Origin of the sequence: Peijinzhouia sedimentorum, assembly GCF_049340005.1 — a bacterium.
Lineage (GTDB): Bacteria > Bacteroidota > Bacteroidia > Cytophagales > Cyclobacteriaceae > CAXBDP01.
Genome location: NZ_JBMPIY010000016.1, coordinates 1 through 90,655, shown reverse-complemented (window position 1 = coordinate 90,655; position 90,655 = coordinate 1). Strand labels below are relative to the sequence as shown.

General features: G+C 37.2%; 67 protein-coding genes, 2 tRNA genes and 1 pseudogene. 34 read left to right on the top strand and 36 right to left on the bottom strand.

Annotation, left to right across the window (positions count from 1 at the left end; translation table 11 throughout):
- Nucleotides 1-424: 424 nt before the first annotated feature.
- The 4 genes and pseudogenes from ACOXY8_RS16550 to ACOXY8_RS16535 all read right to left on the bottom strand — a co-directional run bounded on the left by ACOXY8_RS16550 (nt 425) and on the right by ACOXY8_RS16535 (nt 4,881).
- On the bottom strand, nt 425-1,693 hold the full coding sequence (locus ACOXY8_RS16550) for an adenylosuccinate synthase (protein WP_458332728.1): 1,269 nt from the start codon (nt 1,691-1,693) through the stop codon (nt 425-427).
- Between the two features lie 7 nt (nt 1,694-1,700).
- Entirely contained in the window at nt 1,701-2,042 is a 342-nt protein-coding gene (locus ACOXY8_RS16545; protein ID WP_458332727.1) for an STAS domain-containing protein, read from the bottom strand.
- Nucleotides 2,043-2,099: 57 nt separating this feature from the next.
- On the bottom strand, nt 2,100-2,573 hold the full coding sequence (locus ACOXY8_RS16540; RefSeq protein ID WP_458332726.1) for a Fur family transcriptional regulator: 474 nt from the start codon (nt 2,571-2,573) through the stop codon (nt 2,100-2,102).
- An 83-nt stretch (nt 2,574-2,656) separates the two neighbouring features.
- Nucleotides 2,657-4,881, bottom strand: a pseudogene (locus ACOXY8_RS16535) (RelA/SpoT family protein).
- A gap of 102 nt (nt 4,882-4,983) precedes the next feature.
- Here ACOXY8_RS16535 and ACOXY8_RS16530 point away from each other — a divergent pair.
- From ACOXY8_RS16530 to clpX, 4 genes are all read left to right on the top strand, one after another.
- Nucleotides 4,984-5,065, top strand: a tRNA-Leu gene (locus ACOXY8_RS16530).
- Between the two features lie 76 nt (nt 5,066-5,141).
- Nucleotides 5,142-6,461, top strand: a complete 1,320-nt coding sequence (locus ACOXY8_RS16525; protein WP_458332725.1) for a trigger factor — start codon at nt 5,142-5,144, stop codon at nt 6,459-6,461.
- 82 nt (nt 6,462-6,543) lie between these two features.
- The gene (locus tag ACOXY8_RS16520; protein ID WP_458332724.1) at nt 6,544-7,215 is read left to right on the top strand and encodes a ClpP family protease; all 672 of its coding nucleotides are present in this window, start codon (nt 6,544-6,546) and stop codon (nt 7,213-7,215) included.
- Between the two features lie 14 nt (nt 7,216-7,229).
- Complete coding sequence (gene clpX, locus ACOXY8_RS16515) at nt 7,230-8,456, top strand: ATP-dependent Clp protease ATP-binding subunit ClpX (RefSeq protein ID WP_458332723.1); 1,227 nt, start codon at nt 7,230-7,232, stop codon at nt 8,454-8,456.
- Here clpX and lpxB read toward each other — a convergent pair.
- Nucleotides 8,443-9,558, bottom strand: a complete 1,116-nt coding sequence (gene lpxB / locus ACOXY8_RS16510; RefSeq protein ID WP_458332722.1) for a lipid-A-disaccharide synthase — start codon at nt 9,556-9,558, stop codon at nt 8,443-8,445. The genes clpX and lpxB overlap by 14 nt on opposite strands.
- Nucleotides 9,559-9,569: 11 nt before the next feature.
- Nucleotides 9,570-9,989 carry a 6-pyruvoyl trahydropterin synthase family protein gene (locus ACOXY8_RS16505; protein ID WP_458332721.1) on the bottom strand — a complete coding sequence of 140 codons (420 nt, stop codon included), beginning with the start codon at nt 9,987-9,989 and terminating at the stop codon, nt 9,570-9,572.
- 138 nt (nt 9,990-10,127) lie between these two features.
- On the opposite strand from ACOXY8_RS16505, the gene rfaD reads away from it, so the two are divergent.
- Both rfaD and ACOXY8_RS16495 read left to right on the top strand, forming a co-directional pair.
- The gene (gene rfaD / locus ACOXY8_RS16500) at nt 10,128-11,093 is read left to right on the top strand and encodes an ADP-glyceromanno-heptose 6-epimerase (RefSeq protein WP_458332720.1); all 966 of its coding nucleotides are present in this window, start codon (nt 10,128-10,130) and stop codon (nt 11,091-11,093) included.
- 13 nt (nt 11,094-11,106) lie between these two features.
- The gene (locus tag ACOXY8_RS16495) at nt 11,107-11,583 is read left to right on the top strand and encodes a hypothetical protein (protein WP_458332719.1); all 477 of its coding nucleotides are present in this window, start codon (nt 11,107-11,109) and stop codon (nt 11,581-11,583) included.
- 111 nt (nt 11,584-11,694) lie between these two features.
- Here ACOXY8_RS16495 and ACOXY8_RS16490 read toward each other — a convergent pair whose 3' ends face one another.
- The 15 genes from ACOXY8_RS16490 to ACOXY8_RS16420 form a co-directional block, all read right to left on the bottom strand.
- Nucleotides 11,695-11,844 carry a DUF5989 family protein gene (locus ACOXY8_RS16490; RefSeq protein WP_458332718.1) on the bottom strand — a complete coding sequence of 50 codons (150 nt, stop codon included), beginning with the start codon at nt 11,842-11,844 and terminating at the stop codon, nt 11,695-11,697.
- Between the two features lie 11 nt (nt 11,845-11,855).
- The gene (locus tag ACOXY8_RS16485) at nt 11,856-13,820 is read right to left on the bottom strand and encodes a hypothetical protein (protein WP_458332717.1); all 1,965 of its coding nucleotides are present in this window, start codon (nt 13,818-13,820) and stop codon (nt 11,856-11,858) included.
- Between the two features lie 8 nt (nt 13,821-13,828).
- A complete protein-coding gene (locus ACOXY8_RS16480; protein WP_458332716.1) occupies nt 13,829-14,194 on the bottom strand; it encodes a hypothetical protein in 366 nt (121 codons plus the stop codon).
- A 174-nt stretch (nt 14,195-14,368) separates the two neighbouring features.
- Nucleotides 14,369-16,120 carry a hypothetical protein gene (locus ACOXY8_RS16475; protein WP_458332715.1) on the bottom strand — a complete coding sequence of 584 codons (1,752 nt, stop codon included), beginning with the start codon at nt 16,118-16,120 and terminating at the stop codon, nt 14,369-14,371.
- A 275-nt stretch (nt 16,121-16,395) separates the two neighbouring features.
- Entirely contained in the window at nt 16,396-17,853 is a 1,458-nt protein-coding gene (locus ACOXY8_RS16470; RefSeq protein WP_458332714.1) for a hypothetical protein, read from the bottom strand.
- Between the two features lie 10 nt (nt 17,854-17,863).
- The gene (locus ACOXY8_RS16465; RefSeq protein ID WP_458332713.1) at nt 17,864-20,908 is read right to left on the bottom strand and encodes a SusC/RagA family TonB-linked outer membrane protein; all 3,045 of its coding nucleotides are present in this window, start codon (nt 20,906-20,908) and stop codon (nt 17,864-17,866) included.
- A gap of 506 nt (nt 20,909-21,414) precedes the next feature.
- Nucleotides 21,415-24,987: a S8/S53 family peptidase gene (locus tag ACOXY8_RS16460; RefSeq protein ID WP_458332712.1), complete on the bottom strand. Its 3,573-nt coding sequence runs from the start codon at nt 24,985-24,987 to the stop codon at nt 21,415-21,417.
- 72 nt (nt 24,988-25,059) lie between these two features.
- Nucleotides 25,060-25,578 carry a hypothetical protein gene (locus ACOXY8_RS16455; protein WP_458332711.1) on the bottom strand — a complete coding sequence of 173 codons (519 nt, stop codon included), beginning with the start codon at nt 25,576-25,578 and terminating at the stop codon, nt 25,060-25,062.
- 98 nt (nt 25,579-25,676) lie between these two features.
- A complete protein-coding gene (locus ACOXY8_RS16450) occupies nt 25,677-27,182 on the bottom strand; it encodes a hypothetical protein (RefSeq protein ID WP_458332710.1) in 1,506 nt (501 codons plus the stop codon).
- An 18-nt stretch (nt 27,183-27,200) separates the two neighbouring features.
- On the bottom strand, nt 27,201-30,287 hold the full coding sequence (locus ACOXY8_RS16445) for a SusC/RagA family TonB-linked outer membrane protein (RefSeq protein WP_458332709.1): 3,087 nt from the start codon (nt 30,285-30,287) through the stop codon (nt 27,201-27,203).
- A gap of 549 nt (nt 30,288-30,836) precedes the next feature.
- Nucleotides 30,837-32,759, bottom strand: a complete 1,923-nt coding sequence (locus ACOXY8_RS16440) for an OmpA family protein (protein ID WP_458332708.1) — start codon at nt 32,757-32,759, stop codon at nt 30,837-30,839.
- A 2-nt stretch (nt 32,760-32,761) separates the two neighbouring features.
- Entirely contained in the window at nt 32,762-33,343 is a 582-nt protein-coding gene (locus tag ACOXY8_RS16435) for a 7-carboxy-7-deazaguanine synthase QueE (protein WP_458332729.1), read from the bottom strand.
- A 130-nt stretch (nt 33,344-33,473) separates the two neighbouring features.
- Nucleotides 33,474-34,358 (bottom strand): bifunctional 5,10-methylenetetrahydrofolate dehydrogenase/5,10-methenyltetrahydrofolate cyclohydrolase, encoded by an 885-nt coding sequence (locus tag ACOXY8_RS16430; RefSeq protein WP_458332707.1) that lies wholly within the window; start codon nt 34,356-34,358, stop codon nt 33,474-33,476.
- A 9-nt stretch (nt 34,359-34,367) separates the two neighbouring features.
- The gene (lepA, locus tag ACOXY8_RS16425; protein ID WP_458332706.1) at nt 34,368-36,155 is read right to left on the bottom strand and encodes a translation elongation factor 4; all 1,788 of its coding nucleotides are present in this window, start codon (nt 36,153-36,155) and stop codon (nt 34,368-34,370) included.
- 316 nt (nt 36,156-36,471) lie between these two features.
- The gene (locus ACOXY8_RS16420; RefSeq protein WP_458332705.1) at nt 36,472-37,749 is read right to left on the bottom strand and encodes an amidohydrolase family protein; all 1,278 of its coding nucleotides are present in this window, start codon (nt 37,747-37,749) and stop codon (nt 36,472-36,474) included.
- 119 nt (nt 37,750-37,868) lie between these two features.
- On the opposite strand from ACOXY8_RS16420, the gene ACOXY8_RS16415 reads away from it, so the two are divergent.
- Nucleotides 37,869-38,735, top strand: a complete 867-nt coding sequence (locus ACOXY8_RS16415) for an inositol monophosphatase family protein (protein WP_458332704.1) — start codon at nt 37,869-37,871, stop codon at nt 38,733-38,735.
- A 5-nt stretch (nt 38,736-38,740) separates the two neighbouring features.
- Here the strand turns inward: ACOXY8_RS16415 and ACOXY8_RS16410 are convergent, their stop codons facing one another.
- The gene (locus ACOXY8_RS16410) at nt 38,741-40,678 is read right to left on the bottom strand and encodes an IGHMBP2 family helicase (protein WP_458332703.1); all 1,938 of its coding nucleotides are present in this window, start codon (nt 40,676-40,678) and stop codon (nt 38,741-38,743) included.
- A 116-nt stretch (nt 40,679-40,794) separates the two neighbouring features.
- Here ACOXY8_RS16410 and ACOXY8_RS16405 point away from each other — a divergent pair, with 116 nt between their 5' ends.
- Together ACOXY8_RS16405 and ACOXY8_RS16400 are read left to right on the top strand one after the other, a co-directional pair.
- Nucleotides 40,795-41,388 carry an acyl carrier protein phosphodiesterase gene (locus tag ACOXY8_RS16405; RefSeq protein ID WP_458332702.1) on the top strand — a complete coding sequence of 198 codons (594 nt, stop codon included), beginning with the start codon at nt 40,795-40,797 and terminating at the stop codon, nt 41,386-41,388.
- Nucleotides 41,385-41,837 (top strand): hypothetical protein, encoded by a 453-nt coding sequence (locus ACOXY8_RS16400; protein ID WP_458332701.1) that lies wholly within the window; start codon nt 41,385-41,387, stop codon nt 41,835-41,837. Before ACOXY8_RS16405 ends, ACOXY8_RS16400 begins: the two co-directional genes overlap by 4 nt.
- Nucleotides 41,838-41,897: 60 nt before the next feature.
- Here the strand turns inward: ACOXY8_RS16400 and ACOXY8_RS16395 are convergent, their stop codons facing one another.
- Nucleotides 41,898-42,347 (bottom strand): hypothetical protein, encoded by a 450-nt coding sequence (locus ACOXY8_RS16395; RefSeq protein ID WP_458332700.1) that lies wholly within the window; start codon nt 42,345-42,347, stop codon nt 41,898-41,900.
- Nucleotides 42,347-42,841 carry a DUF4920 domain-containing protein gene (locus ACOXY8_RS16390; RefSeq protein WP_458332699.1) on the bottom strand — a complete coding sequence of 165 codons (495 nt, stop codon included), beginning with the start codon at nt 42,839-42,841 and terminating at the stop codon, nt 42,347-42,349. Before ACOXY8_RS16390 ends, ACOXY8_RS16395 begins: the two co-directional genes overlap by 1 nt.
- 169 nt (nt 42,842-43,010) lie before the next feature.
- Between ACOXY8_RS16390 and serA the strand changes: the two genes are divergently transcribed.
- The 12 genes from serA (at nt 43,011) to dapA (ending at nt 55,287) form a co-directional block, all read left to right on the top strand.
- Nucleotides 43,011-44,897, top strand: a complete 1,887-nt coding sequence (serA, locus tag ACOXY8_RS16385; protein ID WP_458332698.1) for a phosphoglycerate dehydrogenase — start codon at nt 43,011-43,013, stop codon at nt 44,895-44,897.
- 398 nt (nt 44,898-45,295) lie between these two features.
- Nucleotides 45,296-46,507, top strand: a complete 1,212-nt coding sequence (locus ACOXY8_RS16380; RefSeq protein ID WP_458332697.1) for an MFS transporter — start codon at nt 45,296-45,298, stop codon at nt 46,505-46,507.
- Nucleotides 46,500-47,579 (top strand): aminotransferase class V-fold PLP-dependent enzyme, encoded by a 1,080-nt coding sequence (locus ACOXY8_RS16375; RefSeq protein WP_458332696.1) that lies wholly within the window; start codon nt 46,500-46,502, stop codon nt 47,577-47,579. Before ACOXY8_RS16380 ends, ACOXY8_RS16375 begins: the two co-directional genes overlap by 8 nt.
- A gap of 59 nt (nt 47,580-47,638) precedes the next feature.
- Nucleotides 47,639-48,562, top strand: coding sequence for a universal stress protein (locus tag ACOXY8_RS16370; protein ID WP_458332695.1), 924 nt, complete (start codon nt 47,639-47,641; stop codon nt 48,560-48,562).
- 55 nt (nt 48,563-48,617) lie between these two features.
- Complete coding sequence (locus ACOXY8_RS16365; protein WP_458332694.1) at nt 48,618-49,163, top strand: RNA polymerase sigma factor; 546 nt, start codon at nt 48,618-48,620, stop codon at nt 49,161-49,163.
- A gap of 52 nt (nt 49,164-49,215) precedes the next feature.
- Nucleotides 49,216-49,626, top strand: a complete 411-nt coding sequence (locus tag ACOXY8_RS16360; RefSeq protein WP_458332693.1) for a hypothetical protein — start codon at nt 49,216-49,218, stop codon at nt 49,624-49,626.
- Between the two features lie 22 nt (nt 49,627-49,648).
- Complete coding sequence (locus ACOXY8_RS16355) at nt 49,649-50,146, top strand: hypothetical protein (protein WP_458332692.1); 498 nt, start codon at nt 49,649-49,651, stop codon at nt 50,144-50,146.
- Between the two features lie 95 nt (nt 50,147-50,241).
- Nucleotides 50,242-51,561 (top strand): exodeoxyribonuclease VII large subunit, encoded by a 1,320-nt coding sequence (gene xseA / locus ACOXY8_RS16350; RefSeq protein WP_458332691.1) that lies wholly within the window; start codon nt 50,242-50,244, stop codon nt 51,559-51,561.
- 74 nt (nt 51,562-51,635) lie between these two features.
- Complete coding sequence (gene xseB / locus ACOXY8_RS16345; protein WP_458332690.1) at nt 51,636-51,842, top strand: exodeoxyribonuclease VII small subunit; 207 nt, start codon at nt 51,636-51,638, stop codon at nt 51,840-51,842.
- A 1-nt stretch (nt 51,843) separates the two neighbouring features.
- Nucleotides 51,844-53,901: an NAD-dependent DNA ligase LigA gene (gene ligA, locus ACOXY8_RS16340; RefSeq protein WP_458332689.1), complete on the top strand. Its 2,058-nt coding sequence runs from the start codon at nt 51,844-51,846 to the stop codon at nt 53,899-53,901.
- Entirely contained in the window at nt 53,902-54,411 is a 510-nt protein-coding gene (locus ACOXY8_RS16335; RefSeq protein ID WP_458332688.1) for a DUF6913 domain-containing protein, read from the top strand.
- The gene (gene dapA / locus ACOXY8_RS16330; RefSeq protein WP_458332687.1) at nt 54,412-55,287 is read left to right on the top strand and encodes a 4-hydroxy-tetrahydrodipicolinate synthase; all 876 of its coding nucleotides are present in this window, start codon (nt 54,412-54,414) and stop codon (nt 55,285-55,287) included.
- A gap of 89 nt (nt 55,288-55,376) precedes the next feature.
- On the opposite strand, the gene ACOXY8_RS16325 is transcribed toward dapA, so the two are convergent.
- Both ACOXY8_RS16325 and ACOXY8_RS16320 read right to left on the bottom strand, forming a co-directional pair.
- Nucleotides 55,377-55,553, bottom strand: coding sequence for a histone H1 (locus ACOXY8_RS16325; protein ID WP_458332686.1), 177 nt, complete (start codon nt 55,551-55,553; stop codon nt 55,377-55,379).
- A gap of 205 nt (nt 55,554-55,758) precedes the next feature.
- Entirely contained in the window at nt 55,759-57,009 is a 1,251-nt protein-coding gene (locus ACOXY8_RS16320) for an aminotransferase class I/II-fold pyridoxal phosphate-dependent enzyme (RefSeq protein ID WP_458332685.1), read from the bottom strand.
- 155 nt (nt 57,010-57,164) lie between these two features.
- Between ACOXY8_RS16320 and accC the strand changes: the two genes are divergently transcribed.
- The 5 genes from accC (at nt 57,165) to ACOXY8_RS16295 (ending at nt 65,876) form a co-directional block, all read left to right on the top strand.
- A complete protein-coding gene (gene accC / locus ACOXY8_RS16315) occupies nt 57,165-58,661 on the top strand; it encodes an acetyl-CoA carboxylase biotin carboxylase subunit (RefSeq protein WP_458332684.1) in 1,497 nt (498 codons plus the stop codon).
- 9 nt (nt 58,662-58,670) lie between these two features.
- Complete coding sequence (locus tag ACOXY8_RS16310; RefSeq protein ID WP_458332683.1) at nt 58,671-59,999, top strand: DUF1015 domain-containing protein; 1,329 nt, start codon at nt 58,671-58,673, stop codon at nt 59,997-59,999.
- Entirely contained in the window at nt 59,932-60,516 is a 585-nt protein-coding gene (locus ACOXY8_RS16305) for a Maf family nucleotide pyrophosphatase (protein ID WP_458332682.1), read from the top strand. The genes ACOXY8_RS16310 and ACOXY8_RS16305 overlap by 68 nt, the downstream gene beginning before the upstream one ends.
- 163 nt (nt 60,517-60,679) lie before the next feature.
- Nucleotides 60,680-65,392 (top strand): fibronectin type III domain-containing protein, encoded by a 4,713-nt coding sequence (locus tag ACOXY8_RS16300; protein WP_458332681.1) that lies wholly within the window; start codon nt 60,680-60,682, stop codon nt 65,390-65,392.
- Nucleotides 65,393-65,396: 4 nt separating this feature from the next.
- Nucleotides 65,397-65,876: a hypothetical protein gene (locus ACOXY8_RS16295; protein WP_458332680.1), complete on the top strand. Its 480-nt coding sequence runs from the start codon at nt 65,397-65,399 to the stop codon at nt 65,874-65,876.
- A gap of 48 nt (nt 65,877-65,924) precedes the next feature.
- Here the strand turns inward: ACOXY8_RS16295 and ACOXY8_RS16290 are convergent, their stop codons facing one another.
- Nucleotides 65,925-67,169, bottom strand: a complete 1,245-nt coding sequence (locus ACOXY8_RS16290) for a dipeptidase (protein WP_458332679.1) — start codon at nt 67,167-67,169, stop codon at nt 65,925-65,927.
- 106 nt (nt 67,170-67,275) lie between these two features.
- Between ACOXY8_RS16290 and ACOXY8_RS16285 the strand changes: the two genes are divergently transcribed.
- The gene (locus ACOXY8_RS16285; RefSeq protein WP_458332678.1) at nt 67,276-68,061 is read left to right on the top strand and encodes a phosphatidylinositol-specific phospholipase C/glycerophosphodiester phosphodiesterase family protein; all 786 of its coding nucleotides are present in this window, start codon (nt 67,276-67,278) and stop codon (nt 68,059-68,061) included.
- Between the two features lie 28 nt (nt 68,062-68,089).
- On the opposite strand, the gene ACOXY8_RS16280 is transcribed toward ACOXY8_RS16285, so the two are convergent.
- The 5 genes from ACOXY8_RS16280 to ACOXY8_RS16260 form a co-directional block, all read right to left on the bottom strand.
- A tRNA-Leu gene (locus ACOXY8_RS16280) sits at nt 68,090-68,173 on the bottom strand.
- A gap of 229 nt (nt 68,174-68,402) precedes the next feature.
- Nucleotides 68,403-69,143, bottom strand: coding sequence for a beta-ketoacyl-ACP reductase (locus ACOXY8_RS16275; RefSeq protein WP_458332677.1), 741 nt, complete (start codon nt 69,141-69,143; stop codon nt 68,403-68,405).
- Nucleotides 69,124-73,254 (bottom strand): PAS domain S-box protein, encoded by a 4,131-nt coding sequence (locus ACOXY8_RS16270; protein ID WP_458332676.1) that lies wholly within the window; start codon nt 73,252-73,254, stop codon nt 69,124-69,126. Before ACOXY8_RS16270 ends, ACOXY8_RS16275 begins: the two co-directional genes overlap by 20 nt.
- 86 nt (nt 73,255-73,340) lie before the next feature.
- Nucleotides 73,341-76,499 (bottom strand): glycosyl hydrolase, encoded by a 3,159-nt coding sequence (locus tag ACOXY8_RS16265; protein ID WP_458332675.1) that lies wholly within the window; start codon nt 76,497-76,499, stop codon nt 73,341-73,343.
- Nucleotides 76,500-76,628: 129 nt separating this feature from the next.
- Nucleotides 76,629-77,090 carry a hypothetical protein gene (locus ACOXY8_RS16260; protein ID WP_458332674.1) on the bottom strand — a complete coding sequence of 154 codons (462 nt, stop codon included), beginning with the start codon at nt 77,088-77,090 and terminating at the stop codon, nt 76,629-76,631.
- Nucleotides 77,091-77,487: 397 nt separating this feature from the next.
- On the opposite strand from ACOXY8_RS16260, the gene ACOXY8_RS16255 reads away from it, so the two are divergent.
- The 4 genes from ACOXY8_RS16255 to ACOXY8_RS16240 all read left to right on the top strand — a co-directional run bounded on the left by ACOXY8_RS16255 (nt 77,488) and on the right by ACOXY8_RS16240 (nt 83,162).
- Nucleotides 77,488-79,059 carry a SulP family inorganic anion transporter gene (locus ACOXY8_RS16255; protein ID WP_458332673.1) on the top strand — a complete coding sequence of 524 codons (1,572 nt, stop codon included), beginning with the start codon at nt 77,488-77,490 and terminating at the stop codon, nt 79,057-79,059.
- A gap of 24 nt (nt 79,060-79,083) precedes the next feature.
- Entirely contained in the window at nt 79,084-79,719 is a 636-nt protein-coding gene (gene can / locus ACOXY8_RS16250; RefSeq protein WP_458332672.1) for a carbonate dehydratase, read from the top strand.
- Between the two features lie 92 nt (nt 79,720-79,811).
- Complete coding sequence (locus ACOXY8_RS16245) at nt 79,812-80,087, top strand: TIGR03643 family protein (RefSeq protein ID WP_458332671.1); 276 nt, start codon at nt 79,812-79,814, stop codon at nt 80,085-80,087.
- Between the two features lie 93 nt (nt 80,088-80,180).
- Nucleotides 80,181-83,162 carry a protein O-mannosyl-transferase family gene (locus ACOXY8_RS16240; protein ID WP_458332670.1) on the top strand — a complete coding sequence of 994 codons (2,982 nt, stop codon included), beginning with the start codon at nt 80,181-80,183 and terminating at the stop codon, nt 83,160-83,162.
- Between the two features lie 195 nt (nt 83,163-83,357).
- Here the strand turns inward: ACOXY8_RS16240 and ACOXY8_RS16235 are convergent, their stop codons facing one another.
- Nucleotides 83,358-84,134, bottom strand: coding sequence for a class I SAM-dependent methyltransferase (locus tag ACOXY8_RS16235; protein ID WP_458332669.1), 777 nt, complete (start codon nt 84,132-84,134; stop codon nt 83,358-83,360).
- A 198-nt stretch (nt 84,135-84,332) separates the two neighbouring features.
- Here ACOXY8_RS16235 and ACOXY8_RS16230 point away from each other — a divergent pair, with 198 nt between their 5' ends.
- Nucleotides 84,333-85,571, top strand: coding sequence for a GWxTD domain-containing protein (locus ACOXY8_RS16230; RefSeq protein ID WP_458332668.1), 1,239 nt, complete (start codon nt 84,333-84,335; stop codon nt 85,569-85,571).
- Nucleotides 85,568-86,329 (top strand): 23S rRNA (guanosine(2251)-2'-O)-methyltransferase RlmB, encoded by a 762-nt coding sequence (gene rlmB / locus ACOXY8_RS16225; protein ID WP_458332667.1) that lies wholly within the window; start codon nt 85,568-85,570, stop codon nt 86,327-86,329. The genes ACOXY8_RS16230 and rlmB overlap by 4 nt, the downstream gene beginning before the upstream one ends.
- On the opposite strand, the gene ACOXY8_RS16220 is transcribed toward rlmB, so the two are convergent.
- Nucleotides 86,330-87,409 carry a mannose-1-phosphate guanylyltransferase gene (locus ACOXY8_RS16220; RefSeq protein WP_458332666.1) on the bottom strand — a complete coding sequence of 360 codons (1,080 nt, stop codon included), beginning with the start codon at nt 87,407-87,409 and terminating at the stop codon, nt 86,330-86,332.
- A gap of 276 nt (nt 87,410-87,685) precedes the next feature.
- Here ACOXY8_RS16220 and ACOXY8_RS16215 point away from each other — a divergent pair, with 276 nt between their 5' ends.
- Nucleotides 87,686-88,054 (top strand): DUF2784 domain-containing protein, encoded by a 369-nt coding sequence (locus ACOXY8_RS16215; RefSeq protein ID WP_458332665.1) that lies wholly within the window; start codon nt 87,686-87,688, stop codon nt 88,052-88,054.
- Nucleotides 88,055-88,156: 102 nt separating this feature from the next.
- On the opposite strand, the gene ACOXY8_RS16210 is transcribed toward ACOXY8_RS16215, so the two are convergent.
- Together ACOXY8_RS16210 and ACOXY8_RS16205 are read right to left on the bottom strand one after the other, a co-directional pair.
- Nucleotides 88,157-89,305, bottom strand: coding sequence for a hypothetical protein (locus ACOXY8_RS16210; protein WP_458332664.1), 1,149 nt, complete (start codon nt 89,303-89,305; stop codon nt 88,157-88,159).
- A gap of 15 nt (nt 89,306-89,320) precedes the next feature.
- The gene (locus tag ACOXY8_RS16205) at nt 89,321-90,481 is read right to left on the bottom strand and encodes a hypothetical protein (protein ID WP_458332663.1); all 1,161 of its coding nucleotides are present in this window, start codon (nt 90,479-90,481) and stop codon (nt 89,321-89,323) included.
- Nucleotides 90,482-90,655 lie beyond the last annotated feature (174 nt).

The following is a 90,655-nucleotide window of genomic DNA, read 5'->3' as shown; positions in this document are numbered from 1 at the left end:
TCTCTAACGAGTCCTTAAAACGGTTTGCTGTTTATCCTATCCATCTTTTCAAAGAACTTTTCAGCACAACCCTTCCGGTTGTACTAAATGATCATATCCCTATGATTGTTGCCGATTTCTCTTGATTACTCGTCACTCGTTTCCCGAGCAACTCCTCCTCTCCGATCCTTTCCTCCCGCCTTCCTTCCAAAAGCGGATGCAAAGGTAAGAAAAAACTTTCTCTTAATCCAAATTAAAACGAAAAAAAAGAAAGAAAAATTTACCGCCTCAAAAACAACTCCGCTATCTTCCTCTTTTCTATCTGCCATCCGCCTGATGGGAGGACAAAGGTAATACATCAGCTCTCGTTTTAGCAAACATTCCCCAAAGTATTTTCTAATAAAACTGTAGAGAGCTGATGTAGAGTGAAAAAGATTTTCAATACCTATTTCAAAATAGTTTGGGTCCTATCTGGGCCTATTGAAATCAAGTTTATTGGTAAAGAAAGAGCTTCCTCTATATACTTTACGTAATCTTTAAGATTCTTAGGAAGCGCATCAAAAGTTGTGAAATCGCTTAGATCTTGATTCCATCCTTTCAGACTTACATATTGAGGCTCTAATGGCTCTTTGCCCATTTCAAATGGTAATTGGTCTGTTAATGTGCCATCTGCTAGCTTATAGTGCGTACATACTTTTATTTCCTCAAAGTTATTCAGTACATCCGCCTTCATTAAGAATAGCTGTGTGACTCCGTTGATCATAATAGCATACTTCAGTGCTGGAAGATCTAACCAACCGCATCTACGAGGGCGGCCAGTTGTAGAGCCAAATTCATTTCCCTCCTTCCTCAGCTTATCACCTACCTCATCATGAAGCTCGGTAGGGAATGGCCCACTACCTACTCTAGTGGTGTAGGCCTTTACAATACCATATACTTCGCCAATAGAATGAGGAGATGCTCCAAGTCCTACACAAGCGCCAGCAGTCATAGTAGAAGAGGAGGTCACAAATGGATAGCTACCGAAATCAATATCTAAAAGTGAACCCTGAGCACCTTCTGCTAAAATAGCTTCACCATTTTTCAGCGCATTATTTACCATGTATTCGCTGTCCACTATAGGATACTTAGAAATGTACTCGATAGCTGAGAAGAATTCTTGTTCCAATTCTTCTAAATTGAATTCATGATTGTAAAACTTAAGAACAGATAAATGTCTTTGAACTTGCTCTTGATACAGGCTTTTGAAATTTGGTAATTGCATATCACCTAATCTCAATCCATGTCTGCCAATTTTATCTTGATAAGCCGGACCAATACCTTTTAAAGTAGAACCAATTTTCTTATCCCCTTTTGCTTTTTCATAGGCAGCATCAAGAAGCCTATGCGTAGGAAGGATAATTTGCGCCTTTTTGGAAAGGAAAAGGTTTTTGGTGAGATCGAGCCCCATATTTTCTAAGGCCACGATTTCTCTTTTTAATATTACCGGATCCAATACCACACCATTACCCACTAAATTTTGGATATCAGATCTGAATATACCAGATGGGATTTGATGCAAGACATGCTTTTTGCCATCGAACTCTAATGTATGACCAGCATTTGGGCCGCCTTGGAACCTGGCAACCATATTAAATTTAGGAGCAAGGAAATCAACAATTTTACCTTTTCCTTCGTCTCCGTATTGCAATCCAAGCAAGACATTTATTTTCATTTTACTCTTAGCCTTTTAATTTATTTAATGCCTCATCCATCGTGTCACATATTGTGAAAATAGCATTAAGTTTTGTGATGATTAATAACTTTTGAACGTGCGAAGATGGCTGAATTAAAATCAAATCGCCACCCTTATTGCGAAACTTTGTAAGGACGGTAATCAATAAGCCAATTCCACTACTATTGACATAGCGTACTTTTGAAATATCGATAATGCAATGCCTAATTCCTTTATGAATGTGATCGTTGATTTCGGACATCAAGGATTGACCAATTTCTTCTCCTATTAAATCGCCATCCAAGGTTAGAGTTAATACCTTATCGCTTAAGCTCGATGTAAAATCCATAATTTTGATTTTGATTATCCTGTTAATTTTTTTCTGGTTAATCAAAGAGGGTATAAATTAACTCTTTGCAGCTTTCTTATGCTCGCATACTGAATTGGTGCATGCTGCATACAGAATTAGTGAATGATGAAGCACATTAAACTTCAACAAATCACCGACTGTATTTTGGATGTTTTGAATTCGAGGGTCGCAAAACTCAACTACGCGATGACAATCCGTGCATATAAGGTGATCGTGCTGTTTATAACCATAAGACTTTTCGTATTGAGCTAAGTTTTGGCCAAACTGATGTTTGCTCACCAAATCACATTCTACTAATAAATCCAAAGTATTATAGACAGTAGCTCTACTAACTCTATAATTTTTGTTCTTCATACTTATATAGAGCGACTCAACATCGAAATGTCCCGACCTAGAATAAATCTCCTCGAGAATCGCATACCGTTCCGGCGTCTTTCTTAAGGCTTTATTTTCAAGATAAGCAGTGAAAATCTTTTTTACTTCCGAAAATATTGTCTCGTTTAATGCCATGAGTTTAACTTAAATGCAAATATATAATTTATTACAGACAAGCTATATGCAACGCTTAACTGTATGCCAGAAAAGACTTCAAATTATTGATTGATCTCTGGAGAATTGTCAAATCGTTGGACTCTTGTAACACCTTGCACACTCTTTAGTTTCATCATTAATTGATCTAAATGCTCTGTATTATTTACATATAGCATAATAGTACCTTCGAAAATTCCTTGATCTGTCTCAATAGTAATAGAGCGAATATTTACTTTTAGTTCACTTGATATAATACTTGTGACATCGTTCATCAAACCGACTCTATCAGTGCCAATAATTCTCAAGCCAGCTAGAAATGCAATTTCTTGTTGACTCGTCCATTTTGCCTTAACTACTCTATTGCCATGATTAGATAATAGTTCAACTGAATTCGGACAATTGGTGCGATGTATTTTGATTCCTTCGTTGATGGTAACAAAACCAAATACAGTATCGCCAGGAATTGGATTACAACATTTGGCTAATGTGTAGTCAATTACATCTAGATCCTCACCTATAAGCAATTGATCTCGCTTTTTACCAGTGAGCTCGGTAAGATTACTTTCGAATGACTTTGCATCAGATATATCCGGTTTTGATGATTTAAGATTTTTGACACGGAGTTCCTTAAATTTCTTAACGTCCTTCGAATCAATTTTTCCTTTGCCTACCATGTAGTAGAAATCAAACACAGTTTTGGCATCGAAATAAGCCCTCAGCTGATTGGCGATTTCATGGGTAAAAGGCACCTTCAAATGTTTGAGTTTGCGTTCGACTATTTCCTTGCCCATTTCTACAACCTCCCGCTTTTCTTCCTTCAAGGTTTCTTTGATTTTGCTTCGAGCTTTGGAGGTAACCACAAATCGCAACCAATCCTCACTTGGTTTTTGCTTTGTAGAGGTCAGAATTTCTATTTGATCACCATTATTCAGCACATAATTAATAGGACCAATTTCTGATTCACTTTTGCACCTAAACACTTGGCGCCAACTTCCGAATGTATTTCGAAGGCAAAATCTAAAGCAGTGGCTCCATTAGGCAAAACTTTCAATTCACCTTTGGGTGTAAAAACGAAAACTTCGTCGTGGAAAAGATTCGATTTGAAATCATCGACAAATTCAATTGCATTAGTGTCATTAGTTTCTAAAAGTTCTCTCACTTTTGTAATCCACTTATCCAAACCAGAGCCTTGTTCCTGTCCGGAAGCTTTATATTTCCAATGAGCTGCATAGCCCTTTTCAGCAATATCGTCCATGCGGGAGGTTCGGATTTGCACTTCAACCCATTGGCCGGTTTTACTCATCACCGTTGTATGCAGCGATTCATAGCCATTACTTTTGGGAGTGGAAATCCAATCTCGAAGTCGGTCGGGATTAGGCTTGTAATAATCGGTGACTATGGAATACACTTGCCAGCAGGCTGCCTTCTCATTGTCAGGTGGAGTCTCTATTATAATACGTATTGCGAATAGGTCGTAAACTTCTTCAAATGGAATTTTCTGCTTCTTCATTTTATTCCAAATGGAGAAGATAGACTTTGGTCTTCCTTTAATGATGAATTCCAAATTCATTTTATTCAGTTCACCTTGAATTGGCGAAATAAACGAACGAATAAATCTATCCCGAGCCGCTTTGGTTTCATTTATCGCTTCAGTGATTTCTCTATACTTTTCAGGATCGGTAAACTTGAGATAAAGATCCTCAAGCTCCGTTTTCATGGAATAGAGACCTAGTCGATGTGCTAATGGAGCATATAGATAGATGGTCTCTGATGCAATCTTCAATTGCTTATTCTGAGGCATGCTATCCAAAGTCCGCATATTATGCAGGCGGTCGGCAAGTTTTATCAAAATAACTCTTACATCCTCAGAAAGGGTAAGAAGCATTTTTCTAAAATTCTCTGCTTGGGCACTCGTACCATATTCGAAAACACCTGATATCTTGGTAAGGCCATCAATAATGCGGGCGACTTTTGGCCCAAACTCTCTTTTGATATCTTCAATCTCTATATCTGTATCTTCCACCACATCGTGCATAAGCGCAGAAATGATGGCAGTAGTACCGAGACCTATTTCATCAATAGCTATAAGGGCAACTGAAATGGGGTGGAAAATATAAGGCTCACCCGATTTCCTCCTCATTCCTCTATGTGCCTCCAATGAATAATTAAAGGCCTTTTTTATCAACTTGGCATCACCTTCTTTCAAAAATGGTTTTGCATGCCTTAACAATTTCCTGTAGGCACTTATAATTTCTTTCTTCTCTACTTCTGGATCTATATTCACCATTTTATACCCTATCAATTTGATGTAAGATTAAACAATTTTTTTTGAGAAAATATTAGACAAATAAAAAATATATACTACATTTGCACACTCATTTAGAAAGCCGCGGATGTGGCGAAATTGGTAGACGCACTAGACTTAGGATCTAGCGCCGCGAGGCATGGGGGTTCGAGTCCCTCCATCCGCACTAAAAGCCCTCGAATCCGGTAAATATCGGTTTGAGGGTTTTTTAAATTTATAGGTCACCACAAAAATTTTCAGCTTTGGAAATAACATTAAACAAAAGGGACTCTACAGAAGCCGTTATTAAAATTACATTAAAACCAGAGGATTATCAATCCAAATGGGAAGGAAAAATTAAGGAATACGGTAAAAAGGCTCAGATCAAGGGCTTTAGGCCTGGAAAAGTTCCTACAGGCTTCATCAAGAAGATGTATGGCAAATCTTTACTAGTAGAAGAAATCAATCATTTACTATCTCATAAACTCCAAGACTACATAAAGGATGAAAACTTACCAATCTTAGGTGAGCCTATTCCAGCGTATGAAGACCAAGATGAAGCTGATTGGGACAATCCAAGCGACTTCACTTTTTCCTACGAGATAGGTATGGCTGAAGAGTTTGAAGTGCCATTGGATAAGAATGTGGTTGTTGAAAGCTACGAAATCGAAGTTGATCAAAAGGAATTGGATCAAACCATAGAAAATCTAAAAAGAGACTATGGTACAGCTGAAACTTTAGAATCTGTGACTGATGAAGCTACTGTTGCAGTAGAACTAGCTGGTGAAGAGGATGCAGAAAATGCTAAGACTATTATCGTTACTGATCTCAAAAAAGCTGGTAGAGAAGCTATTGCTGGCAAAAAAGAAGGAGAGAAAATCCAGATTGAGCCAGTAAAATGGATGAAGAAGGAAGATGCAATTGAATGGTTAGGCTTAGAAAAAGGTTCAGACTTACCAGAATCAGTAGAAGCTGAAATCAAAAGCATCACGTCTGTAAAGCCGGCCGAAATTGACCAAGAATTTATTGATAAAATCATTGGTGCTGGAAAGGCTAGCAATGAAGAAGAGTTTGTTGCTGAAGTGAAAGCTATAATGGCTAAAAACTATCAGCAAGAAATCGATGGCTATTTGACTAGACAGATAAGAGACAAATTTGTTTCTGATGTAAAATTTGAGCTACCAAACACCTTCTTGAAAAAGTGGCTTACATTGAGGAATGAAAAAGCTACTTCTGAGCAGATTGAAAAAGAGTATCCTAACCACGAGCAAGGAATCCGTTGGGAGTTAATCTTAAATAAAATCCAGAAGGATAATGAAATAAAGGTTGAACATGAAGATGTAATCAGCCAGACTATGGATTTGTTAAGAGCTCAGTTCGGCAACATGCCGCAAAGTGAGGAAATGGACGCCAACATGAGGCAATGGGCAGACAATTATCTTAAAGGTGAGGACGGAAAGAATTACATGAACATGGTAGAAAGAATTAGCTTCGACAGAACCATGGATGTAATCAAAGAGAAAATCACTATTAAAAATAAAAAAATTGGTTGGGAAGAATTTAGGACGAAAGTTTCGAACTAAAAGTAACCCATGAAATGTTTAAAAAAGTCCTTTGCTAAAAGGGCTTTTTTTTTATTTTTGCATACTTCGACTAAAAAATTTTATGAATCACAAAGAGGAATTTCGAAAATATGCCATAAGTATGGGTATAAGTGGCAGTCAAATAGATGGCTTTGCTACAAGGATTGAGAATATGACAAGGGCGGTTATTGAGGAAAGACCTACGAATTTTAGAGAAATTGATGTCTTTTCTCGCTTGATAATGGATAGAATCATTTTTCTTGGAATGCAAGTAGATGACAATATTGCCAATATTATCACAGCTCAATTGTTATTCTTGGAATCAACTGATCCTAAGAAGGATATTTTGTTGTATATTAACAGTCCGGGAGGTTCAGTATATGCAGGTCTAGGTATCTATGATACTATGCAATATGTAACTCCAGATGTTGCAACTATTTGCACAGGCTTAGCTGCATCTATGGGAGCTGTATTACTTGCGGGTGGTGCTCCTAAAAAGAGATCATCTCTACCTCATGCACGTATTATGATTCACCAACCAATGAGTGGCATGCAAGGTCAAGCTTCAGATATGGAAATCGCTTTAAGGCAAACTCTAGAGGTTAAGAAAGATCTATATGAAATTTTATCCAAGCATTCCGGTCAATCTTATGACAAGATTGAAAAGGATTCGGATAGAGACTATTGGATGAGAGCTGCAGAAGCTAAAGAATACGGACTAATTGATGAAGTCCTAGAAAAGAAAAAAGGTTAATTAACCCAATAAACATGGCACAAGTAACTTGTTCGTTTTGTGGAAGGCACAAAAAAGATGTAGACCTGATGATTTCAGGTATACATGCTCACATTTGTGATAAGTGCATTACACAGGCAAACCAAATATTAGCGGAAGAATTGAAGACTAAGCAAAAGTTTTCCGCTCCGCGATTTAATTTGGTGAAACCTATAGACATGAAAAAGTACCTTGACCTATTTGTAGTTGGTCAGGATGAAGCAAAAAAGGTAATTTCAGTAGCGGTTTATAATCACTACAAGCGATTGACTCAAACCAAAGTAGAAGATGATGTAACGATTGAAAAGTCGAACATTATTATGGTGGGTGAAACAGGAACCGGAAAAACCTATCTGGCTAGAACTTTGGCCAAAATACTTCAGGTGCCATTTTGTATTGCAGATGCAACTGTTCTTACAGAAGCTGGATATGTTGGTGAAGATGTAGAAAGCATTTTGACTCGTCTACTACAATCAGCAAATTATGATGTAGAAGCTGCAGAGCGTGGTATCGTGTATATTGATGAGATAGATAAGATTGCTAGAAAATCTGATAACCCAAGCATCACTAGAGATGTGAGTGGCGAAGGAGTTCAGCAAGCTCTATTGAAGCTATTGGAAGGAACAGTTGTGAACGTACCGCCACAAGGGGGACGTAAGCATCCTGATCAAAAAATGATTGCCGTAAATACAGAGAACATTCTCTTTATTTGTGGTGGTGCTTTTGATGGCATCAATAGAAATATTGCTAAGCGACTCAATACACAGCCTCTTGGCTTCTCAGCTAAAAATAGAGATGAGTTTGCCGGCAATGATGAAAATTTATTGCAATACATCACAGCATCTGACTTGAAGAACTTTGGACTTATTCCTGAACTAGTAGGTCGCGTTCCAGTATTGACTTTCCTTAATCCCTTGGATGCTACCATTCTTCGTAATATCCTTACAGAGCCTAAAAATGCTTTGGTAAAACAATACCAGAAGTTATTTGAAATGGAAGGAATTAAAATCCAGTTCGAAGACGATGCTTTAGATTATATTGTTGAAAAAGCAATTGAGTTTAAATTGGGAGCAAGGGGCTTAAGAGGTATTTGCGAAGCAATTATCACAGATGCAATGTTTGAGCTACCAAGTGCGGAAGATCCAGAGGATTTTATGGTGAGCAGAGAATATGCTCAAGAAAAGATCGAGAAATCTAAATTCAGCAAGCTTAAAGCTGCTTAGTTTCATTTACATAATCAAAAATAAGCTTTGCTGTATTCAGTGAAGCTTTTTTTGTGCCCAATTGTGAATTAATGCTTTGGTAGCCAAGCAATATATCCTCCCGCCTTTCTCCCCCTTCAATGATTAATGATAATTGCTTTGTCAGCATTTCCACATTGAATTCATCTTGAATTAATTCCTTTACTAATTCTTTTCCAAGCAGCAAATTCACTAATGAAATATAAGGGATTTTTATAAGTCTTTTTCCTATAAAATAAGAAATTGGGCTTGTCCGATATACTACAACTTGCGGCACATTCAAAATGGCCGTTTCTAATGATGCTGTTCCAGAAACAACTACAGCAGCCTCCGCATTTAATAAAAGATCATAGGTTTGATCCTTAAGCATTTGAAGGCGGGAGGTAGCAGTAGGATAAAGCTCATTGGGATGATCAGAAATACCAGCAATTACAAACTGATGATTTGGGAATCGGCTTTCGAGCTGTTGAAATATATGTAAAGAGCTCTTAACCTCCTGCAAGCGACTTCCAGGTAAAAGTGCAATAATAGGCAATTCGTTCAGGCCATTTCGAGTTAGAAAGTCTGAGGAAGGCTTTAAAGAACTCAATTGCTCATGACTTGGATTTCCAACATAATCCACCCGCCAATCGAATTTTTTAAAAAACTCAACTTCGAAAGGAAAAATCACCAGCATTTTATCAACCAGCTTTTTCAGCTTCCAAGCTCTGCTTGTATTCCAAGCCCATACTTTTGGTGAGATATAATAAATAACAGGAATCTGATGCTCATTTGCAAAGCGAGCCATGCGAAGATTGAAACCAGCCGAATCGACTAATACAATTGCATCAGGCCGAAATTCCAATATATCCTTTTTTGTATTTGCAATGATTTTCTTGAGAGATCGTAGATTTTTAAAAACTTCCCAAAATCCCATCAAAGCAATATGGCGATAATGGAAAAACAAGTCCATACCGGCCTTTTGCATTTTGTCCCCTCCTATACCTCGTATCTCCGCTTTTGACGCAAGTGAAAATAGCTGCTGCAATACATTGCTGGCATGCAAGTCACCTGATTTTTCACCTGCTATAAAGTATAGTTTCAACACAAAAGCATTTATTCGCCTAGGTATTCTACGAAATTTCGAGGCGTCTCATAAAGAGTAAGCTTGTACAATTGAGCCTCAGGAGCAATTTCTTGAATTTTTGGAGCTAATATCTTCCAAAACTCCTGCACCAAATTTTCGCAACTGGCCATTTTGCCAATCATAAAATCGACATCCAAATTGAGATTCTTGTGATCCACCTTATCAATAATTTCTTTCCTGATAAGCGTACTCAATTGCTTCAAATCAATTACAAAACCAGTATCAGGGTTTGGCTTTCCTTTCACTGTTACAATCAATTCAAAGTTATGGCCATGCCAATTGGCATTTGCACATGGACCAAAAATCTCCTCGTTCTTCTCTACTGTCCACGATGGGTTGTAAAGTTTATGGGCTGCGTTAAAATGCTCTTTTCTGCTAACGTAAATCATTGCTTGTCAATTCTGCTGCAAATATACATTGTTACAACTGTTTTAAATAGTTGAACTTTGCCATAGAATAAAAGCTTTAAGCATGTAGCTATTAGCCCAAAAGGATTGGATTCTGTAATTTTGTAAAAAAGCTTGAATATGATAATAGTAACTGGTGCAGCGGGATTTATTGGCAGTTGCCTTATTTGGAAATTAAATTCCGAAGGCTTTAATGCCATTGTTGCCGTTGATGATTTCTCAAATGCAACCAAAAATAAGAATCTAGAGAATAAAACGATCTTACATAAAGTCGATCGCAATAACTTTATTGAATGGCTTGAAGAGAACCAAGAAGAGGTTGAGTTTATATTCCACCTCGGTGCACGAACAGATACAAGTGAGTTTGATCGTGAATTACTTTGGAAGCTAAATACAGATTACTCTAAATTGGTTTGGGAAAAATGTGTAAAGCATCAAATTCCGCTTGTTTATGCATCATCTGCTGCTACCTATGGTTTGGGAGAAAATGGATATGAGGATGACGAAACAAAGCTTGATCAATTGAAGCCATTAAATCCGTACGGAGAGTCCAAAAATGAATTTGATAAATGGGTAATAGAGCGGGAGGAAAAACCATTCTTCTGGGCTGGTTTGAAATTCTTTAACGTATATGGCCCTAATGAATACCACAAAGGCAGAATGGCTTCTGTAATATTTCATGCATTCAACCAAATTGAACAGAATGGAAGCATGAAACTATTCCGATCGCATAATCTAGCGTATAAGGATGGCGAACAAATGAGAGATTTTGTATATGTAAAAGATGTGGTGAATGTCTGCTACTTCTTAATGCAGCAACGCAAGCATAATGGTATTTATAATCTCGGCAGCGGAAAAGCTCGCACCTTCCTTGATTTGGTAAAAGGCGTATTTGGTGCCTTAAACAAGAAAGAAGATATTTCTTACATAGATACCCCAAGCGATATCCGCGATAAGTATCAATACTTTACGGAAGCTAATATGAATAAGCTAAAATCCATCGGATATGGCATGAATTTTATTAGCTTAGAGGAAGGAATAGACGACTACGTCAAAAATTATTTAAAGGAAAATAAATTTTTATAAACCAATTAGAGACATGAAAAATTTAGCTTTCTACTTTTCACTGTTCATATTGACAATAACATTGAACTATGAAACAATTGGCCAAAGTATAAAAACAGATGCTGCACCAGCAGAAGCAACTAGCACATATTACACATATGCACATGTGATAGTAGATAATGGAACGCTACTAATTACGGATTTGAAAGAAGTAACCTTCCCTAAACCAAAAAATGACAAAGAGGAACGCCAAATTTTATTGGCCTTTCAATCAAGTAACAATTTGAATTTCTTCAAAAAGGTTGGTTCTACTTACAATCAACTAATGCAGAAAACTCTTATTCCTAACTCATATAACAGTGTAATAATTTCTTCAAATAAAGAAGAGATTATAGAGTCAAGAAATATTTGGTTGAGCAAGAAAGAAAACAATGTGATTCACATTCCTGATTTTGAGTTCAGCAACGTTCAATCAGATAATTCCATGAGGAAAAAAGTAATTATAGAATAATTACAGAAAAACAATTTTCAAAAAATGCGGTGCGCTTGAACTAATAAAATTTACAAAGATTAGTAATTGGTTTGCAGTAGAAATGTGTAACCAAATAAAATAAAACTTCCTTTAAAAAACTGTATAAATAAATGGAGCTAGAGCAGTTCCTTCAACTAGTACAATTACTATACTCAACAATAAAAGAATCACTATTATCGGAATAAGCCAAAGTTTCTTTCTGTTAAGAATGAAATTAAAAAGGTCTTTAAAAAACTCCATTATTCAAGATTTCAATTAATCAATGCTTCAAATTGCTTTAAATCTTCACCAGGAAAATTTTTCTTCAGAAAATCCAGCCAGTATTGTGATTCTTTCTTCAAACCCAAATATATATACGCTCCGAGATAACCTACGATCTCCTCCCTTTCTGATTCTAAATAGACTTCCTGCTTGTTCAAAGAACCCATGACTTGCTCCAAAGCTTTGATTCTCAGTTTAAAATTATTATTTATTGGATTAATCAAACTTAATCTTTTATACACAGACAAGGCTAAAGAAAGCTCTCTTCTATTAAGGTAAATATTTGCTAATATGTCCCCAAACTTCTCCTTACTCTCAATCTCAAATTTAGGTAAAATTATTTTAATCGCTGTAGCGGTATCTCCAATCAATAGGTTCGCTTCTGCTAATAATTCAATAGGCTCATCTAGATTTCGAAACTCTTGAGACATTGCAGTAGCAGGCCTAAGTACCTTTGGGCTATTTCTCTTTTTATATTCATTATATAAACGAGCATTCGCCTCTAACCATGAAATATTTTGATTAACAACATTCACTGCTAGTACTTCAGAAACTGTTTTAGGTTTAAAACTATCAATTGGATCCACATTACTAACCCCGCTTTTAAATGGCCAATTCTCTTTAAGTCTGGCAATCATTAATTCACCATAAATGGAATCAATCTCTGTATATGTCGGAATGTCAAACTCTTCATCAATACTATCATTTGAAAAAACAGAATAGAAGGCCAATGCCATTTTTCTGTAACCTAGTAAATTTGGGTGTAAGTGTTCGGTAAAATATTCATACCCTGGAATATATGTACCACTTTCTGACTCGAAGAATTTAGTCATATCTATAAACTCCGAATTGTATTCTGCTGCCTTTGAAGCAATAATTTTATTTATCTCTGACGGCGCTCTAAATTTTATTAAATCTGAATCCTTTGCATCAAGCAGGTAATCTACTGCCTTGGAGGAACCACTATCAAGGCTTAACATTTTACGACCAATTAAGAATTGAAGTCCTGAATGATTAGGATACCTTTCTTCAAACTTTATTAAAAAATCAAGTTCTACTCCTGTTAGATCCGGTATCTCACCCGTACTAGGATTCAACTGAATTAGTAGCGCGCTTAGAGAGGAATCATCAACTTCCCTATACCCCAAAGGAGTCTGATCTTTTATATTAGAAACCAAATTACTGATCGAGACTTTAACATTTGACTCACTCAATTTCCTGAGAATTTGGTCAAGATTATTTCTAAATTGGCTTAAACCCAATTCATATACTTTACTATCCTTCGAAATTTCTTGATTTTCAACGACACGTTCCATTAAAGTTATATCGTCTTTAAGATTTGTTGCTGAAGGACTTGATTCAAAAATACTTCCAATTAATTGAACAATCCTTAAGTCTCTAAAGGTTAGATAAAGATTCTTTAATGTTTGCCCCCCAAATATTCCCAGTGAAGAACCAACTCCTAAAGCCCCATAATATTCATTGTGGCCTAAATAAATTAAAACATGATCAGGTTCTTGCTCAATTACTTCATCTACTAAATCTTTTATGGTATAAGAGTTTATAGCAGCCATTGATAAGTTTATTACTTCTACCTCTCTATTTAGTCGATTAGATAAAAGAAATTCAAGCTGTCTTGGAAATGAAGCACCATGACTAAATGGGAATCCGGCAGCTGTGGATTCTCCCAAAACAAATATCCTGTACGTATCAATTGGCTTAACCTTTAAAAAAGGATCATATCCTGCTTCTGGAGCAATCGTACTATCAGAAAAATATCTAGAAGAAAATTCAGGATTTACTACTAAATATTTACTATTATTTGGATCATTGATAAAAAGTGGAAAGTCTTCACCATAATTAAAAAACCTCAAAGCTACTTCAATCAACACTAAGACTACAGCCGGAATAAGTACAATTAATATAAAATAAAATGAAATTATTCTGATTTTCATGACATGATTTATTCAACTACAGTAATAATACCATTATAATTACTGCTCCAGCTTACTTTTATGGGTTTATCATCTCTCCGCTTAATAACCATTATCCCATTAAACATATCTATTTGTGTGCTAGAATATTCGTATATCCTATCTAGTAAGTCGCTGCTACCAGTAGTCTCAACTTGGCTCCGATTTATTTCAACTATATAATCAGAAACTATTTCTGTATTTGTTCTTTCAATTTGTAGCCATGATTTAGTGAAATCATTCCACTTGAACATTTTACTAGCAGGAATAAAAGTATAGTCAGTGTATTTAGAAACTAAATAATCTGGTGGGGAATATTCATTATTCGTATAACTAGCCTTACTAGTTTGAAGCATAGTATCTGTTACGTAATGAAAGAAACTCATTTCATCAATTTTAATCCATGAATTATCTAAAATTTCTGATCTAATTTCAATCCTAATCTCCCTTCCTATAACAGATGAGTTCTTACAGCTATTACAGAATATTAGAATCAACATAAAACACACTAGAACTCTCATACTACAATATTAATCATTAATGAACGACTCAAAACTTTCAAAACCAATTTCAGTTCCTTCAATAACACTTTTAAGCTCTTTTATGACTACCTCCCTCCCTAAGCTATGAACTAAATAACAAAAAATTTCTTTAGCATCAGCGATCTTTTGCAACTTTGCTAATGCTATAAATTGATAAATTTGTATTCTTGGACGATTATTCCATTCTAAACTTAATGCATTAGCAACTCTAAGCATATTTATGTATTCATTTTCCAACATATAATTTCGACACAATATTAAGCTCGCATCATAGTGCGAAATTAAGTTTGAAGTTACATCAACTGCTAAATCAAGCTCAACACTTGCCTCATATTTTAAAGGTGGAGGAGAAAATAAAGAATCATACAGATTAAATGGCCAATTTCTTAATAACGCATTCACAGTAACTGTTCCTATTATCGAGTCCAAAGGGTTGATATAGTTTGAATAAATATTTAAAAAATCTTCATCTAAATACAATTCCTTTGAACTATTAATATTCGGTAAAAATCCACTCCCCAGAATATTCTCTAAAAAGCAATAAGCTAATATTGAATAGCCAAGTATGTTAGGATGAATATGCTCAAGTATCAATTCATTTCCAATTATTCCTGCGTTTGAATGTATTTTAAAAGTATTATAAACATCTATAAGGTCAATATTTTCACTATTTGCTAACTCAACCAGCCTATTATTTAGTTCTAATGGAGCACGAAATCTAAGAGCATCATGTTGGAGACTTAGTATAAAATATTTTTCTGCCGCATTAGTATTACCAAGCTGCAAGTTGCTCTTACCTAGAAGATAGTATAAAAGTGCATTAGTTGGGTAAGCTTTCTCTAATTTCTCTAATTCGGAAACAACTTCATTACTCACTGAATCCTCTTTAATCAGATCTATATATTCATACAGTTTTTCAATAGTTAAATTCTCTGATAGGAAAGGTGGTTGATCTTTTAGATTGATAGCTAAGGTGCTTATGGCAAAAGGGATAGAATTCCTTTTATAAATATTTGAAATATCCTTTATATTACTGGTAAATCTTTCAATGGTAGTACTGTAGATTTCTGAATCTAATTCAATTTTCTTATCATAGGCCATCTTCTCCATTAAAGTCTTTGTAGCATCAAACTCTTCGACCTCACTTCCTGCAATAAAACTTGATATAAACCTGAAAACTCGAAATCGCTTTAAAAAGAAAAATAGTGCAGTGATGTTCTCATTAGTTGTTGCATATTCTGAAGTAGCACTTCCATAAGCTCCATAAAATTCATTATGTCCTGCATAAATAATTACATAATCTGGCTCTAATTTAGCCACTTCATAAGCCATATCTTTTATGACATAACTACTTATAGCAGTTATTCCCAGATTTATAACTTCAACCTTATATGATGGGTAAATTTTTTTTAAATAACTTTTTAATATTCTAGGAGCAGAGATAGAATGGCCATAAGGAAACCCTTGAATAGAACTTTCTCCTTGAATAACTATTCTTAGAGTGCTCTCACTTTTAGTCTTTAAAAAAGAATCGTTTTCTCCCCTTACTGAAATTAAGCTGGATTTAAAATATCTTTCAGCAATATTTGGATTTAACTTTAAATAACGCTTGTCAATTTCTGATTCTATAAATATTGGAACTTCCTCTGCTATATTAAACACATAGAAAGCTAACTCTATGAATCCTACTAATAAGAAAGGCACTAAAAAAGTTATAATATAAAAAGAAACCTTTCTCACAATAAATCTAGTATAGAAAAAATAAACTAACTACATTTTGAAAGATGGTTAAATCCTATCATCATTTTACACTTGGATTTCCAGGAACTTCTGGAGCGGGAGCAGTATCTACATACTCATTTCGCTCGCATGAAACAATTAAAATAGTCCCAAAAAATAAAACTATCAAGACAATTCTGCTTATAAACTTCATAATATAAATGGTAAAAAATGAGATGGGTAGATACATCTACCCATCTCATAAGTACTAAATTTATTGTAAATAATTAGAAAAATTATTCACCTCCAAACGAATAATATGGTAGTCCAAATAATTCCAATTCTTGCGCTGGAACTGGAAGATGAGGTATTGTACCTGGCAGCAATTGCATATTTGTCACCGTAGTACCTCTTCTAATAAAGAACCCATTCGTCAAAGTATTTGTCCATGGCAATTCAGCTAATCTCTCATAAACAATGGCGGCAAGCAATACATCATTACTCTCACTTCCTGTAAGTGGAGCTAGGCCACCTCTCTCAACACGTGTTTCATTAATCAGATTAGCTGCAGTAACTTTAGAGCCGCCTGTTCGAACTAGTGCCTCAGCCTTTAGCAAATCATTCTCCGCAACCAACATATGAACAATTTCAGTATTTAGATTTGCTCTATATGATTGGAATCTCTGATAGTAATACATAGAAAAGAAATAGTAGCCTCTCGCAGCTTGAAAAGGTGGCGCTGATGTCTTATAATCCGTCGCCATTCTATCATCTTTAGGATCAGAAGGAACCGCAACTGAATTTACACCAGTAGGCCAAGGGTATGGCATTCTATCATCCATCATATTTACTATTCTAGATGAAACAAAAGCCCATCCCGGATCTTGTCCTTGTAGTTTAATACGATTCCACCATTGAGAACCACCATCACCTAATACAGATATATCAGTCGAAATACCATTATTAGTCAACTGCAGGATTTCTTCCCAATTTACATTCGCTGTTGTCTCCTGTGCATTTCGAGCAGAAAAAGCTTCAATCTTAGCAGACATGGTACTAAAGTACTGGGCAAGTTGAGCTGAACTCCACTCAGAATTTAAAATGTTTACAGTAAATGTATTAGAGCTAGCTATTTGAATAGCTTCACTCAATTTTTGACGAGAAGCAGAAATCACCTGATCATAAGGCAAAAACTCTAGCTGCTCCAAGTCTGAATTTTCATCCAGAATATATGCTTGATCAAATAGCATCCCTAAGGCTCCTAAAGCCAAGCCCTGCATACCTCTACCAAGTGCCAATGCCTCTTGGGTTCTATCTTCACCAGCTCCATCAATCACTGGAATATTGTCTACAACAATTTTCCTCATGATAGCATTTGTCGTAGCCAATGCAGAATTTAGAGTATTCCAAGGCGTAGTCATTACCGCCCTGTTAGAGTACGTCAAATTATTCTGCAATTGCTGACGAGGAATCGTACCTAAATCTTGAGCTGCCCAGTTCCCCCAAGAAGAGGTCATTGACTCACCCGCAACACTTAAGCCCCAGTTTGGATCACTTTTCTCTAAGGCATTCCACCATGTAGCATAAGAACTTTCAATTAAAGGAAGATACTCTTCCGGTAAGGAATATATTTGATCTTGATTTGGTTCATTAAGATTTTCCACTTCCAAATCTTCACATGCCACAAAACCTGTCATCAAAATTGCTCCTAACCAAATTATTTTGAAAGGAGATTGAATTTTACTTTTTTTCATAGTCTAAATATTAAAATATAAACTCAATTGAACCACTAAAAGTCCTTGTAAGAGGATAATCAAAATCATCTACTCTTGTTAAGGCATTACCCACTTCAGGGTCAAATCCAGGATACTTAGAGAACAACAATAAGTTTCTTCCAACAACTCCGAATTTAACACCTTTAATAAAACCAAATGAGCCAAGTTTATCCAATTGACTTTCACTAACTGAATAATTAAGAGACAACTCTCTCATTCGTATATAATCAGAATCTTCTACCCAATGAGATGTAACGTTCTGTACATTGTACAAACTGCTAAAGTAAGCAGTATATTTCTGCTGACCTTCTGGGTACATTGACTGATCAAACATTGGATGTATTAGATCTCTAGCCATCCATTGGCCACCTTGGAAGTAGGTATTACCTCCAACTTGCGTATCCCATAGCATATACACATTCAAGCCTTTGTAACGGAAAGTTGTATTAATACCCATATTGAAATCGGCATTAAAATCACCTATATCCATAATTAGAGGTGCCCCGGTATCATCTCTTACAATTATTGCTCTTTCATCAGCAGTAAATTCAGTACCACTTCTAATCACATAACCATCTCTATTAATTGTGAAATAATTCTCCAAGGTTTGCCCTGCCGGTACTTGATTTGCCACTTCTTCTAATGAAGTAGCTATTTGCTGTCCTGCAATTACACCCAATGTAGCACCAGGTCTCCAGATTGTATATCCTGTAAGCTGCGCAGGTCTATCAAATTCGGTGATTTTTTGTCTCGTACGATCAAATACTACATTAAAATCTAAAGAAACATCACGTGATTGTATTGCACTATACCCAAGGGTTAATTCAATAGTATTTGTTTCTAATGTACCTGCATTCTGTACTTGATTGTTAAATCCTGTAGCAGCAGTAATAGGGATATTTAAAATCTGATCTCTATTCTGTTGGGTTGAATACCCACCACTAAATGAGAATTTATTCAAAAACTCAGCATTTAAACTTAATTCCAATTCAGCAGTTGTGGCAGGTTTCAAATTTCTATTACCCAAATTACCAAGAGATGCCACAACACCTGCATTGGAGACATTAAATCTTTCATATTGTGCAGTAAAACCTGGACGTCTACCAGAAGTTCCATAGGATGCTCTAAGAGCAAGCTCTTGGAAACCTGGGATGTATATATCTTCTGTCAATCTATATGCCGTAGAAATTCTTCCAAAATTTGCCCACCTTTCATCAGCTCCAAAAAGTGATACAGCTTCACGACGAACAATAACATCAAATATATATTTATCCAAATAATCCCCACCAGCCGCAAATGCAAAATTATTCGCTGTTACTTCTTCACTCCTTGAAAATGGAGGAGAGTGAACTGTTGCATTCTGTAATACATTTAACCCACTTACATTCAAAGCAGAGCCTGCAGCATCAAACTCCTTTTCAAATCTGTTCTCATACATGTAAAATAATCTGGATCTTAGATTGAAATCTCCAAACTTTTTAACATACACTAAAGTAGTGCTTGATGTAATTGCATTTTCTTCATTCCAATCTCTATAAACAGAACCTAGCAAAGGCGCATCACCAGCTGATCTATCCAAATGTCCTTTGTTAAGAAAACGATTTGAATTACCAGTATCATTATCAATGCCAAATGCATATTCAATTGAAAGGCCATTAGCTACTTCATAACTAGCTCCAAAATTTCCTAAAAATCTAGTTGTATAACCATCTCTTCTTACTCTAGATAACCCATAAAGAGGATTTGTCCCATCAGTGTCGTTATACTTATTGATATTCCATTTATATGGAGTTCCATTATCATTAGGCAAAAACAAATCTGCAGTAGGATCCATCATAAATAATGTCCTTAGCACAGATCGAGTACCCCCATATCCATTTATTCCTTTTGTATCATTAGTTGATCTAGCAAATAAGGTTCGAGCTGTTACTTTAAGGCGATCAGTTACATTATGATCCAAGTTTACCCTAAAATTGAATCTTCTAGAACCTTCATTAAACATAATTGGGCCAGAATTATTTTGATGCTCTACTGATGTCAATATATTTGATTTTCCACTATTATGTGAAATGGCAACATAATTCGTCATAAATGTACCACCATCAAATACTTGAGAAAGGTGATCATAAATTGGTTCTGCAAATGGCTTATCTGCAATTCCTCTAGGATCTGCTATACCTAAAAAGGTAACCCCTGTATCATTCACCTGAATTGTACCATCCGCGTTAGTCAAGAAATGGTGATGACTAGTCTTTTTTGGAGCTCTTGAGTTATAAGCCGCTGCTCCGCCATACTCATTTCTAATACGAATTACAGTTTGGCCAACAGCATTCGAAGCCCCAGTCTTTGTGAAAATTTGAATTACTCCATTTGCTGCACGAGAACCAAACAAAGAGGCAGCGGAAGCTCCCTTCAATACTTCGATTCTTTCAATATCTTGGGCATTAACTATTGATAAACCACCTTCCGTCAAGACTCCATCAACCACAACTAATGGTTCTGAAGCACCTGTACCAATAGCAGAGGCTCCTCTTAATTGAATACTAGCATTTGAACCAGGCTGCGAACTCTGTACAACTCGCACACCAGCAATCTTGCCTTGCAATGCAGCCGCAGCATTTACTGCAGGAGCCTGTTGAATGATTTCTTCATTCAACTTTCCAACTGTAAAACTTAACTTCTTCTCTGGAGTACCAGCAGCAACACCTGTTACGACAATTTCACCCAAAGTTTGAATATCAGACTCAAGCGAAACATCAATAACTGTATTGTTGCCAATACTAACTTCCTTGGTTGTTAATCCGACAAATGAAAATACCAATACACCACCGTCTTGTGGTACATTTATGCGATATGTTCCATCAAGTTCGGTAATGGCACCAGTAGTAGTACCCTTCAACTGTATACTAACTGCTGGAAGTGGCTCACCATCTTCAGCAGAAGTTACAGTACCTGTAATAGTCCGCGTTTGCCCGAACGATAGATTAACTACCGCAAAGCAAAGCAGAACTGTCATAAGTAAATAGTTCTTCATAAAGTTAAAAGTTTAAGTAAAAATTAATTTTGGCGTCAAACCAAAAGTAAGCATTTGAATTTATTAACAAAAAAAAAACATTAACTTCTTTTAAACATTCATCGCTCCTACTTCCTAAGCCCCTCAAATTCTTGTCGTTCTGAAAACTTCATTCTTTGAAGCTATATAAAAGTAAACATCTGACTATCTACTCTTTGAGCTTAAAAAGAAGTTCAGGTTATCTCTTTCTGATACTGGGGTCTTAGGTGTGAAATTATAATATAGCCAGATACAAAAAAAATTCTATTGACCTTCAAGGTAATTGGTGAAAAACTGCTTTTAATCTGAAAGTGGTGAAATATTTTCAACTTAATGGTTAGCTAAAAATTTTCATTAATAACTTTAAATGGAATTTGAAAGATAAATTTTTAACTCTTTGATTATAAATAATTTAAAATCTTAAAAGCAACGTATTTTTATTTTTAGCTAGCAAGCCAATTGGTAAATATTATTATGAAAATGGCTAGTTAATCTACTATTATTTTTTTTCTTAGTTTTCTATTATCAAATTCAATTATCAGGACATAAACTCCAGCTGGAATTTGAGAAATCGGAAGTTGGATTTCGTAATTTCGACTATTTGTATTTACTATATCCTTCCAAAGTAAGTTTCCCGTAAGACCCATCAGGCTGATTGAAATTTCATTGTCAAATTCAGAAGAATTAAACTTAATATTTAATAATTCCGTAGCTGGGTTTGGGAAGACTATTATTCCATAATCATTAAATTCATCATCGATGCCTACTACTGTATTATGTACGGTGAATATTGGTGAAGTAAAACTGCATCTTCCATTAATTGCTACTACTTGATAGTTTCCTGGATCTACAGGATTATAAAGTCTTTGTGTAGCATCCACTAAAAGCTCTCCGTCTAAAAACCATTGGTATGAAAGCCCACTTAAAGAAGCTACCAATAAATCATTATCTTCAAAAATCACTAAACTTTTGAGTGGATTCTCAGCTATATTAATTCGCTGCGTGAAATTTTTAACAATTTCACCATCACTAATTTCAAGTGCAATCACATAAACACCCGATTCTTCAAACACAAACTCGAGGTCTTCTGAATTTTGAGAAATCAATACCTCGCCTTCTTCTGTACTTATTTGCCAAGTTATTTCAGATGGGTTACCAGTACTGGTACTAGTGAACCTAGTTACACCATCTAAACAAGCATTCTCGTATATATAGTCTGCAAACAGTACATCTTCACAATTTGTAGCAGACCAGCCTTCGACAATACCAGTTAGTTGCCCATTGACTCCCGCATTTAAGGTAGCTTCTCCAATATTTGACACATTATTTACTAAAAGAAAATCAAAGCAATATTTAACATTTTCTGATATCTTCAAGTAGCCAAAGCCGTCTTCCAACCCAGTAATGCTTACTTCATTGCCCACAGAGGAATTGATTGATAAGAAATTTGAGCTTAACTCAACTCCATCATTCAAGGTCAATTGACTATTGGCTCCTAGGAATAAAGAATCAACAATTGTATTCTCATTAATTAATACAGCACTACTGTTTTTTATTATCTTAAAAGAATGCTCGCCAGAAATATCTAGTGAACCGTCCAATACAATTAGCTTATTAAATGCAGCTCTTGGAGACTTAAAGGTAAAACTAGAAGAAGCAGTGGCATCCTTGCCAAAGGTAATTGTTGAGTTATCAGCCAAGATAAATTTTGTGCTATCTCCAAAATCAAGTTTACTACCGACTTCTATTTGGGCGTTTCTTAAATCTATAGATGTAGGATCAATTCCTTGGGAAATTATCTGATTAACTTTCAGGAACTTGTTATTTAGATCAAGAATTCCTTTCTCAAGAGTAATGGAATTAATGGTCAAACTATCTTCAATTTCATAATAACCATCATCACTATTAATTATTAAGTCAATCCCTGATAAATCATTTCCAGCAGATGTGAATCCATTAAACTTTAAATTCTCGCCTGTCATTTCAATTAATCCCTCTCCAGTTAATTCCATTTTTTTAGTCAATATAAATGACCCACTCAGTTGAAGCTTTCCATTTGAAAAATCGAAATTTGCCAAAGAATCAGATGAATAAATCAAATTTAATGCTTTGGCATCATTAGGAATAATTACAGTTTGATTTTTGCTTTGAAAAGATGAATTGTCAAATCTTACGATATCCTTACTATTTGGGGTTCGAGATGCCGAAATGCCATTCTGTGATTCCGACCAATTATTTGGATCATTCCAATTACCATTTCCACCAATCCAGTAAAGATTTTTAAAATCAGAAGCTAAACTACTTCCAGAGCCAATCAAAGAAATAATCTGAAACCCATTTACTAAATTATTCTTCTTGTGAGATATCTGAATTTTATATTCCCCAGCCATCGGATTTTCAATGATAACAACCTCTGTGTTATCTAAATTATTTATACCTCTTGTGGCTTCTTTAGTTGGATTCGCTGGGTCTAAAATAAATGGGAAAAATTCAGATCCATCAGGTGCAATAACTTTTAAATCAATATCATTTACCAAAATGGTATCCTTCGGATTGAGTGCAGCCGTAGGGATATCACCTTCAGGGTCTGTCCACACAACGGTTACTTTAAGATCGCTAATACCATCAGAATAAATTTTCTTTTCACTTATTTCATTTTCCTCGAGAACAAATTCTTCTATAATGAAAGAAGTCGAATCAAGTTTTGTTATTTGGTTTGTTGCTTGCTCCACATCCAATAAGCCCCAACCGAATCTATAGTTGGGTCCTACTCCAGCGGCTTGATGTTGCCGCGCTGTATGAATGGCTAATCCTTTTACAGTTGATGCAAGTGGAATATAACTATGTTGTTGGATAAAATGCTGTCGAATTAACAGCAAGCCACCTGCAACATTCGGACTTGACATTGATGTTCCTTGAAGTGTGGAATATCTATCTATTTGATCATTTGTGTTTTCCACTGTAGAAAAAACCCCTACACCTACACCTACTAAATCAGGTTTAATTCGTCCATCATCTGTAGGCCCCCATGAACTAAAATTTGCCATTGAGAATGAAGTTGGAGCGTTTGCTGAAACAGCACCAACAGTAACGATATTCTTAGCAACACCTGCATAAGGCATTGAATCATAAGGTCCATTTGGATCTCTTCTTTTCGTTGATCGAACCCAACTGCCATTACGGAAAATTTCATGTTCAAAAGGTGCCGAAGATGGCCCATTCATAGACCTTGTATTTCCCGCAGATGTAACTAAAATATGATATGGGTAATAATAAATTAATGCATCATGAAACTGAGCCCAATCCGCATAAAATCCAAAGTTATAATCTTGGGTTTCACTTATTGTTGAATCACCATACCATCTCCAATTAAACCTCCATGAATTATCACTTTGCCAACCCGCAGCTGGCCCATATGAGTGATTACTAATTGCTAAACCTTCCTCTAAGGCATCTATAAGTTTACTATCAAAACTATCAAAAGTATAACCATCAATTAAACTTTCATATGCAATACCTCGAGCATTTTCATTAATGCCAGCGGAACCAATAATGCCTGAGACATGAGTTGCATGAAAATTATTAAGTGTGACATTATCAATCATTCTAGCTCTTCCTTGAAATTCCTTGTGCTCGATTTGTATTCGGCCTCCATCAAACACTCCAATTGTTTGATTTTTACCAGTTAATCTCAAACCAGAATTTCCTAATGGGTAAACTTGATCTGCTTTTACCACTCTCCCCGATCTTGTTTCATAGTTATGAATAAAAAGTGGGTGACCAGTTGAACTCAAATCATAGAATAGATATTCGCTATCTTGATTTAATTGACCATTTTTTCTAATAAACTCTAGATTATATCGGTCGGCATATATTTTTAAATAATCATTCTTATTGTTATCAATTCTTTGGTTGAGGAATTCCCTGCTTGGAATTGAATACTTGCTTGAATCAATTTTAATCTTTTCTTGAGCAACAGCAGAACCACTACACAAAAGTGTAAGTATGATAAATACAGTGAATTTAGTACGCATCTGAGTGTAAAATCTATTCCTCAACATAATCAATTCATTTAGAAAAAAGTTTACAACTTAATGTTTGAAAAAAATTCTAATTCTACTGACGGTTAAAAATCATTTAACTCCCAAGCTTATTGGATAGTCAGAAGAATATTGAACAGATATTGTACGCTTATCCTCCCGCCAGAAGTGTAACCTTTTTTGAAGATGTAAGGTTGCACCAGCTTCAAATCTATAAGTTATTGATTGATTATCTGTGGATTCACTCGCTAAATTAGGAGCAAAATTAACAACATTTAAAAACCTGATATAAAAAGTCAGAAAATCAGTGTCCCTATAAATTGAAGTTCTTTCTATTCCATCGGCTATAGTAACTTTTTGTCTAGAAACAGGCAACTTGATCGTGTGGATTTGCCCGTCAAACGAATGTAAGTCTTCAAATGCAATTTCCTCAAATGGGATTTGATATGGCATGTGGATAAATTTTACATTATCTATTTGCAACCAATCCTCCTCGGTAAATTCACCTAATATTTTTAGATCAAATTCTGTTGAGGATATTTCTTTAAAATCCCTATTGGTGGAACAAGCAAGGATCGATATTAGAAAGAGAATTGCTAAAAAACGCTGCATGGGAATGAAGATAAAATCACTAACGAATTAAGTGGAAATAAAAATAAAAAGCCATTTCTAGTCGAAACTAAAAATGGCTTTTTTGAAAATTATTAAGATTAGTTTACTCCGGGAGGCGTGTACCAAGCTCCAATACCATCAGATGTATTAATACCATCTGCAGCAGTTTGCCCACCAAAAGTATAAATTGGTAAATTTAACACCAATAATTCTGTAGCCGGGACTGGTAAATGAAGCAATACTCCTTTTTGAAGGATACCTCTTCTTCTTGCATCCATAAAAGGAACTGCCCAATCGGATCTGCAAATTTCGATATCTCTCTCATCCCAAATGATGTCAAGAACTTGATTTCTTGTAAGATTCATTTGAAGTGGAGGCAATTCACCAACTGTAACTCTATTGCCAGAATTAAGGATGTTAATTGCTGCAGTTAAGTTACCTGTCATAGCTTCAGCTTCCGCAATTATCAAATCATTGATGTACTTGTGGAAAACCGGAATTGGGCCAATACCACTGTTTAGATACAAAGGATCCCATCTAGAAATTCTATAATGACTTCTTAACTGTGCTCCTCGTGTTAAATTAAATCTAGAAATATCAGATTCGTACTTGAAGTACAAGTCTATACGCTTATCATTAGTAACAGCGGGAGGAACAGTAGCGTTATTAGCCAAAGGGAACCTTGAAGGATAATTTGGATCAAAAGCTTGAATCACTCTATGGTCGACTCTGAAGTACCAATCAAGTCCTGAAAGATCCATAAACCAGTTTTGCCAGTTTTCATTATCTAGAACTAAAATATAATCACTTGTAATACCATTACGAGCAAAATTTAAGATTCTAGCCCAATCATTCGCATCATTAGCTGCTTTCGTTCTGCTTTCAGTCATTAGGAAATGCGCTGCATATGAGCTCGCTAATCTAGAAAGCTCACTATTGCTCATGGGACTAGGTGTATTAATGTAGGTATTTTCAAGTGTGAACGAATTTGCATTTGAAATCTGAATTACTCTTTCCAAATCAGCAATTGCCAAATCCATAACATCGGCATAAGGAGACAATCCTAAACCACCAAGTTCTGTGTCTTTATCTACCAGATAGGCCTGATCGAAAGTGCTTGCTAGATAACCTCCCGCTAAACCTTTCACAAAGTAAGCAGCTGCCAACACCATTTGGGTATCATCACCTATGGTTACTCCATTATTTTCTATTTGCTTAATTACATCTAAAGCAGCAGAAATAGCAGAGTTCATCAATGAGAATGGGGCATCAACAATTTGAACTCTGTTTGCACTAGCCAAACTATTTGCAAACTGAGGTCTAGGCTCCACTTTAAATTCAGACCACCAGTTTCTAACATTGTTAGTATTGGTAGTATGATCCGCAGTGTGTTCTAGATTTGTGTTGCCTCTATAGTTATAGAATATTGCATACAAATCTGAATAAGCACCACCTACTAGCCCCTTGAGATCCTCAGGGGTTGCTAGTACTTTGTCCGTATTCGGATTGTTAAGGTTTTCCACCTCAAGATCCGCGCAACTTACTGCAATGAATGACATCCCAGCAAGTAACAAACCGAAGAATTTAATTTTTGTATTTTTCATTTTTGCTGTTCTTTAAAATTAAAATCTTACTTCAATTGCTGCAGTGAAAGTCCTAAACATCGGATACACATAAGCGTCAGATCTAAATGTTGTTGGATCACCTGCACTAAGAGAAGCCACTTCAGGATCAAAACCTGAATAATCAGTGAAGGTCAATAAATTTCTACCAATAAAAGAGAGTTTAGCATCTTGTAATACATTACCCAAACCAACTCTTTGCATGAAAGCATTATCGAACCTATAGTTCAAAGCAACCTCACGTAACTTCATATACGTAGCTTTTTCCACAAAATGCTCTGATGGTGTTGCTCCGTTATACAAACTTACAGCACTTGAGTAGTAAGTGGCCGCTCTTCTTTGTCCTTCTGGTCTTCCAGACTGATCTAAATCTCCATGTCTTTCTTGGAAATACATGTTCTGTCTTGATGAATTATAAATATCACCACCGATTTGCGCATCTAATAATACAAACAAAGCGAAGTTCTTATAACGAATATTTTGGTTTAAACCCAAAATCAAATCAGGTCTAGAATTACCAATTTTCGCATCCAGTTTTTGACCAGTTTCAGGGTCGTACAGTAAAACTGCTGTTTCAGCATTAGTGTACTCAGTTCCTACAGGCACCATATATCCTTCTGAATTTCTTTCAAATTGTTCAGGAGTTTTGTTATTTGCTGCTCCAGGGACATAACCAGAAATATTAGTTATAAAACCGTTTTCATCAAGAATAAAGTCATTAGCAGATTTCGCGAATCTATTACCATACATTACTCCAAACTCTTCACCTTCAGTAATTCTAAACATACCGCTTGTGATCCCATCTCCTCTCAATAATGGTGGCACATCAAGTCTTTCAACTTTAGATATTGCATTACTAGCAACTATATTAAAGTCCCAAGAAAAATCTTGAGTGTCTTTAATATAAGAACCAAGACTAAATTCTAGAGCTTTAGTTGAAACCAATCCTGCATTTCTCCACTGAGAACTGAAACCAGCTACACCTGGAAGTGGTACTAACAAGATTTGATCATCTGCATTAATGTCCGCATAGTTGAACTCAAAGTTGAATTTATCTAGGAATGTAGCATTCACACCAAACTCGAATTCGCTAATTCTTGATGGCTTCAAATCTGGGTTTCCTAATACTGCTTTGGAAGCAACACCTCTAGATAAAGAGAACGTCTCATACTGAGCAGCAAATCCTGGTCTTGAACCAGAAGTACCATAAGAACCACGTACCTTCAATTCATTGATGCCTGGAATAGTGATGTCTTCTGTAATTCTGTAAGCTGCAGTTGCTCTGTAGAAAACTTGATATCTCTCATTTTCACCAAACAATGAAGAACCGTCTCTTCTAACCAAACCTTCAAAGATATACTTATCTTGATAGTCAAAGCCTAGGTTGAAGAATAAGTTTTCAGCACGAACATCCGTCAGTGAATTGGTGATGTTCAAAGTGGTCGGGTCTAAATTTTGGAATCTAGGAATATCTTCAACGGCAAAATTTGAACCACTAGTACTATTACTTTCAGTCAGATACTTCTCGAACTGGTAACGTAATGTTACAAGTGTATTCCAATCCCCAAATTTCTTTCTGAAATATGAGGAAGCCGTAACTACTTCCGCACTACTATTGCCCCAAGTATTGGAAAGAGAACCTAATTCACCTTCTGGTCTGTTTTGAGTTATGTAGCCTTTTGGTCTATAATTCTCATTTGTATTCCATTCTCTATCCATTGAAAACTGACCTTCTACAGTCCACCAATCTAGAATTTTATAAGAAGATTGGAAGTTTTGTAGTAACCTTCTACGCTCTCTTCTATATTCCAAATTTCTAACTTCGTATAGCGGGTTTTGTAAGTTACTCTGGGAACGAGGTAAAACACCACCATCTCTATTTGCAAATAAATCTTGATCTGGCTCATGAGCTAGAATTGGGTAGAATAAACCACCTTGTCCATTTTCACCATTGGTAGGTCTATCAGAGTTCACGTATAAAGTTGAGCTAGTGATTTTAAGCTTACTATTAAGCTGATGATCCACATTTAATCTCAAACTTTGTCTTTTAAAAGCTGGAAGATCTACAACAACTCCACCTTGATTCAAATTCTCAACTCCAAGGAAGAAATTAGTTTTTGCACCAGAATTAGCTACAGAAACGTTAGTAGTAAAGAACGGCTGTGGCTTAAATAACAACTCTTGATTATTGAAAGTCTGAGGGTACGGGTTATCAATTATGTTATCTGGTGCCTCAACCCTAGTATTTGGGTTGTCAGGGTTAGTTAACACAAATGAACCATCAGGATTCAATTCAAACCTATGGTGATAAGCAAGAGGCACTTGTCTTGCTAAATATGAATTACCAACTTCTTGTCTTACAGTAATTCTTGTTTCTCCATCTCCACCTGCACCACGCTTAGTAATGATTTGGATTACGCCATTACCGGCCAATGAACCATACAATGAAGATGCAGCAGCTCCTTTCAATACCTCAATAGTTTCAACATCATTCATGTTGATATCGGCTAATGAGCCTTGAGTGATAACACCATCCACAATAATAAGTGGCTGTTGATCACCAGATATCGCTGTAACACCTCTTAGTCTGATAGTAGGAGCAGTTCCAGGGCGACCAGTGCCTTGTACAATCTGAACACCAGATACTTTACCTCTAATCGCGTTTCCTGGATCTGTTGCTGGTACTTCTCTTAAAGCTTCTTCTCCAATTTTACCAATGGCAAAACCAAGCTTCTTAGTAGGTGTACCAACAGCAACACCTGTCACGACAATTTCACCCAATTCAGTAACATCTGATTGTAGGGTGACATTAATTACTGACCTATTTCCAACAACTTCCTCTTTGGAAACATAACCAACAAAAGAAAATACTAGCACTGCATCTGGACCAGATACTTGGATGCTGTATGATCCATCAAGTTCTGTGATAGCTCCTGAGGTGGTCCCTTTTACTTGAACCGAAACTGCAGGCATTCCTTCACGATCATCACCGGAGATTACTTTTCCAGTAACCGTCCTGGTTTGTGCATTTGCAACAAATACTCCTGCAAATAGCACACTAAAACATAATAGTAAATACTTCTTCATACTCATAAAATTGTTAGGTGTAAATTTTATTTCACTCGAAACTTAACTAATTAACAAGAATTCAGCAAGAATTGTGAATAGCAAATGCTTCCAACAAGTGGCCTATATATGGTTTAAGTGGATGATAAAATCTGTCAATTGTATTTTTTGAATTGATTTGCATGAAACAATTATATAATATATCTACTTTTGCATATAATTATTAAATTCACGTCAACTGATGAATTAATTTCATAATCATTAAAAATTCTGAAATTGAGTTAACAATTTAATAACATCAGAATAATATTTTTGTTTATTAAGTTAAATCCAATTATTATTCCTTATTTGATTGCAATTTACGATGATTAGTTAATAAATATAATAAATACACAAATTTTGCACTTTTCCTTTTGCTAAAAAAATATAGAAATCAAACCACCTTCAGCAAAAAAATATTTAGAGATGGAATTTTTTTTCAGAAAAAATCAGAATTATCTTCCAAATTGATCTATTTCGAAGATCGATTATAGAATTTATGATGACTCTAACGATTAAGAATTAGTAGATCTACAAAATCTTAAAAGCAATTCGTCTATTTTGCTGTCTTCCCTCTTCGGTTTCGTTACTGGCTATTGGTTTTTCCATTCCATAGCCCTTATAGTAAACTCTATTATCTGCTATCCCATTTTCCAATAGATATTCATATACAGATAGGGCTCTATTTCTGGATAACTCGAGGTTGTATTGAGCTGATCCAACATTGTCGGTATGACCTTCAATTTCAATTTTAATATCTGGATAGGCATTCAAAAAAGCAATAATTTTCTTCAACTCGGTTTTAGACTTCTCTCTCAAAACAAATTTATCGAAATCGAAAAAGATGTTGTTCAAATTAACGGACTCTCCTCTATTGATTTTATTTAAAAGTATGTCTGCTAATTCAGGATTTACTGAATCGTCTTCTTGAAAACTGAAATACCTACTATCGAATAAATAGCCATTTTTATTCACATAAAGCGCATATTCAGAACCCTTAGTTAATGTAATAAGGTACTCACCAGTTAGGGAGTCTGATTTGACGCGGGAGGATAATTCATCAGTTTCTAAATCGTACAATTCTACGGTGGCAACAATTGGCCTTTGTGTGATCGCATCAACCACCCGCCCTTTTACATAGTTGACTCCTCGAGTTACTTGCAATTGTGGTGGCAATTCAAAACTATATATTTTGCTATCTACATATTGATTGCCTTGCTTTTTCTCATTGGCATAATATGCTGTAGTTCCGCTTGCTGCAATAAACAAACTTACCTGATCTTCGGAGGTGTTAATCGGATAGCCTACATTTTTTGGAACTCCCCATTGATTATTAACATCAATTTCTGAAGAGAATAAATCAAAGCCGCCAAAACCCGGATGTCCATTTGATGCAAAGAAGAATGTCAATCCATTAGCATGAATGAAAGGAGAAACTTCATCGGAGCTGGTATTTAATGGCTCACCCAGATTCTGCGCCATCGTCCAATCACCAGCTTCATTTCTGTAGCTAACATAGATATCTCTATTCCCAATGCCTCCAGGTCTATTTGAAACGAAATATAGTGTATTTCCATCGGCAGATAAGCTTGGCTGAGAATCCCATTGTGGGCTATTGATATTTGGTCCTAGATTATTTGGCACCGACCACTCCTCACCAATTTTATAAGTCACGTACAAATCGCAACTACCATAGCCTTGCCTGCCTTCACAAGCAGTGAAAATCATCATTCTTCCATCTGCGGAAATAGAACAAGTCCCTTCATTAAATCGCGTATTTATATTCCTCGAAATTGATTCTGGAGTAGTCCAATCTCCAAAGTTATCTTTAGTACTTATAAAAATATCCTCATCATCAGTGCGAGCATTGCCATTTCGAGCTGTAAAAAACAGAGTCTTTTCGTCTGCTGTAAGTACTGGAAAATATTGAAGTTGAAATACATTAACCTTGCTGGATAGTGGTTCAGGATTAAACTCTACAGGATTATTTATCGCCTGCATAGCAAACTGAGCATTCTGCAGCATTCGCGCACCTTCATCCAAGAGATTTCCTTTGGGAGCAATTTTTTGATGCTGATTGAGCAGCTCTATTGCTTCATCATACTTACCTTCCTTAATATTAATTTCAGCTAATACAAAATAGGCCATTGAGTATCGAGGATCTTGAGGCTTTAATTTGATTACTTCAGTGAAATGCTTGATGGCTCCAGCATTATCCTCTATAGCCCTATAGCAAGTGGCCAATCTTAAGTGCGCCTCAGCAAACTTATAATCCCTGTTGAGTGCTTGGTTTAATAAACTGATAGCTTGTGGATATTGCCTTCTGATGACATAATTCTCAGATTCCACATATAGACTTGCTGCTCTTTTATTATTCGTACCTAACTCCTGTTGAGCTTGACTTGCGAAAGTAAGCGTAGTAAACAGTATAAAAAAAAGAGCAAATTTTCTCATAGCTACGGAATTTCCATGTATTTATGAATCTGCAAGGAAATTTCCCATTCGGGATGTTCCTTAATAAATTCAACGATAAGCGGCATCATTTCTTTTGATTTGCTCCATTCGGGTTGCAAATAAAGTTTACAATTAGGATTTACTTTGGAGGCATGTTTTACCGCCCAATCGAAGTCGCTCTTATTGTAAATGATCGCCTTCAATTCATGTGCCTGATTATAAATGTCTTCAGTAGGTTTCTTGAATTTCTTTGGAGAAAAGCAAACCCAATCCCATTCACCACTCAAATCAAATACACCGGAAGTTTCGATATGAGTACGAAATCCCGCTTCCTTGAGTGCTCCTGTTAATGGTCCCATTTCGAAAGCAGCAGGTTCACCACCTGTAATCACGGCGATCCTCCCGCGGTTTTTCACAGCATCTTGAACCATTAGGTCAATATGAGTAATGGGGTGGTTTTTCACATCCCATGAATCTTTCACATCACACCAAACGCAACCTACCGGGCAGCCACCTAAGCGAATAAAATATGCTGCTTTACCTCGATGCGCTCCTTCTCCTTGAATGGTATAAAATGACTCCATCAATGGCAATTCATAACCTGAATCTACACGTGGATTTTGAAGGACTTCAGAATATGGACGATTGTCCTGTAATTGGGTATTTTGCATGATAATTTTTGACAAGGCGGGTAATTGAACCGCACGGTGAATATTATGAAAAAACTATTTTCCTTGAAGCAAGCCAAGTATTCCACATCAAAGATGCGATGGTCATTGGACCTACTCCACCTGGAACAGGTGTAATATACGATGTTTTTGGAGCAACCTCCTCAAATATAACGTCTCCCTTTAAAGCGAAGCCTGATTTCTTGCTAGCATCTGGAACGCGGGTGGTACCTACATCAATGACCACTGCACCTTCTTTTACCATTTCCTTGGTTATCAAACCTGGCTTGCCAACAGCTACAATCAGAATATCAGCCTGCGAAGTATGCTTGGCCAAATCCTCAGTATATCTATGGCAAAGGGTAACCGTGCAATCACCCGGATAATCCGGACGCGCCATCAAAATAGAAACCGGTGAACCTACAATATGACTTCTACCTACTACAACGCAATGTTTTCCTTTCGTTGGGATATTGTATCGCTTGATTAATTCTACAATACCATAAGGAGTTGCAGACATATAAGCTGGTAAATTCGACGCCATTCGACCATAATTCACTGGATGAAAACCATCCACATCCTTCTCAGGTCTGATTGCTTCAATTACCTTATCTACTGAAATATGTTTTGGCAATGGCAGTTGAACGATAAATCCATCTATTTCCGGATTATTATTCAAGCCATCTACCACTTTTAGTAATTCTTCTTCAGAGATGTCATCATTATATCGAAGCAAAGTAGAATCGAAACCAATTTCTTCGCAGGCCTTAACTTTGTGATTTACATAGGTTTCACTGCCTCCGTCATTCCCCACAAGAACGGCTGCCAGATGAGGGACTTTTCCACCTTCACTTTTCACTTTAGCAACCATTGATGCTAGCTCAACTTTTATCTCAGAAGAAATCTTCTTGCCATCTAATAATTGATACATGAATCTCGCTTAGTCTAATTTTAATACGGCCATAAATGCTTCTTGTGGAATCTCCACTGTACCTACTTGGCGCATACGTTTTTTACCCTTTTTCTGCTTTTCGAGAAGCTTACGCTTACGAGAAATATCACCCCCATAACATTTGGCGGTTACATTTTTACGGAGCGCTTTTACGGTTTCTCGAGCAATTACTTTGGTGCCAATAGCTGCCTGAATCGCAATTTCGAACATTTGACGGTGAATCAATTCTTTCAATTTCTCACATAAACGCTTACCCCATTCGTAGGCTTTATCTCTATGTACAATTGCCGATAATGCATCAACTTTTTCTCCATTCAATAGTACATCAAGTTTCACCATACTTGAAGTTTTGAATCCTTTCAGCTCATAATCCAAAGAAGCATAGCCTCTTGAAAGTGTTTTCAATTTATCGAAGAAATCAAAAACGATTTCGCCCAAAGGCATATCAAAAATAAGCTCTACTCTATCTGTAGTCAGGTAAACTTGATTTTGAAGAATGCCTCGCTTTTCCATACAAAGGTTCATAATTGCACCGATGTAATCAGATTTCGTAATGATTTGTGCTTTGATATAAGGTTCCTCCACGTAGCTAAGCTTACTCGGATCCGGCATTTCAGATGGCGCATTGATATTGCGAGAGGTTCCGTCGGTAAGGTAGGCTTTGAATTGCACAGAAGGCACAGTGGTAATCACCGTCATTCCAAATTCACGCTCAAGTCTTTCCTGCACAATTTCCATGTGTAGCATTCCTAAGAAGCCACATCGGAATCCAAAACCCAAGGCAACAGAGGTTTCCGGCTCCCATACTAGTGAAGCATCATTTAGCTGCAATTTTTCCATCGCAGATCTCAACTCCTCAAACTCGCTAGTATCTACAGGATAAATACCCGCAAACACCATCGGCTTCACATTTTCGAAACCTTTCAAAGCGGAAGTTGTACCGTCTTTTACATGTGTAATGGTATCACCAACTTTAATTTCTTTGGCTACTTTAATACCTGAAATAAGATAGCCAACATTGCCAGCCTTCATTTCATTTTGAGGCATTTGTTTCACGCCTAATATGCCAATTTCGTCTGCAAAGTATTCTTTGCCAGTTGCTAAGAATTTTACTTTATCACCTTTTCTGATGGTTCCATTAAAAATCCTGAACAATACTTCAACACCACGGAATGAATTATAAACCGAATCAAAAATCATGGCTTGCAATGGAGCGTCTACGCTTCCCTTTGGTGCTGGAACTCGCTCCGCAATTGCATTCAGAATATCTTCAATACCAATTCCTTCTTTGCCACTTGCTAGAATAATTTCATCTCTACTACAGCCAAGAAGATCAACTACTTGGTCTTTCACTTCTTCCGGCATAGCTCCCGGTAAGTCTATTTTATTAAGAACAGGTATGATGGTAAGATCATGCTCAATGGCCAAATAAAGATTAGAAATTGTCTGAGCTTCAATACCTTGAGAAGCATCCACAATCAACAAAGCTCCTTCACAAGAAGCGATAGATCTAGAAACCTCGTATGAAAAATCTACGTGACCTGGGGTGTCAATCAGATTGTATGTGTATTCTTCACCATTGTAAGTGTACTTCATTTGGATAGCATGACTCTTAATAGTAATGCCTCTTTCGCGCTCCAGATCCATATTATCCAAAAGCTGTTCCTGCATGTCTCTTCCCTCTACCGTATGAGTAAATTCAAGCAGCCTATCTGCCAGCGTACTCTTCCCATGATCGATGTGTGCAATGATGCAGAAATTCCTTATCTTCTCCATAATCTCAATTAAGGTGCAAAAATAAGCATAAAAGCTTGTTTAAAAGAAGGGTTTGATAAATAGATATTTGTTTACGAAAAAAGCTTAGAACTTCTCCAATACTAAAGCCATTTAAATTGATTTTAAAGCTACTTTAACGCAGTTAGTTTAAATTTAGATGAAAGAAGAATTTGCAAATTATAGATGTAATTTTCAGCAATTCAACAGCAAAAAATTCCTCCCGCTTTCTACACCGACAATTTAAAGCGGGAGGACATAAAAACAGAAAAGCGGAATGACTTTCGCCAATCCGCTCTCATTTTTCTTTATTTCGCAATTATTGTTTGTAAACTTTTCCTTCCTTCATCACAAACTTTACGTCCAATAGAATACTTACATCCTCCAGTGGATTTCCTTCAACAGCTATAATATCAGCAAATTTTCCAGTTTCAATGCTCCCAAATTTATCATCCATTCTTAGCACTTTAGCGGCCACAGAAGTTGCTGATTTGATAGCTTCCATTGGAGGCATTCCCGCTTCTACCATATAGCCGAATTCTTTAGCATTTTCACCATGTGGGAAAACACCTGCATCCGTTCCAAATGCGATCATTACGCCTTTTTCATAGGCTTTTCTGAAGGTTTCTTGCATCAGTGGGCCTATTGCTCGTGCCTTTGCAGCAACTACTGGAGGATAATAACCAGGAATTTCAGCAGATGCCGCAGCGAACTTACCTGCAGTGATTGTCGGCACAAAGTAGGTTCCATTTTTCTTCATCAAATCCATAGTAGCTTCACTCATGTAAGTGCCATGCTCAATAGTAGTAACTCCAGCATTTGAAGCTCTACGCATACCTTCATCACCATGTGCATGAGCGGCAACCAATATGTCATAATCACGTGCAGTTTCCATCAAAGCAGCAAGCTCCACTTCAGCAAATTGAGGTCTAGAACCATCAGCAGCTACACTCAAAACGCCACCGGTTGCGGTGATCTTAATCCAATCCGCTCTATTCTTATATCGCTGCCGCACAGCTTCTCTAGCTTCATCTGGCCCATTGATTACGCCATCAACAGGCGTTGGACTTCCCATCAAATCTTCGCGAAGGCCATTGGTTGGGTCTCCATGACCTCCCGTGGTAGCAATTGATTTTTCAGCGGTGAAAATCCTTGGCCCTTCAATCAAGCCTTGTGCAATTGCATCACGCATGGAAACATTGATACCTGATCCACCCAAATCACGGACAGTGGTAAAACCGGACATCAAAGTAGTTGTAGCATATTGCGTTGCTCTGTATGCAAAATCAGCTACATTCAATCTAAACCCGTCAGAATATCTAGTTGGGCTCGTCTGGCCTTCGATATGCACATGCAAATCAATAAACCCCGGCATCACCGTAGCTTTTTTCAAATCAATAGCTGTCACACCATTTGGGGCATTAACATAACCATCCCTTATTTCCAGTATAGTTTTGTCCTCGACGATTATCGTAACTTGAGATCGACTAGTATTGGCTTTACCATCAATCAAAGTCCCGCAATAGATATAGGTTTGCTGAGCAAAAATGGGCGACATCACAAGCAATGTTGCCATCATGGCAATAAATTTTTTCATAGTGGTATTGTTGTTTTACAGCACCTAAATTGCAGATTTGAAATCGTAAAACAAAGTACAGTAAAATAACAATACATAAACGGTATTCGGCAAATGCTTAATAATTGATTTAGAACAATATGCGAATAAAAGGAAATAAAATACTCTATATAAAAAGTGAAAGAGATTTAATAAAACTAGGTCGCAGACTTGCCAAGGAAATTCGTAAAGTACTTATCCGTGAAATCAAATCTATTGTACGTACTGAAGAACCGCGGGAGGTGAAGGCTACTCATAAGATTGATGAACTCGCCTACAAAACCATCTCAAAAGAAACTGAAGGCTTACCCATTCGAATTGTTATTGAAGGCTCCAAACCGATTAATTCAGAAGTAACTGCTCCTACACTTTTCATTGATCCTATAGATGGAAGCAGAAATTGGGAAAGACAAATTGGTGATCCCGCTTTTGCAATGGCATTTTGTGCAAAAGAAGGTGAAATTAGTTTCAATGATCTTAGCTTTTGCTTTATAGAAGGTCTTCGAAGTGGCGATCAATATTACACTTTAAATGGGAAGGCTTTGTACAAGTCTAAATTGCTCAATCAAAAAGCAATAAAGCTCCCAAAAAGACATGCAGTTGCATTAGAAAACAGTTTAGCTTACATCAAACCTGGCTATTCCCAAGCTGCCAAAGTGATTGATTTTGCGAAACCACTTATGATCGCTTGCAAAGATATTCGAGCTATTGACAACTCTGCGACCGACCTATGCGAGCTTGCTCGTGGCGCATGCGATTTTATAATAGAAGCGAGAGATTTATCGGATTTTCATAATCTGCTGGCTTTCCCAATACTAAAAGCTACAGGCTGCATTCTCACTGACCTGAATGGAAATGACCTTGGAGATAACAAAGCCATTCCAGACAAAATTTATGATTTTATGGCATTTTCATCACCTGAATTAAGAGATGAAGCTTTGCTCCTTTTAAAGCAACCCAAAAGCTAATTTTCCTATTCGATTGAAGCTTGGTCAATTTCGTAAACGCTACGATATTGACCATTTTCCTCCACATACTGAAGCCATGCCTTATAAAATGGATGAGCCCCAATTGTAGCAGAGTCACCAATTACCAACAACTTTTTGCGTGCGCGGGTGAGGCCAACATTCATCCTTCTTTCATCGGCAAGAAACCCAATCTCGTTTTGGTTATTACTACGCACCATACTCATGGCAATGATATCCCGCTCCTGCCCTTGAAAAGCATCAATGGAATTGATCGACCATTGCCCTTTCAACTCATGTAGCGATGGATATCTACGAAAGTCCTTTATATCTTCTTCCATTTTGCGGACTTGCGCTTTGTATGGTGATATAATTCCAATGCTAAGATTATTTTCCTTACAGTATTCTATTCCTAAGCTACCAATCAATTGCTCCAATCTAGTGAGCAATACTTGGCTTTCTCCAGGATTAAATTTGCTTAGGCTCTCATCTTCGACTTCCTCCTCCATTCCTCCTCCCGCGGTATCAATATATTCCAGTGGAGCTTCATCTGCTTTTAATTGCCAATCTTCTACAGCTTCATCTGGAAACAATTCTCCATCATAAAAATACTTCGCAGAGAAACCCATTATCACACTATTCATTCTATACTGCACTTGGAGCATTTGCCCCAATTCTTTATGCTTCATCAGCTTTTCAAATAGCGTGATTTCCAATCCTGCTTTTGCAGCTTGGTAGCTTTTGATCGTCGGTGGCAATTGACAATGATCTCCCGCAAGTACTACCTTATCAGCTCTGATTATAGGAATCCAACAAGCTGGTTCCAATGCTTGGGCAGCTTCGTCGATAAACACCGTGCTGTATCGTCTATTGCGAATCAGATAATGAGAAGCGCCCACGAGTGTACAAGCAATTACTTGCACGCCATTAAGAATGGAATTAGAAATATAAAACTCTAATTGCTCAGCATCGGCTTTGTATCGGTGTGCTTCCTCTTTGATTAATTTTCGCTGATATCGTTCCGATCGGCTTACTTTGGTATCATATTTATTCGCCATTTTAAAAAACTCCTCCGCTTTGATACGAAGTCTTTTTAAATCATGGTAAAACTCATGTTGCGTGAATTGAGCATCATAGGTTCTTGACAAAATCTGATCAGTTATTCTAGCCGGATGGCCCATTCGCACTACCTTAATTCCTTTTGCATCTAGCTTTTCGACTAGCAAATCAACCGCAGCATTACTTGGTGCGCATACCAAAACTTGTTTTTCGCTTTTCACTGCATTGGCTATTACTTTTACCATGGTTGTAGTTTTGCCAGTACCTGGCGGACCATGAATTAAGGCAACATCCTTTGCTGCATTAGCCAAATTCAACGCTTTTAGCTGGCTTGTATTCAGTTCATCATCAGTGAGTGGTTCTACTTCGGCAAAACTAGCTTCTTCTAAGCCCAAAATAATATCTCTCAATTGAGCCGCTCTTGGATGCGATAAGGTTTTTACATCCTTTATCACTTTCTCCATTTCACGATAGCTTGTTTCATCGAAGAGGAGATTTATACCAAGCCTTACTTTTTTCAGCTCATTTGGAAATTCATCTACATTCAAGGTCACCATCATTCGATTACCTTGCACATAATTGATTACGCCATTTGCTTGTGGCACTTTATCTGGCTCATCAGTGGTTTGAGCAAATAGGCTGACCATCCTCCCACTTTGGAAAAGGTGATCTTGCTTTTTGCCATCTGTTTTTTCCAACTCCACCATCAGCCGTTCTCCAAGCCCATACTTTTGTTGTCTTACCACAACGGGATGCCAGCAAACTCCCGATTTCTTTCTTTGCTCCAATGAGGTATTGAGCATTTTCTCCCTATACTGCTTTAAGTCCTCCTCCTTTTCCTGTTTCAGCAGCAATTTGAGATGATCAAACGTCTCCTTTACTTTCATTTATTGCTCTTCCTCTTTCCGTTTCAATTGAATTCTACTATTTCTCACAATCATTTTCACTAATCTGATACAAAGCAAAGGGATTTTTGTTATTTGCAGGCAAGCTTATTAGCAAAATGAATTTTCTAGCACACCTTTATTTATCCGGCAAAGACCCAAAACGCATGATTGGCAATTTCATCGGCGACTTTGTGAAAGGCAAGGAAATCGACCTACTGGAGCCCAAAATCGCTGAAGGCGTGCGACTTCACCGACTTATTGATGAATTCACTGATTTACATCCTGTAGTTTCGGAAAGTAAGGATCGCCTGCGTGAAAAGTACCGACACTACGCAGGAGTGATTGTCGATATTTATTATGATCATTTTTTGGCAGCCCTATGGCAAGACTATCATCCTCACAGTTTGGAAGATTATGCTGAGCATTCCTACCAAATAGTTCGTTCACACTGGCACTTGTTGCCTTCCAAAGCACAATTTATGTTTCCTTACATGGAAAAAACGAATTGGCTGGTGAGCTATGCTCAGATAGATGGAATACAAAGGGCAATGAATGGAATGGCGCGTCGCACTCGCTTCTATTCTAAAATGGAAGAGTCTACGCAGGATTTACAAAAACATTATTCCGCCTTTCAATCCGAATTTCAATTATTTTTTCCCGATTTGGTTAATTTTGTGAAAACAGAAATACCTGAAATCAAAATTGGATGATACATAGCAAACCCAAAACCTCTACACTCACAAGTTTATTGTTATTTCTTTTTGCCCTCTCTGCCTCATTGGCCTATATTTTCAAGCTTTACTGGTTCGATGGATCGAGGACAACTTGGGTTTTCATCTCACTGGGTTTTCTAATACCAACCACATTATTACTTTTTGGCAGAATTGTATTTGGTTACAAAACGCTGAAAATTCATAAAGATACTTTTTTCGTGACCTATCCAATAAGGCTTACGACTAAGAAGTATGCGTTGAATTCCTTAGTAAAGTGGACAGAAAATACCGTGAAAACTGGTAATGGGCTTTACCGTGAAGTCGTTTTGGAATTTGGAGGGAGGAAAAAAATCAAATTTGCCGATCAGGAGCATAGTGAGTATGCCAAAATTCTTAGCTACCTCAAACGAAAAGCACCGAAGCAATTTGAGCCTGAAAAGGTCTAAAAACAAAAAACCGGAAGATGACCATAGCCAAGTTCCGGTTCTCATTATATTTCAAAATTCTTAATCGATTTTCAACTTCTCTATCCGCACCAATGGACCTGGACAATAAGTTGTATGGCAGACCACACAATTTTGAATCATCATATTGTAGGCTTTAATTCTATCACCTTCTTGGCTTTCCAACAGGCGATCAAATGAATCAACAAAACTGCTGGCCATATTGGCAAAGGCTTCAGTTTTCACTTCTGGTTTAGTAGCCTCCGCATCGTGCACTTGCTTGAATACATCAATAATATTGTCAATTTCTTCCCCTTTTTCTACTTGGCTTTTCACCAGTTCAGTTTTAGCAGATATTTCTCGCATCACCCATGCAAGCTCGCTAGATTCATTTGGGTAAAGCCGGGCAAGTTCTTCTGAATTTTCCTCCCACCACGTTTTCTCTTGCTCGCAAGCTATGAAAACCGAACAGAGGAAAGTCAACAAGGAAAGACTGAAAAGTACTCTCTTCATTATTTAATTATTACACCGGAAGCTTCAAAGCTTAAACCTTTTTTCGCTTCAGTGATTGCATCAATTTCTTCTTGAGTTTTGCCAGCATCTTCAGCGTAATGGCGTAAAGTTTCTACATCAGTCACATCAACTTTTGCAATACCATCCATAATTACTGTTTTACCAGCAGCATCTTTCGGCACAAAAAAGCCATAGTCCTTGAAAGTAACACGCATTGTTTCGCCATTGTCTAATTGCAATGTCATCCAGCAACCTTTGGCCTGGCAAACTTCTAAAATTGTTCCGCTTACTTTAGCATTTAATTCTTCTTCATTTTCAACACTTGCCAAAAGAGTATTAACATCTTCAGCTCCTTCAGGAGTAATCAACTCACCAAAATGAGCCAAATTCTCTTCAAGAGTATTTTTCTCAGTAGTAGTTTCTACAACAGTATTCGATTGCTCACAAGCCATGAACAAAGTCGAAAAAGCGAAAATTAGAATTAGATTTTTCATGTTTTAAAATTTTGGCAAATATACGATAAAATTCGAAGGCATTTTAGCAAAATCATAATCAAACGGCAAGGATTTCAACCAACTTATAAACCTTAGATCTCCATGATCATTTCGCTTGTTTAAGAACCCAAATGTCCCGAAAATTGAGTGCCCTTTGCAATTATTGAATATGGAAAAATACTACGTAATCGATTTCGATAGCACCTTTACCAAAGTTGAAGCTTTTGATTTATTGGCTGAAATTTCACTGAAAGACCATCCTAATAGGGAGGTCAACATTCAGAAAATAAAGGATATTACAAACAGCGGCATGGATGGATCATTGTCGTTTAGGGAAAGCCTAGAGCAGCGGATTAAACTCCTCGAAGCCAAAAAGTCCCACATCACCCAATTGATCCATGCCCTCAAAGATCAGGTTTCCGTATCGATACGGCGCAATAAGGAATTTCTTGTGAAAAATGCTAACAACATCTTCATTATTTCCAATGGCTTTACAGATTTCATTGTGCCGATTGTTAAGGATTTTGGAATTCAAAAGGAGCATGTTTTTGCCAATTCATTTGAGTACGACCAGCAGGATAATATTATCGGTTACGATAAGCAAAACAAGCTTTCGGCAAATGGTGGCAAAGTTGAATTACTTAAGAGCCTAAATTTGAAAGGAGATGTAAACGTAATTGGCGATGGATATACCGATTACGAAATCAAAGAAGCTGGATTAGCGGATAAATTCTATGCCTTCACCGAAAACGTTGAGCGCGACTCGGTACTTAAAAAAGCCGATCATATCACACCCAGTTTCGATGAATTTCTATACATGAATAAGTTGCAAGGCGCAATATCATATCCTAAAAACCGGATCAATGTATTGCTCTTAGAAAACATCCATCCTGCGGGCTTTGAAATGCTTAAAAAGGAAGGTTATAATGTAGAAACATACTCTGCTGGCCTCGATGAAGATGAGCTTTGTGAGAAAATAAAAAACGTGTCAATTCTTGGCATTCGTTCTAAAACGCAGCTCACGCCAAAAGTTCTTGAACATGCCAATAGGCTCATTGCAGTTGGCGCATTTTGCATTGGCACCAATCAAATTGCTTTGAAAGAATGCTCCAAAAAGGGTGTTGCTGTTTTCAATGCGCCCTATAGTAACACTCGTTCAGTTGTGGAACTTGCTATTGCTGAAATCATTATGCTCATGCGTAAGGTAGCAGATAAATCTACTGGAATGCATTTAGGCAAATGGGATAAATCTGCATCAGGAAGTTATGAAGTTCGCGGTAAAGCCATTGGCATTATCGGCTATGGAAATATTGGAGCACAATTGAGCGTACTGGCAGAAGTAATGGGAATGAAGGTTTACTATTACGATGTAGATGAAAAACTTGCTCTCGGTAATGCCACCAAATGCGAAAGCTTGGAGGAATTACTTCGCATTGCAGATATAGTTTCATTACATGTAGATGGCCGTGCTTCAAATTACAATCTAATTAGCCATCGCGAATTTGATATGATGAAGCGGGAGGTAATTTTCGTTAACCTCAGTCGTGGACATGTAGTAGATATACAAGCCTTGAAAGAAAACATCCAAAAAGGAAAAGTGATTGGTGCAGCTGTGGACGTATTTCCAGAAGAGCCAAAAAGCAATAAAGAGGAATTCGTGTCTGAATTGAGAGGATTACCTAATGTGATACTCACTCCGCATGTGGGTGGTTCTACAGAAGAAGCACAATTCAATATTGCCAAATTTGTCCCAAGTAAGCTTATAGATTACATCAATACTGGGAGTACAAACAATAGCGTCAACTTCCCGAATCTAACTTTACCGAAATTGGAAAATGCGCACAGGCTTATTCACATACACCATAATGTGCCGGGTATATTGGCTAAAATCAACCAAGTATTAGCAACCAATCAAATTAATATCGTTGGGCAATATCTTAAAACCAATGAACAAATTGGCTATGTAATCACTGATATTGACAAGGCTTATGGTGAAGCTGTTATTGCCGAACTCAAAGGAATTGAGAATACTATCCGTTTTAGAGTTTTGTATTAGTATATAGAAAAAGGCTCCCGAATAATCGAGAGCCTTTTATAAGATCTTCGGAATCCTCATTTCGTAAAAACCCCGAGTAGACAGGATTTGGGCTGCCCCATATTCGCAACCTTCCACTGTTAACTTCCTAAGAAGACTGCCAAAGGCAGTTGAGGCCTGGTTTTGAAAAAGAACTCACCCGGTATTTGTTTAAATGTTAGGTTTAAACGCGACAGAAGAAACCGAAGAAATTTTCTTCATTCTAAACTGAGTACTTATTCAAACTTACGAAGATATAAACGGTTTAAAAAAAGCTTTGTGTTCAATAATTATCAATAATTTTTAAAATTACTGAGAGTCATTTTGTTAAGCCACAAAGAAATTTTTCCTTTGCCAATCCTTTTACCGAAAGCATAAAAATGCCCACTATAAAACCAAAAGTTTTTACGCGTGATTTCCTACTGCATTGGTTTTCATACTTGGCAATGTCTATGGCATTTTACTTTCTATTGCCTACTCTTCCCGTGTATGTAACCAAGGGCTTGGGTGAAGATACGAGCAAAGTTGGGTTGATTATCGGTGTATATTCTCTATCCGCATTGCTAATAAGACCAGCTGCAGGCTATGCACTAGATGTATTTGGGCGAAAGTCAGTGTTCATAATTGCTTTGATTCTCTATACCATAGCAATGGGAGGTTATCTTTTTGCAAGCACTTTCACTTTATTGCTGATTCTGCGATTTGTGCATGGGCTAACTTGGGGAGTGATTACCACAGGTGGCAGTACCATTGCTGCCGATTTGGTTCCTGAAGAAAAACGAGGTGAAGGAATCGGATATTTTGGACTTTCAATTACCTTATCTATTGCACTTGGGCCTTTAATTGGTTTAAGTATTATGGAGCCCGACAATTTCAAAGAGTTATTTATTGCAGCATTTGCAGTTAGTTTCCTTGCCATGCTTATCGCACTAAGAGTTAAAGTGCCCAAATTATCCTCCCGCCAAAAACACAAGTTGAGCTGGAATGACTTCTTCGAAAAGAAGGTAATCCCGCTTTCTCTGGTAATGATGGTGGCCGCTATTTCTTATGGAGGAATCATTTCTTTCGTAGCACTTTTTTACCAAGATCGCGCAATTGAATATGGAAGTTTATTTTTCCTTTTCTACTCTATTGGTGTTGCTGTTTTCAGACCAATCGCTGGAAAAATCATGGACAAAAGAGGTCCTGCATTACTCATTTTTCCTTCGTTTATCGCGAATATTATTGGCTTGATTTTGCTCGCATATAGCACCGAACCCAAGCTTTTCTTGTTGTCAGCCTTAATTATTGGCTTGGGAAATGGCGTAATTATGCCCACTATTCAAACCATGATTATCAACCTTGTTCCCATCAATAGGCGTGGTGTTGCCAATTCTACATTCTTTTCTGCCATCGATCTAGGAATTGGTGCAGGTTCGGTGTTGCTGGGCTACCTTGCATCATTATATGGTATCGCAAATATGTTTATCATTTGCGCCATTTTGATTTTGATTCCAATGGCATTTTTCTTTTTTGTTGCTCTCAAACATTACAATATACACAACCTCAACAACAATGTTGAATTGATACTCGGTCAGAATGAAAATGAATAAAATATATTTAACTCCCGGCCCATCCGAATTGTATTTTACAGTTGGAGACCATGTGCGAACTGCCATGAAATTACAGATTCCATCCATATCTCACCGCAGTAGCCAATTCACTGAAATCTATTCTCAAGCTGAAAATGAGTTGCGTAATATGCTCGATTTGCCTACTAATTGGCATGTGCTATTCACCTCCTCGGCTACGGAAGTTTGGGAAAGGTTGATCCAGAATTGTGTGGAGAAAAAAGCGTTTCATGCAGTAAATGGAGAATTCTCAAGCAGATTTGCTTCATTTTCAGAAAAGCTTGGAAAGGAAACTGTTAAACATCAAGTTGAGCCAGGTAAAGGAATATTTGTAGATCAGTTCCCTGATTTGGGAGATGTGGAAATGATCGCATTGACCCACAATGAAACTAGCACCGGTGTAATGATGCGGGAGGATGAAATCTCAAAAGCTCGAGCTCTTTACCCAAATGCTCTAATTGTGGTAGATGCAGTTTCATCCATGCCACATCCTCAATTTGATTATAGTAAAATAGATTCAGTTTACTTCTCCGTGCAAAAAGGAATGGGCTTGCCGGCTGGGCTTGGAGTGTGGTTAGTGAATGATCGCTGCATCGAAAAGTCAGAACAGCTATTGGCTAAAGGAAACTCAATCGGCACCTACCATGCCTTGCCCGAAATGATAGAAAAAGCGCTTAAAAAGCAGACTAGCGAAACTCCGAATGTATTGGGAATATACCTGCTGGCAAATGTGCTTAAAGACATGAATTCACGTGGCATCGAAACCATCCGCCGAGAAACTAATTACAAAGCGGCAGTTTTAGATCATTGCATAGAGCAGCATCCTGTACTATCACATTTTGTAAAGGATCCAACCCTCCGGTCCAAAACAGTAATCGTTGCTGATGCTGGCGAAAGAAGCGCTGAATTCATTCAGAAATTAGAGAATTTTGGTTTCGTTTTGGGAGCGGGATATAGTCATTTCAAAAACAAGCATATCCGAATTGCCAACTTTCCTGCCCACTCAAAAGAACAAATTGAACTACTTGCAGATAAATTGATGGAAATAAGTTAATTTTTTCGTTCCTTAACTCATATTTCCTTTTACTTCATAATTTTGCAAAAAAAGAGAGAATGTATCTATACAAGAAAATAATTGTTGCGCTTGATTTGTCTGACCTTGATAAATCCCTTATTGAATTCACTTCTAAAATAGCTCAGGTCAACCAAAGCACTGATATTTATTTTCTAAATGTTATCCGCAATTTCAATATTCCAGATGAAGTTCTAGCGGAGTTTCCTGACTTGAAGGATAATGCAATTAATGAACGAACAAAAACCATAAAAGAGGCTATTGAAAAAGGTTTTACAAAAGCACTCAACTGTAATATACATATTGAAGTAAAGCAGGGTAATACCTCCAAAAAAATACTAAAGTTAAGTGCTGAAAAAGAAGCAGATCTAATCGTAGTTGGCAATAAATCAACTCTAAAAGGCTCTGGTGTAGCTGTACAAAGAATCGCTAGAAGAGCAGAATGTTCCATGCTTATATTGCCAGAGACTGCTGAATTTAGACTTAAAAAAATCCTTGTCCCGAGCGATTTCTCCGATTATTCCACTATCGCTTTGGAAGAAGCGATAATGATAGCTGAAAAGTATGATCCAAATGTGGAAATCACTGTTCAGAATGTGTTTTCAGTACCTGCAGGATACCATTACACTGGAAAGAACTATGAAGAATTTGCTGAGGTAATGAAAAAGCACGCTGAGAAGGCTTACACTAACTTTGTGAAAAATATCGATTTTAAAAACCTTAGTATTAAACCGGAATACACTCTCGATGAGAACGATGACCCAGTTGAAGACATTTACGAAAAAGCGCTAACCACAGGAGCCGACTTAATTGTAATAGGTGCCAAAGGTAGAACTGCGACTGCAGCAATATTCCTTGGCAGTATGGCCGAAAGACTTATTCAGGTTGATAATCAAATTCCACTTATGGTGGTAAGGCCCAAAGGCAAAAACTACAGTCTTCTTGATTATTTTAAAGAACTTTAATTCTTAAATTAAACCTTCCAAATGAAATCAACTCTTAATTGCATAATCCCTCATTTTGGAAGACAAGGAAATCTTATTAAAATTTAAGAATCCCGAAACTAGACATTACGGTTTTAATCTGCTGGTGCGCAAATACCAGCAGAAAATCTATTGGCTTATCCGTCGCATGGTTATCGACCATGACGATGCCGATGATCTGGTGCAAGATGTCTTTGTAAAAGTATGGGCAAATTTGGATCACTTTAGAGAAGACTCCAAGCTATATACTTGGATATACAGAGTGGCAACGAATGAAACCCTCACCTTCCTTCAAAAGAAAAAGCGTAAATATTTCCTCCCGCTCAATGATGTAAGTGCTGAGCTAGCAAGTAAAATCCCAGCTAATCTAAGTGCTGAATTAGGAGGTGAAGAAATACAAGAGAGGTTTATGAAAGCCTTACTCACTTTGCCTGCAAAGCAACGTTCTGTTTTTCAAATGCGCTATTATGATGAAATGCCTTATGAAGAAATGTCGGAGGTCACTGGCACCAGTGTGGGAGCCTTAAAAGCAAGCTATCATCATGCTGCAAAAAAAGTTGAAGAAATTTTAAAGCAGTATTAAACCATTTATCAGAAATACTATCCTAACAACATATTTTAAGAAGAAAAACAAAATGGAGAACAATCAATTAGAAAACCAAAAACTCAAAAGGACGCCATTCGAAGTCCCTGAGGGTTATTTCGATGATTTACCCATGCGAATAAATGACAAAATAATTGGTGCGGCGAAACCAAAGCCATCTTTTGTTTTTTCACCAAGTGTAGCTTTTGCTACAAGTCTGCTTACGATTGTGCTAGTTGCTGTGCTTTGGTTTAAACCATTCACTTCAACAACTGACTTATCAGACTATGAACAATACGACGACCAGCTCTATTGGACTATTATGACAAGCAACTTGTCCATTGATGAGTTTTTCAATGAGCAGGAATTATCTCCAACTATTTTGGATCAAATAATTGTAGATGAAATTGGCTACGTAGCTAGTCAAGAATATGATGACTTTGATCCTAACTGGGATTTTTAATTCCAAATTAAAATTTATAAAAATGAAGAAAACACTAATTTTCACTTTTGTATTGCTTACAATGATTTCATTTACATCATTGGCTCAGCAGTATAGATCTTCGATGAAACAAGAGGATCGAGAAAAACTAGAAAGTGCTAAAATTGCTTATATCACGAATAGACTTACACTTACATCAAGCCAAGCCAAAGAATTTTGGCCACTTTATAATGAGTTTGAAAGGAAAAAATTTGAAGCAAGAACAAAGGCACGCCGTGAAGGATATAGAATGACTAATAGAGGTCAGAATGATTTGACTGAAGCTCAAGCGACTGAGATACTAGAAATACACATTAAAGCTAGAGAAGAAGATGTGGCAATTGAAAAAGAGTATTTGAGCAAGTTTCAAAATATCATTAGCGATGGTCAAATTTTAAAGCTTCTGACAATAGATGAATCCTTTTTGAGAAACTATTTGATGCGAGAATTGCGTGGCGATAAAGACGGAGACAGAAGATCGAACGACTCGTCAAATAAATAAGCTAAAAATATCAAACATACTAAAGCCACCTTCGGGGTGGTTTTTTCATTTAAACCGTAAATTAGCAAAATCTATTTGCCATAAAATATAGCTTAATGAAGCATCTCAGATTATCTGAATTAAACCAATTAATAAAAGAAACCCTTGATGCGAATTTACAAGCTACCTATTGGCTGATCGCTGAGATAGGAGAAATGCGGGTGGCAGGCAAAGGCCATTGCTACTTGGAGCTTATCGAAAAAGTCGAAGATGAAGTTGTCTCTCGAATGAGAGGGAATATCTGGGCATACAACTACAGAGCAATAAGCGGCTGGTTCGAATCAATCACTGGCCAAAGTCTCAAATCTGGAATGGAAATACTATGCCAAGCAGCTGTAACTTATCATCCTGTATTTGGCATGAGCCTCACTATAAAAGATGTGGATCCAAATTACACATTAGGTGAAAGAGCCAGACGCAAACAACAAATTATCCAGCAGCTAAAGGAAGACGGCATATTCGATATGAATCGCGAGCTTGACCTGCCTTTGGTTGCGCAAAAAATAGCCGTAATAAGCAGTAGCACAGCAGCGGGCTTTGGCGATTTTATGGATCAGATTTCAGCCAATCTCTATGGATACAAATTCGATATCACATTGTTTCAAGCTGCTATGCAGGGTGAGCAAGCTCCAGCACAAATAATAGAAGCTTTGCACCAGATTGCTGACAATCTCGAAGATTTTGACCTTGTAGCCATCATAAGAGGTGGCGGCTCACAACTAGATCTAGATTGTTTCGACAATTACGATTTAGTTTCGCATATTGCTCAATTTCCTTTGCCTATCATCACCGGAATCGGGCACGAACGAGACGAAACCATTGCGGATATGGTAGCGCATACCAAGGTAAAAACACCAACTGCTCTAGCTGAATTTCTCATCAGTGGCTTAGTAGATTTTGAGGAAAATTTACTCTCTCAAGCCAAAATAATGGCTGACCGAGTGAATAACATATTGAAGGATGAAAACTTCATTGTAATGCAAAAAGCCAATATGCTAGAAAGGATTGTGGCTTATAGATTACAGTCTGATGGGCAAACAATTGCAATATTAGGAGAGAAATTAAAAAGCCACGCTAAGAATACTCTGAGAGAGCAAGATCGTTTGCAAACTGATTTGAAAAAGCTATTGAACAAATATTCACTTGCAAGCCTTAAAAACCAATCACAGCAATTGGAACTTTTAGAACAAAAAATAAAAGGACTCGATCCGCAACAGTTACTTGATAGAGGTTATTCTATCACCTTAGTAGACGGTAAAAATATTAACAAAGTAAAAAGAATAAAGATCGGTTCGAAACTGACAACTATAACAAAAAATCGAACTTTTGAGAGTACTTTAGATTTAGAAATGAAGCGGGAGGAAGAAGATAAATAATCCTCCCGCCGTTTTCTTATATATTATTAATTAGCAAACAGAATGGCCAAATTGAACTTTCAAAATTGATCTAGATGAAGAAGTTGAAGCAAAAGAATTACCAAGAAGCTATGAGTAGAATTGAGGAAATAGTGCTCAATCTGGAAAATGAAGAAATAGAAATGGATGAACTTTCCGCTCAAGTGAAGGAGGCGATTGAGCTGATTCAATTTTGCAAAACCAAACTCAAAAGTACTTCAGAAGAATTAAATGAGGCATTAAAAAAGCTAGAAGAAGAATAGTATGGACCCTAAGCTTGCAGCCCAAAAAATTGAAAAACTCAAAAAAGAGATTGACTATCATAATGATCTCTATTATCAAAAAAGTGCGCCGGAAATTACCGATTTTCAATTTGATCTGCTATTAAAAGAGCTGATTGAACTTGAGAAGGAATTTCCGCAGTTTCAAAGTCCAGATTCGCCATCACAGCGAGTGGGTGGTACCATTACCAAAGACTTCGAAAGTGTAACCCATAAGCGAAGGATGTTTTCGCTGGACAACACCTATTCACCTGAAGATCTGGTTGATTTTGATGCGCGTGTGCAAAAAGGACTTGGAAGTACAGATTACCAATATTTTTGCGAGCAAAAATTCGATGGAGTCGCTCTTAGTCTAATTTACAAAAATGGTTTACTGGAAATGGCTGTGACTCGTGGCGATGGCACTAGAGGCGATAATATCACAGCAAATGCCAAAACCATTCGAAGTGTGCCGTTGAAAATAAAGTTAGATGATATTCCTAATGAGTTTGAAGTTCGTGGTGAGGTAGTAATGCCAATTTCGGTATTTGAAGAGATAAATAAAGCCCGAGAAGAGGCTCAGGAAGCACCACTCGCAAACCCAAGAAATGCTACCTCCGGCACACTTAAAATGCAAGACTCGGCTATTGTATCCAAGCGAAAATTGGTGTTTCATGCTTATTCTTATTTGGCTGATAACGGGAGAGTTGACAGCCACTCCGAAGGAATTCAGAAGCTAGAACAAATGGGCTTTTACATTTCACCAACTTACAAAAAGTGTAATAGCTTGGACGAAGTACAAGAGTATATAACCATTTGGGAGCAAAAGCGAAAAACCCTTGATGTAGTAACTGATGGCTGTGTAATAAAAGTAGATAATGTGGCTCAGCAGGAGGAATTAGGTTTTACAGCCAAAAGTCCTCGCTGGGCAATTGCCTATAAATACAAAGCCGAAACTGTGAGCACAAGATTGAATAGTGTAAGCTATCAAGTTGGCCGCACTGGCGCAATTACTCCTGTAGCTAATCTTCAACCCGTGCACCTTGCTGGCACCACTGTAAAGCGAGCTTCACTGCACAATGCCAATGAAATAGAGAGGTTGGATTTGAGAGAAGGTGATATTGTATTTGTGGAGAAAGGCGGAGAAATCATTCCTAAAATCACTGGTGTGGATTTGTTCAAACGCAAAGCAGATTCAAAACCAATAGAATTTATTAGCAAGTGCCCAGACTGCGGAACTGAATTGGTTCGTAAGGAAGGCGAGGCGGTACATTATTGCCCTAATGAAAAAGCTTGCCCACCACAATTGCAAGGTGGCTTCGAGCATTTCATCCACCGCAATGCGCTGAATATCGAATCGCTCGGGCCAGAGACAATTAAAGGCTTGATTGAAAGTGGTAAAATTAGCACTTATGCTGATTTATTCTCGCTTACTTTCGATGAACTCAATGGCTTAGAATTCAAAGTGTATTCTGATAAAAAAGGAGACTATACCTCTCGCCGTTTACAAGAAAAATCTGCAAGAAATATCATTGATTCGATTAAGCAATCCAAAGAGACTCCATTTCCTAGGGTTCTGTTTGGTTTGGGAATTCGCCATGTTGGAAAAACGGTTGCTGAGAAATTGGCAGAACATTTTAGTGATATAGATTCAATTGCAAAAGCGAGTTTTGAAGAGATAGAAGCTGTATCAGATATAGGTGGTAAAATCGCCGAAAGCATTGTGAATTATTTTGCAGATGAGGATAATATCGCGCTCATTGATTCACTAAAGAATGCTGGTTTAAAATTAAAAATTGATCCAAGCGAATCGACACAAATAGCGAGTGACGTCTTGGCAGGAAATAGCTTTGTGATTTCTGGAGTTTTCCAAAATGTAAGTAGAGACGAATTGAAAGATTTGATTGAAGCCAACGGAGGTAAAGTTTTGTCTTCCATCTCCAGCAAATTGAATTACTTGATAGCTGGAGATAATATGGGACCAGCCAAACGACAAAAAGCGGAAAATTTGAGTATTCCCATTATTACAGAAGAAGACTTTATGAAAATGATAAGTAAATAAATGGTGCGCAAAGCAGTAATAAATTTCAAAAACAGAGCTCAACTTAAGAAAGAGAAAAGCCGACAAAACTTGGGATATAAAAATGCCAAGCTGGTTGGGGTTCTTTTTATTGGAGGTAATCCAGAAAAAGATGCAGCTGTTTTCTCACTCAAGACAGCACTTGAAGCCGATGGCAAAGTTGTAAAGTTATTGCAATTTCAAAAAATAGATAAAACTCAAGAAGCATCACTCCCCTCATTCGATGAGAAATCATTCGGTTTGTTTGGGCAGGTACAAAGCTCTGATGTAAAAGAATTTTGTGCAGAAAAATTTTCATACTTATTTCACCTCGACATCAATAGTAATCCATATACCAATTTTGTATTGGTAAATTGCGAGGCTGAATGCCGTATTGGCATCCATACGCTTGGAAATGAGTCCTATTATGACTTTATGATCAAGGAAGAGAAAAATCTGAATCAGCAAGAGTTGTTCAAAAAAATGTTGGAGTACACTAAAATATTAGCATAAATGAAGTCCTTATTGGGTACAGGTGTGGCATTGGTTACACCGTTTAACAAAGATCAGAGTATAGATTTCAATGGCCTTGAAAAGCTTGTTGAATTTAACATAGCGGGAGGTGTAGACTATCTAGTAGTACAAGGGACCACCGGCGAATCGCCCAGTACTTCTGCTGAGGAGAAAAAACTAATTCTAGAAAGAGTAATTCTTATCAATAATGGTAGGCTTCCCATTATTTTTGGAATAGGTGGAAATAATACAAATGAAATTTTAAAGGCATTTGATTATTACGATCTCAGTCGGGTAGATGCAATTTTAAGTGTAAGTCCCTATTACAACAAACCTACTCAAGAGGGAATTTACCAACATTATAAAATGATTGCTGCAGCATCGCCAGTCCCAGTCATTCTATACAATGTCCCGGGCCGTACAGCATCCAATATCAGTGCTGAAACAACTCTTAAATTAGCTAAAATTGAAAATATTGTGGCTGTAAAAGAAGCTTCTGGTATTATCGAGCAGTGTATGCAAATAGCTCGTAATAAACCAAATGATTTTCTACTTATCTCAGGTGATGATTTATTGACTCCATCGATTTTTGCAATGGGAGGAAGTGGGGTCATTTCTGTATTGGCAAATGGTTTTCCAGCCATTTTTAATGAGATGTGTAAGGCAGGCCTTGCAGGAGATTTTATTTCATGTAGCAAACAAGCCTTTAGACTGCTTGACATCAATCCTTATATGTATAGCGAAAGTAATCCTGTAGGAATAAAGCATGTGCTCAAAGAGCTGGGTATTTGCGATCATTATGTAAGATTGCCTTTGTTACCGCCATCACAAGGATTGCAAGAAAAGATACGGAAAATTATGAACCAAATGGACTAAGTTGATTAGCCGGATCACTATTAGGGCTAAATAGAAAAAAGGCGAGATGGTTACCCATTCGCCTTTCTTCATTTCAGTGGGGAAGAAAATTATTGTGCGTTCTTGATATCTTGAACTTCAATTCTGATTTCTTGAGCAAGGTTCTTCAAATCCTGCATGCCTTTACGTACGCGAGTACCTGCTGCCTGATTCTTTTTATCATAGAATTTTTCAAAGTCGTCTTCCATGCTCATTACTAAATCTTTTAAATGGCTAAATCTGCTCATATCTGAAGGTTTTTAAGGTTGATGAATAATTTCAAATAAAATTATGAAGGCAATATAGTTAATTGATTTTAATTTCAAATAATGGATTCGATTTTTGAGCTTTACTTTTGTGAATTATTGGTAAAAATGCCCAAATTACTTATTCAAATAGCATTTTATTGAAAAAGACCGCTGAAATCAGCGGTCTTTTTCACAAATTACAAATCTATTCTTTGAAGGCAACAGCCAAATCGTCTCGTTTATATTCGCCTGACAAAAGTTTCTCTTTTATAGCTTCAAATGCTTTGATTGTGATGTCAACATCATCTAGCGTATGAACTGCTGTTGGAATTAATCTTAAAATAATCATTCCTTTCGGAACAACAGGGTAAATTACGACTGAGCAAAAGATCCCAAAGTTTTCACGCAAGTCTCTACTCAATGTAGCAGCTTCACCTACTGTGCCATTAAGCACTACTGGAGTTACTGGGGTAGCTGTAGTGCCTATGCTGAATCCTTTTTCTTTCAATCCACTTTGCAGTGCATTTACGATTTTCCAAAGATTTTCTTTATGAATTGGCTGATCTCTCAATAGCTCAAGTCTCTTCAAACCACCAATTACCATTGGCATCGGTAACGACTTAGCGAAAATTTGAGAGCGCATGTTATATTTCAAAAAGGAAATTACTTCTGCATCTCCGGCCACAAAGGCTCCAATTCCAGCCATAGATTTGGCGAAAGTAGAGAAGTATATATCAATGTCGTCCATGACACCTTGTTCCTCACCTGTACCAGCGCCAGTCGCACCCATAGTACCGAAACCATGAGCATCATCTACCATTAAGCGGAAATCAAACTTTTCTTTTAGAGCTACGGTATCTTTGAGATTCCCCATATTACCTGTCATGCCAAATACACCTTCGGTAATTACGAGTATCCCCCCGCCTGTTTCTTTGGCCATTTTGGTTGCTCTCACCAATTGCTTTTCGAGGCTATCCATGTCATTATGATTGAACACGAAACGCTTACCCATATGTAAACGAACGCCATCAATAATACAAGCATGGCTTTCTGCATCATATACAATGATATCATGCCTATCCACAACTGCATCGATAATCGACACTACACCTTGGTAGCCAAAATTCATTAAATATGCGGCTTCCTTACCAACAAATGCTGCTAGTTCGTTTTCCAACTGCTCATGGTAATTGGTATTACCAGACATCATCCTTGCTCCCATTGGGTACGCCATACCATATTTCGCTGCGGCATCTGCATCAGCTTTGCGCACTTCGGGGTGGTTTGCAAGGCCTAGATAATTGTTTAAACTCCAAGTAAGGACTTCCTTACCTTGGAACATCATTCTAGGTTTTATTTCTCCCTCAAGTTTAGGGAACATGAAGTACCCCTCAGACAAATCAGAATGTTTGCCTAGAGGCCCTCTATTTTTGATTAATTTTTCAAAAAGATCCAATAGATTAGATTTTTGGTTTGACGAAATTTTCAAGTCAAAATACTCACAAAACTAACACTATTATGAGTTTTGTCAAAAAGAGCTATTTCCCTTTACTTTGAGTTCCTATCTTTCGAGATAGATTTGCCTATTATATCCTATTTTTTATGACTGAAATGAAGAAAATTAAAAAAATACTTGTTGCCAACAGAGGAGAAATTGCTTTACGAGTAATGAGATCAGCCAAAGAAATGGGTATTTCTACTGTTGCTGTGTACTCAGAAGCGGATAGAAACGCCCTTCACGTAAGGTTTGCTGATGAAGCAGTATGTTTAGGGCCTCCCGCTTCAAATAAATCTTACTTACTTGGAGAAAAAATAATAAAAGTTTGTAAAGAGCTAAATGTTGATGCCATTCATCCGGGATATGGGTTTCTATCTGAGAATGCTGATTTCGCAAAAGCTGTTGCTGAAAATGGTTTAATTTTCATAGGACCATCACCAGAAGCTATAGAAGTAATGGGTAGCAAATTGGCGGCAAAGCAGGCTGTTTCCAAATATGATATTCCTATGGTGCCAGGTACCGATCAAGCAATTGATGATGTCCAGGCCGCCAAGAAAAAAGCAATGGAAGTTGGTTATCCAATCTTGATAAAAGCAAGCGCGGGAGGTGGAGGAAAAGGGATGCGGATAGTAGAAAACGAAGCCGAATTTGAAGAGCAAATGCAAAGGGCAGTATCCGAAGCTCAGTCATCATTTGGTGATGGAGCAGTCTTTATTGAGAAATTCATTCAATCTCCCCGCCATATTGAAATCCAAATTTTAGGCGACCATGATGGCAATATTGTCTATTTGTTCGAAAGAGAATGTTCTATTCAGCGTCGTCATCAAAAAGTGATTGAAGAAGCTCCATCAGCAGCGCTTACTCCAGAAATAAGAAAAGCAATGGGCGAAGCTGCAGTTGGGGTAGCAAAAGCTTGTAATTATTATGGTGCTGGTACGGTAGAGTTTATTGTAGATGAAAAATTAAACTTCTACTTCCTCGAAATGAATACTAGATTACAAGTGGAGCATCCTGTTACAGAAATAATTACAGGTAAAGATCTTGTAAAAGAGCAAATCAGAATTGCAGAAGGGCATCCAATTTCATTCTCCCAAGAAGATCTGAAGATTAATGGACATGCATTAGAAGTGAGAGTGTATGCAGAGGATCCTCGCAACAACTTCTTACCTGATATTGGCACACTTAAAACTTATATTAGGCCACAAGGCGCCGGAATAAGAGTAGATGATGGGTTTGAGCAAGGAATGACCATCCCTATCTATTATGATCCAATGATTGCCAAACTGATTGTGCATGCAGCTACGAGAGAGGAAGCCATAGATAGAATGGTGAGAGCGATAGATGAATATACTATTACGGGTATTCAAACAACCTTGGGATTCTGTAAATTTGTGATTCAACATGATGCATTTACTTCTGGTAATTTCAACACAAAATTTGTGGAACAGCATTACAAACCAGAATACCTGGATGCGGAAGTGAATGAAGATGTAAATCAAATTGCAGCAACGCTAGCAACTATGGTATTCGAGGAATCAAAAAACGGAAATACCAAAGCAGAACTGCAAGCACCAACCACTAGTAAGTGGAGAGAAAGACTTAAGAATTAGTAAAGAATAATGGCCGAAATCCTACCTATAAAAGCTTGGCGGTACAATAAGCAATTGTCTGACAATATAGAAGAATTAACTTCTCCTTTGTTTGATGTTGTGTCTGATAAACAGCGCCTCAAACTTTATCAACATCCATTCAATAGCATTCACCTTTCTGTTCCTTCTGGTCCAGCTCCTGCGCAAAATGCTGCAATGCTAATGGACGTTTGGAAGAAATCGGGCATTTTGCAGCAAGATCAAATACCCGGCATTTATGTTTATTACCAATACTACACAATGCCTGGTAGTCAGCAGCAGTATTGTAGAAAAGGTTTTATCTGCCATATTAAAACTCATGAATTTGAAGACAAAGTAATTCTCCGTCATGAAAATACTATTCCCAAAGCTGTAAACGATAGGGTAGAATTACTAAAAACCACACAACTTCATGCAAGTGCTACTCATGGGCTCTACACGGATGATGATAAAATCCTCGAGCAATACATGGATGAGAGTATTCAGTACCCTATCTACGAAACAGAAGATTATCAAGGCGTTCGCGATGTCTTTTCGGTAATACATGATATGAAGGTAATCCGAATATTTATGGAAACACTCAAGAATAAGAAAGTGATTCTTGCAGATGGTCACCACAGATATGAAGGATCCCTTGAGCTGCAAAGACAAAGAAAACTGGAAAAGCCAGATTTCACTGGCGATGAAAGTTGGAATTACCATTTGATGTATCTTACCAATACACAAAATGATGGTTTTAGGATTTTGCCAACTCACCGTTTGATAAAGGATATTGAAAATTTTGATGAGGATGAGTTTCTGAAAAAATTAGAAACTTACTTCACGTTAAAACCACTGGAAAATGCTCCTGATATTCCAGAAATTATCCACGGCAAAGAATGGGCGTTCGGATTAATCCTTCCTGAAAGAGCTTTTAAGCTCAGACTGAAACCTGAGGTCTTAGCGCTGATGGACTGGAAATTTCCCAAAGAAGTTCGTGAGCTGGATCTTACTGTCCTCCATTACTATATCATCGAAAAAGTACTTGGCATTCCCGGCTCTCAACAGAGAAAAAGTGACAAAATTACATTCGAGCGCAATTTCACTGATTGCCTTACCCAAGTAATCAAAGGTCAATCTCAAATGGCCATTGTTACCAATGAAATTACAATAGATGAAGTCGTGAAAGTTTGTGACTCAGGATATACCTTACCGCAAAAATCAACCTACTTTTATCCAAAAGTGATTTGTGGATTCTTATTTAGCTCAATCAATGATTCAGAATTTACCTTTCCGACTGATCCTTGCCTCCAAATCTCCGCGACGGAAACAACTTCTTGAAGAAGCAGGCTTTGAGTTTGAAATAAGAACTCAAAATGTTAAGGAAGATTTCCCTAGCGAAATGCAGGCAAGCCTAGTTCCAATATACCTGGCAGAGAAGAAAGCTCTGGGAGTAAGTATTTTGTCTGAAAATGAACTAATTATTGCATCTGACACCATAGTAGAAGCGGGAGGTGAAATACTTGGAAAACCCGAATCACCCTCACAAGCTGCGGAAATGTTGATGAAACTAAGTGGTACAACTCATAAAGTGATTACCGGAGTTTGCCTACGCAGCAAGAGCTTTATTCATTCATTTTCGGAAGAAACGAATGTGACCTTTAAAAAATTATCTACCGAAGAAATACAATATTATATTATAAACTTTATGCCATTAGACAAAGCTGGCGCTTATGGCATCCAAGAATGGATTGGGCTAATTGGTGTAAGTGGAATCCAAGGTTGTTACTTCAACGTGGTTGGTTTTCCTGTTGCAAGATTTTATAAGGAATTGAATACCTTGGTTAGAAACCTCTAGCAAATCAGAAAGCCAATTGAATAGAAAATCAGGAGCTTAGTAAAATATTTCAAATATATTTTACCTCTCTCTTTTCATCTATTGAAGTATATGACTACTTTTGCAATTGTAATTATTACTTTTTCGATTTAGACTTTTTTCTTTCCAAGAAATAATCCTGCGTATGAAATCAAATTCTACCTACAATTTAACTTTTCAGAATTCTCATAATTACCTTAAGAAATGGTTTGTTCTTTCATTGATCATCTTTTCTGGTTTTTTAGCAGGATTTAAAGCGAATGCACAATCCATATCGCAACAGGAAAGAGAAGCACTTATTAGCTTTTACAATAAGCTAAATGGTGACAGTTGGACAAACAAAACAGGATGGAAGTCTGGTGGTAACTTTACGGCAAGTGGCACTGAAAACACTTGGTTTGGCGTAACTCTTGGTATGCAAGGTCCTAACTTGGTGGTGAAGGAGATAAATCTACCATCTAATAATCTTACAGGTATACTAACAGACTCATTAGAGAATCTACCCTTTTTAGAAGTCCTAAATCTGGATGGTAATAATATTTCCGGTGAGCTTGATCCATTAAATTCAAATACTCAATTAATTGAACTAGGACTTAATAACAATAATATTGTTGATACCATCCCCGGTTGGATTGGGAATTTGACAAATCTTACAGAAGTTCGTTTGGCACGAAATAGCTTGGTTGGAGCTATCCCTTCAGAAATTGGGAATTTGGTGAATCTTACAAAATTGCGATTGGAAGGAAATACTTTGAGAGGAGCATTACCAACATCATTTACAAATTTGATTGCATTAACGGATCTTAGTTTATCCTACAATGGACTATTTGCTCCTGATACTCCAACAAAAAACTTTGTTGATGGCATACAAGCCAATTGGCTGAATACCCAAACCCTTGCCCCTATTAATGTAGCAAGACAAGTAATTTCTGCAGATAAAATTTCGCTTAGTTGGGATGAAATTGATTATACAGATGAAGAAGGAGGCTATTTAATACTTTATGGAAAAACGAACGGATTATACTCCGATTCGCTTTTCATTCCTCAAAAAGATAGCCTTTCAGTTACAGTTGAAAATCTGGATAATGATTCTACCTATTATTTTACTATTCAAAGCTTCACAGATATTCACGCTAGTAATAGCAATGTAGTTTACAGTACAAATTCTGCTCAAGTATCTGGAACAACACTCAAAAGTATTTTACCTGCAGAAAGAGAAGCATTAATTGCTTTATATAATAATACTGACGGAGATAGTTGGACAGTAAACACTAACTGGAAAAATATAGATGGTGAATTTTTAGACCCCGGTTTTGAGCACTTATGGCATGGAGTCACCATTACAAATATTAATGATACACTCTGGGTTAGACAAATTACTCTCGACAATAATAACTTGGAAGGCGAACTTCCTGCTGAATTAGGCGATTTAGGTCAGCTTTTCTTATTGAACTTGAAGGATAATAAGCTTAATGGTGAAATCCCAGCTTCTTTTGGAAATCTCGAGGAGCTTACAAGGCTCCAACTGTCAAACAATAGCCTTACGGGTGGATTAGCTCCTGAACTAGGTGGACTAACCAAAGTGTCGATTCTCGAGCTGAACTCAAATGCTTTAGTAGGGGAAATCCCAGAAGAAATTCTTAATATCTCGGGAGCTAGTGCATTTAATATTAGTTATAATGGCTTGTTTACAAATAATGCTAGCATAAACTCTGGACTCGTTGCTAAGCCCGGTGCGCTAGGATGGGCTTCTACACAAACTCGATATCCATTAAACATTGCGGTGAGTAACATTAAACCAACCACTGCTACAGTGTCTTGGTCACCAATATCATATACAGGCAATGGAGGGAATTACTTCCTCTTGATTGGCAACCAAGCAGGTAATTACACTGATACCCTTACTTTAGGCTCGAAAGCAACAAATCAATTTGTATTAACTGATTTGGAGCCTGGCACTAATTATCACTTTGCAATCCAAGCATTCACTCCTAGCCACGGAAACAACGCCAATGCAATCCGCAGTGCTCTATCACCGAATCAGACATTCTCTACTCCTGCAATTCTATCGACAGCTGAAAGAAATACTTTGATTGCCATCTTCAATAGTACTGGAGGAAATTCTTGGACTACTAGAACAAACTGGAAGACAAATCCAAACACATTCAATGCAGTAGGCACAGAAGGAACTTGGCATGGAGTAACACTTGAATTAGCTGGCAGTAGTGGTTTCTTAACGGTAACAGAACTTGATTTGAGTTTCAATAACCTTACTGGTGAAATTCCTCCCGCCATTTTCGAGCTTGCGAATTTGAAGAAACTGAAGCTAAATGGAAATAAACTGACAGGAGCAATTTCCGCAAATATTAGCGCTTTAACTCAACTACATGAACTAAGGCTAGACCAAAATGCCTTTATTGGTGCTTTGACCAATTCATTGCAAGATTTGCAAAATCTAACAGTTCTGAATCTTCGTTACAATGGATTTTATACAGAAAATGATCCTTTAAATACATTTGTGACCACACTGGATGCAGACTGGAAAAAAACCCAAACCATTGCTCCAAGTAATTTTGTTAGTGAAGAATTATCTCCTACCTCAACCAAAATTACTTGGTCTCCTATTGAATATACTGGTAATGACGGCTATTATATTTTAAAGTATGGGACTGCTCCAGGTGTGTATACTCAAACCGCGCAAACGACTGATAAAAGTACATCTGAGATTACATTAAATAACTTGAATCCAGCAGGCACTTATTTTATGGTAATGCAGACTGTAACTCAGCAACACCAAAACAATCTGAATATTATTACTAGTGAAAACAGTCCTGAATTTCAGTTTTTTGCACTACCTCCTCCTCCGCCTAAGGTTGTCTTAACAGCGCCGACTAATGAAAGTAAAAACCTAGGCTTAAATTTGAATTTAAGATGGGAAGGTCAATTGGGCATTCAAGATTATCAATTACAAGTGTCTAGAAATGTTGGTTTCACTGATATTGTAAGAGATGAAGTTATTCCAAATGCAGCCAATTATAATATTGAGGCTTTAACTCATAATACGAGATATTTCTGGAGAGTAAGAGCTAGAAATTCGGGTGGATATGGTGAATGGTCTACCAGTTGGGAGTTTAAAACCTTACTAGCAACCCCATTTACAGCAGCGCCTTCTAATCCTACTTGTATTAGTGTACAACCTGTGGAATTCAGCTGGCAGTCTATTGCTGGGGCGAATAGGTATATATTCCAAGTGAGCACTGAATCGAGTTTTACAACTTTAGTTCAAGACAGACAAAATTTACAGAGTACAAGTATTACAATTTCTGATTTGCCTGCAAATGGCACTTATTACTGGAGGGTGAAAGCTGCCAATACAAATGGTGATGAAAGTAATTGGTCGCCTACTTCCCGCATCAGTTTATTCTCAGAAGTAGCCATCAGTGGTGAAACCGCCTTCTGTGCAGGTGTAGGTTCTGTCACATTTACGGCACCTCCAGGAGCCACTTCTTATTTGTGGTACCGAAATGGTTCGCCATTATCAGGAGCTAGTCAAAGAGAATTTACGGCGACTCAAGCTGGTAATTATTATGTGCAAGTAGGTAGTTCTATCGGATGTGTATTCCTTACCCAACCAGTAACGGTTACTACATATTCTATCGCTACTCCTACGGTAACTTTCAGTGGTTCGGCAAGCATTTGTGAGGGAGCTACTAAGGAGCTTACATCATCAATTGCTGCTGCCTACCAGTGGTTCAGAAATGGAGAGGAAATCCAAGGTGCTAACCAAAGAACTTATATTGCTAACCAAACAGGTAATTACACTGTAAGAACAACTAACGATCAGGGTTGTACTGCAACTTCTACTAGTACGTCTATTTCAGTAAACCCATTACCTCCAGCAACTATTTCGTATACTGGTGGTTTAGATTTATGCCAAGGGCAAAGTTTATTGTTGAATGCTTCAATAGTTTCAGGTGGATCCTACCAGTGGTTAAATAATAATAATCCAATAACAGGTGCAACGGCTTCTACATTTACAGCTAATCAAACTGGAAATTATTCAGTAAGAGTAACCAATACACAAGGCTGTTCTACAACTTCTAATGCTGTAGCAATCACCGTTTCGCCAAACCCAGGAAGTACTATTACAGCATCTGGACCATTAACATTCTGTGAGGGAGGCAACGTAACACTCACTGCTCCAGAGGCTGACTCATACCAATGGAAACTTGGAAATCAGAATATTGATGGTGCTACTTCGCGCACGTTACAAGTATCGGAAGCTGGTAGTTATAGAGTAATTGCAACGAATAACAATCTTTGTGCTGTTACTTCCACCCCTGTGAATGTTGCTGTTCAAGCATTGCCGGTAGCAACTATCACAATGAATGGTCCTGAATTATCTGCTCCAGGAGGAGATTTCAATTACCAATGGTATAAAGATGGAAATGAGATTGCTGGTGAAACAGGCAGAACATTTACAACCTTTACATCAGGTTCATATCAAGTTCGAGTGACTGCAGCCTCAGGTTTAGGATGTAGTACATTATCCGATGCACAGCAATTGACCATAACTTCCAATGAAAATGGAAGAGTTGACCCTTCCGTTTTATTCACTGCCTTTCCAAATCCTGTAAGCGACATGCTGAATGTGAGAATAAGAAAGACTTCTGAATTGAATAATCCAGCAGTAAGACTTTACACAATGGATGGAAAAGAGCTAGGTAGCTTTGCCACAACAGAAGATGGTGATTATTATGTCGCCATGATCAATATGAGTAATTATCGTTCTGGGCAATACTTAATAACGGTTAGAAGTAAGAAAACCGTTTTAAGAAAATCTATTTTAAAACATTAATAGTATGAAATTGAAATCACTTAAAAATATTTGGATACTTTCATTAGCGATTTTGCTAGTTGCCTTTGGCGCATGCAAAGAAGATGAACTTGACTTCCAAGAATTGAATGCCCAGAAACTTGTAAAAGGCTGGCAAATTGGCCAATCCGGTAGCGCTCGTTTTGACTTAACAAGTATTACAAGTGAGTTTACCGATTTCCAAATCACTTTTTCAGGTGATAAAAATGGGGGAGTTTATACAACATCAGGTGGACAAGATGTATTTGATGCATCTGGAACTTGGACTTTTGTTCCTGAAAATCCAAATGGAATAAGACTTACTGGAAATAAAGCAGCTGCTGGGAAAAACGTAACTATGGTTTTTTCAGGAGCTAGATTGATATTAGATTTTACAGTAAGTGGTAGCTCCGCAAGCAATTTCTCCCCAGGTAACAGGGTTGAAAGTCTGGCAGGAAATTATCGATTTGAATTAGAAACTAGATAAACAAAAAAGGGCCAAATGGCCCTTTTTTGTTATTTCCTTCATTAGCGTTTAAGAAGCATTAGCAACTTCAATTACCTTATTCCAAACTCTCCATACATTTTTGTAGCAAATCTTTTCTATCTCTTCTTCTGTATATCCACGCTTCAATAGCTCTTCTATTAGATTTGGATATTCGCTTACATCTTTCAAGCCATCAGGTAAAGAATCGCCTACTCCATCATAATCTGAACCTAAACCTACGTGATCTACTCCTACCAGATTTTTTACATGATCGATATGGTCTGCAACTACATAAACCGTAGAGTAATTCGGATTCTCTCTCAAATAGTTATTCATATAAGCCGTAACTAAAGAATCGCCAGGAGCTAATCCATTTTCTTCCGCATAGTCAAAACGCATATTTCTTAATTCATCTCTTCTGCGGATATACACACTATCCAAAAAGCCTGAACCGAAATTGATCTGAATTACACCATCATTTTTAGCCAATTCCTTAAGCATTTCATCACTCATGTTACGCTCAAAGCCTGGCGTAAATGCCCTACAAGATGAATGAGAAGCTATTACAGGTGCTTTGGTGAGTTCCATTACATCGTAAAATGCATCATCAGATATATGCGATACATCAACCATAATTCCCAATCGGTTCATCTCTACAACGACATCTTCTCCAAACTCGCTTAAGCCACCGTGGGTACGAGTTGTATCATAAGAAGAGTCGCTAATTTTATTATCCTTACCGTGAGTCAGCGTGATATAGCGTATACCCCTATCAAAAAAGTACTCCACATTGCTCAAATCATCTTCGATAGGAGCACCGTTTTCCATTCCCATTGGCAAAGAAATTATTCCTTTTGCAAAATTCGCCTCCACTTCCTCTGGAGTTTTAGCAAGGGCAAATTTATCAGGATGGTTTTGAGTTAAATTTTCTACAATTACAATCAACGAATCGGCATAAGCCTTAGCTGAACCAGGGGTTTCTTGATAAGAAGCTGGTATGTAAATAGACATAAATGGAGCATCCAGTCCACCTTCCTTAGCTCTTACATAGTCAAAATCTCCTCCTTCAGTGCGTTGCGATATATCATCCATTGTACGATTAAAGCGAAAACGCTGCATACTCAATCTAAATGGAATATCGATGTGACCATCAGTGATGATAAATTTCTTTGAAAGCTCTTCTGCTTTGGCTTTCAAATCTTCAGGCTGTTCGGTAGTTTGTTCTTCAGCACCGCATGATACAAGACATGCCCCTAAGGCTAAAGCCGAAAATAGGTGGGTAATTTTTTTCATTTTCAGTGTTAAGATTGATTTAATGGAAATTTAATAGCTAATCTACCTAAATTAAAACCATTGATGTATTAATTGCTTTTAATTTCATATTTATCGCTGATCACACATGAAATCAAACCTTCTATTCCTTGGGCTGATATTGCTTATACCTAGCTCATTGCAAGCACAGCACCCAAATGCTCATGCACATAATGATTATGAACATGAGAAGCCATTATTTGATGCTTTAGAAAATGGCTTTACAAGTTTTGAGGCTGATATACATTTAATAAATGGTGAGTTGATTGTTGCTCATGATTATCCGTCTGAAATTGATAAAACAAGAACCTTAGCGAATTTATATTTAGAACCACTGCTCAAATTGAGCATAGAAAATGGCGGGAGGATATATAAAGACTATCCTTACCAAGTGTATTTGTTGGTAGATATAAAAAGTGACGCGAATGAAACTTGGTTGAAACTGCGGGAAGAATTAATGAAATTTGAGCAAATCTTAAGTACTCCTGATCAAGAAAGAGCCCTCACAATTATAATCTCAGGCAATCGACCCATTGACCTGATAATGCAGGAGACCAATCCTCCCGCTTTTATAGATGGTCGACCCGCAGACTTAGAAAAAGGAATTTCAAGCAAAATAATGCCCTGGGTAAGCGAAAACTATTTTAAAGTAATTGGAAGCTTCAATATGGAAACCCCAACAGATCTCCAAAAAAACAATATCAAATCATTGGCCGCAAAAGCGCATAAAGAAGGTAAACTGCTCCGTCTTTGGGCAAGCCCAGACAAAATAGAGGTTTGGAAGATACTAATAGAATGTGGAATCGATTTTATCAATGCAGATGATTTGGAAGGACTTAATCGATTCCTAACCGAGCATTCAAAAATGAACTGATATTTTGAAAGGGTATGAAAAATAATTGTGCGCACGGGGAGATTCGAACTCCCACACCACTTAAGGCACCACCCCCTCAAGGTGGCGTGTCTACCAGTTTCACCACGTGCGCAAAAGGGACGTAAAAGTACACCGCAAATCGTAATTTTCAAATAGAAATGGAGTGCTCGACGGAATTTTTGACCGACTAGGTATAATATGCTCCACTCCTATATTCTTTTTCATATTCATGCATCCAAATAACCTTTTAAAGCGTCTATAGGGCAGGTGTAAATAGAGAACCTTCCTTTATAAATACTTCTTCATACTCGAATAAAGTGTTTTGGAAGGTTCTTTTATTCTTAGGAAACGGCTCCACCATCAATGCTCAGGCAAATTCCATTTACGAATGATGCTTCATCGCTAGCTAAATACAAATAGCCATTAGCGATATCTTGTGGCTGACCAGCTCTCTTTACTGGAATTTTCTCAATCATGGGTTTTCTGTATTCGTCAGGAATACCAGCAGTCATTTCCGTTTCGATAAATCCAGGTGCTATACAATTTACAGTAATTCCGTATCTACCAAGTTCCTTTGCCCAAGTCTTAGTCATTCCTATTACTGCAGATTTGCTGGCTACATAATTTGTTTGACCGAAATTACCATATATACCTACAATGGAGGACGCACTAATTATACGACCATTGCCTTGCTCTTTCATGATGGCTGCTACTGCTTTAGTGCAATTGAAAACACCATTTAAATTTACATTAATTACTTGCTGCCATTGATCTATTGTCATTTTTAATAGGCTTGAGTCACGAGTAATTCCAGCATTGTTGATAAGAATATCAATCCTGCCGAGCTCATTTTTGAGGCCAAGCACAGCATTTTCAACTTCATCATAATTGGCTACATTCACTTGCTTAAAACTGACATCGCACCCAGATTTATTTAGCTCATCTATTATGTCAGCACCATTTGGGAGTACATCCCATATTTGAACTTTTGCTCCATTTTTGCTGAATAATTCAGCGGTTGCCTTCCCAATTCCTCTTGCTCCGCCAGTTATTATCGCAACTTTATCCTTTAGTCGATTCATTCTTGATTTTGTTGATTTCTGTATTTAAAAAAGCAATTAAAATGTCAATTGTTTTTTCAATTTTCAAAATATTGTTCTCAATTTTACTTGATTCAGCATTTACTATTATTTGTTTTCCATGCTCCATCAAATCGTCAATAACCAATGCATCAACTTGCAATAATTCGGCTTTTATTTTATGCTTTATCCGTTTGACTTCGTCCAGATTTCCACCGATAAGTGCCTTACGGTAGTTTCTTTTTGTTTCCTGCATCAATTGGTTGAAAGTGGATAAAATTTCTATTAAGAAGTCCTTATCGTCATTTGCCATTTCTTCAAACGAACGGATATTAGGCTTAAGTCGAATATCATTTTTTGATTTCTGATCACTGGATAGTTCAGGTTCTGGTGCTACAACTGGCAATTTATTTAAAACTACTTGCGAAATTTTATTCAATAGCACTTTTGGATTGAATGGTTTGGACACAAATTCATCCATACCCGCATTACGAGCATTAAATTCTTCCTCGCCCAAAACAGCGGCTGTAAGAGCAATAATTGGTAATTTCTTCCACTTCTCGCCTTTCATTTTTCTGATTTCCTTGGTAGCGGTTATCCCGTCCATTACAGGCATTTGTAAATCCATCAAAACGACATCCACGTCCTTTTTCTGAAGAATTTCTAAAGCAATTAGACCATTCTCGGCTATTTCTACCTGCATGCCCCACGATTGCAGAAACTTATTTGCAACTACTTGATTCACCTTGTTGTCTTCCACTAACAAAACTCTTTTCCCATTAACTACTTCTTCATCATCATAGCCATTGGACTTAACTTCATCTAATTGCATGATATCCAAATTTTTAGCTTTTTCTAACTTGAGATCAAAATAGAATATAGAACCCTTTCCTACTTCACTAATCACATTAATTTCGCTTCCGAAGAGTTCAACTAGTTTTTTTGTAATTGCCAAGCCCAATCCAGTACCACCATGCGTTCTTTTCTCAGAACTATCTATTTGAGTGAAACTTTCAAAAATATAGGAAAGCTTTTCATTTTCAATTCCTAATCCTGTGTCTTGGATAGTGAATCTCACATAAACGGAATCTTCTGTATCGTCAAATTGCTGAGCTTTGAATGTAATAGAACCGCTTTCTGTAAACTTAATGGCGTTGGACATCAAGTTTGAGAGTATTTGTATGAGCTTAACAGAATCTGAGATAAAAATATGATCAAGTTCATTATCAATCTTCTCTATCAAAACAAGACCTTTTGCTTTTACAAGGGTTTTTAGAGTAGATAATAGGGATTGAATGGTGTTGTATAAATTGAATTTACCTTTTACCAGAGTAGCCTTATTTGCCTCTATTTTACTGTAATCAAGAATATCGTTTATAAGATTGAGTAAGTTTTGAGCTGAAAAATTAAGCAAATCAAGATTCTCCTTTTGATCCTCTCTGGGCTTTTCTTGTAATAATAACTGCGTCATGCCAATTACAGAATTCATTGGAGTTCTTATTTCATGACTCATTGTAGATAAGAAATTAGTTTTCTCCTTGTAGGCATCTTCGGCTTTTTCCTTTGCAATTTTCATTTCTAGCCACAAGCCTTCTCTTTCAACACTTCCACCGTAGGAGTTTGCCAAGCTAAATAGCATACTAATTTCTACTGGGCTCCAATTTCTTTCTTCTTTACAATCGTCCAAGCCCATAAAGCCCCAAAATTTACCTTTAATGAATATTGGACAGATCAATATGCTGATTATTTCTTGAGATTGAAGCAATTCCTTTTCAGCTTGAGGAAAATCTTTTACAAGTCCATAGAATGGTTTTTGGCGACTTAGAATATGATAAGCTCGCAATAAACCAGCCTCATGATATGGCAATTCTTGAAGTATTGGAAAATCAATTACTGCATTTACATCACCCCCCGCCCATTCAAAGGTTTGGTTCATGCAAATTTGTCCATCTGAGTTTAATACATTCTGAAATATATATGCCCTATCTACTTCAAATGCATTCCCAACCGTTTTCAAAAAGTTTGTAGTTACTGTTTTGATATCTTGATCTGTCAACAATTGGAAAATAGCATGATTTACACCTTCCAGCATCCTTTCCTGCTTCATCAAATTCAGTTCATGATTTATCCTTTCAGTGATGTTTCTTCCATTGAAAGCAAATCTAGCGGGCCTTCCACTTCCTTTTATAGGAAACACATTCATTTCTGCATGGATAATTTGACCATCTACTTCAATGGCCTGAACATAATTAACCTTTTCTCCACGTTGTACTCTTCCTATGAAATGATCCCATTTCTCCAAGTCTTGGTCGCGTACAAATTTTCGAAATGGCATTCCTTCTACAACAGTAACTCCATGCAGTTTTTTAACCACATTCTTGAAATTATCATTAAACTCAACACAGTTCCTCTGCTTATCAAACAATGCATAAGCTTCGTCAGAATTTTCCAGTATTTGAGTTAGGTTACTTTCACTTTCCTTGAGTTTGATTTCAAGCTCCTTTTGAGCTGACACATCCAATAAAATGGTTCGAAATCCAACGAGCTCATTTTTCTCATAAACTAAAGAGCTAGATCCTAATACTGGGAAAACAGAACCGTCCCTTTTGCAAACGAGATATTCTTCTGGCTTATTTACATTTTTCTCGTAGAGGTTTCTTAAATCCTGTTTTACCTTTTGGATATAATCTTTGTGAACAAAATCGTAAATACTTGAAAGAGATTCTAATTCATCTTTACTATAGCCAAAGGTTTCTAAAGCGGCTCTGTTTACAAATTTTATTTTACCTTGAAAATCAGTTTCGAGAACGATCTCAGGAAGCATTTCAGCAAAAGATTTGTAGCGCTCCTCACTCTCCTTTAGTTTGATCTCGATTTCCTTACTTTCGGTAATATCCATTGCAACTCCCAATACCATATTTTCTCCGTCTATTTGGATCGAAGAACCAGCAAAGTCTATCCATTTGGTTTCACCATCTTTGGTTAGCAATCGATACTCGTAGCGGGAAGGAACATCTTTTCCTTTAAGTCTATTATATCCATTACTTCTGACAAGCTGTCTATCATCTGGGTGCACAATTTTCCAAACATTCATTTCCAAGGCCTCTTCATAAGTGTAGCCCGTCAATTCCATAAAGGATGGGTTTACATAAATTACTTGATTGCCTTTATGTAGGATTATAGTTGCCTGGGCTGTTTCTGCAAAAGCTCTGAATTTCTTTTCGCTTTGCTCTAACGCCTCTATAGTTTGTCTTTCCTCTACAATATTTCTCATTATTGCAGAAAAATAATTTACCTCCCCTTGCCCATCTTTATGGCAAATTAGGGTTTGATAAACAGGTATTTCGTTACCATTTTTTGAGATAATAGAAGTCTCGCCTTGCCATAACCCATGCTCCGTTGCATACGGAATGGCTTCATTTCTAAGAAGATCACTTGATCCTTTTGTGTGAATTTTGAGAGCTAATTTTGGGTAGTTTTCTGTTTTCGGATCAAAACCCAAAACTTCCTTAAGTGCTTTATTAGCGAAATAAATAACCCCTCTTTTGGTGCAATAGCTAACATAATCAGGCGTAGCTTCTAAGAGTTCATAAAGTCTATTTACCTCCTCTTGGTTTTTTCGGAGTGTATCAATATTTGCTTGGATTCCTGCAATCTTGAGAGGGGTTCCATTTTCGTCAACCTCAACTACTTTACTTCTATCCAGTAACCAAAGATATTTTCCATCAGCACGTCTTAATCGATATTCAATTTCTATTTCTGTAGAAGTGCCGTTGAATAGAGAATCAATTTTCTCCTTTGTTCTGATTTTATCATCTGGGTGTATAAGTTTCTCCCATAATGAAATTTCGTTAGATTCATTACTTTGCGAATAGCCTAGCATTGCTAACCAACGATCGTTCCTCGTTGCCTTTTTCTTACTGATATCGATTTCATAAAAACCAATATCACCAATCTCAGAAATCAGTTTTTCTGTGTAGGTATGTGTAAGAGCTAGGCCTCTATCTTCCAGAAACTCTTTGATAGCTAAAGACCCATCTGGGCTATCAAGAAACTGCTGAAACTGAGTCCAGAACTTATCATCTCCAACTTTAGTAGGCTGTTTTTCGTCCACTTATTAAAAAATTAACCAAAAAGTAGTGAATCTACGCCTTTAAAAGAAATTTTCTTTAATTGATTTATAATTAAAAAGATTTATTACTATCGCCCTAGCTTAATCTGAAGATTTCTCGACTCCAAGAATCTATTAAATTCAGGAATTTCCTCATTGAGCAATCGCTGATATTGTACTTGGATATCATCCAGTTGCTTTCTGAAAACATTGTAAACTTCCACTTGCTGATTTGTAGGCTTGAAATCTGCACCAAATCCACCTACATCACTTGCTAAGGCACTTATTCTTCCATACAATTTCATTGGCGCACGGAATGCATCTTCTCTTGCTCCAGTCATATTCACATCAAATAAGCCGCTTTCTACTTCTAATATCTTATCATCGAGTTCTTTCACTTTTGCGGCAATTTGAGCATCATCATTCAGTTCAATAAGCTTAGCCAATTCGGCTCTAATAGTTTCAATTTCATTAATGGCAACAACGACCTCATTAAGTGCTGCATTCAAATTGAGCGAGAATGAAACCTGCTGCTGTATGTCATTTATGGTCCCTGCTGTATTAGGATCTTTCAATACTGTAACTGCATGAGAAGCAACTTTACCATCTACCGTAATTCGAACTTGGTAATCACCCGGCACTACTCTTGGTCCTAATTGACCACGATATAAATCCAAATCCCAGGTTACTAATGGCCTAAATTCTCTTCCTTCCAACTTCACCCAAGGTTTATCAGGTGGAGCAACTAATAAACGAGGCTGTAGGGTTGGTTCATGGCGTAAATCCCACCAGACTCTATTGACACCGCCATCCTTTTTGCCAGCAATCGTTCTTACCAACTCGCCATTTTTTGTTAGCACTTCAATCTTCACATCATTTGCAGTTGATTTCAGAAAATAGTTAATGTCCATTCCATAAGGAGGATTACTGCCTGTCGTCAGAGATCTACCTTCGGTTTTAATTCCTTGAAGCTCATGAAATCTGTAAGCAGGTCTTTGGCTAAAAAGATGAACATCAGAAGCCATCACTTCTGCACTTAACTCGCGAATAGGTGTTATATCATCAAGTATATAAAAACCTCTTCCATAAGTACCAATAACCAAATCATTGAACTCTTCCTGAATTGTGAGCCAATAAATTGGAGCGGGAGGTAAATTATTTCTTAATCGAAACCAAGATTTCCCATCATCCTTCGAGATATAAAGCCCCTTATCAGTTCCTGCATATAGTAAGCCTGCCACTTTCGGATCCTCACGAGTTACATGTATAAAACTTGATTCTGATCGTTCGATCCCAGCATCTAGTCTTATCCAAGATTGTCCATAATCTGTTGTTTTATAAATATATGGATCAAAGTCACCCAATTGATGTGCATCTACGGTAACATATGCAGTGCCAGCTTGATGTCTTGACGGCTCAATACTCGATATAGTGCCATATTCTGGTTTACCTGGAATATTCTCTGATACATTTGTCCAAGTTTTTCCTCCATCACGAGTTAGTTGCACTAGGCCATCATTGCTTCCTGTCCAAATTAAGCCATCTTCGAGGTGAGATTCTGCAATCGAGAATAAAACTGACGCATCGAAAGTCATCAAATTATCCGTTGCTATACCTCCTGAGGATTGTTGTTGTGTTTTATCATTTCTCGTAAGATCTGGACTAATTATTTTCCAACTTTGGCCATAATCTTCCGTCATGTGCACGAATTGGCTGCCTACATATACTCTTTTATGATTGTGTGGGCTTATATAAATAGGGAATGACCAATGCCATCTGTAGCGCATGTCTGCTGGTGCCCAACCATAGCCAGCTTCTGGCCAAACGCGGACATCACGAGCATGACCAGTTCGCAAATCATATACTTGTAGGCCGCCATCATAACAGCCAGACCATACAATATTGTTGTCCACAGGATCAGGTATTGCCCATCCACTTTCGCAACCGCCTACTGCATGCCACAATCCTAATGGAATACTTCCTTGACGACTATTACTTGGCCCTCTGTACGAGTAGCCATCTTGACGATTTCCATATACATTATATGGCACCTGATTATCCGTCCACACATGATACATTTGTGCATTTGGAAATACGAATTGCTTATACGTTCTCTGTTTATTCCATGTAACACTGGCTCCACCATCATGGGCAACCATTATACGATCAGGATTTGCTGGGTCAACCCAAATATCATGATTATCACCTCCCGCTCTATACCCTGCCTGGTCTAGGGTGTAGCCTCCATCCCTTGAAGTACTAAAGCGGACAGAAGCAAAATACACCTCATCGGGATCATCTGTAGAAACTCTTAATCTCGTGTAATAAGGAGCTCTTTCGTTTATTGTATGATTTATCATCGTCAACTCCCAGCTATCTCCTCCATCTGTAGATTTCCATAGCTGTGGACTGTCCATTTCAAAAAGCGCATATACTACATCAGGGTTACTATAGGATACCGCAACCGAAGCTTTACCTACTGGATTTTCAGCTCCTCCCGGAAGGCCATTATTCTTCATTGGCTCCCAAGTCTTACCACCATCTTTACTTCTATAAATTCCACCACCTGGCCCTCCACTACGCAAACCCCATGTTTTGATTTCTATTGACCAAAATGCTGCATAAAGGATATCTGGATTTTTTGGATTGATGGCTAAATCGGCTGCACCAGTATTTTCATCTACAAAAAGAACATTCTCCCAAGTTGTACCACCGTCAGTAGTTTTATACACTCCGCGATCTTTTTGTGGACCATAAGTGTGTCCAAGCCCGGCTGCATATACTGTATTCGCATTTCGAGGATCTACGATAATCTGTCCAATCCGGGAGGTTTCTTTTAGTCCACTATGCGACCAAGTTTTGCCTGCATCATTGGATTTATAAATACCATTACCCATTGCATGGGCTGGTCTTATCAGAAAAGTTTCGCCAGTACCAGCCCATACTTGCTTATGGTCAGTAGGGGCAACTGCCAATGCTGAAACGGAAGAAATATCTTGATCATCGAATATTGAATTCCAGGTAGTTCCTCCATCCTCTGTTTTGAACAAACCTCCTGAGGCCATGCCTACATACATTACCATATTGTTGCCAGGTTCGCCTGTTACGGCAATTGTTCTATTCCCATCTGGCCCTATAAACCTAAAATCTAATTGTTTGAAATATTGGCTTTGGTCGGCAGTATTTTGAGCTACACTGAAGAAAGGCAATAGGCATAATGCTATCCAGAAAATCGATGACTTTTTCATTGTGGTGATTCTTGAAATTTTGTACTTGGACAAAAGATATAAAAATCGCCTTAATTGAATTGACTAAATTCTTTGTGAGGTAAATAAGTAATTTGAAAGACTATTTTTAAGAAGAGCGAAGTAGTTATTCTACTTTACTCCTTCAAAGATTTCAAGGAATGTAGAATCTCCTTTTACTACTCTAATGGTAAATCTCAATTTCTTTGAATTGTGAATATACAAGCCGCCATCAGTGGATGAGATATTAGAAGTGCCTTGAGCTTGATTAGGTATATTAATTAATCCACCTGAAAAAATCATATCTGCATTTGCATTAAAACTACTACTAAAATTACTCCCAACAGGTGTAATTCTCAATTGCGTATTACTCGAAGCTGCTTCCGATATTCTTATTTTAAAATTCTCTCTTTTCGGAGTATTCAAATTTGGATCATCTATGTTAAGTGGCGTGATTATGAATTTTTGCGCAGTACCAGTGTATTCTCCATGAAGCTCAGTTATTGGTAAAATACTGATCTCTTCTTTGGAACAAGCAGTTAAAAAAATGATGGTCAATAAGAGGATAAAGCTAAATTTCATTTCAGGTTTCATTCATTTTAGGTTTGATAAAACTCTTTGCAGATAAATTCGAATCGTTTTTAAACAAACAACAATGTAGAGAACGACCAATTTTAAAATTAATTGGCCGAAGCTAATAATAATTTTTCGAAAAATAAATTAGAAATGTAAAGTATAGTTATAAGAAATTTTGAGAACAGCTCAGCTGTCAAGAATTTAAACAAAGGAAAGTTTCTTAAGGAATGAAATAATGCTTTACTCATTCTGCTATTTTTTTTACTTTTGACAACGTCCTGTTTAAAACTGAAATTCTTGACCGTTCATATAATAGCTTAAACAATCAAGGTTGATTGTCGTATTTAGTGTTCGCTTTGCAAGTTTCCTTATAGAAATCATAAAAAAAATTAATATAAATTTTTAAATAAAATCCATGAATCCAAAACCATCGCTTTCAACACTTAAACATGATTTACCCTCAGGATTAGTGGTTTTCCTAGTTGCTCTTCCCCTTTGTTTGGGAGTTGCATTAGCCTCTACTGGCCGACCTGATTTACTATTTTCAGGTATAATTGCTGGTTTTGTAGGTGGTATTGTCGTTGGCGCATTAAGCGGTTCTGCCTTGGGTGTTGCAGGCCCAGCTGCTGGCTTAGTTGTAATTGTATTGAATGCGCTTGACACCCTCGGAACTTTCGAAGCATTTTTGCTTGCGGTTGTATTAGCAGGGGTCATTCAAGTTATTGCAGGCTTTTTTAAGGCTGGCGTAATTGGATACTATTTCCCATCATCTGTTATTAAAGGAATGCTTGCTGCAATTGGATTAATTCTAATCCTCAAAGAAATTCCTCATGCTTTAGGATATGATGAAGATTATATGGGGGACGAGAGTTTCCTTCAAGCGGATGGACACAATACTTTCTCTGAAATTATGTATGCCCTTGGAGCTGTACAAACGGGAGCTATAGTCATTACAATACTATCTCTTGTTATCCTTATTTTATTTGAAAAGCCAATTATGCAGCGTGTAGCACTTTTCAAAATATTACCAGGCGCACTTTTCGTAGTTGTTTTTGGCATCGTCATTAATCAAGTATTTCTCGCATTTGCACCAGAATTAGCCATGACTGGAAAGCACTTAGTGCAGTTACCAGTTGCATCAAATGCAAGTGAATTTTTTAGCTTTTTCACACTTCCAGATTTCACTGCAATCACCAATATTGATGTGTATGTCGTTGCATTTACACTAGCAATTGTGGCAAGTTTAGAAACTTTACTTTCAGTGGAAGCTACAGATAAACTAGATCCCTTTAAGAGAAATACCCCAACAAATAGAGAACTTAAAGCTCAAGGTGTTGGCAATATGATTTCAGGTCTAATTGGTGGTTTACCAATTACCCAAGTAATTGTTCGCAGTTCAGCAAACATTAATTCTGGTGGTAAAACTAAAATGTCAGCGATTATCCATGGAGTCATTTTGTTGGTATCTGTCATTATTATCCCAAGAGTTTTGAACCTCATTCCACTAGCTACTCTTGCTGCTATTTTACTACTTATCGGCTATAAGCTTTCCAAGGTTTCTCTTTACAAACAGATGTATAAGCTAGGATGGGATCAATTCATTCCTTTTGTTGTAACAGTTGCAGCTATTTTGTTCACTGATTTGTTAAAAGGTATAGGTATAGGTATGGTAGTAGCGATTTATTTTATCCTTCGCAAAAATTACAAGCACCCTTATTATTTCCACAAAGAGGAATACCAAGAAGGTGATGTTATCAATCTAACTTTATCAGAAGAAGTGACATTCTTGAATAAAGGCAGCATACAATTGACATTGGATCACATACCTCACAATTCGAAAGTTGTAATTGATGGTACTAAATCACAGAATATAGATTATGATGTTTTAGAAATTATTCAAGATTTTAAAGCTCATACTGCGCCACATAGAAATATTGAAGTTGTAACCAAAGGAATCAATAATGTAAAGTCAACTGGTGGCCACTAGAAACTAACACTAAACCTAAGATATATGGAATATTACAAGCAACTTTTAGACAACAACAAAAACTGGGTTGAGGCTAAACTCAAAGAAAATGACAAGTACTTTGATGCTTTAGCAAAAGGTCAAAAACCACCAGTATTGTGGATAGGCTGTGCCGATAGTAGAGTACCTGCCAATGAAATAACTGGAACTCAACCTGGTGAAGTATTTGTGCATAGAAATATCGCCAACATGGTAATTCATAGCGATATGAGTATGTTGAGTGTATTAGATTATGCAGTTAATGTATTGAAAGTTTCACATATAATTGTTTGCGGTCACTATGGTTGCGGTGGCGTACTTGCCGCTATGAGTGATGGTAAGTTTGGCCTGATCGACAACTGGCTAAGACATATCAAAGATGTTTATCGCTTACACCAAGCCGAATTAGACGCAATTGAGAATAAAGACGAAAAAGGAAAAAGATTTGTAGAGCTGAATGTAAAAGAACAAGTACTAGATCTTACACATACATCCATCGTTCAGAATGCATGGCAAAATGGCCAAAACCTACATGTACATGGATGGGTTTATGATATTGCAAATGGTTTAATCAAAGATCTCAATGTAAATGCTAGTGGCAGCAAGGACATAGATAAAATATTCAAATTAGCGGGAGGATAATTCCAGTATAATTCAACATTGTTAAAAAAGCTCGGCTCCATAAAGTCGAGCTTTTTTCTTAAACAGAATACTCAGTTTTCAGTTTGCTTTACATGGCAAATTTGAATGAAAGAGATATAGACAGAATAATTGAAATGGCATGGGAAGACCGCACTACTTTCGATGCTATTGAAGCCCAATTCGGAGTTAATGAGTCCCAAGTCATTAAGTTGATGAGGAACAATATGAAAGAATCCTCCTTCAAAATGTGGCGGAAAAGAGTAAGCAATAGATCTACCAAACATCTTTACAAAAGAGACTTCACTAAAGGGACTTTTAAGTGTAGCCTACAAAAGGCAATTAGCTTCAATAAAGTCTCAAAAAGATAAAAACTTCATGTAAACAGAATTTGGTCTGAATAATGGACAAGCATTGCGCATAAATTTAGTATTTTCGCCTCTGTTTCATAAATTCAAAAATCTATGACCTCATTCAAAAAGCTCAATAACCTTACTGGTTGGATAGTTTTTATCATTGCTACTGTAGTTTATACACTCACCATTGAGCCAACAGCGAGCTTTTGGGATCCTGGTGAATTCATTGCCGTTTCTTACAAACTCCAAGTACCTCACCCTCCAGGAGCGCCATTTTTCTTATTGGTAAACAGGATGTTCTCCATGCTTGCTTTTGGTGATGTAGAACAGATCGCATGGTGGGTAAATTTCTCAAGTGCAATTTTTAGTGGTGCCACCATACTTTTTATGTTTTGGTCCATTACCATGCTCGGACTTAAGCTTTGGAAAGTAAAAGACACCTTCCAAAATGAAGGTCAGAAATACGCTATTATTGGTGCTGGGCTTGTTGGTTCATTAGCCTATGCTTTTACTGATTCCTTCTGGTTCTCAGCAGTTGAAGCTGAAGTGTATGCAATGTCATCATTTTTTACTGCCTGGGTAATTTGGGCATTCTTGAAATGGGATAGAATTGAAGATGAAGAAACAGAGCAAAGATGGTTAATCCTTATTACTTATATGATGGGCTTATCAATAGGAGTCCATTTGCTAAACCTCGTTACTATTCCTGCTCTAGGTCTATTATATTATTTCAAAAAGCACAACCCAACAGTAAAAGGTGGCATAACAGCCTTAATTGTCAGTGGCCTAGTTTTAATAATCATCAATAATGGTGTAATAACCGGCTTCCCTTCAATTGTTGGTTCTTTAGAAGTTTTATTCGTAAACTCTTTTGGGCTGCCCTTTAGCTCAGGGATGATTACATTTATTGTCCTCGCCTTAGGAGCATTAATTTATGGAATCAGATGGACATATAAGAATGGGAGACCATTGGCCAACACTGTATTGTTATGCTTTGCTTTTATCCTTATTGGCTACTCGTCTTACACTATTGTTGTAATCAGGTCAGGGTATGACACGCCAATTGACGAAAATGATCCAGGAAGTGTCATGGGTTTTATTTCTTATTTGAAAAGAGAGCAATACGGTGAACGTCCATTATTGTATGGTCAGTATTTCACCGCTGATGTTATAGATCAAAAATTGGGCGCACCTGTTTATTACCGAGACGAAGGCTCTTACGAAATAGCTGATTATAGACTTAAAAACATTTACGATCCCAACGAAAGCACCATCCTCCCGCGAGCATGGAGTACCAATCCACGACATGTTGAGATTTATAGAAATATGCTAGGGCTTCCAGAAGGGCGAACACCAAGCTTTATGGATAATCTCAAGTTTATGTTTCAACATCAAATGAATCATATGTATTGGCGTTATTTCATGTGGAATTTCTCAGGTAGGTCATCCGATATTCAAGATGCAGGATGGATATCTCCTTTAGATTCAGGTAAAAATTTACCAGAATTACTTGCAAATAATAAAGCTCGAAATCAGTACTTTATGATTCCGCTAATCCTTGGAATCATAGGGCTTATTTTCCAGTACAAAGAGGATTTTAATAGCTTCTTATTTACGCTCATGCTATTTCTAATGATGGGAATTGTACTAATTCTCTACCTCAATTCTCCACCTGTGGAACCTCGTGAGCGGGATTATATATACGTTGGTTCGTTCTACGCCTTTGCCTTTTGGATTGGCTTGAGTGTAATGGGTATCTATACGTATGTAAGCAAGGCGATCAAATCAAAGAAAATGGCTGCAATCCTTGTAACAGCGGCTTGTATGTCAGCTCCTATCATTCTAATTGCCGAAAATTGGGACGACCACAATAGAGGCAATCGATATTTTTCTGTGGATTCAGCTAAAAATATGCTTGCAGGTATTGCACCAAACGGCATCCTATTCACTGGTGGTGATAATGACACTTTCCCTCTCTGGTATGCACAGGAAGTTGAAGGTTTCCGGACAGATGTGCGGGTGGTTGTGCTAAGTTATTTCAATACCGATTGGTATATAGAGCAAATGACTAGGCAGGTATATGAATCAGAGCCATTCCCATTCACTTTGGAAATGAAAAACTACAGAACTGGGACCAATGATTATTTGCAATTACTCGAAAGCTCCAATGAGAATATCAAAAGAGGAATCAATGCAAAAAGCTATGTAAACCTGATTAAAAATGAAAGTGAGAATTTAAGATTCCCAACTCAATCGGGAAGAGAGCTTTATATCATTCCTTCCAAAAATTTCTATATGGATGTGGATACTACAGCCGTAAAAGCTGCTGGACTAGTACCGGAAAGTTTGCAGCCATTTTTGACATCAAGAATGGAATGGTCACTCAATGGCAACAGCATGGATAAAGCTAGCTTGATGATCCTCGACTTGATTGCAAATGGGAATTGGGAAAGGCCTATCTATTTCAATAATACTTCCTTAGCGACAATTGGCTTCAATCTTCGTGACTATGTGGTGCAAGAAGGCACAGTTTATAGATTGCTTCCTGTAAAAAAGCCTGAAGGATATCCACTTGATAACCTTATCAATACGGACAAAATGTATGATATGTTGGTAAATGAATTCAGCTATAGAGGCTTGGACGATCCTAATACATACAATAGCCAAGATTATAGGTTCTTTGTACTAAACCACAGGTCTGCTTTCAATGAGCTTTCAAGCGCATTATATCTCCAAGGTGATGAAGAGAAAGCAAGAGAAGTAGTGTTCAAGTCACTTTCTGCCATGCCTGATCATGGTGTTCCGTACGATTTCTCTGGTTTACAAACGGTGGATATGCTATTCAAACTTGGTGAGGTTGATAAGGCAATAGAAATGGCCGAGATACTCGCACGCAGAGCTGATGAAATGATGGCTTATATGATAAAAGAAGATCGGGAAATCGGCAACGAATTGCGCATCAATTTGGTAACCTTGATGAACTTGCAGCGCATCATGCGCAATTATGATCAGGAAGAATTAGCCATCAAATATGACAATATGCTCAATCGCCATTATGGAGCAACGGGTGTCGAAAGGATATTGAGATAGATTCTTTTAGCTCAATAATAAAAACAGAAAGAGGTAGCCAATTGGCTACCTCTTTCTGTTTATGACTAATGCAAAATTAATTTCCCAAACCCTCCAGCCAAATTGAGGAAATAGCGGGAGGATAATCATCGCTTCATCCTCCCGCTATTTCAAGATTAGAGGAAAGGAAAGAAGTTGAAGGACTTTAAGAATTCACTACTTTTTGTGAAGGATATAGAATAAGTCTAGCCCTTGATTTGGATTATCTACTTCATAATAATCTTCATGACGAATACTTGCCACTAAGCTATCATTTTTACCCTGAAGCTTATTTCTATTCAAGCGATTGAGCAATTCATACGGCACTCTCAATACCGAAGCTGGTAATCTGTATTGAAGCTTCAATATATCCCAACGCATAATTTTATTTACAGACTTCTTATTCTCCTCATAGTAAGTCATCACTTTCTGATTTCCAGCAATTCCTTTCGCCTCCACATCATCAAAAATTGTTTCACATAGCGCTTTTAGCTCAATTGGTGTGTATTCACGCTCATGCCATGGATTACGAGAAAGCGTCCAATTGATATTAGGTGTGGAAATAATCGCTTTACCTCCAGGCTTCAATACTCTATATATCTCCTTCAAAAAAGCCTCGTCGTCACGAATATGCTCAATCACTTGAAAACTCACTACCGTGTCGAAACTCTCGCTCATTGTAGCAGGAAGAGGCGGAATATTGCCTTGAATAAATTCGATTTTTGGATACTTAGCACTCAGTTTATCAATCACTTCTTGGATCTTATCCAGCGCTTTATAACTCTTTGCCACAGGCGCCAACAGCTCAACTCCTCTACCCTCTCCACAGCCTAATTCCAGCAAGTCGCCTTTTACATAAGGCAATGCTGCATAATAGGCCTTCAACAATCTCTGGTGGATTGGATTGTCAGATACAATTTTGTCAGAAGCAATTTCAGTGGTGTATGTACTCATTTCAAAAATCTTTGTGCAAAATTAAAGGAATAATCGGCATGGGAATAGAATAAATGCGAAAAGGCAAAACGTATATCCCAAAAAGCCGTTTATTTTGTACATTCATTCCTAATTGAGCTTTTAGAAATTTTTAGCGCTCAAAGGCAATGAATTCTGCTTGGGTTCTGACCTAGCCTTCTTAATAGACTCTAGAAAAATATGAAAAATACGCTTCTACTTTGTTGCTCTGCACTTTTTGTCTTTTTACTTGGCATCCAATTCACTGCTATTGCGCAAAAACCAATTACTGAGATCAACTTTGCTCACATTTACAATCCTAATGCTACTTACAATCTAGATTACGAAGTAGCGTCGAATGAAGATGACTACAAGCTTTTCCTTAAATTCAATATCAATGCACAAGGTCAATTACTGAGCAATTTTCAAATGTTTTATGGCTTTAAGGATTCTTACACAAGCAATGAAATACCTGAATACAAACAAATTGATTTTGCAGAAGCTAAAATTACTGGAGAGAGAAACACGCATTATTTAGGTGTAGATATTAAAAACTCTGAGAAAAAATCAATTCTAATGCTTCGTGTGATTCAAACACAAGGTCAAAAGGAATTTTTTCATGTAATCAAGCTCCGCAATAATGAAGGATCGCTTTACACAACAATATTACCATTCGAAAAAGAAAGAGAAATTCCGCTTTTCAGGAATTATGTAAATGGAGAAGAAGAGTTTAGAATTAGGCAATTGTTTGGATCGAAAGAAGATATCACCTTTCTACATTATCCAGAAACCTTCTTAGCAGCAGAGCCACCATTAGTAATCCAGTCAACTAGAGAATCACCTGAACTCAATACTGATTCCACCTTTGTGAAGCGGGAGGGTGAAGCAATTTCTCTAGCAGGAGAAGGCTTCTATTTCATCCAAACCGATGCTGACAGCAATGAAGGAATTAGCTTAGTTCTTACAGATAGGTTTTTTCCAAAAGCCGCACTTATAGACGATGTAATTGAGCCATTTGTATATCTGAGTAGCTCCGCTGAATATGAGCAATTGACAAATGCCGAAAATCCAAAAATTGCATTGGATGAGCATTTAATAAAAATTAGTCGCTCACAAGATCGATCTAAAACCATTGTCAGAGATTATTTTAGAAATGTGGAGAGAGCAAATGCACTCTTTACTAATTACAAGTACGGCTGGAAAACGGACAAAGGCCTTATCTACACTATTTATGGCAATCCAGATGAAGTAATGCTTATCGATAATTCTGAGGAGTGGATTTACTTGAACCGTGCAGGAATTCCAAGATTGCGTTTTACCTTTACGCGCATCGAAAACATCTTTTCTCCAAAGCACTACGTATTGCTACGGGATCGCAATTATGCTGAATTTTGGTTCCGCACCGTAGATTCTTGGAGAACAGGCAGACAAGGACAATGAGAGAAAACAACCATTCAGACCGCAGCGAAATGATTTTTGGTACTCGTGCGGTTATAGAAGCAATAGTAGCTGGCAAGGAAATCGAGCGAGTTTTACTTCAGCGTGATCTAAGAAACGAACTTATTCAGGAACTGCTTCAAGTAAGTTCGCAGCATAATGTACCGGTGACTAAAGTACCCGCTGAAAAGCTCCACAAATTTACTCGCAAAAATCACCAAGGCGTAATTTGCTTTATCTCGCCTATCCAATACGCAAGCTTGGATGGTATAATTGATGCATGTTTCTCCACAGGAAAATTACCTTTTCTTCTCCTACTAGATCGCATAACTGATGTCCGTAATTTTGGTGCAATATGTAGAACGGCACTTAGTGCAGGAATCGATGCCGTAGTAATTCCCGAAAAAGGAGCTGCACAGATTAATGCCGATGCCGTGAAAACTTCTGCAGGGGCATTACATCATTTACCGATTTGCCGAGTTCCTAGTCTACACAAGACCGTGCAATATCTGCAAGATAGCGGTGTAAAAGTGGTTGCTTGCACAGAAAAGGCTTCTGATTTGGTTTACAATGTAGATTTATCAGGCCCCTTGGCAGTGATAATGGGTTCTGAGGAAGATGGAATTTCAAATGATCTGATCAGAAAAGCGGATGATTTAGCTAGGCTACCGATGTTTGGCCCAGTAGCCTCACTCAATGTATCTGCGGCAACCTCCGCTATCCTTTTTGAGGCTGTTAGGCAGCGGGAGGAATTGGTTTAGTTAGATATACTTATCACCTTTTTTTGCTTTCACGTCTTTTACAAACTCACGGAATTGTTTCTCATCATCCTTTTTGCAGATGAGAATGACATTGTCGTTTTCTGTAACCAAGTAGCCGTCGAGGCCTTGAACTACTATTAGTTTATCATCAGAAGTACTACGAACGATTGAGTTTTTAGTAGCATAGGCCATTACATTTCCTTCGAGCACATTGCCTTTTTTATCTTTTTCTTTGATGTCGTGCAAAGAAGCCCAAGAACCCAAATCGGACCAGCCGAAATCACCCAAAATTACAAAGACGTTTTCCGCCTTTTCCATAATAGCATAATCTATCGAAATACTCTTACATTGAGCATAGGCAGAGAAAACAAAATCCTTCTCATCCTCAGTATAATAATGCGTAAGTCCTTCAGCAAAAATCTCATCTAATTCGGGTTGATAGGCTTTAAACGCCTTTTTAATGGCGGAAATTTTCCAGATAAATAAACCAGCATTCCATACAAAATCTCCGCTTTCGATAAATTTGACAGCAAGATCATACTCTGGCTTTTCGGTAAAGGTTTTCACCTTCTTTATTTCCTCAGTATCGTCGTGTATATATTGAATGTAGCCATAGCCAGTTTCAGGTCTATGTGGCTTAATACCAAGTGTAATCAACTTTTCACCTGATTCCGCGCCAATTACAGCTTTTTCTATTACTTCCACGAATTCAGCTTCTTTAAAAATAGCATGATCGGATGGTGCTACAATTATGGTAGCATCAGGATTTCGAACGCCAATTTTGTAACAAGCATAAGCTATGCAAGGCGCTGTGTTTCGTTTGGTAGGTTCGAGTAAAATCTGTGCATCGTCCATTTGTGGAATCTGCTCTTTTACTAAGCCATGGTAATCCTCATTGGTAACGATATAGATATTTTCGGGAAGGCAAATTTTCTGAAAACGCTCCACTGTCATCTGAATTAGGCTTTTGCCTGTTCCTAAAACATCAAGAAATTGCTTTGGATGATTATTGCGACTATATGGCCAAAAGCGGCTTCCTACACCCCCCGCCATTATTACTACGTAGGTATTCTTATTCATTATCTCCACCTTGTTTGCAAGGCTGAATATAAGAATTATTAATATTTACTAGCCGTATTTCTCGAAATTGAGAGCGGAAATAACAATCTGATAAAATTGAGCCGTTGGATTTCAGAGGCTCAATTTCAAAAAATTGTCAATATGGATTGTTAGCTTGCTTACGCTTGAGGTGATTTTATTCAACAGGGCATATTGAAAATTTAGCACTCTTACCAAATCAGAATAAATATACAATTCCTCGTCTTAAATTAGTTTATTATGTAATTGGCTTCAAACATGCTTCAATTTCTCAACATCTTCTTCTTTGTTTTTCATACAGCCTTGATTCTCTTTAATCTTTTTGGCTGGCTATTCAGGAAGACACGCAAACCTCATTTCTATAGCATTTTACTAATGCTCTTTTCCTGGCTTATTCTCGGGTTTTGGAAAGGTTTCGGATATTGTTTCCTTACGGATTGGCATTATCAAATATTAAGGAAATTAGGTGAGCGAGACCTCCCAAACAGTTATATTTCTTTCCTAGTAAAAACCCTAACAGGGTGGCTTCCGGATAACCTTCTGGTAGACCAAGTAACTGTGAGTCTTACTGCTGTGGTATTGGCCTGTTCGGTGTATGTGAACTTTATAAAACAGAAAAAGTCATAAAGTACTTTGCTAGTTAGCATTAGATTGAATTAGTAACCTTAATTTATGCTGTCAACTCAATTTTTTGGAGCAATTTCCTCAAACAATTTTGTGGCTAAATCATTAATTAGGCTGAATTCGTAATTTGTAGAAAGTAATCAATTCGGGTTCTTCATCTAAGATACTTATATTTTGAGTAGCCCAAATATTTCCTTGACTATCAGCAACACTTAACTGATTGATCTTTTCAGGAATTCTCAAATAATCACTTACTAGGTTCCCATCCTTCATTATCAAATACTTTCTGGGATTAACTCTCCGCCGATTTGCAAAGGTTTCTTCCTGATTCGCACCCTGGGCATCATTCAATTCCTGTAGAGACATCCCAGATGAATACTCTATAAAATCAAAAGGCTCAAAATGGAAGACAGAATGAATTCTTCCTGGTACTGGTTCTGGTTTGTTTTGCTCTTCTATTCCAGACATTCCTAAACTGTAACCTTCCGAAAGCACAAATTTATCAAAGGGGATTCTCTTTCTACTTATATTATTTCCCTCTGGCAAACCCATTATAAATAAGCTAGTATCATTGTTCATCGTATAGTAAACCTTATCATTAACAGTATGAAACACAGGCTTAATAAAATAATGAGCTCTATCATTGAGAAGATGGCTTCCTTCTTCCAATTTACCTAAAGTTTTATATTCACCTGATTCAGCATCTAATAAATCAAGAATTGTGAGATTTTGGTAAAATTCCAATTGGACTGGACTGAATTCGGTTTGGGAACTAAAATATGTAGTGAGATACTTTCTTCCATCAATTTCTGCTTCCATTAAGTGATTATGCCCACGATATATACTTCCATTTGAATTTATTTTAATTCTGTGACTTCCTTGAACATTGAATTCTTGATCATAAACTTTCACTTCTCTTTGTCCCATTAAAGCATAGCCATCATTAAAAAATTCTACTGACATAAGGTTACTTCCAACACTGCTTGGCCCTTCAAGCGGCATTTCAAACTTCTTAAGAATTTCACCCTTAGGGCTAATCGCAAATACAATTGGAGGAGAAGTTTGAAACATTAGCAAATTTCCAGATTCATCATGTACATCATGTAGAATAAGGTTAGCAGACATTAAATCTATCTGTACAGAATCCACCAATTCCAACGTGTAGTTATTGGCGTAATTTTGCTCTTCGTCTTGATTCTGACAAGAACCAAGGAAGAAAAGTGAAATTGCTAAAAGTATGCATGTTGCTTTCATAGATGTCAAGAATAATTATTCCTCTACAATTCGTAATTTATAAATCGTAACCACCTCCGGTTCTTCCTCAAGTGCAGCTACATTTTGTGTGGCCCATATATTTCCAAATGGATCACTAATGCTTAGCTCTATAATTTTTTCAGGCAGGGATAACACATCACTTACAAGCTCTCCGTCTTTGAGAATTATTACTTTTTGAGGGTTTGCCTTATTTACTTCTGCTCGATTATATCGCTCTCTATTTGGACCAACCAAATCAAGAAACTTATCTAATGGAATACCTGATTTATAGGAAATCACATCCATTTCTCGTACATGAAGCAAGCCTAACACTTCACCAGGTTCATCTCTCATTTCTTCTTGTTCCGAATAACCGGCCTCACCAAGCGAATATCCCTTAAACATAATATACTCATCGAATGGGATATTAATTCTATTTAATTCATTTCCAACATCATCGAGAGTATAAAGGACTGTATCATTACTTGCTATTACCTTAGTCTTTCCTTCAAATGGTTCATATAATGTTCGGATAAAGTAAAATGCTTTTCCTGACCTATACATACTGCCCTCGTGAAATCTCCCATAAGATTCAAAGGACTCATTTTCAGGATCTACTAAAGTTAGAAGATTATACTCGTCGTAATATTCTGCCTCAATAATTGTTTTTTCCGTTTTTGGACCATAGAATATTAAAAAGTGAGATCTTCCATCTTTTTCAATAACTTTTAAATGTTTGCTGTTCATATATATTACTCCACCTAGATCAAGTGGTATTTTCAGTCTTTTCTTTACATTAAAATCCGCATCATAAATTACAATAGTTCCAACACCCATTATTGCGTATCCATCTTCAAAGAATGTTGCAGAAATAAGATTAGAACCTGCACTTGTTGGGCCTTCTTTAAGGTGCTCAAATTCTTTAACAATCTCACCTTTTTGCGAAACAATTAAAACCAAAGTATTGGAATTGAATCCTGCTGAGCTGAGCATCAACAAATTCCCATTTTCTGGATGTGTAGCAACTAGATATGGATAACCAATCATCCGATCTATGTGGATGGAATCTGTGATTTCAAGTTTGTAAGTGGAGCTACTAAGATTACCTGTATCCTTTTGCTCTGATTCACAGGAATAAAAGAAAAAACCCAAACAAAGAAGTGCTAAAATTCTCATAATGAAGGTCGATAAAGTCATAAAATAAAATTCAACCTCAATTAAATAAAATTTAGTTAACAATGCACTATCTATTTAGTAATTTTTACATTCTTAGTTTAGGGTTACTCATTTAGGTCGCAAGTCCAATGATTGATTTTTTGGTAATTGGAACGGTTTTAAGGCATCTTTCGA

Excerpts from the sequence above, each read along its gene's own strand:
- ACOXY8_RS16505 (WP_458332721.1), bottom strand. The coding sequence starts at position 9,989 with ATGATTTACGTTAGCAGAAAAGAGCATTTTAACGCAGCCCATAAACTT.
- xseA (WP_458332691.1), top strand. The coding sequence starts at position 50,242 with ATGAAGCATCTCAGATTATCTGAATTAAACCAATTAATAAAAGAAACC.
- ACOXY8_RS16460 (WP_458332712.1), bottom strand. The coding sequence starts at position 24,987 with ATGTTGAGGAATAGATTTTACACTCAGATGCGTACTAAATTCACTGTA.
- ACOXY8_RS16450 (WP_458332710.1), bottom strand. The coding sequence starts at position 27,182 with ATGAAAAATACAAAAATTAAATTCTTCGGTTTGTTACTTGCTGGGATG.
- ACOXY8_RS16205 (WP_458332663.1), bottom strand. The coding sequence starts at position 90,481 with ATGAGAATTTTAGCACTTCTTTGTTTGGGTTTTTTCTTTTATTCCTGT.
- ACOXY8_RS16295 (WP_458332680.1), top strand. The coding sequence starts at position 65,397 with ATGAAATTGAAATCACTTAAAAATATTTGGATACTTTCATTAGCGATT.
- ACOXY8_RS16215 (WP_458332665.1), top strand. The coding sequence starts at position 87,686 with ATGCTTCAATTTCTCAACATCTTCTTCTTTGTTTTTCATACAGCCTTG.
- ACOXY8_RS16335 (WP_458332688.1), top strand. The coding sequence starts at position 53,902 with ATGGTGCGCAAAGCAGTAATAAATTTCAAAAACAGAGCTCAACTTAAG.
- lepA (WP_458332706.1), bottom strand. The coding sequence starts at position 36,155 with ATGGAGAAGATAAGGAATTTCTGCATCATTGCACACATCGATCATGGG.
- ACOXY8_RS16210 (WP_458332664.1), bottom strand. The coding sequence starts at position 89,305 with ATGAAAGCAACATGCATACTTTTAGCAATTTCACTTTTCTTCCTTGGT.
- ACOXY8_RS16380 (WP_458332697.1), top strand. The coding sequence starts at position 45,296 with ATGCCCACTATAAAACCAAAAGTTTTTACGCGTGATTTCCTACTGCAT.
- ACOXY8_RS16405 (WP_458332702.1), top strand. The coding sequence starts at position 40,795 with ATGAATTTTCTAGCACACCTTTATTTATCCGGCAAAGACCCAAAACGC.
- xseB (WP_458332690.1), top strand. The coding sequence starts at position 51,636 with ATGAAGAAGTTGAAGCAAAAGAATTACCAAGAAGCTATGAGTAGAATT.
- ACOXY8_RS16375 (WP_458332696.1), top strand. The coding sequence starts at position 46,500 with ATGAATAAAATATATTTAACTCCCGGCCCATCCGAATTGTATTTTACA.
- ACOXY8_RS16275 (WP_458332677.1), bottom strand. The coding sequence starts at position 69,143 with ATGAATCGACTAAAGGATAAAGTTGCGATAATAACTGGCGGAGCAAGA.
- ACOXY8_RS16465 (WP_458332713.1), bottom strand. The coding sequence starts at position 20,908 with ATGAAGAACTATTTACTTATGACAGTTCTGCTTTGCTTTGCGGTAGTT.
- ACOXY8_RS16480 (WP_458332716.1), bottom strand. The coding sequence starts at position 14,194 with ATGCTTCAAACTAGTAAGGCTAGTTATACGAATAATGAATATTCCCCA.
- dapA (WP_458332687.1), top strand. The coding sequence starts at position 54,412 with ATGAAGTCCTTATTGGGTACAGGTGTGGCATTGGTTACACCGTTTAAC.
- ACOXY8_RS16455 (WP_458332711.1), bottom strand. The coding sequence starts at position 25,578 with ATGCAGCGTTTTTTAGCAATTCTCTTTCTAATATCGATCCTTGCTTGT.
- serA (WP_458332698.1), top strand. The coding sequence starts at position 43,011 with ATGGAAAAATACTACGTAATCGATTTCGATAGCACCTTTACCAAAGTT.
- ACOXY8_RS16255 (WP_458332673.1), top strand. The coding sequence starts at position 77,488 with ATGAATCCAAAACCATCGCTTTCAACACTTAAACATGATTTACCCTCA.
- ACOXY8_RS16390 (WP_458332699.1), bottom strand. The coding sequence starts at position 42,841 with ATGAAAAATCTAATTCTAATTTTCGCTTTTTCGACTTTGTTCATGGCT.
- ACOXY8_RS16220 (WP_458332666.1), bottom strand. The coding sequence starts at position 87,409 with ATGAATAAGAATACCTACGTAGTAATAATGGCGGGGGGTGTAGGAAGC.
- ACOXY8_RS16235 (WP_458332669.1), bottom strand. The coding sequence starts at position 84,134 with ATGAGTACATACACCACTGAAATTGCTTCTGACAAAATTGTATCTGAC.
- ACOXY8_RS16495 (WP_458332719.1), top strand. The coding sequence starts at position 11,107 with ATGAAAAATTTAGCTTTCTACTTTTCACTGTTCATATTGACAATAACA.
- ACOXY8_RS16370 (WP_458332695.1), top strand. The coding sequence starts at position 47,639 with ATGTATCTATACAAGAAAATAATTGTTGCGCTTGATTTGTCTGACCTT.
- ACOXY8_RS16285 (WP_458332678.1), top strand. The coding sequence starts at position 67,276 with ATGAAATCAAACCTTCTATTCCTTGGGCTGATATTGCTTATACCTAGC.
- ACOXY8_RS16395 (WP_458332700.1), bottom strand. The coding sequence starts at position 42,347 with ATGAAGAGAGTACTTTTCAGTCTTTCCTTGTTGACTTTCCTCTGTTCG.
- ACOXY8_RS16415 (WP_458332704.1), top strand. The coding sequence starts at position 37,869 with ATGCGAATAAAAGGAAATAAAATACTCTATATAAAAAGTGAAAGAGAT.
- ACOXY8_RS16245 (WP_458332671.1), top strand. The coding sequence starts at position 79,812 with ATGGCAAATTTGAATGAAAGAGATATAGACAGAATAATTGAAATGGCA.
- rfaD (WP_458332720.1), top strand. The coding sequence starts at position 10,128 with ATGATAATAGTAACTGGTGCAGCGGGATTTATTGGCAGTTGCCTTATT.
- rlmB (WP_458332667.1), top strand. The coding sequence starts at position 85,568 with ATGAGAGAAAACAACCATTCAGACCGCAGCGAAATGATTTTTGGTACT.
- ACOXY8_RS16545 (WP_458332727.1), bottom strand. The coding sequence starts at position 2,042 with ATGGATTTTACATCGAGCTTAAGCGATAAGGTATTAACTCTAACCTTG.
- ACOXY8_RS16305 (WP_458332682.1), top strand. The coding sequence starts at position 59,932 with ATGATTCAGAATTTACCTTTCCGACTGATCCTTGCCTCCAAATCTCCG.
- ACOXY8_RS16410 (WP_458332703.1), bottom strand. The coding sequence starts at position 40,678 with ATGAAAGTAAAGGAGACGTTTGATCATCTCAAATTGCTGCTGAAACAG.
- ACOXY8_RS16290 (WP_458332679.1), bottom strand. The coding sequence starts at position 67,169 with ATGAAAAAAATTACCCACCTATTTTCGGCTTTAGCCTTAGGGGCATGT.
- ACOXY8_RS16355 (WP_458332692.1), top strand. The coding sequence starts at position 49,649 with ATGAAGAAAACACTAATTTTCACTTTTGTATTGCTTACAATGATTTCA.
- ACOXY8_RS16420 (WP_458332705.1), bottom strand. The coding sequence starts at position 37,749 with ATGAAAAAATTTATTGCCATGATGGCAACATTGCTTGTGATGTCGCCC.
- ACOXY8_RS16435 (WP_458332729.1), bottom strand. The coding sequence starts at position 33,343 with ATGGAGTCATTTTATACCATTCAAGGAGAAGGAGCGCATCGAGGTAAA.
- ACOXY8_RS16470 (WP_458332714.1), bottom strand. The coding sequence starts at position 17,853 with ATGAAAAAAAGTAAAATTCAATCTCCTTTCAAAATAATTTGGTTAGGA.
- ACOXY8_RS16430 (WP_458332707.1), bottom strand. The coding sequence starts at position 34,358 with ATGTATCAATTATTAGATGGCAAGAAGATTTCTTCTGAGATAAAAGTT.
- can (WP_458332672.1), top strand. The coding sequence starts at position 79,084 with ATGGAATATTACAAGCAACTTTTAGACAACAACAAAAACTGGGTTGAG.
- ACOXY8_RS16550 (WP_458332728.1), bottom strand. The coding sequence starts at position 1,693 with ATGAAAATAAATGTCTTGCTTGGATTGCAATACGGAGACGAAGGAAAA.
- ACOXY8_RS16360 (WP_458332693.1), top strand. The coding sequence starts at position 49,216 with ATGGAGAACAATCAATTAGAAAACCAAAAACTCAAAAGGACGCCATTC.
- ligA (WP_458332689.1), top strand. The coding sequence starts at position 51,844 with ATGGACCCTAAGCTTGCAGCCCAAAAAATTGAAAAACTCAAAAAAGAG.
- ACOXY8_RS16400 (WP_458332701.1), top strand. The coding sequence starts at position 41,385 with ATGATACATAGCAAACCCAAAACCTCTACACTCACAAGTTTATTGTTA.
- ACOXY8_RS16265 (WP_458332675.1), bottom strand. The coding sequence starts at position 76,499 with ATGAAAAAGTCATCGATTTTCTGGATAGCATTATGCCTATTGCCTTTC.
- ACOXY8_RS16490 (WP_458332718.1), bottom strand. The coding sequence starts at position 11,844 with ATGGAGTTTTTTAAAGACCTTTTTAATTTCATTCTTAACAGAAAGAAA.
- ACOXY8_RS16325 (WP_458332686.1), bottom strand. The coding sequence starts at position 55,553 with ATGAGCAGATTTAGCCATTTAAAAGATTTAGTAATGAGCATGGAAGAC.
- ACOXY8_RS16310 (WP_458332683.1), top strand. The coding sequence starts at position 58,671 with ATGGCCGAAATCCTACCTATAAAAGCTTGGCGGTACAATAAGCAATTG.
- accC (WP_458332684.1), top strand. The coding sequence starts at position 57,165 with ATGAAGAAAATTAAAAAAATACTTGTTGCCAACAGAGGAGAAATTGCT.
- ACOXY8_RS16445 (WP_458332709.1), bottom strand. The coding sequence starts at position 30,287 with ATGAAGAAGTATTTACTATTATGTTTTAGTGTGCTATTTGCAGGAGTA.
- ACOXY8_RS16240 (WP_458332670.1), top strand. The coding sequence starts at position 80,181 with ATGACCTCATTCAAAAAGCTCAATAACCTTACTGGTTGGATAGTTTTT.
- ACOXY8_RS16485 (WP_458332717.1), bottom strand. The coding sequence starts at position 13,820 with ATGAAAATCAGAATAATTTCATTTTATTTTATATTAATTGTACTTATT.
- ACOXY8_RS16230 (WP_458332668.1), top strand. The coding sequence starts at position 84,333 with ATGAAAAATACGCTTCTACTTTGTTGCTCTGCACTTTTTGTCTTTTTA.
- ACOXY8_RS16300 (WP_458332681.1), top strand. The coding sequence starts at position 60,680 with ATGAAATCAAATTCTACCTACAATTTAACTTTTCAGAATTCTCATAAT.
- ACOXY8_RS16540 (WP_458332726.1), bottom strand. The coding sequence starts at position 2,573 with ATGGCATTAAACGAGACAATATTTTCGGAAGTAAAAAAGATTTTCACT.
- clpX (WP_458332723.1), top strand. The coding sequence starts at position 7,230 with ATGGCACAAGTAACTTGTTCGTTTTGTGGAAGGCACAAAAAAGATGTA.
- ACOXY8_RS16520 (WP_458332724.1), top strand. The coding sequence starts at position 6,544 with ATGAATCACAAAGAGGAATTTCGAAAATATGCCATAAGTATGGGTATA.
- ACOXY8_RS16260 (WP_458332674.1), bottom strand. The coding sequence starts at position 77,090 with ATGAAACCTGAAATGAAATTTAGCTTTATCCTCTTATTGACCATCATT.
- ACOXY8_RS16440 (WP_458332708.1), bottom strand. The coding sequence starts at position 32,759 with ATGAGAAAATTTGCTCTTTTTTTTATACTGTTTACTACGCTTACTTTC.